Raw genomic sequence first — 115,343 nt, 5'->3', positions numbered from 1 at the left:
CCTCGCCGTGATTCCTTTATTTCTGTTGATGCACTCCAGTCACTACGTTTCTAGACGGGCATTTCTGCTTTTGATTATTATCCTTCAATAATAAATTCAAATGAACCGTGTAGTTTTACGTCTTTACCGATTAGTACGCCGCCTGTTTCTAATGCCGCATTCCAAGTTAAACCGTAGTCTTCGCGGTTTATTTTACCGTCTAAGTCAACACCAGCAACCATGTGTCCAGCCATTGGGTCTTTAGCCATACCGTTGTATTCTACTTTGAAAGTTTCTACTCTTGTTGTATCTTTAACTGTTGTATTGCCTGTTACTTCAAATTCATCATCAGATACTTTCTTAATTGAAGTACTTTCAAATGTAATTGTAGGGTAGTTCTCTACATCAAAGAAGTCACCTGATTTTAAATGTCCATTACGATCATCATTATTAGTTTCAATAGAATCGACTTTAATTGTTACTTTTACAGATGCATTTTCTAAATCATTAAAGTCTCCGTTAAAGTCTACATCGAAATCTTGGAATTCACCTTTTGCTTTTGATACCATCATATGTTTTACTTGAAAATTCAATCCACTGTGTACTTTATCTAATTTTACTGTTGTCATTTTTAATATTCCTCCTAAAAATTATTAACTTACTTTATGTAACTTAGTATACAAATGAAAATTAATTACGTCAAGTAATTTTGTTATTTTATTTCTAATTTATTTTCTGCTATACTACTAAATAAGAGGTGAAAGTGATGAATGATAAAACAATTTGTCCTAGATTCGAGTCAGCATTAGACATTTTGAATAAGCGATGGACTGGACTAATCATATTTCAATTGTTAGAAGGTCCACAACGTTTTTCCCATATAGAATCAACGATTGGAATTAGCGGTCGTGTGTTATCTGAGCGATTAAAAGATTTAGAAAAACAATGTATCGTAAATCGTAAAGTATATAATGAAACACCTGTTAGAATAGAGTATGAATTGACTGATAAAGGAAGAGCATTGGAACCCGTTTTAAAGAATATCCAACAATGGGCTGAGACATGGGTGGACAATGAAACACTCATTTAGTAAAAGTATACCCAAAGAAATGCTGTTAAAACATTGGCGATAAAAACGCTGATGTTTATTTTTTATCTACAGAGTACGAACAAGAGAGGTGAAGAAGAGGATGAATAAGCATATATTTACAAATGATTGGGAAGATATCTTAAGTGGTGAATGTAATCAAAATTACTATAAGAAGCTACATGAATTTTTACGAGAAGAATATCAAACATCAACCATTTATCCTAAAGCAGAGGATATATTTAATGCACTACATTTCACTTCATTTGAAGATGTTAAAGTCGTGATACTTGGTCAAGATCCGTATCACGGTCCAAATCAAGCACATGGTCTGAGTTTTTCTGTGAATAAAGGTGTACCAGTGCCGCCGTCATTGAAAAATATATATAAAGAATTACAGAATGATGTTGGGGTATCTATTCCAAATCATGGATACTTAAAGGAGTGGGCAGATCAAGGGGTGCTGTTATTGAATACAGTATTGACAGTTCGAAGTGGAGAAGCGCATTCCCATAAAGGAAGAGGATGGGAGCAGTTTACAAATCAAATCATTAAGAAATTAAATGATAAATCATCTCCAATTGTCTACATTTTGTGGGGAAAGGCAGCAGAGGCAAAAGAAACATTAATAGACACGTCAAAGCATTATACAATAAAGTCACCACATCCTAGTCCATTATCTGCGCATAGAGGATTCTTTAATAGCAAACCATTTTCAAAGGTGAATCAGTTGTTAATTCAAGAAGGAAAAGAACCGATTGATTGGCAAATCTCCTCATTTACTGTTAATTAGAAAAGAACAACACCTCCACATCAATTTATTCAAAATTCATTCAAGTGGAGGTGATGAATAAGCAGATTTCTCACTGGAAATGTACAGTTTTTATATGATTCATTGGAATAAACACGGTTTCTTGTCTTGCGGTGATGATTTCAATAAAGCTTTTGTGTATCGCTACTAATTGCCCAATTTGATATGCTTCAATTCCTAAATCAATAATAATTATTTTTCCAATCAATTTCTGTAATTGTATTTCAAATGTACGAGACAGATTCATATTGCTTGGATGAACTGGGAGCATTTCTCTCTCTAGGCCATATGGTATTTGATTATTTTGATATGGAGTAAGCCATTTTAAATGATGAAAAGGAATGAACATTGTTTTATATACAGGCGAATAAAAGACAAAATAATCACTTAGAACATTTGTAATATAACCATGAATGGATTGAGAAGGAGTGACAAAGATTTCCGTGAAAAGTCCTTTTGCATTTACAAGGATTTTGCGAAGTGAGATTTCTTTTAATGGGTCAATCTCATCTGTAGGTAAAATAATTTCTGATTCCACACTTTTTTTGATATGCAATACATGTGTTGTTGGAATATACATATATTCTTCTCCATTGTATAAAACAATAATATCACTACCAACTTCAATCAATATTCCATCTATTTTGATTCTTCCAGCTAAGTGTAAAGTCATTGTTTGATGGATGTAATTCTCTAAAATATTCAATGCAGTTCGCCTCCTTTATGGTGTGATGATATAGCTCCACGCATATAAGCTGATTAGACTAATCAATAATGTCAGCGGAATGATCACTATAGTAACTTGAAAGTATTTACGCCAAGTTAAATGAATACCATGCTTCCTCAAAATAAACATCCATATCAATGTGGCAAGTGTACCGACAGGAGTAAGCAATGCGCCTATATCACTTCCCATAATGTTAGCGAGATATGCTAATTGTAATGTGTGGATGTCTAGTCCCATTTCTGTGATGGTCAAAGAACCTATCATTACAGCAGGCAAGTTATTGACGATGTTGGATAGAAGTGTTATCGCAATGCCCATTGAGAGAATCGCTTGAAAGTGATTAGCCTGCACAAATGGATACAATAAATCATATAAATATTGTGTCACACCAACATTCTGGAGTGCGTATACAAGCACATACATGCTAAAAGCAAAAAGTAAAATATGCCACGGTGTTTTGACGAGAATATCCTTTATGCCTTTTTTATAATGCAAATAACGTAGCATCACAAGACTTGTTGCACCAATGATGGAGATGATTTCCATAGGTATTCCGAATGGTGCGAGAATGAAATAACTACTTCTAATACAAACAATGAACACAATTGCTAAGATAAACATATTCCAATCAATTTTTTCCTCGACTGTTGTGAGTGGATGGGAATTAAATTGAATGGTGTGATGATGTGTTTGGATCGTTTTCGGTAAATCCTTTTTGAAATAGAGATACAATAATAATGTCATTGTCATAATGCCAATCATCGAAGGTACAAACATCAAAGTGACATATTGGTTTAAATCAAGTCTTACCATTTCAAGTGCAATGAGGTTCGCAATGTTACTTATCGCGATGGGTGCACTAGCAGCAGTGGCAATAAGTGCGCCTGATATCAAGTAAGGGAATTGTTGGTGTGGCTTTAACTTAAGCATGAAGACAATTCGAATGATGATTGGTGTTGTAATAAGGATGCTGCCATCATTGTTGAAGAAGATTGTCGTAAAAAAGCATAATCCGATAATATAGAAAAATAATTTTTTCCCTGAACCATTTGTTCGTTGAATTAAATTAATCGCAACCCATTTGAAGAAGCCGACACTTTCTAAAATAATCGTCATGACAATGGTAGATAATATCGTAAATGTTGCACCACTCACCATATCCATTATATGAAAGATATTCTGATAGGATACGATTCCAAGTACTATGAGAATGATTGCTCCGATAGTTGTTGGTATTGTTTCATTAAGCCCTTTTGGTTTAGAAAGCATGAGATAAATGGTTACAACAAAAATAGTGATGGTAAGAATGAATGTGTAATCAAACATTGGAATACCCCTTATGCTCTAAGATTGTATAGTGCTCTTGTGGAAGAGATGTATGCTTCTTATTAGGTATTAGAATAGGGGTAAAGATTAATCCTGATATGACAAAAAATAATCCCATAAACATTGTGTTCACCTCTCTCTACTAAAGCATCGAATCGAGATGTTTAGAAGAACTTTTAAATAGACAGTCGCCCCATAGAGAAGCGACTGCAAAGGAGAAATTAAAATCATTGAGTAAGGTAGAGAAATAGAAATATAACTTAGCGTCTTCTTTTCTTGTTACGTGATTTCTCGTTGTTACTTTCTTGCTCGCTATCACTTTGCTCATTTTTGACTTGGACTACACTAATATTACGGATGTGGAAAGAAGATAGACGAATTACTTCTTTGTTTGCTACAACTGTTACAATGTCATCTGTCATATCATTTAATACACCTTCTAATTTCTCAGGTCCACCTCTGTTAATTTGTACCCATTGAAGCTTCAAGTGATCTAATAACTGTGTGAAAGAAGCGGCAATGATTGGCTCAACTTCTTCTTCACCTAATTCATCTGCTTTTATGTCTTTTACATTTTCGGTAATACTTTTGATGTGTTGCGTGCGATAATAAATAACGCCTTCTTCTTTTGTTAATAATGCAATGTAGTCATTATACACACCGATGAGTTTACCAACCCTTGATTCAGGACCTCCTCGATCAATACGAATCATTTTGTCAACAACTGCGTCCAAATAACGGCCGATTTGGCTAGGATCCATTATGCATTCTCCTTTCTAAACTTTTACACTGAAAGTATATGTATCTAGTAGTGACATTGCGCTAAGCACTAGCCTACCAAAGCTAAGATTGAACAAATAACCTATTAAATAGCAAGATAATAGAGAAAATTAAAAGAAGCACCATCCAGTATTAAGGACGGTGCTTCTCTTTACTTATTAATAATTGCTTGATTTCTTGAATTTCTTTTCGTAATTCTTTTATCTCATGTGTGTCTTTCTTAATCTCTTCTGTTTCTTCTTCTACACTATCAGATATCTTTTGTGCATTATTGACGATTTCACCAACAATGAGGTTAATCATGATAAACGTTGTAATAATGATAAAAGAAATGAAATAAAACCAAGAAGAAGGTGCTTGGTCAAATATCGGCCTAAAAATACCGCTTGCCCATGATTCTAAAGTGAAAATTTGAAATAATGTCACAGTACTTAAGAATAAGTCACCAAAATATTCTGGTGAAATCTCACGATAAAAGCTCGTACCAATGACTGCATAGACATAGAATATAATGGCCATAATAAGTAAAACACTACTAATCGTAGGGATGGCCATAAATAATGCTGCTACAATGCGTCTGAGTGTGGGAACAGTGGTAATAGTACGGAATACCCTTAATACTCGGAAGATACGTAACACACTGACGAAAGGTGTACTATAAAGAATGACACTACCGATAACAATGATAAAATCAAAAATGTTCCAACTATTTTGAAAAAAAGCTTTCTTTAATACGATGATTTTGAGTGCTACTTCTATTGTAAAGATAGCTAGAATAATCATATCTATCGTGACAAAGAAAGAATGATACTGTGTATAGAGCTGTGGAGAGGTTTCTAAACCAATTAATATTGCATTAATTATGATTAAATAGGTAATCAATCTATTAAACTTCGGACTCATTACAAATGTCTTTATAAGTTCCATACCATACTTCCTTTATTTTGTGTATGTCATCATACTATTTTACTTCCTTTTCCTTTATACTATAAATATACGATGAAAAGCAATTAATTATAAGAATACAGATTAGAGAAGGAGTTGTTCCAAATGGGCAAGCGTCATGAAGCACTACATCCTTTGTCACATCATCACCATCATACATTAGTGATGGCACAAAAACTGAAAAAAGCGGATGAGAACGCAAGTATTCAAGAAATGACAAGAGAAGTGATAGAATTTTGGGAAAAGGACGGTAGAGATCATTTCAGAGATGAAGAAGAAGTATTGTTGCCGCTCTATGCACAATATGCCTCTGTTGACCAAGAAGAAATACGTGACATGCTGATACAACATGTTCAGATACGTGGTCTTATTCAACATATACGTGGAACAAGACGAATCGAACGTTCTGTATTTAACGAGTTAGGTGAATTATTAATGGTACATGTCAGATTAGAAGAACGTATCATTTTCCCTATGATTGAGAAAGTCGTACCAGAGAAGTACTTATATCAAGCAAATGGCAAGTTCCATCTTGATTCTTATAGTGGTTTCTAGAAAAGTGATGATAAATTACGTAGAGTATGGTAAACTATCGACTAGTTTTAAAATATCTAAGGAGATCTCGTACAATGCCGTTATTAGATAAATGGAAAGCGATGGTGAAGAACTGGTCAGCAATCCATCATATCGTAATTTATTATTTATTAGCAGTTATTTTTTCGACTATTATTATCAGTTTACCAATATTTCATCGAGATGGAGTAGAATTACCGTTTATTGATGCTATGTTTACTGCGGTGACATCTATTAGTGTTACTGGTCTTACAGCGGTTTCTATTGTAGATACATTCAATCCAGCAGGACAAATTGCTATTGCAGTCATCTTGCACCTTGGTGGAATTGGTATTATGACAATGGGTACATTTATTTGGGTCGTGTTAGGAAAGAAAATTGGAATTAGAAATAGAAAATTAATCATGGTCGACCAAAATAGTAAAACATTAGCTGGTTTAGTGAAACTAATGTTAGAAATATTTAAACTTATGTTAGTCATAGAATTCGTCGGTGCGATGATCTTAACCATCCACTTTCTGAATTATTATGATACATTTCAAGAAGCATTATTACATGGGGTTTTTGGAGCAATCAGTGCGACAACAAATGGTGGATTAGATATTACTGGAGCGTCACTCATTCCATTTGCGGATGACTATTTTGTCCAATTTATTAATATGATTTTAATTGTACTTGGGGCAATAGGCTTCCCTGTTTTAGTGGAAGTACAAGAAGTGTTACAAGGTAAAAAGAATGCATTTAATGATCGACATAAGTTCTCTTTATTTACTAAAATTACAACAGTCACTTTTTTTTGGTTAGTTATTTTTGGATGGGTAGTGATTTTCTTATTAGAAAGAAATGCGTTCTTTGCTGATAAGAGTTGGCATGAAACATTCTTCTATAGTCTATTTCAATCTGTCACATCAAGAAGTGGTGGCCTGTCTACAATGGATGTATCGGAATTATCGATCCCAACTCTAGTTGTAATTAGTCTGCTCATGTTCATTGGAGCATCACCAAGTAGTGTTGGTGGCGGGATTCGTACAACCACTTTTGCGATTATGCTACTGACGATATTTAATTATGCAAAAGGAAATACGAGTGTCAAAGTATTTGGTAGAGAGATTGATAATGAAGATATGATGCGCTCATTTATTGTCATCTCTACAGCGATTATATTATGTTCGACATCTGTTATATTATTAACATATACGGAAGATTTCTCCCTTATTCAAATTATGTTTGAAGTGACTTCTGCATTCGGAACGACAGGACTATCGATGGGTATTACCCCAGACTTATCGACATTTGGTAAAGTGTTGATTATGTGTTTAATGTTTATTGGTCGTATTGGAATCTTTTCTTTTCTATTCCTTATCAGAGGAGATGCAAGTCAAGATAAGTTCCATTACCCAACAGAGCGAGTGATTATCGGATAAAATGATAAACTATCTGCAACTATACAAGTTGTAGGTAGTTTTTTCTTTAATATTATATATTTACAAGATTCCTATTCTTCTAAAATATACAAGAAAATGGTATGCTAGAAGGTAAGGAATGAATTGCTAGAATGGAGGCTAGGAGATGACAACATATCAAAAACAAGTAAGTGAAATCATCACTAATATAAACAATGTAATTATAGGGAAGGAACAAGAAGTGATTCTCAGTCTTGTCGCATTACTAGCAGACGGGCATGTATTACTAGAGGATGTACCAGGCGTAGGAAAAACTATGCTAGTAAAGGCAATAGCTAAATCTCTTCATTGTGATTTTAAGCGAATTCAATTCACCCCAGATTTATTACCATCAGATGTGACAGGAGTATCTGTATACAACCCAAAAGAAATGGTATTTGACTTTCGAAAAGGCCCTATCTTTGGCGATATCATTTTAGCAGATGAAATTAATCGTACCTCACCAAAAACACAGTCCGCATTATTAGAAGCAATGGAAGAAATGCATGTAACAATAGATGGAAGTACTCGAGCATTACATAGACCATTCTTTGTAATGGCAACACAGAATCCTGTTGATTATGAAGGAACATATCCATTACCAGAGGCGCAACTGGATCGCTTTATGATGAAATTAAGTATGGGTTATCCGACACGAGAAGGGGAACTAGAGATGCTAGAACGTGCGGATAAAGGGCATCCAATCGAGGAAATTCATCCTGTAATCGATAAGCAACAATTGTTAGAAATGCAACGTGCAATCAATGACGTGTTTCTAGACCGAACGCTGAAGCAATTGATTATCGAAATAGTTGGGGCAACAAGAGAGCGTAAATACGTACAATTGGGAGTGAGTCCCCGAGGATCTGTCGCATTAATGCGTGCGGTTAAAGCATATGCATTTATCCACGATAGAGATTATGTCGTTCCTGACGATATTCTTTATTTAGCACCATTTGTATTAGCACATCGACTCATGCTCACTCCTGATGCAAGTTATGAGGGAGTAAAACAATGGATGATTATCCAAGAAATATTGACGAATCTAGAGATACCTATTCGTAAGGAACGACATGGATGAAAGAAAGTGTGAAACAAATTATTAAAGTTGTAGAAGTCATCTTGCTCATTACGATTTTATTTACATTTGCGATGTTTCAAGGTGGATTTGTTAGTTGGTTTTTATTTTATAGCCTAACCCCAATTCTACTTTATATATTTGTACTCCTACTTTACCCAATGAAGAATTGGAAAGTAAATAGCAAGATTTCTAGTACTCATATTCATGCAGGACAATCGATTGATCTCACCATCACGTTGAGACGACTTCTCCCTTTTCCAATCATGTATGTCTCATTAGAAGAAGTATGTCCAGTGACATTAAATCGAAACGACATTGGTAAAGAGAAGTATCATTCGATTGCAAATCAAACAATAAAAGAACAACCTCGAACATTACGAAAACTCCTATTTCCATATTTCAAAAGAGAAATGGAAGCAGAATTTCAGATTACTAATTTACCACGGGGTAAGCATACCTTTACACATGTAATAATCGAAATTGGCGACCCGTTTGGTATTGTCAAGAAGCGATACATACATTCCATTACTCAAGAAGTAGTAGTATATCCAATGAGTTATCCATTTAAATGGCATGTAGTATCTAATCAAATGGAAGAAGGAACGAAACCTGCACAAATATACGATGAAAAATTAACCAATATTGTTGGAGGGGTTCGAGAGTATACACCTGGTGACAAATTTTCATGGATTGATTGGAAAGCAACAGCGAGAAAGAATACGATGATGACAAAAGATTTTGAACAAGAGAAAGATGCCCAGATGGCAATTGCTTGTATGGTTGGAGAAGAAAATGTTGTCAAACCACTTGTCTTAGAAGCAAGTCTAGAATTGTCTATGTCGATTTTAGAAGAGGCGAGAAAGCGGAAGCAACATGTGACATTTCATATCCACGGTAAAGAAATAAAGCATTTTTCAGAACAACAAATCATGCATCATATTGCTGAAGTTAAGGGATATCTATCGACAATTGCACCGGTTACAAAGCGACGAGAACAATTATCTATCTGGAAGCATGTTCCTAAGGGTGCTTTTATACTGACAATATGGACAAAACTCGATCAAACAGTTGTTGAACACATGTCAATGCTGAGAAAAAGAGAGTATCATCCCATTGTTTGTTATATTAGACCGTCGAAGGAAATTACAATGGAAGAGAAACAAATATTGCAACAACTGAGATCACTACAAGTGCCTTATCAAGTGATCACTGAAAAAGACTTACTGAAAACAAGATGGGAGGTACGTATTCACAAATGAAGAAAAGTCATAGATTTCAGCTACCTTCCTTTCTTGTACTGTTCGCAGGATTCTTACTGTTTTGGGAATGGTTACGTCCTTTAGAGCAAATAACAGATACAGGAAGCTCTTATTTATTTGTGCTATATGCCTTCATCAGTTTTTTTGTATCTTATTTTGTCTCAAATGGTTGGCTTAAATTTTTGCTTAAAGGTTCGGCACTCCTACTTGTTATGGATTATGTATTTTTGCATGATCCATTTCTATCAGCAGAGTGGCTCACGCAAGTGTCGATGGAGGTATCCTATAATAGTAACATGCTTTTGAATGCGAATTGGAATGAGTTATCCCCATTTTTTCGGAGTTTTTTATTCCTATTATTAATTTGGGTGATTAGTTATTTGCTACATTATTGGTTTGTCATTGCTAATCGCTTCTTCTTATTTGTTTTCTTAACGATTTTTTATTTGGCTATATTGGATACTTTTACTGTGTATGATGCGACAATAGCCATTGTTCGTGCATTGATTATTTCCTTACTTGCATTAGGGCTTAATCACTTTTACCGGATGCACAGAAGTTCGGATTATCAACCAAAGTATATGTCAATATGGATGTCGGCAGTTCTATTTATTGTGATGATAGCGTCAGTATTAGGATATTATGGTCCAAAAATGGATCCGAAATGGCCTGATCCTGTACCATTTATCGAAAGTGCAGCAGGCCATGTTGGATTTGGAGAAGGAACCGTAAAGAAAGTAGGGTATGGTGAGAATGATGAGACATTAGGTGGTTCTTTTGTAGCGGATGATACATTAGTATTTGAAGCAATAGCGAAAGAACGATTGTATTGGAGAATTGAATCTAAAGACGTGTATACAGGGAAAGGTTGGGAAAAGTCCCGTCCGTTTGAATTCGAGCCTGTCATTGATAATATGATACAATTTCAAACATTTGATCCTGCGAGTGTAGATATCTTCTCGTCATCTGTATCTGTCGAGTACGCGGAAGGTAGTCGATTAGATAAAGTCCCATTCCCATATGGAACGACATCTATCGCGCCACCTGAAACAATCGCGTTATATCAAGACTTTTATTCAGGTATGGTGGAATACGAAATGGGCGAGCAACAGTATCAACCATATTTTACAATGGAATATAATCGGCCCTCATTTTCGATTGACCAATTAAAGAATACATCAAATGAAGACCCAAGTGAGATTACAGAACAGTATTTACAATTGCCAGAAACATTACCAGATAGAGTGAGCCAATTAGCAGAAGAGGTTGTTGCAAATTTGGACAATCGATTGGATAAGGTCGAAGCAATTGAATCTTACTTTTCTTTAAACGGCTACGTGTATCAAACAGAGAATATTGCTACACCGAGTGGCGAAGAGGATTATGTAGATCAATTCCTGTTCGAGACAATGGTTGGCTATTGTGATAATTTCTCTACATCGATGGTTGTGCTGCTGAGGACATTAGATATTCCGGCAAGATGGGTGAAAGGATTTACTGGTGGCGAAGTCCAAATTGGTGAAGCGAATTTACCTAGTGGCTATCAAATGTACGAAGTAACGAACAACAATGCACATTCATGGGTAGAGGTATACTTCCCGGAGGTAGGCTGGGTACCATTTGAACCGACAAGAGGGTTCGATAACCTTACGACATTTCATGAGGAGACACTTGCGGATGTGGATCAGCCAGAATTAGAGGAAGAATCTACACCAGAAGTAGAAGAACAAGAAGAGATTGAAGAAGAAGTGACACAAGAAGAGTCAGAAGAGACGAATACACAAGCAAATGATGGAAATTTCATGAAAGTCCTAAAAATACTAGGTTGGATTGCTAGTGGAATCTTAGTTCTTTCGGTTATATTCATCATTATCAAAAGAAAAGATATACACAATTGGTATCTAAAGCGGAAATGGGAAAAGATAAAGCAGAAACAAGACTTAAACGTAAGTTATCATTTTCTATTGGCAGTGCTAGCAAAAAAAGGATTAAAAAGAGCAAGTAATGAAACACTAAGAACATATGCGAGAGCTGTCGATGAGAAGCTTGGATTAAAAGCAATGACAGAACTGACAAATATTTATGAGCAATACGTATATAGTAATAAAAAAGCAGAATGGAACGAGGAACAAGTAAGTAAACTCTTTCATGAAATGTTTGAACAAGTATTAGCTTGACCAACAAAAAAACGATTGATAGAATAAGATAAAATTAAGTAAAGACCTTCATATATATTTGGGAATAGGGCCCAGATGTTTCTACCAGAACACCACAAATGTTCGGACTATGAAGGTGGGGGTCTGTCGTGATTTCTGCCTTTCTGTTGACAATAACTGTAGAAAGGCAGTTTTTCTGTGTGATGATGCATGGGATATAGAATACTTAATGTTTTTTTAAATGTTGCTAGAGGAAAAAAAGGAGTGGACAATCTTGGAATTAAACAACGAAATGATATTGGTTCTTGATTTTGGTAGCCAATATAATCAATTAATTACACGTCGTATTCGTGAATTTGGGGTATATAGCGAGTTACATTCCCATCGCTTGACAGTGGAAGAAATTAAAGAAATGAATCCAAAAGGAATTATTTTATCTGGTGGACCACATAGTGTCTATGGTGAGAATAGCTTCCGTTGTGATGAACGTATTTTTGATTTAGATATTCCAGTGCTCGGTATTTGCTATGGTATGCAATTAATGACACATCACTTTGGTGGTACAGTAGAACGTGCGAATGAGCGTGAATATGGTAGAGCAGAAATCAATGTAAAAGAAGGTTCTGTTCTATTTGAAGGAACACCTAAAGACCAAATTGTTTGGATGAGCCACAGTGATAAAATTATTACACCACCTGAAGGATTCGAAATTGAAGCAACAAGTACTTCTACACCTGTAGCTGCAATGCGCCATTCAGAGAAGCAATTCTATGGTGTGCAATTTCACCCAGAAGTTCGTAACTCAGAATACGGAAATGATTTATTAAAAACTTTTGTATTCCAAGCTTGTAAATGTACTGGTGACTGGACAATGGCGAACTTCATTGACATGGAAGTAGATAAGATTCGTGAACTTGTTGGGGATCGTAAAGTATTATGTGCATTAAGTGGGGGCGTAGATTCTTCTGTTGTTGCTGCATTAATTCATAAAGCAATCGGTGACCAATTAACATGTATCTTTGTAGATCATGGCTTATTACGTAAAGACGAAGCAGAAACGGTTATGCACACATTCCGTGATGTATTCCATATGAATATCATTAAAGTAGATGCACAAGAACGCTTTATGAATAAATTACGTGGTGTATCAGATCCAGAACAAAAACGCAAAATCATTGGTAATGAATTCATCTATGTATTTGATGATGAAGCAGCTAAATTAAAAGATGTAGATTTCTTAGCGCAAGGAACACTTTACACAGATATCGTGGAAAGTGGTACAGACACAGCACAAACAATTAAATCACACCATAATGTTGGTGGATTACCAGAAGATATGGAATTCGAATTAATTGAGCCATTAAATACATTATTTAAAGATGAAGTACGTGCACTTGGTTCTGAATTAGGTGTACCTGATGAGATTGTATGGCGTCAACCATTCCCAGGACCAGGACTTGGTATTCGTGTACTTGGTGAAATTACAGAAGAAAAATTAGAAATTGTACGTGAATCTGATGCGATTTTACGTGATGAAATTAAAAAAGCTGGATTAGATCGTGACATCTGGCAATACTTCACTGTATTACCTGATATTAGAAGTGTTGGAGTAATGGGTGATGCGAGAACATATGATTATGCAATTGGTATTCGCGCAGTAACATCGATTGACGGAATGACATCTGACTGGGCTCGTATTCCATGGGATGTACTCGAAAAAATATCTGTACGTATTGTGAATGAAGTGGATCATATTAACCGCGTACTGTATGATGTGACGAGCAAGCCGCCTGCTACTATAGAGTGGGAATAAACCCAACTCACATAAAAAACCATAACAGTAAAGAAACTCTCTTATACTCACTTCTTAGTGAGTAAAGAGAGTTTTTTATTTCGTTAACTCATAACTTGTATCTAACAGGTGTAGAATTTCTTCATCTTCTACAGAACCATCCAATACAATACTAATCCAATGTTCTTTGTTCATATGGTAAGCGGGGAAAATAGAACTATTTTCTCTTAATATACTAGCTAACGCTGGATCGCATTTGACATTTAAGATTTCAATCTGTTCATCTCCATCCAATTTTAATTTATTTTTATCTACTTTCATAAGCAAACCGTACCATTTGTTATTGCTCTCATGTCTAAGTACAGCGTAATTTGAAAATTTAGCCCAAGGATAGGAAGGGTCTGTGTTGTAGGTTCTTTTTGTATAACTAAAAATACTATTTCTATCCATCTTTGTCACCTCATTATAAGATTAGTCTACCCTGCATCTAAATTCAATTGTTAGAGATATCATAATTTTTAAACACAACTATATGTATTAGTCCGGTTAGGAAAATAGAGACGTCCTTTTTATTTTGGTCTAGGATTTGTTCATTTGTTTGAGTGAATATATCATATTTTATTTTCTCATGATTAACACTAGCATACTGTTCCCCTATATAACGAATACTTTTTAAAATACCTATAATCACCCATTTCACTTCCTTAACAAAATAAACGAACAATTATAAAAAATAGATAAAAAATATTCGGTTTTTGTCTTGACTATTTTGGAACCTCCTAGTAATATATGAATTGAAATTATTCATAATAAAAAAATCATTTACCATCCATCGTATAATATTGGGAATATGGCCCAAGAGTCTCTACCAGAGCACCAGTAAATGCTCTGACTACGAGGAGGAATGTATGACTAGATTCGATTCTATGTCACGCATTCTGAATTGTATGAAAGACTCCTTTTGATGAAAAGGAGTCTTTCGTATTTCTGGTATAAAAGAAGGAGAGATTAGTAAATGAAAAAGTATTTTGAATTTGACAAGCTTGGTACAAGTTATCGTCAAGAAACGGTAGCAGGTATTACGACATTCTTAGCAATGGCATACATCTTATTTGTTAATCCTAGTATGCTTGCAGCAGAAGGTACTGGAATGGATGCTGGGGCGGTATTCGTTGCGACAGCATTAGCAGCAGCTGTCGGTACATTGATTATGGGGCTTATTGCAAAGTATCCGATAGCATTAGCACCAGGTATGGGACTTAATGCATTCTTCGCATTCACTGTTGTATTAGGTTACGGCATCCCTTGGGAAACAGCGTTAGCAGGTGTATTAGTATCAGGACTTATTTTCATTGTTTTAACATTCACTGGTCTTCGTGAAAAAGTAATTAATGCAATTCCAGCACAATTAAAAATGGCAGTAGGTGCAGGGATTGGTTTATTCATAGCATTTATCGGGTTTCAAAATGCCGATATTATCGTAGCAGATCCATCAACTCTTGTTAAATTAGGTGATTTAACGAGTGGGCCAACATTACTTGCAATACTAGGTATTGTAGTAACAGTTGTTCTAATCGGTTTGGGTGTTAAAGGTGGCGTATTCTATGGTATGGTTATCACAGCAATTGTCGGTATGTTATTTAATCTCGTTCCAATACCAGAAAGAATTATTGGTGAAGTACCGAGTTTAGCACCTACATTTGGAGCGGCTTTTACACATTTAGATCAAGTCTTTACATTACAAATGCTTGTTGTTATTCTTACGTTCCTTTTTGTAGACTTTTTTGATACTGCTGGAACATTAGTTGCAGTTGCTTCCAAAGCAGGTTTAATGAAAGATAACAAATTACCTCGAGCTGGTAAAGCATTGTTTGCTGATTCGGCAGCGACAGTTGTTGGTGCGACATTAGGAACATCTACAACGACTTCTTATGTAGAATCAACGGCGGGTGTTGCAGCGGGTGGACGAACAGGATTTACCTCTGTTGTGACAGCTGGATTATTCTTACTTGCTATTTTCTTCTCTCCATTATTAGGAGTAGTGACAAGTCATGTGACAGCACCAGCACTTATCATTGTTGGGATTATGATGGCATCTTCTTTAAAAGATATTGAATGGGATAAGTTCGAAGTTGCAGTACCAGCATTTTTGACGATTATTGTTATGCCACTTGGCTATAGTATTGCAACAGGTATTGCAGTAGGGTTTGTTTTCTATCCAATTATGATGGCAGCAAAAGGACGTATTAAAGAAATCAATCCAATCATGTGGTTCTTATTCATTGTCTTCATTTTATATTTAGGATTCTTACATTAAAAATTGTGAGATGAGGACAATATAATTTTCCATTTAAAAAATCCAAACGATTCGGAAGCTATTTACCGAACAGTTTGGATTTTTTGCGTATGAAAGATAACTTTATTTGATCATTTTGAAATTAGATATGTGCCTGGCAACCGCTCCGGCTTGTCCGTTTCCCTTTCCGTAGGTTTTTCCCCTAAGCTAACTTTTTTAGCAAAGTGCGCTAAAAAGTGGATCTTAGGGGAAAAACATCCCACAGGAATGGAAACAGACGCCTGCGCTTTTTGGTACGCTACAATTAATATAATCATAAAATTATTGGCTTTATTTCATATTGAATATAATTTTATCTTTAGATTACGTATCATGATGAACAAAATAAGTGTCTAACTGTAACAAACCAAAACATTAGCTCTTGTAAACATTGTAGAATGTCACTATAGCAAAGGCGCACACTCCCACTCCTATGGGCCACTTTTTCCTGAAGGTCCACTTTTCCAAGCGACTTTTGCTTGGGAAAAGTTAGCTGAAGGAAAAAGCCCATGGAAAGGAGAGTGGGCAAGCCGAAGCGGGGTTATACGCACATTGTTTATTTCATTGCCAAACACTAAATATAGAATCGTTCGTGTTTTGTTTGAAGAACAATACTCATATCCCAATCCTTATTTACTCCTCAAACGTCTCAATAGAAATCTTCTTCCTATTATGTTCCTTTTTCTGTTTTGGCAAATGAACAATCATGACACCTGATTTGATAGATGCAGATACTTTATCTTCTCTAATAGGAAATGGCAAATCGATTTTGCGTTGGAATTCACCAAGCAGAATTTCTTGATTAATGATTTTGCCATGTTGTTCAATCGGTAATAATTGTCCTTTTAATTCAACTGTAGTAGGAGAAGTAGAAAGGTTAATTTGTTTACGATCCTTGATTCCGGGCAAATTAATATATAATATGAATTCATTTTCCTGTTCATACAAATTAACAGCAGGAATAGGTGGTTTGACAATATGTTCAAAGTCATTCCAAAAGTCCCCACCAAAAAAGTGATCTAAGTTATTTTTCCATTCATGCATTTGTCGGAATGGGTCCATCGTTATCTATCCTTTCGATTCTTTTTAAATATATAGCGACAACGCAAGTAGTATGTTAAAATGGGTGCCGCATCAAACTACTATTATGGTATGGTAGGAATAGCAACATGGTGAGAACAGGAGGGTGAGTCGTGCTAGAAAATGCTATTGTCATGGTTATAATTATTATGGCGATTAATATTGTTTATGTATCCTTATCAACACTTCGAGTAATTCTAACATTAAAAGGTAGAAGATATATTGCAGGTACGATTGGTACATTTGAAATTGTTATATACACACTAGGACTTGGACTTGTATTAGATAATCTAGGTGAAGTTCAGAACCTGATTGCATATGGACTTGGATATGGGATTGGTGTCATTGTTGGTTCAATGATTGAAGAAAAACTAGCATTAGGATATATTACTGTCAATGTGATTTCTTCTAATCCAGATATATCTTTTACAAAGCAATTACGCGAAAAAGGATATGGTGTCACAAGCTGGTATGCATATGGAATGGACGGAGACAGACTTTCCATGCAAATATTATCTCCAAGAAAATACGAACTACATTTATATGAAACAATAAAATCAATTGATCCAAAAGCTTTCATTATTGCATATGAACCAAAACAAATACATGGAGGGTTCTGGGTGAAAAAAGTGAAGAAAGGGAAGATTGTGAAAAGTGTCGAAAAAGACGAGCAGCAAACAGAAGAAAATCTTCGAAGTTAATCATGATGAAACAATTGATCAATGTTTAGATCGGATTAAGAAATCAGGTTATCAACCTATAAGAAGAATAGAGAAACCAATATTCAAAGAAGCGGGAAATGAAGCAATTCCTGTCGATCGTTTGATTCAATTTGAAACAATACCACTAAAACACGAACGTTAATTTATTTAGGTAAATTAACGTTCGATTTTTATATTGACGAAATCCGTATCGCTTGTTATCATAAGAGTAGAGTGAAACAAGCAAATAATCAAACAACGTAACCTTCATATAATTTGGGGATATGGCCCAATAGTTTCTACCCATCACCGTAAATGATGGACTATGAGGGAAGATGTACACTGTCTTCCAAATCTACAATCATGGGGTGAAAAGACGAATGATTCATGAAAATATAGCATGATGAATCCCGAGCCACCACGATGAGAATATTTCATTACTTATGAATATAAGTTTGTAGGTTAAGAAGGTATTGGACGAAGCTATTAGCCTATTCATCTTCTCTTATTTATGAGGAGCTATGGATAGGTTTTTTTATAGGATAAATCAACACTTATTTGACGAAAGAGGGGAAACAATGGCACAAGTTGGGGTAATTATGGGAAGTATATCGGATTGGGATACAATGCAACATACGTGTGACATACTTAATGAATTAGGTATAGCGTATGAAAAAGAAGTAATTTCTGCACATCGTACACCAGAAGATATGTTTCGTTATGCAGAAGAAGCAAGACAAAAAGGACTTAAAGTAATTATTGCAGGAGCAGGAGGTGCGGCACATTTACCAGGAATGGTTGCATCTAAGACAACATTACCAGTCATTGGTGTACCTGTTCAATCCAAAAGTCTGAATGGTTTAGATTCTTTATTATCCATTGTGCAAATGCCTGGAGGGGTACCTGTTGCGACAGTTGCGATTGGCAAAGCAGGAGCGACGAATGCAGGAATATTAGCAGCGCAAATACTTGGTACACATGACGAAAGTATTGCGGAGAAATTAGCAACATATCATAATCAGCTAAGAGAAAAAGTAGCAGAAATGAGGGTTGACCTTGCAGACAAGTAAATTGCTATTTGGTTCCACTATCGGAATTATTGGTGGTGGACAATTGGGTAGAATGATGACAACAGCAGCGAAGCATATGGGCTATAAGGTTATTGTATTAGATCCAACACCAAATTGCCCGACAGCACAAGTGGCAGATGAACAAATCATCGCACAATATGATGATTTAGACGCAATCCAAAAGTTGGCAGATCAATCAGATGTAGTCACATATGAATTTGAAAATGTGGATTTAAAAGCAGCACAAATCTTAGAAGATAAAGGTATTCTTCCACAAGGTGCCAATTCTTTAAAAGTAACACAAGATAGAGAATTAGAGAAAAAGGCAATGGTGGAAAGTGGACAGCCAGTAGCTGAATTTGCCATTGTCACAACAGTAGATGAATTAAAAGAAGCTGTAGAACAAATTGGGACACCTTCTGTCGCAAAAACATGTCGTGGCGGATATGATGGCAAAGGCCAAGTGAAACTAACAGATGAAGCGAGTATAGAAGAAGCAATCGAAATGTTAGAGCAAAGTGAACGATTGATTATCGAAAAATGGGTACCATTCCATCAAGAAATTTCGATTGTATTTACAAGAGGGCAAGATGGAGAGATTACGTATTTCCCTGTTGCGGAGAATATTCATCGTGATCATATATTACATGCAACGATTGCACCTGCACGCGTATCAGAAGAAATCAGCGAAAAAGCAAAGAAAGCAGCGAAGGCAATCGCCGAAACAATTGGTGTTGTCGGTACATTTGCAATCGAGATGTTTGTTGTAGAAAATGATATTTTAATTAATGAACTAGCACCAAGACCTCATAATTCTGGTCATTATACGATTGAAGCATGCAATGTGTCTCAATTTGAACAACATATTCGTGCAATATGTCATTTACCATTACTTCCTATCCACTCCCATGGTGGAGCAGTGATGTTTAACTTATTAGGCAAAGATATCGAACCGTTTTTCAGTCGCTTAGAAGATATAGCAACAGCTCACATCCATATGTATGGAAAAGACGAGATTAAAGACCTACGTAAAATGGGACATGCTACATTTATAGGGGACAATGTGCATGATATCTATCAAGATTTAATAGAAAAGAAAATCATCGAACAAAACTAGGAGGCAAAATTCTTATGATTGAACGCTATTCAAGGGAAGAAATGAGCAAAATTTGGACAGACGAAAATCGATTTCAAGCATGGTTAGAAGTAGAAATTTTGGCTTGTGAAGCATGGAGTGAGCTTGGCATTATTCCAAAAGAAGATGTCAAAAAGCTTCGAGACAATGCATCATTTGATATTTCACGCATTTTGGAAATAGAACAAGAAACTCGCCATGATGTCGTTGCATTTACACGTGCAGTATCTGAGACATTAGGTGAAGAAAAGAAATGGGTACATTACGGATTAACTTCTACAGATGTTGTAGATACAGCATTGTCTTATTTATTAAAACAAGCAAATCAAATTATTCGTCGAGATATTGTTAATTTTATCGAGATATTAAAAGAAAAAGCGATCGAACATAAGAATACAGTAATGATGGGACGTACACATGGTGTGCATGCAGAGCCTACGACATTCGGATTAAAAATGGCGTTGTGGTATGAAGAAATGAAACGTAATTTAGAACGATTTGATGCAGCAGCTAAAGTAATCGAGACAGGGAAATTATCTGGTGCTGTAGGAACATATGCGAACATTGATCCATTTGTAGAAGAATATGTATGTGAGAAATTAGGATTGCAAGCTGCACCAGTATCTACACAAACATTACAACGTGATCGTCATGCACAATATATGTCTACACTTGCATTAATTGCGACATCTATCGAGAAGTTCGCAACAGAAATCCGTGGATTACAAAAAACCGAAACAAGAGAAGTGGAAGAATTCTTTGCAAAAGGCCAAAAAGGTTCATCTGCAATGCCACACAAACGTAATCCAATCGGTTCAGAGAATATGACAGGTATGGCAAGAGTCATCAGAGGATATATGGTTACATCTTATGAGAATGTGTCTTTATGGCATGAACGTGATATCTCTCATTCCTCTGCAGAGCGTGTGATTTTACCTGATGCAACGATTGCGCTTAATTATATGTTAAATCGTTTCAGTACTATCGTGAAAAATCTTACGGTATTCCCTGAAAATATGAAACGCAATATTGATCGTACGTATGGTGTGATTTTCTCTCAACGTGTTCTATTATCATTAATTGATAAAGGAATGAGCCGTGAAGCTGCATACGATATGGTACAGCCAAATGCAATGAAAGCATGGGAAACGGCAACACCATTCCGAGAGTTGATCGAGCAAGAAGAACAGATTAAGAACACTTTATCCAAAGAAGAATTAGATGATTGTTTTGATTATACGTATCATCTGAAGAATGTAAATCAAATTTTCAAGAAAATCGGTTTAGCATAAGGGGAGTGTTCGAAATGAAAGACAAGCTGTTATATGAGGGAAAAGCGAAGCAAGTCTACACAGTAAAAGATGATGAAACGTTGCTTGTATTATCGTATAAAAATGATGCAACAGCGTTTAATGGTGCGAAGAAGGCGAATTTTGACGGAAAGGGCAGATACAATAATCTCATCTCATCTAAAGTGTTCGACTATTTACACAAAAATGGTATCAATAGTCATTTCAAAAAAGCATTAAATGACACAGAACAATTAGTAGAGAGAACAACCATTATTCCGCTTGAAGTCGTTGTCAGAAACATCGCTGCAGGAAGTATAGTGAATAGACTAGGCTTAGAGGAGAAAACACGTTTTTCCGAGCCATTAGTAGAATTTTTCTATAAAAAAGATGAATTAAATGATCCATTCATTAATGATGCGCATGCATTATTACTAACAGATGCAACAGAAGAAGAGTTGGCACAAATAAAAGAAATGGCGCTACGTGTGAATGAAAAGCTCCAAGTATTCTTTAAAGAGATTCATTTACAGCTTGTTGATTTCAAATTGGAATTTGGTCGCAATAGAAATGGAGAAATCGTCTTATCAGATGAAGTAAGCCCAGATACATGTCGTTTATGGGATATAGAAACAGGTGCAAAAATGGACAAAGACGTGTTCCGTCAAGACTTAGGGGATTTAGTAACGGTATACGATAATATATTGAATAGACTGGAGGCATTACAATGAAATTAGTTAAAGTACATGTAACATTAAAAGAGGGCGTTCTAGATCCACAAGGTAAAGCAGTACAGGGGTCATTAAATACATTAGGATACAATTCGATTAAAGAAGTACGTGTTGGAAAATATTTAGAATTAACAGTAGAAGATGATGCGAATATTGAGCAACAAATTGAAGAAATGTGTAATAAATTATTAGCAAACCCTGTAATCGAAAATTATGAATATACAGTGGAGGAGGGTGTTACTCAGTGAAGTTTGCTGTTGTAGTATTCCCAGGCTCTAACTGCGATCGTGATATGTACTATGCTGCAAAGGATGCCTTAGGTCAAGAAGCAGATATGTTATGGTACAAAGATGCTAATTTGGATAGGTATGATGCGATACTGATTCCAGGTGGATTCTCTTATGGCGATTACTTGCGTTGTGGTGCGATTGCTTCTACATCTAATGTTGTGAAACAGTTACGCGAGAAAGCAAAACAAGGTGTACCGATTTTAGGCGTATGTAATGGATTTCAGATTTTGTTAGAAGCAGGTCTTTTACCAGGTGCGCTTTTACGTAATGAAAAATTAAAATTTATGTGTCATTTTGAAGATTTAGTAGTAGAAAATAATGATACAATTTTCACTTCTAATTATGAGAAAGGGGAAGTTATCTCTATTCCTATCGCTCATAATGAAGGAAATTACTATTGTGATGAAGAAACATTAGCACAATTAAAAGCAAATAATCAAATTGTATTCACATATAAAAACAATCCAAATGGTTCTGTTTCAGACATTGCTGGTGTGACAAATGAACAAGGGAATGTATTAGGAATGATGCCACACCCAGAGCGAGCTGTTGAAGCAATTTTGAATAGTGCAGATGGATTGAAATTATTCCAATCAATGTTACAAAACTGGAGGGAAAAATATGTTGCAGGCGCCTGAAGTAAGCCCAGAAACAATTGAACAAGATAAAATATATAAAGAGATGGGTTTAACAGACAAAGAATACGACATGATCAAAAATATAATGGGTCGTCGTCCTAATTTCACAGAGATCGGTATTTTCTCTGTAATGTGGTCAGAACATTGTAGCTACAAAACATCGAAACCATTATTGAAGAAATTCCCGACAGAAGGTCCCCAAGTAGTACAAGGTCCTGGAGAAGGCGCAGGGGTCGTTGATATTGGTGATGGACAAGGTGTCGTGTTTAAAGTAGAAAGTCATAATCACCCTTCAGCAGTAGAACCATACCAAGGTGCGGCAACTGGTGTTGGTGGAATTATTCGTGATGTATTCTCAATGGGTGCTCGTCCGATTGCCTCATTAAATTCATTACGTTTTGGTAATTTAAATACAGGTCGTGTGAAGTATTTATTTGATGAAGTAGTACATGGTATTGCAGGATATGGTAACTGTGTTGGTGTTCCAACAGTCGGTGGAGAAGTTCAATTCGATGATTGTTATGAAGGAAACCCATTAGTAAATGCAATGTGTGTTGGTTTAATTGATGTGAAAGATATCCAAAAAGGGATTGCAGCAGGTCTTGATAATACGATTATGTATGTTGGTTCAAAAACAGGTCGTGATGGAATCCATGGTGCGACATTTGCATCTGAAGATTTAACAGAGGATTCTGAGAGCAAGCGCTCGAATGTACAAGTAGGGGATCCTTTTATGGAGAAGCTATTGATTGAAGCATGTCTAGAGGTGATTCATTCAGAAGCACTTGTAGGTATCCAAGATATGGGTGCAGCAGGTCTTACTTCATCTGCTAGTGAGATGGCAAGTAAAGCAGGAATGGGAATGGAAATGAATCTTGATTTAATCCCACAACGTGAAGCGAATATGACAGCATATGAAATGATGTTATCAGAATCACAAGAGCGTATGCTTTTATGTGTGAAGAAAGGTCAAGAACAAGAAATCATCGATATTTTTAGAAAATATAATTTAGAAGCAGTAGCAGTAGGGAAAGTTACAGATGATAAGCGATTCCGCTTGCTACACAATGGCGAAGTGGTTGCAGATATTCCAGTAGATAGTCTTGCAGAAGATGCACCAATATTCTATAAAGAATCCAAAGTTCCAGCATTTTATGAAGAATATCAAAAAATGCCTGCATACCTTCCAAATATAACAGACCATAAAGAGACATTACGTCAATTATTGCAACAACCGACAATTGCAAGTAAAGAATATGTTTATGATCAATATGATTCCATGGTACAAGCGAATACGGTATTCTCACCAGGTTCTGACGCTGCTGTTATTCGTGTACGTGGATATGATAAAGCTTTAGCTATGACAATTGATTGTAACTCTCGTTATATTCACTTAGATCCAGAAGTTGGTGGAAAAATCGCAGTTGCAGAAGCGGCTCGTAATATTGTATGTTCTGGTGCGAAACCATTAGCAATTACAGATGGACTGAATTTCGGTAACCCAGACAAACCAGAAAACTTCTGGCAAATGGAAAAAAGTGTTGAAGGCATGAGTGAAGCGTGTCTTGCACTTGATACACCAGTTATTAGTGGAAATGTATCTTTATATAATGAATCCAATGGCCAAGCGATTTTCCCTACACCAATTGTAGGTATGGTAGGATTACATGAGTCTTTAGCACATATTACACCATCTCATTTCCAAAATGAAGGGGATGCGATTTATGTAATAGGCGAAACAAAACCTGAATTTGGCGGTAGTGAGTTGCAAAATCTATTAGAAGGTAGCTATTTCGGTAAAGCACCAGCATTAGATTTAACAATCGAAGCAAAGCGCCAAGCACAATTATTAGAAGCAATTCAAAATGGTCTAGTTGTATCTGCGCATGATGTGGCAGAAGGTGGATTAGGTGTCGCTTTAGCGGAGAGTTTATTCACAAATAAAGGACTAGGTGCTTTTGTAGAAATACAAGGTGATGTCACTGCAACATTATTTAGTGAAACACAATCACGTTTTGTTGTATCAGTGAAAGTAGAAGATCGAGAAGCATTTGAACGTGTGGTAGAACATGCGACATATATAGGAACAGTTTCTAATGATGATAAATTAGTAATAACAAATGATAATGTAGAAATAATTAATGACAGTGTTGAAGCATTACAACAGCTTTGGAAAGGAGCTATCCCGTGCTTGCTGAAATCAAAGGCTTAAATGAAGAGTGTGGCGTTTTTGCAATCTGGGGACATGAGAAGGCGGCCGAAATGACATATTACGGCCTTCATGCCCTGCAACATCGTGGACAAGAAGGAGCAGGAATTGTAACATCAGATGGCGAAAAGCTAAATGTTCATAAAGGTGTCGGATTAATTAATGATGTATTTTCAGAAGGAGAATTCTCTCGTTTAAAAGGAAATGCAGCAATAGGACACGTGCGTTATGCAACTCAAGGTGGTGGCGGATTCGAAAATGTTCAACCATTAGTTTTTCGTTCCCAAACAACGAGTATGGCATTAGCGCATAATGGAAATCTAGTCAATGCACATGCGCTAAAAAGCCAATTGGAAGCACAAGGTAGTATTTTACAAACAACGTCAGATACAGAAGTAATCGCACATTTGATTAAACGTAGTGGAAATGTTCCATTAGAAGATGCGATTACATCCGCTTTAGGTATGATTAAAGGTGCGTATGCCTTTACTATCTTAACAGAAAACCAACTATTTGTTGGATTAGATCCACGTGGATTACGACCATTATCGATTGGGCGATTAGGTGAAGCGTATGTGTTTGCTTCAGAGACATGTGCATTTGACCTGATTGGGGCGACATACGAGCGAGAGGTAATGCCAGGGGAACTAATTATTATAGATGAACAAGGATTTCGTTCAACACAATTCACTTCACCCATGCAACGTACGCTCTGTTCAATGGAATATGTATACTTTTCCAGACCAGATAGCGATTTAAACAATCAAAATGTACATGCTAGTCGCAAAATAATGGGGAAACAATTAGCGGTAGAGGCACCAGTAGAAGCAGATGTCGTTACAGGTGTACCTGACTCTAGTATATCAGCAGCAATTGGTTTTTCAGAAGCAACTGGGATTCCTTATGAATTAGGATTAATCAAAAACCGCTATGTTGGACGTACATTTATTCAACCTTCACAAGAATTAAGAGAACAAGGTGTGAAGATGAAATTATCTGCCGTAAGAGGTATTGTAGAAGGCAAAAGAGTCGTCATGGTAGATGATTCGATTGTACGTGGAACGACAAGTAGACGAATTGTTGGCTTACTAAAAGAAGCAGGAGCATTAGAAGTACATGTGCGTATTGCTTCTCCGCCAATTGAAAACCCTTGTTATTATGGTATTGATACATCAACAAAAGGGGAACTCATTGCATCCAATAATACGGTCGAAGAAATTCGTGAAATTATTGGAGCAGACAGTCTTGCATTTTTATCAACAGAAGGATTAGAAGCATCAATTGTTGCAGATAGAGACCAACAAACATATGGTATTTGCCAAGCATGCTTTACAGGTAATTATCCAACAGAAATTTATCCTGATACGATTATTCCTGCATATAAAGATTAACGAATAATGATCAATTTATTTTCAAAAATGGATAGAGAAAGTGGCGAATTGTAGCGCCACTTTCTCCATTACATCCGAAAAAAGGAGAATATCGATGAGTGATATTTATAAAGATGCTGGTGTAGATGTGCACGCAGGCTATAAAGCAGTGGACTTAATGAAAAAACATATCGCAAAAACCAATCGTCCAGAAGTAATCGGCGGTGTTGGTGCTTTTGCAGGGCTATTTGATTTAAGTAACTTCTCATATGAAGAACCTGTTCTTGTTTCTGGAACAGACGGTGTTGGTACAAAGTTAAAATTAGCATTTGCTTTAGATAAACATGACACTGTTGGAATTGACCTTGTAGCAATGTGTGTCAATGATATTATCGCCCAAGGTGCTGATCCACTATTTTTCCTAGATTATATTGCTTGTGGTAAAAACGAACCAGAGAAAATCGAACAAATTGTTAGTGGAATCAGTAATGGATGTGTCCAAAGTAATGCAGCATTAATCGGTGGTGAAACTGCTGAAATGCCAGGAATGTACGGAGATGGCGAGTATGATTTAGCTGGATTTGTTGTTGGAATTGTCGACAAAAAGCGAATCATCACTGGTGATACGATTCAACAAGGGGACAAAATTATCGGTATTCAATCTTCTGGTGTGCATTCTAATGGGTTTTCATTAGTTCGCAAAATTGTGAGTGATAACAATTTAGCATATACCGATTATGTGGAAGAATTAGGCATGACATTAGGCGAAGCACTTCTTACGCCAACAAGAATCTATACAAAAGCAATCCAACAAATGAAGTTAGATTTAACGATTAAAGGAATTAGCCATATTACAGGTGGCGGTTTCTATGAAAATATCCCTCGCGCTTTACCAGATCATTTAGGCGTTCGTTTCACAGAAGGTAGCTGGGAGATTCCGCCTGTATTCACGTATTTACAAAAACAAGCGAATATGAGTGCAGAAGATATGTATGGCGTATTCAATATGGGAATTGGTATGGCTGTTATTGTGGAAGCGCATGAAGCAGAAATGGCAATTCAATTATTAGAAGATATTGGTGAGAGAGCATTTATTATTGGTGAGGTGACAGAAGAAGTAGGGGTGACTTTTGCAAATGATTAAAACAAAGTTAGCTGTATTTGCATCTGGCACTGGTAGCAATTATGATGCAATTGTGGAAGCCATTCGCACAAATCAATTAGATGCAGAATTGACCATTCTCGTATGTGATAACCCAAATGCAAAAGTAATCGAAAAAGCCAAGGCAAATGGTACGCCGATGTTTGTATTTGATCCGAAACAATATGTAGATAAAGCAATGTTTGAGACGAAAATTGTCGAAGTTTTACAAGAAGCATCGGTTGATTTGGTTATATTAGCAGGATATATGAGACTAGTTGGCCCAACATTATTGCAACACTTTGAAGACAGAATGATCAATATTCATCCATCTCTTTTACCTGCTTTTCCTGGGTTAGATGCAATCGGACAAGCATTTGATGCAGGTGTGAAAGTGTCTGGAGTTACTATCCATTTTGTAGATCAAGGAATGGATACAGGGAAAATTATTGCACAAGAAGCGGTAAAAATAGAAGAGAATATGACAAGAGAAGCATTGCAACAAGCGATTCAAAAAGTGGAGCATCATCTATACCCACAAACCATTCAACAACTGATTTCGAGAGGAGAATAACTTTGAAGAAACGAGCATTATTAAGTGTATCTGATAAAACAAATTTAGTTCCATTTGCAGAAGGGTTAGAGAAATTAGGCTATGAACTAATCTCAACTGGTGGAACATTAAAAACATTGAAAGAGGCAGGATTGAATGCACTTCCTGTATCTGCTATTACAAACTTTGAAGAAATTCTTGATGGACGCGTGAAGACACTCCATCCATATATTCATGCAGGTTTGTTAGCTCGTCGTGACGAAGCTTCACACATAGAGCAATTAAATGAGCGTGATATAACTCCAATTGATGTTGTTGTGGTAAATTTATACCCATTTAAAGAAACGATTGCAAAACCTGACGTAACAGAAGAAGATGCGATTGAAAATATTGATATTGGTGGTCCAACAATGTTGCGTGCAGCTTCTAAGAACTTCCGCGATGTAACAGTTGTCGTAGATCCAGAAGATTATGATGCGACATTAACGAATTTAGCGGATAATGGTGGAACAGTAGCATTCCGCAAAACACTAGCAGCCAAAGTATTCCGTCATACAGCAAACTATGATGCAATGATCGCGAATTATTTTGTAGAGATTACTGGTGAAGAAGATCCAGAAACATTTACACAAACTTTTGAAAAAGTACAATCTTTACGTTACGGAGAAAATCCACACCAACATGCAGCATTTTATAAAGAAGGCAATGTAAAAGGTGCATCCATTGCGAATGCAAAACAATTACATGGAAAAGAATTGTCTTATAATAATATTCAAGATGCGAATGCAGCACTAGAGATTGTTCTTGAATTTAATGACCAACCAGCAGCAGTTGCAGTAAAGCATATGAATCCATGTGGTGTTGGAATTGGTGAAACAATTGAACAAGCTTTCCAAAAAGCATATGATGCAGATCCTGTTTCTATCTTCGGTGGCATTGTTGCATTGAATGAAGAAGTAGATGAGGCAACAGCGAATACATTAAAAGATATTTTCTTAGAAATCGTTATTGCACCTAGCTTTTCTTCAAAAGCACTAGAAATTCTAACAGTGAAACCGAATATTCGTCTACTAGAAACACCAATGGAAATAAACACAAACGACACGAAAAAAGTAGTTAGTGTAATTGGTGGCCTATTAGTGCAAGATCGCGATAATGGTGTCGTAACCGCAGATAGTGTAGAAGTGGTAACAGAAAGAGCACCAAGTGAAGAAGAACTAAAAGAACTATTATTCGCTTGGAAAGTGGTAAAACATGTAAAATCAAACGCAATTGTTGTAGCAAAAGACAATCAAACAATCGGTGTTGGTGCAGGCCAAATGAATCGAGTTGGTGCAGCGAACATCGCATTTGAACAAGCTGGAGATAAGACAATTGGTGCAGTGTTAGCGTCAGATGCATTCTTCCCGATGCCTGACACGGTTGAAAATGCAGCAAAAGCAGGAATTAAAGCAATTATTCAACCAGGTGGTTCAAAACGAGACCAAGATTCTATTGACGAATGCAACAAACATGGGATTGCAATGGTTTTAACAAACATGCGTCATTTCAAACATTAATTTGACTAGGATTTCTAATTTCTATTAGGAATCCTAGTTTTGACCATAATGAGGAAGTTGGAACAAAACCAACAGCTAATTTCTAGTTGTACGGAAAGGGTGGCGAGAATGAAAGTACTTGTAATCGGTAGTGGTGGTCGTGAGCATATTATCGTAAAAAAGCTAAAAGAAAGTAAACGTGTGACAGAAATCTTTGCAGCACCAGGTAATGGAGGTATTGCACAAGAAGCAACATGTGTAGCAATAAAGGACGATGCGATTGAAGAATTAGTAGCCTTTGCAAAAAAAGAAGCGATTGATTGGACAATTGTTGGGCCAGAAATTCCTCTAACAAAAGGGGTAGTCGATGCATTCCGTGAAGAAGGCCTGAAAGTATTTGGACCTAGTAAAGCAGCTGCAATCATTGAAGGTAGTAAAGATTTTGCAAAAGCATTTATGAAAAAATATGATATTCCAACAGCAGCCTACCAAACGTTCACAGACGCAGATGAAGCGAAAGCATATATTAAAGAACAAGGTGCGCCAATTGTTATTAAAGCAGATGGATTAGCTGCAGGTAAAGGTGTAGTTGTTGCAATGACAGAGAAAGAGGCAACAGATGCTGTCGATAACATGTTGATTGGGAATCAATTCGGTGATGCAGGGAGTAGAGTAGTAATTGAAGAGTTCTTAGAAGGTAAAGAGTTCTCATTGTTTGCATTTGTAGATGGGGAAAACGTCTATCCAATGGTTCCAGCGCGTGATCACAAGCGAGCATATGATCATGACGAAGGCCCGAATACAGGCGGAATGGGAGCATTCTCTCCAGTACCTGGACTAGATCCAAAAGATGTAGCATATACAATTGAAAAAATTCTAAAACCTGTAGCAGCAGGTATGAAAAAAGAAGGCCGTACATATACAGGTGTACTTTACGGTGGATTAATTGAAACAAAAGAAGGACCAAAAGTTATCGAATTTAACGCACGATTTGGTGATCCAGAAACTCAAGTAGTGCTGCCATTACTTGAGAATGATTTAATCCAAGTGATTGAAGATGTTACACAGGGAAAAGACCCTCAGTTACAATGGAAGGACAAGTATGCAATTGGTACTGTAGTTGCATCAAAAGGATATCCAGGTTCTTATCAAAAAAGTATTCCCTTACCAGATTTAACAACAGACCAAGATGTCTACGTAATTCATGCAGGTACAGCAGTATCTGAAAATGGCGGTTTCCACTCGACAGGTGGACGTGTGCTATTAGTTGGCTCCATTCAAGACAGCCCAGAATTAGCTCAAAAAGAAATCTACACCTATTTAGAAAGATTTAATGAAACAGATGATTTCTTTTACCGTAAAGATATAGGTTTTTCAAAAGCATAAAATAAAACTACTAACCAAACGATTAAAATGGTTAGTAGTTTTTTTGCACGCAGGAATTATTGCAGCGACGCAGGAATTCCACGCCCCACGCAGGAATTATTATAGCGACGCAGGAATCCCACGCCCCACGCAGGAATTATTGCAGCGACACAGGAATCCCACGCCCCACGCAGGAATTATTTTAGCGACGCAGGAATTCCACGCCCCACGCAGGAATTATTATAGCGACGCAGGAATCCCACGCCCCACGCAGCAAATTCAACTTTCATTTAATGAACATATAATCTATTCAAATCTAGCTGCTTTTTCGTCCAAACAAGTGTAAATAATAAGATGAGCTCAAAAGCATTTGTCATAGCATTACTATTAATATCAAATGAAACTACACTGCCAATAATCATGATTAAAGTACCTATAAACATCCAAGGCCATTTTGCTTTCCACCATAGCATAAATCCAGCAATTAATAGTGCGATTAATACCATCAGAATCATAATTGGAGGACCGCTTGCTTCTTCTGCCGATGAATAACTTAAAGCTCCATATTCCTTTGAAGCTTGCAAAACCAGTCCGTTCAACACTGTTATAATCTCAATAAATATAGCAACAATTGTATACAAGACACCGAATAATAGAACCCATGATTGTTGGGCCCATTTGATATTTGCTTCTCTCATAGACGCTATAGAAAATAATATGAGAGTTGGTGTAATCAGAGCGTGGAGCCAAAAGCGTAATAAGTTTAACGTTTTGAGAAATGTCCCTTCACCAATAAAAGTACCGAGTGCATAAATAGCATTATCGTAAATAAGTGCGGCCACTACAAAAAAATGACACTTGATAATGTCCACTTTTTATGTGTACGCAATCCCCAAATACATAAAATGATATAAGCGAATGCAAACAATCCGAATATAATTGAATTCTTAGATATTTTCCTTCACTACTTATAAGTAAGAATATATTAAATAAACGATAATTTTGGATAGTCATACAATCATAATATATTTTACCTATCAGAGAAAATGTCCATGTTGCTCAATTAAATGATCGGTAAAAGTAGTTGTATTATTTGGAGTAATTCAAGTGTGCCCTCATAATATGTTACACAAACACTAACTTCATTTATTCTAATTCAGTAGCAAACAAATTTTTCGATACTACTTTGATAATGAATATAAATTTTTAATTTAGATGTTAATGTGATAATAAAAAAGTGTTGGTTAAATAATATGATGACAAATGAATAAAAATCTAAACACAAAATCATCATTTGACAACATACACTTACTAAAGTATAATAACTTACATAAAGTAACTAATAGGAGTGAGTTCATGCAATTTCATCAAAAGCCAAACACATTTGTTAGTCATGTAGAGCTCAAAGTATCTAATATAGCAGAATCTATTGCTTTTTATAAACAAATAGTTGGATTTCAAATATTAGAACAAACGGAGAATAATGTGCGATTTACTACAGATGGAAAATCGAGTATTCTTTCATTAAAACAGTTAGAAAAGGTCGAACCAAAGCAACAGAAGACAACAGGATTGTATCATTTTGCAATATTATTACCAGAAAGAAAAGATTTAGCTAATTTTGTGTTTCACCTTGCAAAAAATAAGATTCCAGTAGGTTCTTCAGACCATTTAGTAAGTGAAGCATTTTACTTTAATGATCCAGATGGGAATGGTATTGAAGTATATGCAGATAAGGATCCTTCTACATGGACATGGAGAAATAATCATGTCGTCATGGCTGTTGATCCTATAGATATAGAAGGCTTATTAGCAGAAGGTGAGAATGGTGCTTGGACTTTATTACCTACAAATACAGTGATGGGACACATTCATTTGCATGTAGCAGAACTTGGTGAAACGAAGCAATTTTATGAAGAAGGATTAGGTTTCCAAACAGTATCTCAATTTGGTAATCAGGCATTGTTTATATCTACAGGCAAGTACCATCACCATATTGGATTAAATACATGGAATGGGTTAGGAGCACCCCCAGAATTACCATTCAATCCGGGCTTAGAATCTTATACACTATCTTATCCAAATAAAGAGTCACTTGAACAAGTGGTGAACAATGTAAGACAAATTGGCGCAAAGGTAGAGAAAGATAATGACAATTATGTCACGTATGATCCGTCCCAAAATAAAATTGTCTTATCTTATGATGCGTATTAATAAAAGGCAATTTTAAAGTTGATATAAAGCAGAAAATGGAACTTCTTAATTTATAGAAGTTCCATTTATCTTATTTTGTTTGTGAAATTGTATTAACAAGTTGGGTCAATGCTTCGTTGATCGGTGTAACTGAGCGACCAAGAACTTTCTCCAAATCATTGCTTTCAACATCTAGTGAACCGTTTCGAATGCTTTCTTGAATTCCTACTACAATAGGAATCACAAAATCAGGTAAACCTAAGCCTTTCATAATCTCTGCATATTTTTCGTCACTAACTTGTTGTACAGGTACTTCTTTACCCAATACATTACCAAGAGCAGATGCCAACTCTTCTTGGGTTAAAAGAGGACCAGAAAGTTCATACACTGTATTTTCGTGTCCATTTCCAACAAGAACGGCTGCCGCTGCATCAGCGTAATCTTGTTGCAGTGCCCAGCCTACTTTACCTTCTCCAGCAGATGTTACCCATGGAGCTCCATTCATAGCACCTTGAATACTTCCAATCTCGTTTTCCAAATACCAATTATTACGCAAGAAAGAATATGGGATACCCGTTTTAATGATGGCTGCTTCTGTCGCAACATGAGGAGGAGCCATTAAATTTTTGCTTTCTGTAGCGTTTGCTATACTTGTGTAAGCAATAAATTTTACCCCTGCACGCTCAGCTGCTTGGACAGCATTAGAATGTTGATGAATTCTTGTTTCGTTGTCACCATCAGCAGAAATAATTAATAAGCGATCAATCCCTGTAAAAGCATTATCTAATGTTTCTGGACGGTCAAAATCTCCGTGACGAACTTCCACTCCACGAGCACGAAGTCCTTCTGCTTTCTCAGGGTTTCGAACACTCACTACTAGCTCACTTGCAGGTATGGATTTCAATAATGATTCTACAACCTTTGAACCTAAATTTCCTGTTGCTCCTGTAACTAATATTTTCATTTTGTATTCCTCCCATTCGGTTTACCTGTAACAATAACTATTACATGTAATAATTTTAATTACATGTAATAGATTTGTCAATATGTAACAATGCTATTTATTATTTTAATCATAATTTGGTATAATAAACTTGTAATCAAATTAATTACACTATAAAAAAATATAATTAAATAACAGAATAGTTAATAGGAGTGGTGACTGAACATGTCCATTAGTAGCCGATTCGCTGTCGGAATTCATATATTGACTCTAATTGAATTTAATAAAGAAGGAGTGACATCTTCTGAATTCTTAGCTTCAAGTGTTAACACGAACCCAGTAGTGATAAGAAAACTAATGGGAATGCTAAAAAAATCTGGTTTGATTGAGGTACATCCAGGCATTGCAGGGGCAAAACTCGCAAAGGAATTATCTGATATAACACTGTTCGACGTTTATAAGGCAGTGAATGTTGTACAGGAGAATGAATTGTTTAGCATACATGAAAGTCCACATCCTGATTGTCCCGTTGGCAGGAACATTCATAATACAATCGAACCATTGTTCACAGCAGCACAATTGGCAATGGAGAAGGTGTTAAGAAGTGTTACTTTAGAAGATGTTGTAAAGGATGTTGCAACTAAAGAAAATATAAGTTAAAAAGGTATTCCAAACGAATGCCTTTTTTCTTTGTATGTAAACTAACCCGCTTCAATAATCTAAGCGAAATCATTCACAATCTATCCTGGGCTTTTCAAGTCCAAGTGTTACTCTATAATCTGAAATACTTACATAATGATTTTTCGTTTTCATCTTAACTTTAAAAAAATATTGCAATTATATTCGAATTAAATTGGTAATTTTAGTATCTCCATGGTTCTCCTCTATACTATCTATTAATTGGTTATATACTAAAAAAATGAACGTCCAAATAATCCATTGTTGTTCAATTATCGTACCCGTAGGGCAACAAGTACATCCGTAATACTGTCACTCTCTCCTTATAGGATAATGTTTGAGGCTGGCTGGGATATTTAATTTCTATTTGAATGGTATATAAGTTGAACAACACCAGAGGAGAAAGTCCTTGTATTGATCAACTTTAAATTCAGTCTTTGTTTTATATCAACAAATAATGGTCTTCCTTCTCCCAATACTACAGGGTGAACAGATAATCGAAACTCATCTACAAGTCCTAACTCAATAAAAGTCGTGATGAGACCTGCGCCACCGTATAACCATATATCTTTCCCAGGATTATTCTTTAACATATTTACTTCTTCTGGAATATTTTTATTTACAAATATTGCTTTACTGTCTGACCCTTCTTGTGTTCTAGAAAACACATATTTTTCCTTGTTGTGAACTAATTCCCACATTTCTTTTTCATCATCAGTAGCTTCAGTTGTTGGAGTATATTGTCCCCATAAATCGTAACTCTTTCTTCCATACAAAATTGTATCAATTTGATTTAGGAAAGTAGTAAACTCCATTTCAGGATCCATTATGCACCAATCAACTTCACCATTTTTCCCTTCAATAAATCCGTCTAACGTAACAGCTAAATCTAAAATTACTTTTCTTATTCCTACTTCATTGGACATCGTTTTTCCTCCTTTCCTTGTTCAACTATACTGCTTCATTAGTTAAACAAAAAACACTGTCTACATAGCAAAACTTGATAACCTAATTGTATCATATGTTTCCATATTTTGTATCAATTACTCTTTAATCATCCAGTCTTCCATCCTTTAAGTCTGCGATGGTAAATGTTGATTTTCTTGAGGTGATAAAGATTATTTGGGTGAAATTAATCCGCCGAATTGAATAGATAGCTATTCATTCCCTTTTAAATGCAGTATTAAAATTTTATCAAGGAAGATGCAGTAAGACGAACAATTAAATACGCACCCGAACGATGCTTTTGTCTTTTCATATCTTTAAATAGATCCACTGCTCTCACGTTTATCTCCAATTTAATTATAATCTAGACTATTACTGAATATGGATTCATATAAAATAAATATCAATACCAAACATCAAGAGGACCTGATAGAAAAACAACACATGTATAACTAGACTAACCTTTATGAAGAAAAGAACAGCTTTCGATTTCTAAATTTACCGTCAACCGTTATAATAAAGGTAAAAGGTGAGGTGTAAAATGATTACAAAGAAGTACATTGTTAGCATTTGTCTTATGTTAATGGTTGGATTAGGTATTATCATATATTATGAAAATCTTGAACCACAACAACCAGAACAACTAATCATACCTCCGACAACAGAAGAAGTAGAACCAGAAGAAGAAATGTTGAATCCAATCTATCCAAATGAAAGTAATGTGGCATATTCATTGCAAAATGATACATTGCAAGTTACGTGGGATGATGGATTGAGTTGGACAAAAGTGCCAATTGTAATAGATAGTCTATTTACTGGAGAATATAATGGCAATAAAGAAGAATTGATAGAGAATAGTTTTGTAATGACGAAGGATATGGTTGCATTTTTGTATCAGAGTGCTGGTCTTCAAATTATCTATACAGATAATAAAGGAGTCGATTGGAAGGAAGTAACAGTCGCGGAAAATGCAATTGGTATGAGGTACCGTAAAGTAGATTTTCTAGCAGAAGATTTCTGGTATGTTCTCATATCTGGAGAGCGTACAATGTCACAAGAAGGTGCAATGATATATTATTCCGTAGATCAAGGTACAAATTGGCATACGACGAATATGCCGAATACGACTAGATTAATTGCAGATGGTGGATTTGTAAATAATAAGACAGGATTTATTGCGTATGGAACAATCAATCCAGATGCTATAGATATGTATGTGACAAATGATGTTGGAGAGACATGGAATCAAGTTGTCGTACAGATGCCTTCCAAATATGACCGGGTATTTGTATTGCCTAATGCTCCATATCAAGTAGAGGACAAATTAGAAATGATAGTCGATCAAGGACCAAATGGCGATTATATGGGAGGCTATATTCAAGGAAAATTCCAATCAAGTGATCAAGGGCATACATGGGAATTTGTAGAAGAGGTGGATCCTACATATGGCGAGGAAAATTAGTTTATTCTGTTGGCTAGGTGCATTATTGCTTTTAATATTTCAGATTGGTAATGTCATCATCCAAACAAACTATCATGTGGAATTTATTGATAGTCGATTATTTTATAGTATCAATCTGCTGCTCATTCTCTTATTAAGTTGTAGTGTGATTATACATTTAAGAACAAAACGATGGATGATGGTAGCAATCCTTTTGTTTGCATGTTTAATTGGTGGGTATCATATTTACAAAATGGTAGAAGAAAATCAAACCTATGAACAAATCATTAATTTTTCACCGAATAAAAAAGAAATTTTCTTAGCTACATATGAAAAGAACTCACAAGATTTAACCTATTATAGACGATATTATTACGTATTCAAAAGACCTAAAGAAATTATAGATGAGAACGCACGTAGTTATGAAAAGGTCGAATGGCTTACAAATGATATTGCTGTTTTACCATATATAAATAATGAGAAAGAACAGCAAGTATATGTAGGCACATATGGGGATAGAGGATCAGGTTCCTCGTATTATTATGTCGGAAGTGAGCTTCATGGAGAGTGGAGTGGAGATGGTATTCAAATCTCTGTTACACCAGATGGGATTGCCATCAATAAAGGGACGGACACATTTGAATATGGCTGGGAAGCGACACAGCAATACGGAACATTAGCGTTAGTTCTATCGAATGAAGAAACAGATGAATGGGTGATAGGGTTAGGAGAATCCTTCGTTGCTACTGGAAATGGCACACATTCTGCCGATGCATCGATTGTGTTATACAACCCTAGCAATAATAAGCAAATGATATTGCATTACAAAGAATCATAAGAAAAAATAGTGCATCTATCTATACTAGCAATCTACCAAAAGGAGCGGAAAAATATGTCAGTAGAACACAAACAAGAAGCACCTTCAAGCGTTCGTTGTAAAGTGATTACAGTGAGTGATACGAGAGATGAGACTACAGATAGAAGTGGGCAATTAATGCAACAATTACTTAAAGAAAATCATCATGAAATCATCGATTATGAGATTGTAAAAGACGAAAGAGGCGCAATAGAAATAGCGATTCGATCAGGTTTAGCTGATGAGTCGATTGATGCAATTCTATTAAATGGCGGGACAGGGATTGCGAAGCGAGATGTTACAATTGAAGTGGTGCATGCATTACTAGATAAAGAGATGCAAGGATTTGGAGAACTATTTCGATTGCTTAGTTACCAAGAGGATATTGGAACAGCGGCGATATTATCGCGTGCAACAGCTGGAGTCGCACATAACAAAGCGATATTTGCGACACCAGGTTCCAGTGGTGCGGTAACACTCGCAATGAAGCGACTCATTCTCCCAGAAATCGGCCATGTGATTAGAGAAATTCGTAAAGATTTATAATAGACAACAATCGAGTCAGTGTAGGTTCTAAACGCCTTTCTGACTCGATTGTTGTATAATGCTTTCGTATTTTTATTCTCGCTTATACGTCCCACTTTTTCCGCCTGTTTTCTCTAACAAGAATGTCTCTCCAATAACCATACCTTTATCTACTGCTTTACACATATCATAAATAGTAAGTGCTGTAACGGAAGCAGCTGTCAATGCTTCCATTTCCACACCTGTTGTGCCTCTTGTTTTTGCTTCACAACGAATGATTAACTGATAAGCATCTTCCGCTTGTTCCCAATCGAATGTAATGTCTACACCGCTTAAAGGTAGTGGATGACACATTGGAATAATCGTAGAAGTCTGTTTTGCTGCCATAATACCAGCGACTTGTGCGACTGCTAGCACATCTCCTTTTCCTATCTCATGGCTAATAATTTTTTGATAAATTTCATGATTTACATAAATGCTAGATTGTGCAATAGCTGTTCTACTGGTGACTTGTTTTTGTGTAATATCGACCATTTTTGCTCTGCCTTGCTCGTTCATATGAGTGAATTTTGTCATATCTTTTTTTCACCAACCCTTATATGATGTATTATACTATAATCGCGTTGTGTTAGCGAAACATGTTATACTAGTACATCATAAGGTAAAGAGGGCATAAAATAAATGAAAAAATTCACACTAGTTAGCTTGCTGTGCTGTTGTATGCTACTCACAGCATGCCAAGAACAAAAAACAGAAATTACCATTTCAGCAGCATCATCATTAACAGATGTACTTGAAGATGTTGCAATAAGATATGAAGAAAAGCATCCAGATATTGATGTGCTTATTAATACAGGTGGGTCGGGTGCGTTAGGGCAGCAATTAAAACAAGGTGCTCCTGTTGATGTATTCATTTCCGCATCTAGTGATGTTTTTGAGCGATTGGTAAAGGAAGAAATCATTGATTCAAAAGAGTCTGTTGAATTATTTACAAATGAAATTGTCTTGATTGAACATGTCGATCAATTAGAAGAAGAGCATGCAACAGATTTATTAGAATATCGAAATATAGCGATAGGTACACCAGAAACTGTACCAGCTGGAAAATACGCAAAGCAGTCTCTGCAAGCAAAAGGCCAATACGAGCAAGTGAAAGACAGGTTTGTGTATGCAAAAGATGTTCGCCAAGTATTACATTATGTAGAAACAAAGAATGTAGATGCAGGCATTGTTTATTTAACTGATGCAATGCAATCAACGAAAGTAAAAGTAAATCAACATATTGAATTATCTGGATATGAACCAATTATTTATCCGGCAGGTGTTATTAAAGCAACAGAACATAGAAAGCAAGCATTAGATTTCTTAGCATTTTTGCAACAAGAAGAAATACAAGCAATATATAAAGAGTATGGCTTTATAACAGAGTAATCAGAATTAGATGGTGACAAATATGGAACAGTTCTTTCAACCAATAAAATTATCACTAGTTGTATCCATAAGTGCATTAATGATTGTAAGTGTCATTGGCTTACTCTGTGCATGGCTCATGGAAAAAAAGCAATTCAAAGGTAAAGTAATACTTGATACTGTATTACTACTACCGATTGTCTTGCCTCCAACTGTCATAGGTTTTCTTCTCATCATGCTGTTTGGCAATAATTCTGTTGTTGGACAAATCATTCAATTCTTGTTTGATACGACGGTGATGTTTACAGTGGGTGCTGCAATAATTGCTGCAGTCATTGTTGCATTACCACTCATGTATCAAACAACACGTACGGGAATTTCCTTAGTAGATCAGCATGTAGAAGATGCAGCACGAGTGGATGGCGCGAGTGAGTTAGATGTCTTTCGATTGATTACATTTCCGCTAATAAGGAAATCATTCTTCACAGGAATTACTTTAGCATTTGCTAGAGCGCTCGGTGAATTCGGTGCAACACTTATGTTTGCAGGGAATATTCCTGGGAAGACACAAACCATTCCAACAGCTATTTATGTAGCGATAGAGTCTAATCAAATGCAGTTAGCATGGGCGTGGGTTGTGACGATTATTGTCGTTTCTTATGGTATGCTACTTATTATACGTAAATCTGCCTAAAATATTGAGATTTTTTTGTAAGTTTCACACAATGCAAACGCTATCAAAACATGCTAAAATAAGTTGTAACAATTAAGTTAGCAAAGTAGAGGCGATTGTAATGAAGGATCATTTATATAGATGGAGAAATAAAGAAATCCGTAAACAAATAGCAGTAATTGATGAGAAAGAGTCTCCAACAGTTATTTTAAAAAATGCACTTTATTTAAATGTGTTTTTAAGAAAATGGATGGAAGCTCATATTTGGATATATGAAGACAGAATTGTATACGTAGGCAAGCGTCTACCGGAGAAGTTAGCAGGAATTGATATCGTGGATTGTAGCGGGAAGTATGTTGTGCCAGGATATGTGGAACCACATGCCCACCCATTTCAATTATATAACCCATATGAATTAGCCATGTATGCTGGACAGACAGGAACAACAACATTGATGAATGACAATTTACCATGGCTTTATTTATTGGATAACGAGAAAGCGTTTTCTCTTATTGATGATTTTATGCAATTACCAATCTCGATGTTCTGGTGGGCACGCTTTGATTCTCAGTCTGCAATTAATGAAGAAAAAGAGATTTTTAATGATGAAGATATCCATTTATGGCTACAACATGAAGCAGTTGTTCAAGGTGGCGAATTAACAGCATGGCCACAAGTATTGCAAAATGATGATAGAATTCTATATTGGATGCAAGAAGCAAAACGATTAAGAAAGCCAGTAGAAGGACATTTTCCGGGTGCATCTGAAAAGACATTAGTAAAATTAAAATTGCTAGGTGCAAGCTCAGATCATGAAGCACTGTCAGGAGAAGAAGTATTTAACAGATTATCCATGGGGTATCGAGTGGGATTACGTCATTCATCCGTTCGACCTGACTTAGGAAATTTACTGCAAGAACTGCAACAGTTAGGATTAGAATCATATGATTATTTAACAATGACAACAGATGGATCGACACCATCCTTTTATAAGAATGGGTTGATTAATCAATGTGTGCAAATAGCAATAGATGAAGGTGTACCGCCAATTGAAGCATACATGATGGCAACATACAACGCATCGGAACAATTCCATTTAGAAGAGAGACTTGGCGCAATTGCTCCAGGTAGGGTCGCACATATTAATATACTTGATCAAATAGAGAATGCGACACCTTCTTCTGTTTTAGCGAAAGGAAAATGGCTAAAGAAAGATGGAAAATTAGTCAATCAGTCGATTACAATAGACTGGTCTAGCTATGGCTTAGGGCCATTACAATTAGATTGGCAATTAACAGAAAAAGATTTACAGTTTTCGATGCCTGTAGGATTAAAGATGGTCAATGATGTAATTATGGAGCCATATCCTATCTCTATTGATGCAAATACAGAGGTGATTTCAGATACATTAGATGAATCTTTCTTGATGTTAGCGGACCGTGAAGGCGAGTGGCGAGTGAATACGGTTATTAATGGATTTACACGTACACTTGGAGGTTTAGCAAGCTCGTATTCCTTAACAGGAGATATTGTACTTATTGGAAAATGTAAGTCAGATCTATTGCTAGCATTTAATAGAATGAAAGAAATTGGTGGAGGCATTGTACTTGTACATGAAGGGGAAGTAATCTTTGAATTACCTTTACAAGTGGCAGGAATGATGTACGATGGCAAAATGCCTGCATTAATAGCAGAAGATGAGAAACTAAAACAATTGCTCATCCAACATGGATATAAATACAATGATCCACCATATAGCTTATTATTTCTTTCTTCTATGCATTTACCATATGCACGGATCACGCCACTCGGAATTGTGGACGTAAAACAAAAAGAAATTTTATTTCCTGCTATTATGCGATAAAAATTTTGTTATAATGGATACGAACTTATTGTATTCAAACAGTTTTCACATGGTACGTAAAGAAGTGATGGTTACTTTTACTCAAAAGCTTCTAAAGTAGTAGAACCTTATCTAAACTTCCTTAGATAAGGTTCTGTTTTGGTGTGAATCAGGTACTTTTGCACCAGAACCATGTGAATAATGAGAAGTAAGATTCACGAAAAATACATAGAATATGACTTAAGGAGTGAATGAGTACGTGTTAAAAAAGGTATGGATTGGAATTATTGTACTACTATTATTTTGTGTGGCCTGCCAAAAAGATGAAGTAATAGAAAAGGAAGAGGAACCAAAAGAACCCGTTGTAGAAGTAGAAGAAGAGCCAGAACAAGAAACTGGCTTTATTGCACCACTAACAGGTGAAGAAGTAGAAGAAGAACCAACGGATAGAATCATTGCAGTTATGGTTAATAATCATCCAAAAGCAAGACCACAGACAAGCTTGTCCAAAGCAGATATGGTTTTTGAAATTCTAGCAGAAGGAAATATTACGAGATATATGGCATTATTTCATAGTGACATTCCAGAGACAGTAGGACCTGTGCGTAGTGCGAGACCATATTATTTTAATCTAGCCAATGATTACGGAGCATTGTATGTGTATCACGGGGCAGCAGATTTCATTGAGAATATGATCCAATCAGGTGCTGTAGATGGGTTAAATGGGATGTATTATGATAATGACCAAGTACTTTTTCAGCGTTCTACAGATCGTGTAGCGCCGCACAATTCTTATGCGATTTTTGAAGGGATTTATCAACGTGGGGAAGAAAAAGGATATAGTTTAGAAAAGGTATATGAGCCGTTTGTATTCACAGAAGAAGAAATAACTGGGGATCAAGCATCAGAAATTAGTTACAATTATAGTAATTATGAAGTGAAGTATGTGTATGACGAGAGTAGTAAGAAATATAATCGATATAGTGATGGTGTGCAAGTAGTCGAATATGCAGACAGTACACCTGTTCAAATGAGCAATGTGCTATTTATTGAAGCAAATCATGAAGTAGTAGATGATGTTGGTAGACGTGAAATCGACCTTGAATCAGGTGGCAATGCTTTATTACTACAGAATGGTAAAGTACAACACGTGCAATGGGAGCGAATTGATGGTAGAATTATTCCAACAATGAATGGGGAGCCAGTACCATTTGTCCAAGGGAAAACATGGGTGAATGTGATCCCAACAAATCGTGGTCTGCAACATGTTGTGATTGCAGAGTAAAGCGGAGTAAAGGGGTGTATTCCATGCAAATTGATAAATTGCGTGGCAAACAGTTGGATCAATTATTTGATGCGATTTTAACATTAAAGGATCGAGAAGAGTGTTATCGTTTTTTTGATGATATTGCAACAATGAATGAAATCCAAGCATTAACACAGCGATTACAAGTTGCAAAAATGTTAGATGAAGGGCGAACATATACAGCTATTGCTCAAGAATCAAGTGCCTCTACCACAACTATTTCAAGAGTGAAAAGATGTCTGACATATGGAAATGATGGATATAAGATTGTCTTAGAACGATTAAAAGAAAAGAACGAAGAATAGAAAAAAAGGTGTGATTTTATGATTAGATTTGGTGTCATTGGCACGAACTGGATTACAGATAGATTTTTGGATGCGGCATTACAACTAGACGATTTCTCTTTACGTGCAGTGTATTCTCGTACAGAAGTGCGTGCCAAAGAATTTGCGGAAAAATATGATGTGAATGCGACATATACGGATTTAGATGCATTTAGTGCAAGTGATGCAATTGATGCAGTCTATATCGCAAGTCCAACAGCTTTTCATAAAGAGCATGCAATTACATGTATGAATGGTGGAAAACATGTCATTGTAGAAAAACCTTTTGCATCTAATGAGAAAGAAGTACAAGAAATGATTGCAGTAGCCAAAGCGAATAATGTAACACTAATGGAAGCGATGAAGACAACACATACTCCTAATTTTCAAGTGGTCAAAGATTCCTTAGATAAAATCGGACCTGTGCGTCGATATATCGCTAACTTTTGTCAGTATTCTTCTAGGTATGATACATATAAAGAAGGAACGGTACTGAATGCATTTAAACCAGAATTATCTAATGGTTCATTAATGGATATCGGTGTTTACTGCTTGTATCCAATGGTCGCGTTATTTGGTGCGCCGCAATCGATTCAAGCAAGTGCAATCCGATTAGATTCAGGTGTAGATGGGCAAGGGAATGTGTTAGCACAATATGATGGCATGAACGGTATTGCTATTTTTTCAAAGATTACAGATTCCAACCTCCCTTCAGAAATCCAAGGGGAACAAGGTTCGATTATTATTCGCAAATTTTCTGATATGGAAGGCATTCAAATTGTGTATCGAGATGGAACAACAGAGGACATTGGTCTCGAACAAAATAAGAATGCAATGATTTATGAGACAAAGTCATTCCTTGAAACGATAGAGAACAAAGAGTTAGAAAACCCGATTAACACATGGGAACGTTCCATCCAAACAATGCAGATATTAGATGAAGCAAGGAAACAAATCGGGGTAATCTTCCCAGCGGATTCTAATTAAGAAGAAGAGCAAAAACGAGGATGATATGACACTACTCTAATTGTGTGCGTATACTCAGCTTCAGCTCACAAGCACATACAGAATCTCAGAATCTCAAGATTTCAAATACAGTTATCATACGCAGAAAACCCCAACGATTGGAAAAATATTTACCGAATCGTTGGGGTTTTTTAATTAGATTTTTTTTAGCCCTAAAATATATGTTAGAGTGAAGGGGGAAAGTTATTTCGTAAGTGATGGCAACACTTCTTCTAGTTTCATTCCTCTAGAACCTTTTAATAACAGAACAGTGTTGTGGTCTAAGATCTGCAATAATTTGTCTATCACTTGGTCTTTCTCTAATACATGTTGCGTGACTTGGTTAGTTTGTAAAGAGTCAATGTGATCAGTAATATGCTTCGCTAAGTTTCCATATGAAAAGACATGTGTAATAGATGTTTGTGCAATATATGCACCTATTTGCTTATGAAAGTCTACTTCATCCTTACCTAACTCGAGCATATCAGCAACAAATACAATCTTCTTCTCGTATGTATCTAGCTCATCTAATAATTGAATGGCAGCTTTCATCGAAGTTGGGCTTGCATTGTACGCATCATTTATAATTAATGCATCGTGAATACCATCGATGGTTTCCATTCGCATACCTGTTAATTGAAGGGAAGCAAGCTGTTGGTTGATTTCTGCTTCACTGACACCTAAGTGTGTTGCGACAGTTATCGCAGCAAGCGTATTTTTTACTTGGTGTAAACCTAATACAGGCAAATGGACCGCACCTTCTAATAGATTACATGTAAATGTTGTTCCATTATCCACAAGATTCATCGAGATTGGATATACATCGGCATCTTTTTGCATACCAAAAGACTTGATTTTATAAGATGGTGTCTGTTCAGCGAGTTTCGCTTGTAATAACGGTTCATCCCCATCATAAACAAACAATCCATGCTCAGATAGTCCTTCTGTTATTTCGAATTTAGCTGTGGCAATATTCTCTCTTGAACCTAATTCTTCTAAATGAGATTCACCAATATTGGTAAGTATAGCTACATTTGGTTGTGCCATTTGTGTTAACCTACTAATTTGACCAAGTGCACTCATTCCCATCTCTAGTACCATAATATCTGTATCTTCTTCGATGGAAAGTAACATAAGTGGTAGACCTTGTTGACTGTTATAGTTCCCTAGTGTCTTTTGGACTTTGTATTTTGCTGATAGCAGTTGTGCGACAATATCTTTTGTAGAAGTTTTTCCGTTACTTCCTGTAATACCAATAATTTGAACATCTAATTGATTGCGATAAGCCGTAGCTAATTGTTGCATTGCAAGTAATGGATCGTCGACGAATAATAATGGAATATCTGCTGGTGGATTTGGAACATCTTTTTTCCAAAATGACGCAGCAGCTCCTTGTTCGTATGCCTGTCTAACGAATTGGTGTCCATCTACATTTGTACCAACTAATGGGACATATAATTCATTCCCTTGAATTTTACGTGTATCAATAGTGACACCTTTGACAAGAATAGAATCGTTTGTAGGAAGCGATAATTGTGCATTTGCCATTTCAGCTACTTGTGCAATTGTGCGTGTAATCATATGTGCAATGCCTCCTATTTATTCCACTGTATATTTGATTTTCATTTTTTCTTCATGGCGTTCTAATGCAAGTTCGACAAGACGATTAATTAAGGATGGATAATCGACTCCTGAGTGTTTCCATAGTAACGGGAACATACTGACAGGTGTAAAACCAGGCATTGTGTTCACTTCATTGATGATTAATTCGTTGTTTTTCGTTAAGAAAAAGTCCATTCTAGCCAATCCAGAACAATCCAATGCTTTATATGCAGTTGTAGCCATTTCTTTCACTTGTTCATAGATAGCTGAGTCAATTTCAGCAGGGATGATAAGTGCTGTATCGCCATCTTCATATTTCGATTTATAATCATAAAATTCCGTTTTTGGAACAATTTCACCAACAACAGAACAAGAGGTTTCATCATTTCCGATGACTCCAATTTCAATTTCACGTGCTACGACACCTTGCTCTACAATAATTTTGCGATCAAATTGTAGTGCTTCTTCAATTGCAGCTTCTAATGCATGACGATCTGAAGCTTTATTAATCCCAACACTTGACCCGAGATTTGCTGGTTTAACAAAACAAGGATAACCAAGATTGCGTTCGATTCGGTCGATTACTTCTGGTTTTTCTACTTCCCAATCTTTTCTTATAAATCCTTCATATTTTACTTGTTGAAGACCTGCTTGTTGGAAGATTGCTTTCATTGCAAGTTTATCCATACCAGCTGCAGATGCTAATACACCATTACCTACATATGGAATGTTCAACAATTCTAATAATCCTTGAACAGTACCGTCTTCCCCATTAGGCCCATGAAGTAATGGAAAAACAACTTGAGACTCTTCTTCATTTGCTAAAGAAAAAGGAGAAAGGCTAGTTGTTTCATGATGCACTTCTAATGCTTTTATATCTTCCACTTTTCCTTCTAATCGCTTGCCTTTGTTCCATGTACCTTGTGCATCAATGTAGACAGGGTGGACTTCATATAGATCTAAATCCACTGCATTCATTACAGCCTTTGCTGTTTGCATCGAAACTTTATGTTCAGCAGATTTACCGCCAAATAATATAAGTAATTTTGTTTTCATTTCAAATACCTCCAGTAATTTATCCTACCTATTATATATGTAGCTATCCTATGAAAGAATGGCTTATCCTATACGCACACAATACATTTAGTATACCTCTAAGTCAATGGAGATGACAATAATACAAAAGAATCGGATGATACTTTTGTAAATAACTGAGCAACTACTGAATTTTACTATGTGAAATTAGTCACAGACATTTTACGGATAACTCATTATGCTATGACTAAATAAGTTCGTTAAGAGAAGGAGAATTATGATGCAGAACGTAAAAAAACTTCAACTACCACTTCAAACATTAAGTTTAGTTACAGGTTTTATGGTGTGGGTGTTGCTATCATCATTAATGAGTTTTATTAAACAAGACATCAGCTTAACTGCAGGACAGATTTCTTTAATTACGGCAGTTCCAGTTATTTTAGGTTCCGTGTTACGTGTGCCATTAGGATATTATACGAATAAATTTGGTGCGCGCTGGTTATTTATTCTAAGTATGTTATTTTTAATTTTGCCTGTTGGTTACTTAAGTATGGCTAATTCATTTATGGATTTAATCATTGCAGGATTGTTCTTAGGAATTGGTGGTGCAGTATTCTCTGTTGGTGTCACATCATTACCTAAATATTATCCAAAAGAAAAGCATGGATTTGTGAACGGGATTTATGGTGTTGGTAATATTGGTACTGCGGTTACTTCTTTTGGAGCACCAATTATTGCAGGAATGTATAGTTGGAGATTAGCTGTGCTTACATTTATCGTTCCATTAGCATTATTTGCAATATTGAACTTTGTTTTTGGGGATAAGCATGAACCAAAAGTAAACACATCTTTAAAACAACAAATTATGAGTGTCTATAAAAATAACAAACTATGGTTCTTAAGTTTCTTTTATTTCTTAACGTTCGGATCATTTGTTGCCTTAACCGTCTATTTACCTAACTTCTTAGTTTCTGAGTTTGACTTATCAAGTGTAGATGCAGGACTTCGTACAGCGGGATTCATCGTATTATGTACATTAATGAGACCAATTGGTGGATGGTTAGGTGATAAATTCGATCCATTCAAAGTATTAATGATTGTGTTTACAGGGTTAACGATTTCTGGGATTTTGCTCTCTTTCTCTCCAACGATTCTACTTTACACAATAGGTAGTTTGTCTGTGGCGTTCTTCTCTGGAATTGGGAATGGTACGATATTTAAATTAGTACCATTATACTTCTCCAAACAGGCAGGTATTGTGAATGGGATTGTAGCAGCAATGGGTGGACTCGGGGGATTCTTCCCACCAATCATTCTTACATTAGTTTTTGAGATTAATGGACACTATGCCATTGGTTTTATGGCATTGTCTCAATTTGCTTTAGCAAGTTTGATTATTATTTTGTGGATGTATTATACAGATAAATTAACCATCTCAGATTATATTGTAAAAAATGCAGGTCAAGCCATTTTGGTTACAGATGAGCATAGTAAAATAATGAAAACAAATAAAGCATTTGAAAAAGTGACAGGATATGAGGAAAGTGAAGTCATTGGACAGAAACCAAGTGTCCTAAGTTCAGGTGTACAGGATAAAGCATTTTATCTAGAGATGTGGGATCAACTGGCTTCCACAGGTATATGGCAAGGGGAAATCATGAATAAAAGAAAAAATGGTGAGCTATACAAACAATGGCTGTCAATTAGTACATTGAAAGACGCTGGTGGGAATGTCACGAATTATGTCGGTGTGTTTAGTGAAATAACAGAAACGAAAAAAGCTTAACAGGAGAAATCCCCTCGGAAAGTTGCTGACTTTGCGAGGGGATTTCTATTATGTTAGGCTTTTTGTTTTTGGACGATTAGCAATATGTAAATTTTTCTCCTGTAGTAGTCTGTTATCATTCATCATTCTGTCTATTTTTTGCTATACTATAAGAATGGAAAAAAGAATGATAGTCTGTGACGAAGCATCTGTTTGCAAGTGGGGATATCATTTCAAATCTATCGACAGTAATGGAGGATTATGATTGTGTATAATATGGAAGAATGGAAACATGTATTTAAACTAGATCCAGCGAAAGACATAGACGATGAGATACTGGATCAAGTATGTGAATCAGGTACAGATGCAATTATTGTCGGTGGGACAGATAATGTGACACTCGATAATGTATTGCAATTATTAAGTTATATTAGAAGATATACAGTTCCGGTTATTTTGGAAATTTCAAATATAGAATCAGTAACACCTGGATTTGATTATTATTTTGTCCCAATGGTCATGAATAGTAAGGAAAAGAGATGGATGATGGATATTCAGCATGAGGCTGTTGTAGAATATGGGGACATTATTAATTGGGATGAGATGGTAGCAGAAGGCTATTGTATTATGAATCCTAATGCAAAAGTGTTTAAGCATACCAATTGTATATTGCCTACAGAAGAAGATGCTATAGCACATGCAAGAATGGCAGAGCATTTATTCCATCTTCCGTTTTTTTATGTAGAGTATAGTGGAACATATGGGGATCCACATCTTGTAAAAAAAGTAAAAGAACAATTAAATGAGACGAAGCTTATCTATGGTGGCGGCATCACAACTAAAGAAGAAGCTGAAGAAATGGCACAATTTGCGGATATTATTGTTGTGGGAAATGCACTATATGATAATCCAAAAGAAGCATTAAAAACAGTCAAAGCTGTGAAGAAATAAGGACGGAAAGGTGAGTCAAACATGCATGACTTGTTAAAAGGATTAAATACTGAACAGCGCGAAGCTGTCAAACATACAGATGGGCCGTTATTAATTATGGCAGGTGCAGGTAGTGGAAAGACGAGAGTATTGACACATAGAATTGCGTATTTATTAGATGAAAAGGAAGTCTCTCCTCGCAGTATACTCGCGATCACTTTTACCAATAAAGCTGCGCGTGAGATGAAGAATCGAATTAGCGCACTTGTTGGTCCTCATGGTCATGATATGTGGGTATCTACATTTCACTCCATGTGTGTACGAATTCTGAGAAGAGATATTGATCGAATTGGTTATAGCCGTAATTTTTCGATATTAGATAGTGGGGACCAACTCACTGTAATTAAAAATATTGTCAAAGAAAAGAATTTAGACCCAAAGAAGTTCGAACCACGAGCATTTTTAGGTGCAATTAGTAGTGCGAAAAATGAGCTCATTACACCAGAGAAATTTGCGGAGGATGTCGGTGACTTCTATAGCCGACAAGTGTCCGAAGTATATACAGAGTACCAAAAGAGACTGCGCAAAAATCAGGCTTTAGACTTTGACGATTTGATTATGCAAACTATTCATCTATTCACACGTGTCCCTGAAATATTAGAGTATTACCAACGTAGATTTCAATACATTCATGTCGATGAGTATCAAGATACGAACCATGCACAATATTATTTAGTCAAACAATTGGCGGCGAGATTTCAGAATTTATGTGTAGTTGGTGATTCTGATCAATCGATCTATGCATGGCGTGGTGCGGATATTAGTAATATCTTATCATTCGAGAAAGACTATCCACAGGCGAGAGTTGTCTTGTTAGAACAGAATTATCGTTCAACAAAGTCTATTCTAGATGCGGCCAATAAAGTAATTGGGAATAATACTGGTCGAAAGCCAAAAAACCTTTGGACAGAAAATACAGAAGGAAACAAAATTCTTTATTATCAAGCAGATTCAGAGAGAGAAGAAGGGTTATATGTTGCGAATAGAATTAAGCAACTAACGACAGAAGAGAAATACAACTATAATGATATCGCGATATTATATCGGACGAACGCACAATCTCGTGCGATTGAAGAAACATTTATGAAATCGAATATTTCCTATCAAATGGTTGGTGGCACAAAATTCTATGATCGAAAAGAAATTAAAGATTTATTAGCATATTTACGACTAATTGTGAATCCAGATGACGATATTAGTTTTGTACGTGTTGTGAATGAACCGAAGCGTGGCATTGGAAAGACATCATTAGAGAAGTTACAACAATACGCCCAAATCAATGATATTTCTCTTTATACGGCAGTACAAGAAGTGGATTTCGTCGGAGTAAGTGCTAAAGCCGCAAAGGCATTAGTGGAGTTTGGCCAATTAATTGAAAATTGGGAGAAACAACAAGAGTTTTTATCTGCGACAGATATGGTAGAAGAAGTGATTGAAAAGACAGGTTATGAAGAAATGCTTCTTAATGAAAAAAGCATTGAGGCAGAGACAAGACTTGAGAATATTGAAGAATTTAAAACGGTAACGAAGCATTTTGAAGAAACAAATGAAGAGAAGACATTAGTCAATTTCCTCACAGAATTAGCACTCATATCGGACATTGACAGAATGGATGAGGACCCAGAGCGAGAAGAGAAAGTGACAATGATGACATTACATGCAGCAAAAGGCTTGGAGTTTCCTGTTGTTTTCTTAATCGGTATGGAAGAGAATGTCTTTCCACATAGTCGTTCGATGATGGATGAAGAAGAGATGCAAGAAGAAAGAAGACTTGCATATGTTGGAATTACAAGAGCGGAAGAAATGTTACATGTCACACATGCTAAAATGCGTACATTATTTGGACGTACGAACATTAACCCAATTAGTAGATTTATTCAGGAAATACCTGAAGAATTACTAGAAGGAAAAGAAGAAATCGAGCAATCTATGTTCGGAAGAGGTCGTGTGACAATCCAAGATGATGATCTACCATTCCATACACCACAAACAAATCAACCAAAGCGTAGTGTACAGCGAACGGTAGCGAAAACCACTGGTGGAGACAGACAATCATGGCAAGTTGGTGACAAGGCAATGCATAATAAGTGGGGCAAAGGAACAGTCGTGAGAGTCACAGGAGAAGGCGAATCAATGGAACTAGATATTGCATTCCCAGCACCTACTGGAATTAAACGATTATTAGCTAAATTTGCACCAATTACGAAAGCTTAAGAGGAAAGGAGGGAGCAAGATGACAGAACAAGAAGCAAAAAAGCGGATAGATATACTGAAAGAAGAGTTAAATACATTTAATTACGAATATCATGTACTGGATCATCCTAGTGTGTCGGATTTCGAATATGACAAGAAGATGAGAGAATTGAAAGAATTGGAAGCAAGCTATCCAGCATTGGTAACTACTGATTCTCCGTCTCAACGCGTTGGTGGAGAACCATTAGCAAACTTCCAAAAAGTTACGCATCGTGTCCCAATGTTAAGTCTAGGAAATGCATTTAATGAAGAGGACTTGAAGGATTTTGATAGACGTGTACGTGAAGGACTTGATGTAGAAGAAGTAACCTATGTATGTGAATTAAAAATTGATGGACTGGCTATTTCTTTGCGCTATGAAGATGGGTATTTTGTCCAAGGAGCAACTCGCGGTGACGGTACGACAGGAGAAGATATCACATCCAATTTAAAAACAATCCGTAGTATTCCATTACGAATTGATGATGACAATCCAATTGAAGTACGTGGAGAAGCATACATGCCACAAAAAGCCTTTGTTCAATTGAACGAGGAACGCGAACAAAATGGGGAAGAACTTTTTGCAAATCCTCGAAATGCAGCTGCAGGTTCGTTACGTCAGTTAGATCCTAAAATCGCAGCAAAGAGGAATTTAGATATTTTTCTTTATGCTGTTGGAGAATGGGAATCTGGTGAACTTGAGACACATAGCGAGAGACTTGAGTATTTGCAAAAGTTAGGATTCAAAACAAATCCAGAATGGCGCAAAGCAAATGGAATCGAAGAAGTAATTGAATATGTGAATAAATGGGTCGAAAAAAGAGCGGCATTGCAATATGACATTGATGGTATCGTAATTAAAGTCGATAATTTAGAAGCGCAAGAACAACTTGGATTTACAGCGAAAAGCCCGCGATGGGCAATTGCGTACAAATTCCCTGCAGAAGAAGTTGTTACCAAACTAATCGATATTGAATTAAGTGTGGGTAGAACAGGGGTCATTACACCGACAGCCATTCTAGAACCAGTGAAAGTAGCTGGAACAACTGTACAACGTGCATCTCTTCATAATGAAGACTTGATTAAAGAGAAGGATATTCGCATTACAGATACTGTCGTCATTAAGAAAGCCGGAGACATAATCCCAGAAGTCGTTCGTGTTGTAGAGGATATGCGTGAAGATGATGCGGTACCTTTTACAATGCCAACAACGTGTCCTTCTTGTCAAGATGAGTTAGTTCGTTTAGAAGGAGAAGTTGCATTACGTTGTATTAATCCGAATTGTAGTGCCCAGTTACAAGAAGGGCTCATTCACTTTGTGTCACGATTAGCAATGAATATTGATGGATTAGGTGAAAAAGTAATTGAGCAATTATTCAAAGAACAGTTAATCCATACGATTGCAGATCTATACAGATTAGAGCGAGAAGAATTATTAAAGCTTGAGCGAATGGGTGAGAAGTCTGTCACGAATTTGCTAGAAGCGATTGAACAATCCAAGCAAAATTCACTAGAACGATTATTATTTGGGCTTGGGATTCGATATGTTGGATCAAAAGCGGCCAAAACACTCGCGCAACATTTTGAAACACTTGACCGAATCCAACAAGCTACATTTGATGACTTTGTTGCTGTTGATGAAATAGGAGATAAGATGGCAGACTCTCTTGTCCGTTATTTTGAAGACGATAAAGTGAAAGAGTTATTAGAAGAATTAAAGAGTCTTCAGTTAAATACGGCATATTTAGGGCCAAAAGTAGCGGAAGTGAAAGAAGATACACCATTTGCTAATAAAACGATTGTGCTGACAGGGAAGTTGTCTATCTATACACGTCAAGAAGCAAAAGACCGAATAGAAGCATTAGGTGGTAAGGTGACTGGTAGTGTAAGCAAGAAGACAGATTTATTAATTGCAGGGGAAGATGCTGGATCAAAATTAGACAAGGCCAAGAAACTAGAAATAGAGGTTTGGGATGAAGCAAAACTCCAAGCGGTACTAGAGGAGGATGCGACATGAAACGATTAGGTTACTTGCTAATAATGACAGTCTTATTGCTGACAGCTTGTGCCCCGCAATTTGGCCGTAGTCCTGATGAGACAATTGTGGACGAAGGGCAAGAAGACACGGAACAAGAAACAGCCATCATTCCGAAACATAACTTGTCAGATGAGAATTACCGAGTAGTGATTGACTCGAATCTGAGTCAAGCAAGAGGTGTTATAACAAATCAGATTGCGAATCGTGTCGATATTGATGAGTTAGAAACAGGCTTAAGAAGACATTCAAAAGCAGTATATGATCCAGAGAAATACTACTTTCAAGAAGGACAGTATTTAACGAAAGATGTGTTATATAGTTGGTTAGAAAGATATGATGAGGAAACAGATCCATTAGGGTTAAATCCAGCAATAGAAGATACAGGTAATCCAATAGAGGATGAAAAACAAAATCCGAAGTATCTATCCCATATTCTAGAACAAAACTATTTAACAAAATCTGAAGACGATGTGATGCAGCTATCTGGTATTTCGATTGGGATTGCAATGAAATCTGTCTATCGTTATCGTACAGAAATTGGTGGTCCATATTATTATGAGGACATACCTGAGAGTGATATGTTACGAGAAGCGAATGAGTTGGCTGGTGAAATTGTACAGCGAATTAGACAAACAGAAGGTCTAGAGAAAGTTCCGATTATGCTAGCGATTTACAGAGAAGCGGCACAGAATTCCTTAGTTCCAGGTAACTTTGTAGCAAAAACGAATGTACCAGGAGATCAGTCAGCTGTAGGGGAATGGCAGAATATCGATGAAGAGAATGTATTATTCCCATCGAATTATGGTGAAAAAACGTATCCAGATACATGGGCTACTATATTTGATTTTGAATCAGATATAGCAGAATACTTCCCGAATTATGTAAGTGTGATTGGGAAGGGATTTTACCGTGGTAATGAGCTCCAAGATTTAAAAATTGAAATACCTGTTTCCTTTTACGGGAAAGCAGAACTTATTGGCTTTACTCAATATGCATATGGACTAGTGTTATCTGCCTTTCCGAATACGTATAACCTAGAGATTAATATTACTTCAGGCGATAAAGTGGAAGCATTAATTGTTAGAAATGTAGGCGATGAAGAAGGTTTTGTGCATATTTATGATTAAAAGTGGATAAGTGTTTCAAAAAATCAACAAATAGTGATAAAATATACGTTATGTATTTAACTAATAAAAATCAACAAGCACTATACAATTAGGATGCTTTTTTACACATAGTGCTTGTTATGTTTGTTTGAATAATTTGGAGGTGACAAGAATGTCAGAAATAACAAAAGAACAAGTAAAACACGTTGCGAATTTAGCAAGATTGGCCATTACTGATGAAGAAGTAGAAAGAATGACAAAACAGCTTGCTGATATTATCAATTATGCAGAACTATTAAATGAATTGGATACAGACGGCGTAGAACCAACGACACACGTACTTGATTTGAAGAATGTGATGCGTAAAGATGAACCGCGCGAATGGATTACAAAAGAAGACGCATTGAAGAATGCACCAGATCAACAAGACGGACAATTCCGTGTACCGTCAATTCTAGAATAGGAGGAATGACCGTGTCACTTTTCGATTATACATTGAAGGAACTACAAGAAAAGCTACATAATAAAGAAATTACAATTAGTGATTTAGTAGATGCTTCTTTTACTCGTATTCATGAAGTAGAAGATGAAGTGAAAGCATTTATTACTTTAAATGAGGAAGAAGCAAGAAGACAAGCGAAAGAATTGGATGAGCAATTAGGCGAAAATGCTTCTATTCTTTATGGTATGCCAATAGGTATTAAAGATAATATCGTAACAAAAGGATTACGTACAACATGTGCGAGTCAAATTCTGGATAATTTACATGACCCATTATATGATGCGACAGTTATTGAGAAATTAAATAAAGAAAAGACAGTTACTATTGGGAAGTTAAATATGGATGAGTTTGCAATGGGTTCTACAACAGAGAACTCTAGTTATGCGAAAACTCGTAATCCATGGAATACAGACTACGTTCCAGGTGGATCTAGTGGTGGTTCTGCTGCTGCTGTTGCCGCTGGTGAAGTATTCTTCTCATTAGGATCGGATACAGGTGGTTCCATTCGCCAACCAGCATCTTTCTGTGGTGTTGTTGGATTAAAACCTACATATGGATTAGTGTCTCGATTTGGACTTGTAGCATTTGCATCTTCACTAGACCAAATTGGACCAATTACTCGTACTGTAGAAGATAATGCACATTTACTACAAGCAATTGTAGGACATGACAAGATGGATTCTACATCTGCACATGTAGAGATTCCGAATTATGCAGATGCATTGAAACAAGACGCGAGAGGACTACGTATTGCAGTTCCTAAAGAATATTTACAAGAAGGTGTAAATCCTGAAGTAAAAGAAGCGGTATTACAAGCATTAAAGCAATATGAGGAATTGGGTGCAACATGGGAAGAGGTTTCTCTACCACACTCTAAATATGCAGTAGCGGCATATTATCTATTAGCATCATCAGAAGCAAGTGCGAACTTATCGCGATTTGATGGTGTGCGTTACGGTAAACGAACAGAAAAACGCGTAGATATGTTAGATATGTTCAAATATTCTCGTGCAGAAGGCTTCGGTGATGAAGTAAAACGCCGTATCATGCTAGGAACATTTGCACTTAGCTCAGGATATTATGATGCCTATTACAAAAAAGCCCAAAAAGTACGTACATTAATCAAACAAGATTTCGAAAAAATCTTTGAAGATTATGATGTAATTATTGGACCAACTTCCCCAACAACAGCTTACAAAATTGGCGAGAAAATTGATGATCCATTAACAATGTATGCAGATGATATCTTGACAACACCTGTGAACTTAGCAGGTCTACCTGGTATTTCTGTTCCGTGTGGATTCTCAAGCGAAGGATTACCAATCGGATTACAGATTATTGGTAAGCACTTTGATGAAGCTATGGTGTATCGTGCAGCATATGCGTATGAACAAGCAACAGATTATCACAAAAAACGTCCTAGTTTAGGAGGTGCGAACTAATGACGAATTTCGAAACAGTTATTGGTCTAGAAGTGCACGTAGAGTTAAAAACAAAATCGAAAATATTTAGTCCAGCGCCAAATGCATTCGGTTCGGAGCCTAACTCGAATGTCAATCCAATTGATTTAGGCTATCCTGGTGTGTTACCTGTGCTTAATGAAGAAGCAGTCAACTTTGCAATGAAAGCAGCAATGGCAATAAATTGTGAGATTGCTACAAATACTAAGTTTGACCGTAAGAACTATTTCTATCCAGATAATCCAAAAGCATATCAAATCTCTCAATTTGATCAACCGATTGGAGAGAACGGATATATTGATATTGAAGTGAATGGTGAGAAAAAACGTATCGGAATCACTCGTCTTCATTTAGAAGAAGATGCAGGGAAATTAACACATAATGATGATGGATTCTCTTTAGTGGATTATAATCGCCAAGGAACGCCACTTGTAGAAATCGTATCAGAGCCAGATATTCGCACACCTGAAGAAGCATATGCATATTTGGAAAAGTTAAAGAACATTATCCAATATACAGGTGTATCTGATTGTAAGATGGAAGAGGGATCTCTACGTTGTGATGCGAACATTTCTATCCGTCCTGTAGGTCAAGAGGAATTCGGTACAAAAACAGAGTTGAAGAATTTAAACTCCTTTTCTTTTGTACAAAAAGGATTAGAATTTGAAGAAAAACGCCAACGTGAAGTGCTATTAAATGGTGGCGAAATTCTACAAGAGACACGTCGTTATGATGAACAAACAAAAGAAACGATTTTAATGCGTGTAAAAGAAGGTTCAGATGATTATCGTTATTTCCCTGAACCAGATTTAGTGCCATTATATATTGATGACGAGTGGAAAGAACGTATTCGTGCAGAAATCCCTGAATTACCAGATGCACGTCGTGAGCGTTACATTCAATCACTAGACTTACCTGCATATGATGCAAGTGTTTTAACAAGTACGATTGAAATGTCTGATTTCTTTGAAGCAACAATCGACGCTGGAGCAGAACCGAAGCAAGCATCCAACTGGTTAATGGGTGAAGTATCAGCATATATGAACAAACAACAAGTAGAGATTAATGAGCTCAAAATGACACCACAAGCATTAGCGAAAATGATTCAGCTAATCGCAGATGGAACGATTTCTTCTAAAATGGCGAAGAAAGTATTTGCTGAACTAGTTGAAAATGGTGGAAATCCTGAGCAAATCGTTAAAGACAAAGGACTTGTACAGATTTCTGATGAAGGCCAATTACGTGATATCATTGCAGGCATTCTGGATGCAAATGAACAGTCTATTATAGACTTTAAAAATGGAAAAGACAAAGCGCTTGGTTTCTTAGTTGGTCAAACAATGAAAGCAACAAAAGGACAAGCAAACCCACCAATGGTAAACAAAATTATTTTAGAAGAAATAGAAAAAAGATAAGAAGTGGGCTACGTGAATTTGCGTAGCTCTTTTCTAATCCGACAATTATGGTATAATCAGGTAGCGCAACTTCTATAAGTTTAATCAAAGAAAATATTCGAGAGATTCTAGTAATCCAAAATATAATAAGATATATCGTTTTTATTTGCAATATTTAGGGAATCATCTATGATGATGTATATAAGAATGATTTATTTAAGAGGAGAATGACAATGAAGCGAGCACGTATCATTTATAATCCAACTTCTGGACGCGAAGCTTTTAAGAAGGAATTAGCTGATGTACTATGCAAATTAGAAGAAGCAGGCTATGAGACTTCCGCACATGCCACAACATGTGAAGGTGATGCAACGAAAGCAGCAAGAATCGCTGTAGAGCGAGGTTTTGATATTATTATTGCTGCAGGCGGAGACGGAACAATCAATGAAGTGATTTGTGGAATGGCAGAACAAGAGAACCGACCTAAGCTTGGAATCATTCCAGTTGGGACAACAAATGATTTTGCACGTGCATTAGGCATCCCTCGTGACATTCAAAAGGCAGTGGACATTATATTAGAAGACCGTGTCCGAAAATTAGATATTGGTAGAGTAAACGATCATTACTTTATGAATATTGCAGGTGGCGGTAAATTAACTGAATTAACATATGAAGTACCTAGCAAATTAAAAACAATGTTAGGACAACTAGCTTATTATTTAAAAGGGATTGAGATGCTTCCATCATTAAAGCCAACGAAAGTCATGATTGAATATGATGGGAAAGTGTTTGAAGATGAGATCATGTTATTTCTAGTCTCTAACACAAATTCAGTTGGAGGATTCGAAAAAATCGCCCCAGAAGCGAAGATGGATGATGGCTTATTTGATTTAGTTATCTTAAAGAAAGCGAATTTGGCTGAGTTTATTCGCATTGCATCCCTTGCAACTAAAGGGGCACATTTAGAAGATAGCCATATTTTCTACACGAAAGCGAATCGAATTAAAGTGACACCAGAAGAGAAAATGCAATTGAATTTAGATGGAGAATTTGGTGGAATGTTACCTGGGGAGTTCGTCAATCTCTATCAACACATCGAGTTTTTTGTTACAGAAGCTTTCAATGAAAGACAAGATGAATTAGCATAAGTGAAGAGACCCTGCTTTAATCAAGTAGGGTTTTTGTGTGGCAACGTATTTTGTAAGTCTTTCGGTTATTCCATAATGATTGCTCGAATATAGTTGGAAATAAAGTACACTATTTCCCAGGAAATGATTTGATTTGACAGTATATTTTCTTATTCGTACATACTGTGGTAAAATTTGAACACAAATGTACAATGAACATGTCGAAAATAATATAGGATAGTTTGATAAAAAAGGACGTTGATATAAATGGGAAAAGTAGCTCCACCAGTAAAGAAGAATGAAGAAATCGAATTAGTTTTTGAAGATATTACACATGAAGGTGCAGGCGTAGGAAAAGTCAATGGATATCCATTATTCGTGCCAAATGCATTACCAGGTGAAAAGGCATTAGTGAAAGTGATTCATGTAAAGAAGAATTTTGGGTTTGGTAAAGTTCTAAATAGAATACAAGTAAGTGAAGAACGCGTTGATCCTCCGTGTAATGTGTATGAGAAGTGTGGCGGTTGCCAGCTGCAACATATGAGCTATGAGATGCAATTAGACATGAAGCGTAAACAAGTAGAGAATACATTAAGAAAAATCGGTCATATTGAAGGTATTCCTATTCATGATACGATTGGAATGGAAGAACCATGGCGATACCGCAATAAAGTACAGATTCCTGTCGGCTCAAAGAATGGTGAATTAATCACAGGATTCTATCGCCAAAGAAGTCATGACATTATTGAGGATATGGATCGCTGTATCATCACGGATGAAACAAATGATCGTTTAGTGGAAGCAGTACGCGCCATTGCAGATAGACTTGGCATTTCGGCATATAATGAAGAAACACATCGTGGTGTGCTCCGTCATATTATGGTCCGCACTGGACAAGTGACTAAGCAGTCAATGGTTGTGATTGTGACAAGAAAAGAAAATGTCCCTGAATTAGATGCTGTAGTAAAAGAAATTACAAAGGCATTTCCTGAAGTGAAGTCGATTGTCCAAAATATCAATCCAGAACGAACGAATGTTATTTTAGGAAGAAAGACAAAGTTATTATGGGGCGAAGAATATATTTATGATAAGATTGGAGACATTCAATTCGCCATTTCTGCCAAATCATTCTATCAAGTAAACCCAATCCAAACGAAGAAGCTTTATGACAAAGCATTAGAATATGCTTCTTTGACAGGAGCGGAAACGGTTATTGATGCCTATTGTGGCATTGGGACAATCTCTTTATTTTTAGCTCAAAAAGCGAAGAAAGTATATGGTGTCGAAGTAGTACCTGAAGCAATCGCTGACGCTAAAGCAAATGCCAAATTAAATCAGATAGACAATGCAGAGTTCTTTGTTGGACAAGCAGAAAAGGTCATGCCATGGTGGAAAGCACAAGGCTTACATCCAGATGTTATTGTTGTCGATCCGCCAAGAAAAGGCTGTGATGAAGCATTTCTTCAAGCGATGATTGAGATGAAGCCGAAGCGTATTGTTTATGTTTCTTGTAATCCATCTACATTAGCTAGAGATTTGAGGATTTTAGAGGATGGTGGGTTCAAGACTGTGGAAGTGCAACCAGTGGATATGTTTCCGCAGACGACGCATGTGGAGTGCATAGCATTGATGTCTAGGGTGGAGGAATAGGAACGGTTGAAGTGTTGATAGAATAAGGTTTATAGGGTTTCACCTAAGTTTGTTTTATATAAATAAATAGGTGAAACCCTTTTTGTTATTGGTGTTGGAAGAGCTAGAAATTGGGGTTGAGTTGACAGATTAGATTTTGGGTAGGGGAGTTGATAGGATAGATAATTGGGGGAAATCGTGTTATATTTAGACTAACTAATATTACGAAAAGTCCACTAAATATGATTAGTCTAAATGTAATTATTGGAGGATAAAGCAAATGTCTGAAAATCGAAGGGTTCATTTTATTCCACCAAGACCTGTACAACGAGAGAAACGTGTGGGGATATATTGTCGAGTCAGTTCGAACAGCATGGAGCAGTTAAAAAGTCTAGTAAACCAAGTCTCTGCACTTACCAGGTTAACAGCCGTTACTCCGAATTGGTTGCTTGTTGATACATATATAGATATTGCATCAGGGAAGTCTGGTTCAAAAAGAAAAGAATTTATTCGTATGTTAGAAGATTGTCAGGCGAAAAATATTGAAATTGTTATGACTAAAAATATTAGTCGCTTTGGTCGTGATACAGTTGAAGTGCTAGAGTCACTTCATAAGTTGAGAGAACATGGGGTTCGTGTAATATTTGAACAGGAAGGACTCGATACAGCTGATACAGATAGTGAATTGATGATTTCGATTATTGAATCAATTGCACAAGCAGAAAATGAATCGCGCAGTGAAAATATTAAATGGGGCTATAGACGTCATGCGGCACAAGGCACATCAAAATTATATAACCGAAAATGTTATGGCTATGAAAATGATGAAGAAGGTCTGTTGGCTATTAAGAAAGATGAAGCTAAAAATGTACGATTGATTTTTGAACTGTATTTACGCGGGCTTAGCATTATTGGTATAAAACAGGAATTAGAGAAGCGCAGAATAAAGACACCAACAGGAAAAGAAAAGTGGAGTAAACGAACGATTGATGTCATGTTAAGTAATGAAAAATATATTGGTGTTGTGAGGTTGCTTCATTCTAGTGAACATGAGGAACATTATATTTCAGAAAATAATCATCCAGCAATTATTTCAAAAGAGAAATTTGAAGCGGTTCAGATTGAGAAGAAGAAGAGAAGTAATGTTGTGAAAGGTGAAGATGGTAATCGAAGGAAGAGTAGGAAGTATAGTTCGAAAAAATAATAAGCAGGTATGATAATTCATTTTGAATTCTTTAAAATCTTGATTAGGGAGTGCTGATACTTGGGGTATGATAAATTCAAAAATAAAGTATGTAATTATTATAGAGCAGATCCATATACTAAAAATAAAGTTGAATCGTTTAAGCATACTCTGGATAAAATAGTTACTCAAGAACTTCCAAAAAGAGATAATGAACGACTTTTTCAAATTAGGGATTTTACAAACACTTCAGAGTTAAAATTAAACTTAAATTACAACAATGTCATGTGCTATTATTCGGAAAAAAAGAACACGTTGAAAGTAGGAGTTGTATGTCCGAATTGGGGTCATGAATCTGGTGGGTGGAGAAATATATCCAAGGATGAATTTGTGTCTGATCAAATAGATAATTTGTTCCGCTTTATATCCCAATATATTTATAGGAGTTATCAAGTAAATTTGATAGGGGCCATTGCATTATCTGCTGACATTCCTACAGACTTTAGAGGTAATACTCTTACGTATATTTATGGAGATAATGTTAAGCAAGAGATCAACGCTTTTGAAAAATATATAAGTATTGAACCTTCTATGTTAAATACGAAAACATTAGGTTATCTAAAATTGATAAACGCGCTTGACCCTTATGTAAATAAAGCGGTATTTTATTACGTTAGATTTTTGAGGTTATATGAATTGGACTTTACAGAAGAAGCCTTAACAGCAGCAGATAATATGGTTGATGTAATATTTCAGTCGATAAAAAAGAGACTTAAGAAACCAACTCAAAATCGTGAGGAAATGAGCCATTATGTCTATGATGAAATTAAACTTTATGATAGTGTTGCAAGGTATAATTTAGATAGATTATATTTGTTAAGATGTAGATTCACCGCCCACTCATCAAGATCAAAATGGTGGGATTTTTACGAAATATACGAAGGTGAGATAGAAGAAATAAAGATATCGATTCGTAAATTGTTGATAGCCTATTTCAAGTATGAAAATAACAACAGAGAAGTTGATGCAACTCCTATGCTGTGGAGTTCATGGTTTAAAGAACACTGTGACATTATATATGATGCTGTATGGTTTCATGAAGTACCTTAAAATAACCTAATCAAAAATGGATATGCTGACTTGACAAGGTTGATGAAAAGTCATACGGAAACAAGCAATATCCTATTGTAAACGATGTGCAGAATAGCCTAAGTACATCATGTGGAGACGGTAGTATTGATGTCAAGAAAAGATAAGTAAAGGTTGAAAATGGCTTGAAATAAAGGGATTTCCGAGAACTGAGGTATGGCTCTTGGTTCTCGGATTTTTTGCTTTTGGGCAAAGTGGGAACATTTCCACGGTTGCAATACCGTAGGGTTGAGTTGACAGGATTGAAATGGCATAGGTTGTGGAGATAGGATTTATATTTGTGGGTTGAGTTGATAAAATAGATATAGGCTAATCAACATATGGCGTAAGTCTTTAAAAGGTGATTAGCCTATATGAATTTACTGAAGACCAACTTTAAGTTCTAGTTCATATCAATGTCATGAAAACTCACGATTTGGTATGAAGATTATTTATATAGTTTATAGGTATGATTTTTATAGTGAAGGGAATTAAAGTAAATGAATATTAAGACGTTCAAAGGATTTGAAGAGATTTATCCAGAAAAAGTAGATGGAACAGATTCGTGGTATTTTGGTCAATGGACTCCATGTTCAGAAGCATATGAAGTTCCAGAGTTTAAAAATAAGTATCCTGGAACGAGACTTTATTTTATAGAATATCCATCAGGAAAAGTTTTTGAACCGATTAACCAGGAAGCAAATGTATTTTTAGAAAGACCTGTTTATGAATATAAAGACAATTCATTTGGAATTATTCGTTATGATTTTAATAAAGAAGTTATACAGATAATTATCTTTAAACCGGAGTGTTCCAGCGTGAAGACTATTAAAGAAATACCTTTCTCAAAAGTTGGAGATATGGTAAATCTACGACTAATAATTTCCCCATTTGCATTAGTTAAGCACGATGTGCACAATGATTCAGTAGAATTTCTATGGCCAAAAGAAATAAATTATGAATTCGAAAAAAATGAAAGCTTGGATTTTCAAGATGACGGAAAATTGTATTTGACAAAATGGATTGAGGATCCAGAGTATCGTGAAGAAATCATTGTTAGAGATGCTATAACTGGGCAAATCATTGAGCGTAGTCCTGGATATTTACGAAGAATGCCAGGTGGTTCAGTGTGGAAAATGACATCAAAATAAATATGTTTGTAATGTGACTATGAAGATTCTCGTAAATGTTTAGTTTCAATTTGTAAGATAGCTATATGAAATTTTCTGAAGGAGGTATCAAGTATGCCAGAAAACAAAAAAGTTCATTACATACCAGCGAAACCTCCAAAGAGAGATAAGCGAGTGGGTATATACTGCCGTGTGAGTACAAATAGTTTAGACCAACTAAAAAGTCTAACAGCACAAGTTTCTGGATTAACAAGATTAGTTGCGGCTACGCCTCAGTGGTTATTGGTGGATGTATATATGGACATTGCCTCCAGTAAAACAGGTTCTTCTCGTAGAGAGTTTGCAAGGATGCTGGATGATTGCCAATCTCATAATCTGGAAATCATACTCACCAAGAGTATTAGTAGATTTGGTAGGGATACGGTTGATACTCTTGAGGCATTAAATCTACTAAAGACATTAGGTATTCGTGTTATATTTGAGCAGGAGAGTCTGGATACTGCCGATACTGACAGTGACCTAATGATTTCTATAATTGAATCTATAGCACAGGCAGAAAATAAATCTAGAAGTGAAAATATTAAATGGGGAATAAAACAACGTGCCGCACAAGGTACTTCAAAGCTATATAACAGAAAGTGTTATGGCTATGTACATGATAAAGAGGGCAATCTGATTATCAAAGACGATGAGGCTAAAAATGTAACGAAAATATTTGAGATGTACCTCCATGGGAAAAGTGTTATTGGTATAGTTGCTGAGTTGGAACGGTTAGGTGTTAAATCTCATACTGGAAAAGATAAGTGGAGCAAGCGTACAATTGATGTGATGCTTAGCAACGAAAAATATACGGGTAGTGTAAGATTATTGGATAATGGAAAACATGAAGCTGTTTATTTATGTGAGGATAACAACCCAGCAATTATTTCTAAGGAAACATTTCAAGCGGTGCAGATAGAAAAAATTAAAAGAAGCAATGTCATTAAAGACGAAAATGGAGTACTAAGAAAAAATAAAAAATATAGTTCGAAACAGTGAATATTGAAAATAGCCTAATTGAAAATTGTATGTAGAGAAGATAATCTAGATTTAGAACCTTTATAAATACTAGAGTTTTGTTATGTTTTATAAAAGTGTGAAATAGCCTAATTATTTCATGTGGAGTTGGTAGCATTGATGTCTAGGGAATAAGTACATCAGTAATTAAAGTATGGATATAGCAAGGTTTGTAGGGTTTCATCTAAGTTTATTTTATGTGAATAAACGGGTGGAACCCTTTTTGTTATTGGGGTTAGAAGGACTGAAAATTGGGGTTGAGTTGATAGGATAGATTTTAGGTAGGGGAGTTGACAGGATAGATAAATGGAGAAAATCGTGTTATATTTAGACTAACTAACATTACGAAAAATGCATTGAATGTGATTAGTCTAAGTGTGATATTTTCAATACGATTTCTGGGGGATAAGAAAATGTCTGAAAATAAAAGGGTTCATTTCATTCCGCCAATGCCTGTCAAACGTAAACAGAAAGTAGGAATCTATTGCCGGGTCAGTTCAAACAGCACGGAACAGCTAAATAGTTTAACAAACCAAGTATCTGCACTTACTAGGTTAACAGCCACTACTCCGAATTGGTTGCTTGTCGATACATATATAGATATTTCATCAGGGAAGACAGGTTCAAAACGAAAAGAATTTATGCGTATATTGGAAGATTGTCAGGCAAAGAAGATAGAGATTGTTATCACTAAAAACATTAGTCGTTTTGGTCGTGACACAATTGAAGTGCTAGAGTCACTTCATAAGTTGAGAGAACATGGGGTTCGTGTAATATTCGAACAAGAGGGACTCGATACAGCGGATACAGATAGTGAACTAATGATTTCAATTATTGAATCAATTGCACAAGCAGAAAATGAATCGCGCAGTGAAAATATTAAATGGGGTTATAGACGTCACGCAGCACAAGGCACATCAAAATTATATAACCGAAAATGTTACGGTTATGAAAATGATATAGATGGAGAACTGATCATTAAGGAAGATGAAGCTAAACATGTCCGATTAACTTTTGAACTGTATTTGCGCGGGTTTAGTATTATTGGTATAAAGCGAGAGTTAGAAAAACGAGGAATAAAAACCCCAACCGGAAAAGAAAATTGGAGTAAACGAACGATTGATGTCATGCTGAGCAATGAAAAATATATCGGTGTAGTAAGGTTGCTTAATTCCAGTGAATACGAAGAACATTGTGTCTCTGAAAATAATCACCCAGCAATAATTACAAAAGAGCAATTTGAAGCCGTTCAGATTGAGAGGAAGAAGAGAAGTAATGTTGTGAAAACTAAAGATAGCGTAAAAAGATCGAGTAGGAAGTATAGTTCAAAAAATAAAAAAAGGGAGAAATAACATGAAAGGTGAAGAGATTAGGGATAAAAGTGCAGAGGAATATGACATATCAACTGAAATATGGAATAAATATAAAACAGAACATCCTTGGAATATTAATTCTGACGATAAAGACAGATCAACACTGTATTGGGGTATTGAAAATCCTGAAGAAAGAGAAAGTAACAGAAAATCTGCATATATTACAGAAGAGGGGAAAAAAAGGTATGGATTTGATGAGAAATGCTTATCTGTAGGACGTAACAGTACTAATCTAGATTATATTCGATTAAGTGGTGATATTATATTTAATTTTTCTGCACGCAGTCCGGATGGTAGACAAGATAAGCAATATGATAAGTATTCAAAATTACTTGAATCATTAAGTGATGAAGACAAAAGAAAAGTTTATCAAAATAAATTAAACGATTGTAAAGAAAAACATCATAGTCCTGAAAACTGTTCGTTATTGTTATCAACTGGTAACTTACAAAAGACCAAAAAATATATTGGTGATGATCGTGGTGATACATTTTTATGGCTATTAGATAGTTACTTTAAAGGGGAAAATGAAATCATATTAAATCATGCTACACCAGAATTAGTAGGAATTTTAAAAATCTTTTTAGACTCATTTAAGGTAGAAAATAGTTTAGGCGATAGTATATATAATTATTGTTTAGAATTTTATAATGTTAAAGATAATGATAATGTAATTGATAAACTTGTATGTTCGGGATCAAAAGCTATAAATACGCCTGAAAGAGTATGTCAATATGTAGATTTAGCATTAGATTTTTGGAAGGCTAGAACCCCATCTAGTGAATAGCCTAATCAAAATTTGATATGTTGATTTGACAAAAATAATAACAAGCTATGAGAATACAAGTGTTATTCCTACTATACAACGATGTATAGAATAGCCTAAGTACATCATGTGGAGTGTGTGACGTGGATGTCTAGAGAAAAACACAGAAGTAATTGAAGTGTTTATATAACAAGGTTTATAGGGTTTCGTCTAAGTTTATTTTATGTGAATAAACGGGCGGAACCCTGCCTGTTCATTAAGAGGGCTTATATTACTAATCAACCAGAACTTAACTTTTCACTTTTTAATTATGTTCATTGGTTTAATCGAATCTGATTTCATGGAACATTACATTATTTAACACCAAATTCATACAAATTAATGAACCTTTAAAAAATTGTTTGTTTTAGTGTGGACATACCACTCATTATAAAAACACCCAAAACACCAAACGACGATATTTAGGGAGTTTCTTAAACAAACTGTGATTTTATAATCTTATTGATGATTTGAATTCACCATATGCATCTTTGCCATAAGTGTCAGCATACTTGTCAATATGTTTATTTATTAACATTAAGTTCTCTTGCAGATGAGGGTGTAGCTCAGTTGTATCAGCTGTGTTATATAATTCATGAAGAAAATCAATTGTCTCACCAATTAAAAAACTATTTTTTATTGTAAGAATGACGCTAATCACATCTGGAATGTTATTGAATGTTTCTAGAGATGTCAGTCCATTTATTAGGTCTTCATAGGAATTTCTAAAATACCATTCATCTTTTTCTAACTTACTTTCCCAATCATTAAAAATAATGAAGAGCTTTTCTTTCATATTAAAACCTTCTCATCACTTAAATTTAAAATCATCGAATTTTTTGGTGACTTTATTATAGTTGAAATGTATGATTATAGTCTTAGACCCTTAAATCTATAGATTATCCCCGAAAATGCGTAAGAGCCACATTTCAGTTGACAAATACACCAAGCAAAACCGGTTCGTTTTGATATTTCATTAATTGATAGTGATTTATTATTACGTAAATTTTTGATATGATTAATTTCAGGCATTGCTAGAATCCTTTCACTTACTCCACCATTAATTGATTAGTCACCATTAACGGTAGAGTATTATGAGAGAACTGGCAAGCCTTTTTTTGTTTGTGCAACCATTTAATACCTAACATTTTGGCTGCAATACTCTGTACTTTTATTATGCATTAAACAGATATGTTCCATCTTGTATCTTTCATTTTACCTATGCAAGAAATTTAGTTTGTATAATATGGATTGCCTCTTGAATTTCTTTTAATTCGGACTCGGTTAAATTGTTAATTCGTTCTTGAAATTTTAATTCAAGTTGTTCAAACACTTTATTCATTAGCGATGTTCCCTTTTCTGTAAGACAAATTTCAAACTTGCGGCGATCATTTGGATCAATATTTTTTTCGCATAGTTGGTTTTGTATTAATTTTTTAACCTCACGGCTAGAATTAGGTAAAGATAGATGTAAGCATTCACTGACCTCACTGAGGGTTACAGGTTGGCTAACTGTAATAAACTCTAATATTTTATACTGAACGGTAGTTATGTTTTCAATTCTAATTTCTTTCGTCATATCGTTTGTCACTTGATGTACTGATGTAGTAAATCGAACAAACTGTTGGAAAAGTTCATCTTTGTCCATATAAATCACCTCATTTACAAAGTATCAAATATATTATCAAAAAACAATTATCAATTGACAACTAAATTAGAATGATGGTACTATTTAGTTATCAAATGATAACTAAAGGGGTGTTTTTTGTGAATATTTTAATTGTTTTTACTCATCCTAATCACCAAAGTTTAAGCTATTCATTCTTACAAGGGGTGCTTCGGGGGTGTGAAGAAAACCATACTATCAAAAATGTTCAGGTCCTAGATTTATATGATGAAAATTTTAATCCCGTTCTTACATTTGGAGAGAAAAAGAAGAGAAGGGACATGTATAGAGATGCAGATTTAGAGAAATATCGAAATCAACTATCATGGGCGGAAAAGATTATTTTCATCTATCCTATATGGTGGGGAAGGCCACCTGCTATGTTATTGGGTTATATTGATAAAATGTTTGCTTCAGGGTTTGCCTACAAAGATAACGGTAAGTTGTTACCAGAAGGTTTATTGAAGGGTAAATCAGTCGTATGTATTTCTGTAATGAAAGGTCCGACACTTTATCCCATGTTTTGGTTAAATAACGCTCATAAAGTTTTAATGCGTAAGGCATTATTTCAATACGTTGGCATTAAAAAGGTAAAATTCTTTGAGTTTGGAAACATGGAAAGTGCAAAAGGGAAGCACGATAAAAAGATAGAAAGAGTATATAAATATTTTCAAAAATTGAATAACCACAGCTTATCTTCTTAAAATTAATCGCTAGTTGGCGTGAATGAAGTAAAGTGTGTGGCATTGATGTCTAGAGAAGAAACACAGAAGTAATGAAAGCGGATATATAGCAAGATTTATAGGGTTTCGCCAAAGTTTATTTTATGTGAATAAACGGGCGGAACCCTTTATGTTCGTTTAAGGTGCTTATTTTACTAATCAACAAGAGCTTGATCTTGCACTTTTTGATTATGCTCTTTGGGTCCATACTAATGTATATATTTCATAACCATATAGTATTTATGATTTTTCGCTCATATATTTTTCATACCAATCTTTACCTGATGACCAGTTTTCAACAGGATTTAATTCCCCTAATATTTCAATACATACAGTAGCCATAATGTATTCTTCTAATCCATCTGTTAAACTAGATTCTAATCGATTGGTAAGATAATTTAAGGAGATGCTTCCCTTGCTAACAATGTAGTCAAAGTCAGTTTTATTTTCATTTATATAATCCCCAGGGTTTGATGACTCTTTAGGAGAGCTGATAATCTTGGTTAGTGCATCATCTATTTCTTTGTTTGAGGATACATTACTTCCTAATGCAAGCTCAGAATCGTTTGTATATTGATTCTTGTTAGCGCTTTTATCTGAGGTATTACAAGCAGTTATGGTTACTAAAAGAAGGACGAGAAGCAATAATAGAATTTTTTTCATTTTCATTCCTCCATTTTCCATTTTATATTTGAATTATATACAAATTCCCATGAAAATACCATATGAATATTTTGTGAATTTCCAAACTGCACGGGTATCTTATGTTACTTCCGTAGTAAGAATTATATTTACTTCAGTTTTTTGTTAATTTTTGAATTTCAGTCATATTTTTAGAATCGGCACTATCATTCATTAGTGACTATGCGGTTGGCATCATATTCGTATTCTTCGCTATTTTAAGTTTTTTTTTTACCAGTAATTGTGCCGTAATTTACCATTAGTTGTCAGCGTGTTAACCAATAGGGAAAATATCAGGAATCTTGAAGTGAAGAAGCCTATTCTGCTTTAAAGCTCTCAATATGTAAAGAAAGCTTTACATATTGAGAGCTTTGCACTATATTAAGAGTAAAGATATCTTTACATTTTTATAGGAGGTGGCTTACATTTGAGGGTGATTAACCATATTAAAGAAATTAGATTGCAGAGAGGAATTACCCAAGTGAAAATGGCTGAAGACCTACAGATCACAAGACAAACGATAAATGCCATTGAGAAAAATAAATATAACCCAAGTTTAGAACTTGCGTTAAAACTGATTGCATATTTTGATGTACCAATTGAAGAAGTTTTTTATTTAGAAGAAGATTTGACTAAGGAGGAAAAGACATGAAGAGACGTTATGAAATAATGATTCCTATCTTTTTGGTTGGGATGATTATAATTGGTGGATTATTCGGTGTATATTTGATTGGAAAAGAAGAAGGAGAATTTAGCTTTGATTTAGCAGGTTCCGTTATAGCAGGAACAATAGGTGGGTTCCTTATCACTTTGTTATATGCAAAATGGCGTAAAAAACGAAAAGGTAATGTACCTACAGTGGATGAGCGAAGTCTACTAATTATGAAAAAATACTTATTAATTGTACTATATTTTGTCCTAGTAGGCAGTGGGGCTATCTTAATTGTACTATATGCAATGGGGATTCAAACAATTGAAACAGAAATACTAATTGTATACATGATGATATTGTATATGATTATCGGTTTAGGTGCGATTATTGTAAAACGATTTTAAAAAATAGTAGAAAGTTTCGGATGAATTTTATAAAAATATACAGTTCTTAATTCAAGATTTATTTCACTCATTTCTCTGGCCAGTCGGAGAGCAATCAACCTCTGTTCATCTAATAAATTTAATTACAAAGCGTACTCCTTGACCTCGAGTTAACTATAAGAGGTATGATGGTTAGAATAAGAATAAATAATCTTATTAGAGAAGAGGTTTAACAATGAAAAAAATGATCCTTGTATGTATTGTCTTTACATTCTTGTTAATTGGATGTTCTTCCAATAACCAACACGATGCAGTAGATGACAGGAATGAGGAAAAAACTACGTATAATCAGCAAGAAATCAATGGTTTAGAAGTGATTGCAGAAGATCTAGATATTCCTTGGTCAATTGAAAAATGGAATGATACATTCTATTTGACTGAAAGAACTGGGTCTATCGTGAAAATAGAAAATGGCGAAATGGAGCGTCAAAGTGTAGAACTTGAGAAAGAAATTGCCACGGCTCAAGAGGCAGGTTTATTAGGGTTTGTATTGGCTCCTGACTTTCAAGAATCGAATCTCGCTTATGCTTATTATACTTATGTAGATAGCACAGGCCAATTTAATCGTATAATAACACTTCATTTAGAAGATGGAGTTTGGCATGAAGAGAGCTTACTATTAGATAAAATCCCGAGTGGTTCCTATCATCATGGAGGTAGGTTGAAGATAGGACCAGATAGAAAACTCTATGCAACAGCTGGGGATGCATCTGTTGCAGATATCGCACAAGACATCAATTCATTAGGTGGAAAAATTTTGAGGATGAATCTTGATGGTTCGATTCCAGATGACAACCCTTTTCCAAATTCATATGTTTATAGTTATGGACATCGTAACCCACAAGGAATGACTTGGTTACCTGATGGTACTCTATATGCTAGTGAACATGGAAATAGTGCAAATGATGAGATAAATAGAATTGAAGCGGGTCAAAATTATGGTTGGCCCATTATAGAAGGAGAAGAAGAACAAGAAAGTATGAGGTCGCCGATATTCACTTCAGGAAAAGACTCAACTTGGGCACCATCTGGAATGGAATATGCGAATGGGAAATTGTACGTTGCTTCACTCAGGGGAAATGCTATTTTAGAATTTGATTTAGAAACAGGTGAATCTCGTGAAGTGATAACAAATATTGGAAGGATAAGGGATGTAAGAATCGAGGATACAATTCTTTACTTTATCAGTAATAATTCAGATGGTCGAGGAAATCCACAGGATAACGATGATAAGTTATATCGTATCTCACTTTCAGAATTAAATTAAGAAAATGGAGAGGATGGAATATGAACAGGAAAGAATTTATTGAATTTTGTAAGAGTGGCAATCCAATTGCAGATGAGGATAAAGAATTACATGAATTATTAGTACAATGTAGTTATGAAGCCCAACAAATAACAATGGAATTAAATGCATCCTATCATTCCAAAGAAGAAATCGTAGAAATTTTTAGTAAGCTAACAGGTACCAAAGTTGATGCTTCATTTATGTGCTTTCCACCATTTTATACAGACTTCGGCAAAAATATTACGATTGGCAAAAACGTGTTTCTTAACACAGGATGCTCATTCCAAGATAGGGGTGGAATTAATATAGGAGATGGTACAATGATTGGGATGAATGTCACGATTGCAACACTTAATCATGGACTGCCTTTAGAAACGCGAAATACGACGTACCCATCTCCAGTCGTAATAGGTGAGGGTGTATGGATTGGATCGAGTGCGACCATTCTCCCTGGTGTGACGATAGGAAATAACTCAGTTGTTGCAGCTGGAGCGGTTGTAACTAAGGATGTCCCAGAAAATACGATTGTTGCAGGTGTGCCAGCAAAAGTGGTAAAAGAAATTGATGGTAATATTGAATAAAGTGTTTTGTTATAATAATGGTATATTTCTATTAAGGGAGTTAGATGATGCATGCCTAATCATTACACAGTTATGGAATCTGGAAGATGTATCGAATGTGGAGCTAGAGAGATAGACGGATATTCGTGCTATCAGCTATTTGAATTCCCTCTCGTGTGGGAGCATAATGATGCTAAACTGTATGAACTGCATTTTTGGCTTGTTTCATGTTATATGATCCAACATCCTTCAAATTTTACAGAGGAAGGATATGATCATTTAGTGAATCTGTTTAAAGATGCTTATGATAACAATTGGGATACATCCTATATTCTCAAAAAGAATCGAGAAATAGTAAAATCAGTGAACAAAATTACAAATGCTATACCTATTGAAGATAGAAAACGACAAAAAAGAATATGGTCTATGACAATTGAAGACATATATTTAGGTGGAGAGCTAAATGCAATTGAGAATATTAACAAGTGGAGAGATAATGTAAGAAATGAATGGAATTAACATGGATACAATTTTGTTCCTATGAAAGTTTAAAAAAGATATAGTCGCTTCTATAGAAAAAATTAAAAAGCTCTACCTGATGAATTGGCTCAACGTTCTAAGATTAGTATTACGTCGATTAGTATAGAACTTCAAACATTAGAAATAGCTCAAATGATTGGTAGTGATGGGGACTAAACAAAAGAATAGATCGTTATGAATCATGTAGATATATTCTTGTTTACTCACATAAGCAAGTACTAAAAGGTGAAAAAACTATGTATGATTGTGCGGATAAGGTTATATGCGTTAGGGAAATTTCTCCTAGCGCTATTTTTTGTACACGGAAATACTTAATCTCTGTCGATTCATTCCTTACTTTTCTTAAAACGTGATGTACTTCACTTATAAGAGAAAAGCTCTATATTATAATTAAAAATACCTAATATTGATAAGGATCAATTTTAGTTTACAAACTTTTTTGTATGATAATTACAAAAGGTATAAATGAAAGTGAGGAATGTTTCATGGGATTATTACTAAAGTCAAAAGAACCAAATATAAATAAACTCTCTACAGATGTGTATCAAATAGAAGGAGAAAGTGAACAAACAAATAACTTTCTACTTTTACTTCAAGTGACAAATGAAGATTTAGAGTATCTTCGATTGACAGAAGATATATTTGAACAACATATTAATGACTTAGCTAATCGACACTATGACATGATCATGATGATACCAGAAATAAGTGCGATTATGAACCAACATAGTTATTATGAAAGATATACTAAAATGGTACAGAAATATTTTTTAGAATTACCAAAAGCTAATCTAACAAAAGAATATATTATGTATCGAAAGAAAATAGGAAAAGTACATAGCAAGATTGGTCTGAGAGATGAATGGTATATTGGTTCATACATGAGAGCGTATGAATATTTGTTACCAGAGTTAATTAGAAAATTCAAAAGCCCTAAGCAATTGCAATGTGTCTTACATGCTTTACTAAAAATGATTACATTTGATATCTTAGTTGTGATTAGCTCCACACAAGAAGAAAATGACGATAAATTGATTCAAAGTATAAGTACAGTTATGGAATATGTGATGGGTGCAAATAAAATGATTGATTTGACCAAAAGTGTGGATCAAACAATGGAAGAAGTAACTACTGTGAGTGCTGCAACAGAGCAATTACAAGCTGCGATTGAACAAGTGACAAACAATGCTTTAGATGTTTCGAACTATGCAGAAGATGTGATTCAAGAAGCTAAAGAAGGACAAACAATAATTGAAAGAACATTAACAGACTTTTTGAAAATAACGGAAGAATTTAAAGAAACAAAGCGGGAAATTGATCAATTAATTAAAAATATGGCTAATACGTCAAAAGTAATAGAGTTTATCAATGATATAGCTGAAGAGACAAATCTATTAGCATTAAATGCGAGTATTGAAGCGGCGAGAGCAGGAGAACATGGGAAAGGATTTGATGTTGTCGCACAGGAAGTTCGTAAATTAGCGGAACAGACGAAATCCTCAGTGAATCAGATTTCAGATACCATTCATGAAATGCAAAGTCAATCAGACATAGTTAGTCATGATGTAACAGACGTATCAGATCGATTGAATGATCGTGTGACATATGCACGAAAATCGATAGCTGTGATGGAAAATATCACGCAAAAAATAACAACTGTCGGAAAATCTATTGACCAAATTGCAGCAATTACCCAAGAGCAGGCATCTGCTACACAAAATATTAATCAAAGTATGGAAACAATGACTGATTATACAGATACAATGAAAAATCAATCTAATCGAATTGGAAGTTCTATCTTTGAAGTTAGTAAAGAAGTGAACAATCTAAGGAAGAAAACAATTGGTTCATTACCACAATTAACAATCGAACAAATTATTAGAATCGTACAAACAGAACATGCTTTGCATCATTGGTGGGCATATAATGCCTTCTTAGGTTACCAGACAATCGAAGAATTAACGGTAATCAAAAAGGATAATCATCAATTTGAGGATTGGTATAATGTAATGCGACAAACAAGCATCGGAAAATGGAGTTCTTTTGAGCAATTAACTCAAAAGAAACATCAATTTGACCAATTAATCGAAAAAACGCCTGAGTTTATCAAACGGACTGATGGAGAAACAGAAAAGCATTTGTCATTACTATATCATTTAACAAATGAGATGATACACCTATTAAAGAAAATGGAAGAAGACTACGAAAAGTCGATGTATTAACGAGGATTATCACAAAATAGAAATGTAGTAGTGGAGTATTCGTATAATTATACTCTGCTACTACATGAATTATAAAAGCATTGTCATAGGTATGCTAGATACCCATTTTTAGTAAAAGCTCTTCTTTCTCTCTATCAGACAATATTTTTTCTCCTAATGGAAAGAGTTGTTTTTCTTCCTTAGAAAAATGTTGCATTAACGTGTCATACGCCTGGACTACATATACAGTCAACGATTGAGCAATAAGTTCATCTAACTTATCTAGTTCTTGCTCTGTCTCCTGGAAGAACATTGCTAAAAAATTCTCCGCTTTTTGATGTTCTATTTCCATTTGTTCAATAGTTGTATCACCTTCACCCAAATATGCAGAAATCATCGGGAAGAGGCCTTCTTCTTCTATCAGCGAATGTGCTGTTAAATTTTTGGAGAAAGAGAGTAGCAACTGGTAAAGTTCTAAAAAGTAGGAAATTGCCTCTTTTTCCTCTGCTATTTCAATTTCTTCTGTGAGATCAAAGCAAGCATTTATCTCGTTTCTCAATAGTTGATGTTCATTGATTAATTGTTGAATTGCCGCACAATATAGCATGAGTGCTTACCCCTTCGACACGGAATCCATTTTTCTTTTGTTGATGAGTTTTACAAATAAATCTTCATAATAATGTTTCTTTTTAGAATCTCCTATTTTTTCATGAAAAGCAATAATGTCTGCTAAAGCACTTTCTATTAAATTATAATCCTCTGTTTTTTCTAATTCTTCCAATGCGAGGCCATAGATTTTCGAGATTTGCTTCTGGTTATATGTTTCCACTTGTATCAAACAATGCGCATATTGCATGTAAATCATTCCGAGCTCCCTAGAGGAATAATGCGGTAGTTGTTTGTGTGTGTCAATTGCTTGATTATAATAAGGAATAGCTTGTTCAAATTGTGATAAGTCAAAATGATTATAAGCAAGCTCCGTATATGCCTCAGCATGTACCAACTTATTTTTAAGCGAAGAATGAGCGAGTAACGGCAATGCTTGTTCTAACAATTGATTTGCTTTATCATATTGCTTTTTTTGACCATACATTTTTGCCAAGCTTACTAGTGTATTGAATTCAATTTCTGAATGATCCTGCATCGTTTGCTCTAATGTTAATTGTAAATAGCGGATTGCTTCATCAATCTGATTCGTCATGGAATGCAGACCGCCTAATTTATAATGTAGAAAAATAACCATTTGATGTTGCTTGTTTGGACTTTCCATTAAATAATCGAGGCCTTTTTTATAATATTTAATGGCACGTTTGTATTTTTGCAAGTTTTCTTCTGCTTCACCGAGTGAAAGAAAAGCGCGAGTAATAGCTAACGGATCTGAGTAATTTGTTTCTTCCATTTGCTTCGTTACATTTGCCATAATTTTGCGCGCTAACTTGTAGTCACACATAAATGCAATATCCCCGTACAAATGCAGCTCTTCAATGGAAGCATTTTTACTTGATTCATATAGATCATTCAGTAGCTCTTTTGCTTTAGTATGTTCATCCATTTGTATCAAACTGGTCGCTTGGAGCATTGTAAAGAGTTTCTTTAATGATTCATTTACTTCATATTGCGCTTCGAAAGCATGGATATTTTCTATCACTGTTTCAAATTGGCCTTTTTTAAAGTGATCAGCAATGTTTCTTAACTCCTTTTCATTTCCTTCATGTATATGTTCTTGGATACTTTCTTCTATGTTAAAAATATCTACTTTTGACATGATATTACCCTCCATTGTATTTCTAATGATTACCATTTATTTTATCATAGTAAGAGAAATCTATTGTGAGCAAGTTCACTTCATAGTTGATATTGAAACTAAAAATTCTAATCATGCTACAATGAATGTGAAGTGAGATAAATTGACTGAAGAAATAGCTAGAGAGGAGTATACGTATTGCAATTAGTAGATGTATTGAATTTATATGGATTTAGTAATAAGAAATTAAAAGTAATTAGACATACAACGAATCGTAAAGAGATAAAAGCAATAGTAGATGCAGGTGCATTTGAATTATATCAATCCTTTCAGAAGACAGACGTTTTTAATGGTGCGGACTATATACTAACGTTTAGAGCGGCAGAGGGAAGAAATGCTATACTGCAAGGCTTATACAAAGTGAATCAAGTACACATGACTACTGATTTTCCAGACATACTGCAACCAATTAGCAAGCTTGAAAATTGGCGTGATGGACCTTACTACCAATATGAACTTATTAGAGATAATTCTCTAGCCGATTTAGAAGAAAGATTAGTGATTGATTGGGGTGGTTCAACAGTAACGTGGTGTCAAAAAAGGCTAGATAAAGACATTATAGAAATATTACCAAAAGGGTTTGCGAAAACATTTTTAGGCTATGAACATGTACTTCTTGACTTTGATGAATTAGAGAAGATTGTTGCACATCCTGATGTAAATAAACAATGGAAAATGATGTTACAAAACGTGTATGGAGTCTATCTAATCCTTGATACTACTACAGGTCAACAATATATAGGATCAGCTTCTGGTAAAGATGGTTTGTGGGGACGATGGCGTAATTACGTGCAAACAAAGCATGGAGGAAATAAAGTCTTGATAGAATTACTAGAAAATGATCCATTAAGATATAAAAAATTTAGGTTTAGTATACTGAATGTTGTTCCAATCTCATCATTAAGAGAACAAGTGCTTCAAATTGAACAGGTAACAAAAGAAAAGTTAGGAACAAAGGTATTTGGATTAAATTCTAATTAATATGAAAATAGATGTGTTGGATGTAAGTAATACAGATGATTTCGTCAATTAATCTGAATCTGTAATATAGAAGAATAACCATCATGAATTGATTAATTTAGAATATGAAATATCGTTCATATTAACTATTCAAAGTTGTATTGAAATGTACAGTTTACTGGGCAAAGGTTTTCCACAAATCTTTGCTCTATTTTTATACAAAATTTCAAATGAATTTGCGAAGAACCAAAATATATTGTGCGTCACTTTATTCTTTCTTAGCGCGATTATTAATAAATAAACTATCTACAGTTGTGTGCATTTCGGCAGCAATCTTGAATTATATTTGTCAATGTCTTTTTTGATAAATACACTAGTAACTCGTTCTATAATTTGGTAAAATATGTTCAATTTATATTTGTAAGAATTAGGAGGATATAGATGGATATTTTGAAAATTGATGAGGAATTGTCATTAAGACAAATAGAGTTAGCAGATGCAAAAGAGGTGTTTGAATTAACTGATCATTCAAGAGATTATTTGAAGGAATGGCTTCCATGGTTAGATACAACATTACAAGTAAAAGACACAAAAGAATTTATAAAAATATGTGTGAAAGGTGCGGAAGAAAATAAAAGTCTGAACACAGTAATTTTGTTCAAAGGTGAAATAGTTGGGGTCGCGGGATTCAATAGTATTAATAAGGCGAATAATACAGCATATATTGGTTATTGGCTTGGAAAAGATTATCAAGGGAACGGAATTATGACAAGGGTAGTTAAAGCATTAACTAATTATGCATTTGCAGAGTTACATCTGAATAAAGTAGAAATCTGGGCAGCGGTCGAGAATAAAAAAAGTAGGAATATCCCTGAAAGACTTCATTTCGTCGAAGAGGGTTGCATAAGGAGTGCAGAATGGCTATACGATCACTATATTGATTCTGTGGTTTATGGAATGCTTGCCAGTGAATGGAATGGATAAAGAGTTTTAGATAGTGAATGACATGGTATAAAAGAATAGAAGATAAGCCAATTAAATGCAATAGTAGTCTATACTATACGAGGAAAAGAAGGTATAATTGTATGATTATGGAAATAAAATGTAACTGGAAGTGTGTATATGAGACCAGAACTGTCAAAAGAAATTAGTGTGGAAAGCTTCAAAGCGTATTATTGGTTAAAAGAAGAGCTGCAATCATTTTGTCGAGAGCATGGGATAAGTGCAACAGGTTCTAAAATGGACATTGCTGATAGAATCGAAACATTTCTACTAACAGGTGAAATAAAAAAACCAATAAGAAAAGCTTCAGGAAGTAAGAACAAGAAATCACAAGTAGCATTAAGCTTAGATACAGTCATCGCAGAAAATCATCGTTGTGGACAAGATGTAAGAGCTTTTTTCAAAACAATTATTCCTAATTTTCACTTTTCCACACATATCCAAAACTTCTTTAAAGAGAATAGCGGAAAAACCTATCGTAATGTTGTTGAGGCATGGTATGAGGAAGAGGAACGGAAGAAGGACCCCACATATAAGAAAACAATCGCACCTCAATTTGAATATAATCAATTTATTCATGATTATTTTCAAGATACAAATAACCAAGAGCGAAGTCGTGAAGATGCAATAAAGGCATGGAATGAAATCAAGAAACTTCCTGGTAGTAATAAGTATGTACCAAAAGATGAATAAAAAGGTGGGATAGCATGGCAACAACAAATTGGCAAAGAGAAGATGTGACACAACATTATTTAGAAAAAGTGAGAGGTGGCATCCCATTCGGAGCTGAACAAGCAAAGATGATGCTTCAAGTTATAGATCATTTTACAGATAATCCAACAAAAATAATGGATTTAGGCTGTGGGAATGGATTTCTTGCTGAGATTCTATTAAAAAGATATCCTGAAGCATCTGCTATATTGTTAGACCACTCTCTGCCTATGGTTGAAGCAGCAAGAGAGCATATGAGTGTGTATGAAGAGCGCTGTGAAATTATTCATGGAGATTTTAGCCACTCTATTCAAGATTATGCAGAACCGAATTCGGTAAATTGCATTGTTTCTGGCTTTGCTATTCATCATTTGCCTCATGACAGGAAGAAAAAGTTGTATCAATCGATTCATAACCTCTTGTCAGAAGGTGGTATATTCATCAATATCGAACATGTCGCATCTGTCACTCCTGAAATGGAGAAGTTACATGATGAGCTGTTCATCGATCATCTAGCAACGTATACGAATAGAAACCGAGCGGAAGTAGCGAAAGAGTACTTCAATCGACCAGATAAAGAGGACAATATTCTAGAAAAGGTAGAAGTACAAGTGGAATGGTTAAAGGAAATTGGATTTCATCATGCAGATTGCTATTTTAAATGGATGGAGCTGGCAGTGTTTGGTGGAGTGAAATAAACACATAATCATACGAAGGTAACCAACTGGAATATAAGTCAGTGATTGAAGGTGGTGAGATGATGGATCACACTCAATATGAACAACTGGTAGAGAAGATAGATCATTTACACAGTCAATTAGACAAGAAACAAGCTCAAGCAGTAGAACTTGATTTATTAAAGAGAATAACGATAAGATTGGATTCTTTTGATTGTACAGTTTGTACGGAAGCCCATTCAGATATCGAAGAATATGTTCACTATTTAGAAGATCATAACGATGCTATAGATAAAGAAAGATTGAAAGATTATAGAAAAAGAATCGAGAAAATAAAAACACATTTACTAAAGGAACATGGCTTAATTGAAGAAGGGTATTATTTGAGTATCTATATGTCCATTGGTATGAGTTTTGGGTTGATATTCGGAATGATTATCTCGGACAATCTAGCATTAGGTCTACCAATAGGTTTAGCAATTGGGTTGGCAATTGGTGTAGCGATAGATGCCGATTATAAGAAAAAAGGAAAGACGCTATAAAAACACAATTTGATTAAGAATCGTATCTGTTTAATGTTCTGTATTGGTGGTATATCAATTATAAAACTACCAAAGGAGCGATAGATATGAGTAAACCACTAGCAGGGAAATCTGCAATTATTACTGGAGCAAGCTCAGGGATTGGAAGAAGTACTGCAGAACGTTTTTTACTGGAAGGTGCCAAAGTAGGTTTAATTGATATGGATGCCAAGCAATTAGAGTCCTTTAAGCAAGAACATCCGGATTCAGATTCGATATATTATCGAACTGCTGATGTAAGTGATGCGCAAGGAGTCAAAAGAGCAATAGATGAACTAAGCGAATCATTAGGGACGATAGATATTCTATTTGTGAATGCTGGTATTAATGGACGTGTCGCACCAATTGAAGATTTAGAGCCAAATGATTGGCATGACACAATGGAAACAAACTTTAAGGGGACATTCTTAACAGTGAAATATAGTATTCCATATTTAAAAAAGCAGGGTGGAAGTATTGTAATCACGAGCTCCATCAATGGTAACAGAGAATTCGCCAATATTGGAATGTCACTGTATAGCTCAAGTAAAGCAGCTCAAATGGCATTTGGTAAAATGGCAGCGCTTGAATTATCGAATTATAATATACGTGTCAATATCATTTGCCCAGGCTATGTTAAGACAAATATCGAAGACAATACAGATAGAGAACATCGCTTACTTAAGAAGGTTGACATCCCAGTTGAATATCCAGAAGGTGGCCGTCCAATTGGTGAAGATGGAGCTCATCCTGAAGATGTGAGTGATTTGGTATTCTTTCTTGCCTCTGATTATTCCCGTCACATAACTGGTACAGAAGTGTATATTGATGGCGGATCTACATTGTTGTAACGAGTAAAGAACTAGGGCTTGGCAATTGCTAAGTCCTTTATTTATCCTATTACAAATGGATTTGAATCGAAAGGAAGGTAGTATGATAAGAAAAAGTACAAAAGCAGATATGGACATATTAATGAAGATTTGGTTAGATACGAATATCAAAGCGCACCATTTCATTGAAGAATCCTATTGGCAAAAGAATTACACTAAAGTAAAAGAAATTTTGCCAAGTGCTGAATTATATGTTTATGAATATGATGGAGATGTCATTGCATTTATCGGTATTATGGAAAAATATATTGCAGGTTTGTTTGTTAAAGAAGACTTTCAAACTAACGGATATGGAAAAGCGCTATTAAATTATGTGAAGCAAAGTAAAGAGGAATTATTTTTACAAGTGTATAAAGAGAATAAACAAGCTATTCATTTCTATCAACGAGAAGGATTTGAAATAAACAAAGAACAAATCGATCCAAACACCAATAATATCGAATATGTGATGAGTTGGAATAATAGATTGGCTGATGAGGAAAAATGATGAAAAAAATCATATTTGGAGTGATCGGAACAGGCATCTTTTTATTAGTTGTTATGCTAATTCCCTTTCTATTTGATTCAAAAGAAACGAATCAATTACCACTAGAAATGATTGCTTTTAATAGTTTAACAGATGAGGAACAAAGTCTAATTCCTGTAAGTCCGAAAGATTCCATTATAGAAGAATTAGAGGTAAATGATAAGATAAGAAGAATGCTGAGAGAGTATGAGAAAGATACATTGTATTCTATTACTTTTAACAATACCGAGACGGATACGACTGGTCTAATTGTCGTTTATCTAAGTTTAGATAAGGAAACTGTACTTTGGAAGGGGTTTGTTGATAGCAAGGAGAATAAATGATTTCTTCTCTTTTTAATTGAGAATTATTATCGATTAGTGTATAGTATTGATAAAGAGAGCTATAACGAAGGAGAAGAGAGAATGCAGATTTATTGGACTAAAATTAATAATATTGTTGTTGAAACACCTGAAGTTACTACATTTTTCCTTGATTGTCCCGAAGGATTTACATGGCAAGAAGGATCACACACACATTTTGCTTTGAAAGGGTTTAATGCAGGAGATAAACCAAATCGTAGTTTGATTCGTCATATGTCTATTTCTACATTACCTAATGAAAAGTCGATTGGTATCACAACACGAATAAAGGAAAATTGCTCAGAGTTCAAATCAATCTTAAGAGATATGAGTGTTGGTATGGAAGTTGCCATATTTAAAACACATTCGAATGTACCCCTGAAGAGAGAAGGGAAGAATGTATACCTATTGTCATCAGGTGTTGGTTTAGCTACTTTTAGGCCACTAGTGTTAGATTATTTAAATAATGCAGACAAAGTAAATAAAATCCATTCATTGAATATTGATTCATCTAAGGCCTACTTGTTTACAGATGTTTTCCAATCTGCATCAGATAAGAAATTCACCTCTCAATTCGTCGACAACCGTAATGATTATTATAAAGAAGTAGCGAATCTTTCTGCAGATAAAGACGGTCTTTTCTATGTTGTTGGTAGTGATGAATTTCTCTTACAGAACATTGAAGTGTTAATCAATGAAGGAATTAATCCGGAACAAATTATGTTAGATAAGCATGAACGCCAACTTGCTGAGTTTTTTGTTAAATAGAGATTTGAAAGAAATAACCACAAAATACATGCATCACTGAAGGAATGTCGACAGTGGTGCATGTATTTTTTCTGAAAAGATTAAATCGCTACAACTTATTTCAAGCATCAATTGTTAAAAATTAGTATTTACGTTACAATAAAATCATAAAGAAAAACAACAACATAGAATTAGATTGGATGGGTTATACAATGAGAAAGAAACGAATCGTAATGACTATTATTTTACTTCTAGCAATCACAACTGCATGTAGTGATTCATCTGTTGACAAGGGCACATCTGATAACCAGATATCAGATGATACGACAAAGAAAGAAGAGAATGCACAACAGCCATCAGAAGAAGAAAATGAAATAGTTGAAACAGAATCAATCGAGTTAAAAGAAACATACAGAGACAAATGGAATGCAATGAAGAAAGAGATGGAAGCGTTAGAACCGAAAGATTCTTCTACATATGCTTTGAAGGAAGTAGAGAATATAAGATGGGAAAATTGGGACCAATTATTAAATGAAATATATAGTGTGTTACAGGAACAACTAGCAGTCGATGAAATGGAAACATTAAGAGAACAACAAAGAGAATGGATCGAATATCGTGATAATCAGGCATTAGAAGCATCTTTAGAATATAAAGGTGGCACGCAAGAACATCTAGAATATGTTGCGGTGCTTGCTAGAATAACAATGGAGAGATGTGAAGAATTAATAGAGAATTATCTATAACTTTTCAAAGTGGAGGAACTTTATGGAAGTAACTATTGAAGTAACAGAAGAAGATTATATTCGGTTCAATATGTATCATATAAATCAATCTCCATCACAGAAAAAACTATTTACCATTTTGCGTTATATGATACCAATTGTCTTTTCCATCCCAATCTACATAATAGGTACAGAAGTTTTCCAGCAACCTAGTGCATATTGGTTTGTTATTGCATTCATATTTGTGATTGGATGGATTCTGACATATCCGGTGCAGTACAAACGAAGTATCAAAAGACAAGTAAAGAAGATGCTGCAAGAAGGAGATAATTCGCTATTATTTGGTAAGAAAAAGGTAAGAATTGAAGAGGATACAATGACAATTGTTGGTGCGCACTCGACAGAGACCATTTCCATCAATAATATAGTAAAAATACGCGAATATGAGGACATGTTAATTGTTTATTTGAGTGCGATTAGTGCTCAAATCATTCCTACTCGATATTTAGACGCAGAAACCAAGCATAGTATATTAAACTTGATTAATAGAAAGTAGATGATTGAGAGGAAGTGACGAATTGCGAACAGAAAAGGAAATGTATGATTTAATTTTGTCGATAGCAAAAGAGGACTCTAGGATACGAGCAGTATATATGAATGGTTCAAGAGCGAATCCAAATGTAGATAAAGATATGTTCAGAGATTATGATATTGTTTTTCTAGTGAAAGAGATCAGACCTTTTTTAGAACAAAAGAATTGGATTACACGCTTTGGTGAAATAGCGATTGTACAGGAACCAAATAAAGAAGAACAAGACATCTATTATACGTGGCTCATGCTGTTTACAGATGGAAATAGAATTGATTTACACATTCGGACAATAGAATATGGATTACAAGAATATGTGAAAGATTCTCTAACTGTCCCATTGTTAGATAAAGACAATTGTTTGCCATCCATTCCTTCATCAAATGATTCAGATTATCACATTAGAAAACCAACTGCAATTCAATATAGAAATTGTTGTAATAATTTCTGGTGGTGTTTGCAAAATGTCGCAAAAGGAATAGTAAGAGATCAACTACCGTATACGATGTGGATGTATCATCATGTGGTTAGAGAAGATCTGCATCACATGTTAAATTGGTATATTGGTGCAAAGAATGATTTTAGCGTAACTACAGGAATGGGCGGTAAATATTATAAGAAATACCTTGAAACAGAGTTGTATGAACAATATAGGGATACGTATTCCTCTAGTGAGTATAAAGAAATCTGGAACTCCATTGATAATATGTGTGCATTATTTAGCGATGTCGCACAATTTGTAGGAAAGGAATTGGGTTTTTCTTATTATCATGAGGAAGAGCGTAATATGATTGCATATTTAGAAAAGATGAAACAACTGAAAAAATGACATAATTTTTACAAAATATATACAGTTAGCTTAACAATCTATTAATAATAGCCTTCTATAATTAATAATAGAAATACAATTATAGGAGGTTCTTATGAAGAAGATTAGAAAGAGGAATGCTAGAAAGTTCACTGTATATCTACTGTTGTGCACAATTATTTTTATGCATGTATCATCTATTTTTCCACATACATATTTACATGCAGTTCCAAACAAACCTATAGTTGATCAGCAACAACAGGAAGATGTAGTAATAGAAGATGAAACAATCGTTACGCAAGAAACAGTGGAAAATGAACAGGAGCTAAATGAAATAAAATCAAGTAAGAATGATGAAGAAAAAAGTGACGATACATTGCAAGATCCTACAGAAGAGCAGATGAAAGAAGAGGTAACAGAAGAAAGTGACAATGAGATAGAAGAGACGAAAGAAGAGAATATACAGGAAATACCTACTATCGATGAAGAAAGTCTAGAAGTAACAGAGCAAAGAGAAGAGGAAAAAACAGACACTGTCGAAGAAGAAGCGCCAATAGAAGTACTCAAAGACTTTAATTCATTCCCACATTTACTCATCACAGAAATATCACCTAATTCTAAAGGTGGTGGCACGGACTATTATGAATATTTTGAGCTATATAATAACACAACACAACCACTACATTTAAACCATTACTCATTTTATTATAATTATACAGATTCAGATAAAGAAATTGCATTTCAATTGCCCGCGGTTGTAATGGATTCCAAAGAAAGCCTTGTTATATGGTATAACGCTAATGATAAGACATTAGAAGAGTTTAATAATAATTTCGACACAAATCTTTCAAGCGAGCAAATAGTCGAATTAAAAGACTCTAATTTTCCAGGCTTTGCAAATGGAGGAAATAGAGGCATTATAGTTAGAAATCAGTTAAATGAACAAGTTATATCCGCAGAATATGCGAGTGGTGAAAGTGATAATAATGGTGCTGTCATCGAATTTAAATACCCGCAATCAGAAACAACGATGGAAAAATGGCATACACTAGTAGAACCAACTCCAGGAATAATAAATATTGAACAAGTTCCTAATCAACCAGTAGAAGTTCCTGAAATAGTTGAGGATACGGAGTCACCAATAATAGAACATACACCAGTTACAGAAGTAGACGCATTTAATCCAATTACAATAGAAGCAATTATAAAGGATAATATAGCGATTCCTTCTGCTACTTTATATATCAAGACAGAAGAGGAAGAGACATATCGATCATATGTGATGAGTGGTGACAATCATACATATACAGTAGACGTCCCTGGTGAATATATACATGCAAATATATCATACTTCATCGAAGCAACCGATGGACTAAATACTAGTAAGACAGATTCATTTGAAGTAGAAGTACAAAAAGAAGAAGTCGATTATGATAAAGTACCAGAACTACTTGTGACAGAGCTTGTTCCTGATAGCACAAACGTTGGTTCAGCTGATGGCTATGAATTTATTGAGATATACAATAATACGGATAAGCCAGTTAACTTTAAAGATTATCAAATGCAATATCGATATGGAACAGACCCTGAGAGTGATATTGTCTGGCCTGCTGTACCTAATGATGTCATCATTCAACCAAAGCAAACACTTGTATTTTGGGTTATTAATGGCCAAAACGATCAAAAAACCGTTGCAGATTTTAATGCAATTTATGGATCGAATTTAGTAGAAGGTAAGGATATTGTACGAATATATACTGCTGGTATGGCGAATAGTGGTGTGAGAGGTCTTATTGTTGCAACAAACGCGGGGCGAGAATTATCGATTGCGTATTATAACGAAGTAGAAGGGATAGATGATACACATAAGGATAAAGGTATTGTGTACAAATTCCCTGTTGACGGCTCCAATATAATGAGTAAGTTAAGTGCAGGAACGACAAATGCAACTCCAGGAACTGTTGAAGTATTTCAAGTTCCATCCCAAACGGTTACAAAAGAAGAAGATACGAAGGCACCTGTGATTCAAAATGTAACGGAAGCAACAGAAATAGTACAAACAAGTGATATTCACTTAGAAGCAATAGTGGAAGATGAAACTGAAGTGAAAACAGTAGAAGTATTCTATCGAACGAACAGTCAAGAAGAATACCAATCGAAACTATTAGAACAAGATTATAATGATAGAATGTATCATCATCTTATTTATTCACCTGAGATTATTGCAAAAGAATATGTAGAATATTATTTTGTCGCTTCAGATGGAACGAATGAAACAAAAAGTGAAACATATCGAGTGAAGATTATCAACACATTAGACACATCTAGTTTACGAATGAATGTTAAAAATGGAGATATGATAAGTGGAGAATACGTATTAAAAGGAACATCTGCACAAGATGAGTATAATCAAGTGGACTTGTTCATCGATAATGAGTTAGTAGAAGAAGCTACTTACCAAGCAATTGAACATACTGCTTATTTAGCTTTTGAAGTGAGTGGGGTAAACACGTATTTTCAAAATGGTGTAACAATTGGAGATGAAGTCATCCATATTTTTGATGATTGGATAGCACAATGGGAAACAATAACTGTTCCCGTGTCACCTAATCAATTAATGATTGGTGACAACATTATGACAATTAGAGCAGGTAATAAAGCAAGCCCTTGGGAAGGTGACGAGGGGGAAAATCGAGATGATTATAATTTACGAAATGTCCGACTGGTATTGTCTGATGGAACAATTATTAGAGACTCACAAAAAGATAATCCTGAAACAGTATATGACATGGGAGATGATGGTACAGATAGAATACTAGAAAACTTTACTTTTTCTATTTCTAATGAAATGGCTAGCTCGAAAGCGTTTGTTTGGAATACAACAGCTGTTCCAGATGGAGAGCATACTATTACAGTAACGGATCAAGATGAAACAATCGAGGCAGAGATACTTGTCGATAATACAGCACCAGTGATTACTAGTTCTATTAAGGATGGCGATGAATTTAAAGGGAACTTTACAATTACTAGTGATATTAAGGACGCAATCGCTGGAGTAAAGGAAAGTTCTGTGTGGTTAGATGGCAAAGAGATTGAGGTGCCATACTCCACTTCATCGGGAGCATTAGAATCTGGGACACATGAGCTTACAATTGTTGCTGAAGACAATATAGGTAATAAAAATAGGGAAGTCATCCAATTCATAATTGTAGAAGAAAATCCTAATATGCCTGTAAATACTTCACCTAATCATAGTGTGGGGGATCCAGTTCTTAGAGTAGAAGTATCAGATCCTATGAGCGATGATGTGGATGTTACATTCTATGAAGGATACCAATATACAACTAATAATCGAGAAAATATGAAAGCATATAGTAATGCAACAGATATGGAGCCACCAAATGTACAAATCCCAACAGGTGAAAGTATATTTGAAGCGAAATCGATTGATTTAACATCCGAATTAGATGGAGAATATTTTATTACAGATTCTTCTACTCAATTTCCTTATCATCGTTTTGAAGTCACAGTAAATCCAGAAGTAGACGCAGAAGATAGAGTAGAATTAATTTGGAAAGGTAATTCCTTCCAAGGTAGAAAAGTCACAATGTACGCATGGAATGTACAGACTAGTAAGTGGGAGGCTATTGATGATTACATTGCAGGTGAGGAAGATTTCGAATTAAAAGGATATGTAAAAGTATCAGATTTTGTTGTGGATAATAAAATCAATGTAATCATTCAAGATGAAATTCCAGCATCTAAAGAAGAGTATGATTATACATTTGTATGGATGTCAGATACACAATATTATTCAGAGAGCTATCCACATATTTATGATCAGCAAACGAAATGGATTGTTGATAACCAAGAAAATATGGATATCGAATATGTTATTCATACCGGGGACCTTGTAGATGAAGCTGACCAAGAATATCAATGGATAAATGCAGATAATTATATGAAAACACTTGATGATAACAATATTCCATATGGTGTCTTAGCAGGTAATCATGATGTGAGTCAAAAAACAAATGATTATACAGCATATTATAATTACTTTGGAGCAAATCGTTTTGAGAATAGACCATATTATGGCGGCTCATACTTAAATAATCGTGGTCATTATGATTTGATTTCTATAAATGGAAATGATTTTATTATGGTGTATCTAGGTTGGGGGATTGATGAAGAAGGGATTGCATGGATGAATGATGTATTAAAAGCATATCCAAATAGAATAGCAATACTTAATTTTCATGAATATCTTCAAGCTACTGGCACACGTCATCCTATTGGAGAAAAGTTATATGAAGAAGTCGTAGTACCAAACAAGAATGTAGTAGCAGTACTATCTGGTCATTATCACGAAAGTCAAACATTAATCGATGAAATAGATGATGACGGAGATGGTATTACAGATCGACAAGTTTACCAAATGCTTGCTGATTATCAGGCAGGACCTGAAGGTGGACAAGGGTATATGCGTCTTCTCCATTTTGATCAAGATAATAATCGTGTGATGGTCAATACGTACTCTCCATATCTTGATGATTACAATTACTATGATAATGATGTATATCCAGGTAAAGATGAGTTTGTTATTGATTTAGATTTAACTTTGAAAGAGAAACGAGTTGCTACAGACTACTTTGCTGTAAATATTTTTACAGACAATAAAATTGGCCAAGTGGAAAATGTGCGAAGCGGTGAAACAGCAGAAGTAACGTGGACTGGGTTAGTAGAAGGTCAGACGTATAGTTGGTATACAACAGTGACTGATAAACACACTGGAAGTACAACTTCAGATATTTGGACATTTGTAAAAGGTGAAGATGACCAGATTTCAAATCCGCCAATTGAAGAAGAGGAAGAGGATCCGGAAGTACCAACAAATCCACCAAAACCAACAGAACCAATATTACCAAATCAACCTTCAACAAATGAGGGAGTTACTGATAACGGAGGGGATTCTGAATCAACAACGACGAATCCATCACAAGTAACAAATGATAAAGAAGCAGATAAGGATTCATTGATGGATGAAACGAATCAAGATAATAACCAAATTAAATTACCACATACTGCGACAACTATGTATACTATCATGTTCATAGGTTTTATTCTTATGTGTGGTGGGATGATGTGGTTAGCTTTGTTAAAAAAGCGAAAAATACAATAGATAAAATATGTAGTGAGTGGATTTTTAAGTAATGCAAAACGCTGTTGCACAATCTAACTAATGATTGTGCAACAGTTATTTTTATTTTTTAATACGCAATTCCTACGCGGGTTTGTACGTATTTATCTGAGTGAAGCTGATTGTAAGCAAAATGTGCAGTGTCTTGTACAGAAATGTTTGTTCCACCTTCTGGCAAGAAGGTTTTTTCTGTTCGATACGCACCAGTCAGTGTTCCATCAGGTAAATAGGTTGGACAAACAATCGTCCACTGTAACGTCGTTTCTATGAGAAGTTCGTATACTTTTCTGTGTTCTTCCGCTGCTCTAGTAGATTTTCGTTTAGACTCATTTGATTGATAGCGGTATATTGAGGGATTGTTCCGACTTTGTAAGATACCAGCAGTGCCTATTGTGATAATTCTTTTGATTCCTTCGCTTTCCATTTCGCGAATAATGTGTGGCATACTGTCTGTTAAAGTCGTATTTCCATCTGTATTTAATGCACTTAATACCATATCCATTCCATTAATAGAACGAGAAATATCTTCTTGATTCACGACATTGCCTTCCATAATAGTAAGCTTATCGTCAGTTATTGATATTTTTTCTGGTTTGCGTACAAGTGCAGTAACCTCATGCCCGTCTTGAAGTGCTAGTCTTAACAGATTGCTCCCAACTCGTCCTGTTGCACCTAAAAGTAATAGTTTCAATTAGAATTCCACCCTTATTTTTTGGATATAAATAGTGTAACGAATATTATTTTGTAAAGAAAGTTGTTTGATTACGATGCACGTGAAATGCAAAAACAGATTGTGGTATACTATGTTCGTTCTGCATATGTAATGGCGTATGTAAGAGTCTGTTATTATATGATTGGAGTAACGATAGATGGATTATTCATATCAGCAACTGTTAAATCAACTGAGGAAGTCAGAAGGAGATGGATGGAAAATGATTACGATAGATGGTGTCGTTGGGGTAGGGAAGACGACATTAATGGATATAATGGTGAAGGAATTCGGTTATACACCCTTTATCGAACCTGTTGTGAACAATCCCATACTAGATAAATTTTATCATGATAGAGAAAGATATAGTTTTCCTTTACAAGTGTTCTTCTTAAATGAACGTTTTAAACATATAAAGGATGCGAGTAAGTTAGACAAAGCGGTATTAGATCGGTCGATATATGGTGATGTTATTTTTGCAAAAATGTTAAGGGATAATAATGAAATGTCGGAAGAAGAATTCGCTATTTATGTCGATTTATTTCAAAATATGATTCAACATTGCGAACCACCAGCATTAATGATTTATCTAGAAGTATCGACAGAAGAAGCGATTCGTCGTATTCATAAGCGAGGAAGAACATTTGAGATAGAAACGGAAAACATATATTGGGAACGTCTTAACAAGGAATATCGGAATTATTTTGACGCGTATGATGCTTCTCCAATAGTAAAAGTAAATGTGGACAACCTTGATTTTGAGAATAAATCAAAGGATCGTGCCTATATGATTGCTTTAATAAAAGAAGCACTTCAATCGTTTTAACATAACCTTACTATATTAAAATGATAAGATGCCAGAACTCTTTTAAGAGTCGTTCTGGCATCATTTTTCATTTGAAAATATTTTTTCTTGCTTCTTTTAGTGCTTCTGCGGATTGTTGGAAAAGTGATTTTTCTTTATCAAGTAATTCAAGTTCAATAACTTCTTTTATCCCTTCTCTGTTAACGACTGCTGGCACTGACATGTAGATATCATGTTGTTCATACTTATTATCGAGTAAACAAGAAACTGGGAGAATCGAATTTTCATCATTTAGAATTGCTTTCGTAATTCTTGAAAGCGACATTCCGATTCCGAAGTTTGTCACACCTTTTCGATTAATAATTTCATAGGCTGCATTTTTTACATTAATAAAAATTTGCTCCAAGTTTTCTGCATCAGAAGGATTATTGCGTCGCTTCAGCACTTTGTCAAGATTTTCTGTTCCAATAGAAGCTTGTGACCAAACGGGAAGCTCCGAGTCTCCGTGTTCACCGATGATAACTGCATGGACGTTTCTCGGATCTAACTCAAGGTATTCACCTAATAAAACCTTAAATCTCGCTGTGTCGAGTGTGGTTCCTGAACCAATTACTCTTGAAGGTTCGAAGCCAGATTCTTTTTGACATACATGTGTTAGGATATCAACAGGATTAGAGGCAATTAAGAAAATGCCATCAAATCCATTTTCGACAACCTTTTGCGTAATGGATTGCATGATTTTTGCGTTTTTTTCAACTAATTCTAGACGTGTCTCTCCAGGCTTCTGATTCGCTCCCGCTGTCACACACACAATATCTGCGTTCGAACACTCTTCATATGTTCCATGTTTTACGTCTATATTTGAAGAAGCGAATGCCATCCCATGAATCAAATCCATTGCTTCTCCTCTTGCCTTTTCTTCATTCATATCAATTAAAACTAAATCTGTAATAAATCCTTGATTAATTAAGCTATATGCATATGCTGTTCCTACAGCTCCTGTACCTATTAAAACCACTTTCCTCATATTATGCACTCCTTAGTTTATAATTAAATTAAGTATTCCCACGAACACGAGTAAAATTACGCTATATTTGATGGTAAATTTAAACACCTCATTTTCTCGTCCAACAATTCCAACGGCAGCCGCTGCCACTGCGACAGATTGAGGACTAATCATCTTGGCCATATCACCCCCCACGACATTGGAAGCAACCATTGACGCTGGATCAATTCCAATTTGTGTTGCTGTAATCGTCTGTAATGGTGCAAAGAGCGATCCAGAATTAACCACTGACCCAGTAAGGAAAACACCTATCCACCCAAGTAAAGGGGAGAATAAAGGGAATATGGATCCGGTTGAAGCAAACGCAAGACCGAGTGTTGACGATATCCCTGAATAATTGCAGATGTAAGCGAATGCCAAGACAGAACAGATTGTTAGTATTGGCAGCATTAACTCAGAGAAAGTTTCTTTTGCTGATTCTTTGATTGTCTCCACTTTAATTCGATAAATTAAAATAGTTAAAGTTGCAGCAGTAATGATGGCTGTTGTTGTCGATATCAATGGAACACTGAACATTGCTGTTATTGGTGTTGGTGAGTTTACAACAGGTGGGATTTTCATAACACGTTCATGAATACCCATAATTTGAAGATTAATTGCCGCATTCCACTTAATATAAGTAAATCCAATAACAATCACGGTTAGTAGAATAAATGGGAGCCAAGCCATGAACACTCCTTTTACTTTTGGTTTTTCTACTGGTTTCCAATAACGTAGGAATATAGCAAGAACCGCCAAACTAATCAAGGCTGATAGAATATCAACCAATGCAGCACCAAGTGTCGTAAGTGTAAAGTATTGAACAAGTGAAAATGAGCCTCCGCAAACAAGAATAGCTGGAAGTGTTTCTTTGATTCCCTTCAATCCGTCTACTACAAACACAAGTAAAAATGCCACAAGAAAACTGACTATCGGTACAATTTGTGCCGTTTTGGCAGCTACAAGAAGCGGATCAAGTTCGGTTAATGTTGCAGGTGTAATTACAGGGATTCCCATTGCACCATAGGAACCTCCGGCAATATTTGCGACAAGACAAAGACCAGCTGCCTTGACGGGTTCAAAGCCTAAACCAACAAGGATAACCGCAGTTATTGCTACAGGAGCGCCGAATCCAGCTGCCCCTTCCAAAAATGCACCAAAACAATAAGCAATTAAAAGCACTTGAATTCTTTTGTCAACTGATAGTGAAACAATACTTGACTTGATAATCTCGAATTTCCCGGTTTTGACTGAGAGCTTATAAAGGAAAATCGCACCGACAACTATTGCAGCAACTGGATAAACACCAGTAAAAATTCCATGAACAGAAGAACCTACAACCCTTCCTATCGGCATGGAATAGACCAAAAGTGCAACTAGAGCAGCGAATAAAGTGCTAAGCATAGCCGCAATATGTCCTTTCATTTTGAAAATAGTTAATGCTAAGATAAAGAATACAATTGGTAATGCAGCTACAATTGCCGAAATCCAAATAGTATTAAATGGATCATAAATTTGATTCCACATGAAAACACCCCACATAATTTTATTGTTAGTTTGTGGGATGGGAATTGTTCTTATTCATTGAATACGATGAAAAGTTTTTTTGGAAATTTGTTATAATTACCTTCTTTTTGATTTTATTTTTGTTTAGTCATTCCAACTATTAAGTGACAGTCGGTCTTTTGAAGTGTCATATATGAATTAATCGAGCAATATGGGCTTCTAAAAAAGCTTTCCATAATTGACGCTTCACATAATAAAAAATGAAAGAAACATCTATAACTTATAGGGTTTCCATTTCCTATATATTTGTTATGGTAAAGGATAATAAGAAAGGAAGGTGTGCGAATATGCGTACAAATAGTTCTAATCGAAGTTACTTTCATATTGTATATAATCAAGAAGTAAAGGCAGTAGCAGAAAATGAAATATTATTGGATTCTGATAGAGGACATGTGATACATAGAGCGCGGCTTACTGGTTGTGTATATGATGAAGAAATCATTGCATTACTCCATAATTGTAAGGGTTTTCGTAAATTAGTGCATAGCATTGGCATTGAAATCAACAGAAAGAATCATGTAGAGGATGACACGATTGTTCGATTAGAAGTCTGGAACAAAGCAAATCCACCTGAATCTATTACTAGAGTAGAAGCACAATGTTTAAGTACGGAGAAAGAAACGATTATTCCATTAGAGGATGTGGAATGGTCAGAAGAAGACGACCGTTTAAGTAAGTTTGTTTTTTCTTTTGAGAAAAGTGATGCAGTAACAGAAGTGAGTGTGAAATTGTATTTACATGATGCATATGTTGTTCCAGAGATATCGATGGAACCAGTGGATTTCCATTCAAATAACTATCACCAATTAATAAAGCAATCATTAGTTCGTACTGGAAATAACTATCGTGTAAAAAAAGCAATTGAAAAAGCAAAAAGTGGGGAAGATGTCACCATCGCTTATATAGGTGGGTCTATTACTCAAGGTGCTAGTGCGAATCCAATTCAAGAAAACTGCTATGCATATCAATCTTATGAGCGGTTTAAACAACTATTTGGTTCTGAGAATGGAAATCATATTCATTATGTGAAAGCTGGTGTTGGTGGTACACCTTCCCAACTTGGGGTCATTCGTTATGAACGAGATATATGTAGTGATGGATTAATAGAACCTGATATTGTAATTGTAGAATTTGGAGTAAATGATGGGGACGACGAAACAAAAGGTGTGAGCTATGAAAGTCTTGTATTAAAAATATTAGCACATCAAAAGAAAACAGCAGTTATATTATTATTCAATGTATTTGTGAATGACTGGAATTTACAAGATAGGCTACAAATAATTGGTGAACATTATGACTTACCAATTGTGAGTATAAAAAATGCCGTTGTAGACCAGTTCCGTTTAACAAAAGCAGAAGGAAATGTGATTAACAAGAGACAATTCTTCCATGATATTTATCATCCAACGAATGAGGGACATCAGATAATTGCAGAGTCACTGCATTATTTGTGGACACAAATAGACAAGCAAGAATGGTCAGAAGAGGATTTGGAATTAGATAAAGCTCCAGTATATGGGAATGCCTTTTCAAATATAAGGTTATTAGATCGCAAAGAAATTAGCGATATTGCAGTGATTGAAGAAGGAAGTTTTGTAGAAGTTGATACAGAGCTACAATGTGTGGAGCGTGATACAGACAACGAATTAACCCCACAATTCCCTCACAATTGGATGCGTACAAAAGAAACAGGAAATCATTCGTTTCGTATGACAATAACAAGTCGTAATTTGATGCTTGTATTTAAAGATTCAGATAAACCCATATTTGGGACAGCGGAAGTATATGTAGATGGGGAGCGGTTAAAGACATTAGATCCACACCAAGTGAACTGGACACATTGTCATGCGACACTTTTATATAATAATGAAACAAGTGAGCAGCATGAAATGGAGATCAAAATGCAAGAAGGGGATGAAGATAAACAATTTACTATTTTAGGATTTGGTTATACGCCATAAACAAAGAAAGCATTAGCCATTCATTTGACTAATGCTTTCTTTTTTCTTATTCATCTAATTCGTATCGTCCACGTTCATCGCCAAAATACCTGTTGTAACGGAGTTTGAACTTTTCAAAGACATAACTTACAATCACCTTTACTATTGCATATCCTGGGATTCCTAATACAACCCCAATAATTCCAAATAAGTTACCTGCAATAAGTAAGACTAGAATAATGGTTAATGGGTGAATTTGCATTGTTTTCCCCATAATATTAGGGGAAACAAAATTTCCTTCAAGGAATTGAACTGCAACCCATACAATAGCTAATTTCAGTAGCATAAATGGCGAATCAACAATTGCGATAATTGCTGCAGGAATAATCGCGATGGTCGGACCTAAATATGGAACGACACTTGTCACAGCAGCAACAATAGCTAATGTAAATGCATAGTCTAAACCAATGATGAGATATCCTATGAATAAGAGGATACCAATTACAGAAGCGACAATGATTTGGCCCTGAATATAAGAGCCGACTTGTGTATCCATATTAGAAAGAATAGAACGAATATCTTTTCTAAAAGCAGGAGGAAATAATTTAAGTATGAAGTGTTTGAATTTCTCTCCATCCTTTAATAAGAAAAATAGTACAAATGGGAATGTAATAATTGTCACAACTGTATTCGTTATTGTACTCGCAATATTCTGTATTCCTTTAAATCCACTTGAAATAAATCCACCAATGATTTCAGGTAGTTCACTGAATCGATCCATAAACCACTTATATCCTTCATCGTAATAAGGACCTAAGAAGGAATTTTGAATCCACGTTTTTGTACTGTCACCCAATTGATTCAAATAACTTGGGAAATTCTCGACAAGGCTTTTCACCTGTGATTCAATTGCAGGTGCACTTAGCAAGATAATTCCAGTTAACACACCACTTATACTGAGGATGAGTAAAATAATTCCCCAGATTCTTTTGATTTTTAGTCGCTCTAATAAATCTACAATTGGATTTAATAAATAATAAGCGATAAATGCTAGAATAATTGGTGGTGCTAATGTACCTAAAATAATTTGAATCGGATTGAAGATAAAGGAAACTTTTGTATAAATAAATATGGTTATACCAATCAAGATGAGAAAGACTAGAAAATAAAAGATATTTTTCCCACCTAGAAATTTCAAAAAACGATCTGATGAATCCATTTATACAACTCCTATACATTTAATTGTTGAAAATGTCATTATTTCCCTCAATTATATAATAAATATGTTAGGAATACCAATTTCATAGTATTAAATCAAACTATTCCGTATTAAGAAGCTATAAATTTAACTTCTCGGAAATGCTGTCGTGTATGCATATGGATGTGTTCGATTGTGAAGGAAATCGTTTATAATCATAGCTGCAGCTACAGAATAACATGTACCATTTCCACCGAATCCTAATGCAAAATACTTATTTGGATTTACAGGATCTTGTCCAATGAAAGGCAAACCGTCCTTAGATACACCAAATACCGATTGCCATGTATGATCAATTTCTGCTTTTAAATCAGGATAATAGTTTTTGGCAGATTGTAATAATTTTTCACACGTTTCTTTTATTTCTTGATGTGTGGAAAGATCTGCTCCACTCTCATCCATACCTCCAGCGATTAAGCGATTTTCCTCATTCACACGGAAATATAAATAATCTGTTGCACTATCCCAAATCATTTCTTTATTCCCCCATAATGGCACTTGAAGTGGTTTTGTAACGAAGGAATAGGTGGTATTTCGCTTCGCCATTTCTTCAATTGGTTTGTACATATCTTTGGCATAACCAGTTGCTATAATAAGGTTTTCACATGTAATCTTATGGCCATTTGCTGTATACACACAGAATTGGTCACCTTCCACTATTTTCTCAACAGTACATTCATGATAAATAGGTATACCTTTGTTTAAATTAGATTTATGAATCGCTTGTACCATTTTAAATGGATTGAGGCCTGCGTCATTTCCAGTACGGATGGCGCCATATGCATGTATGTTGTAATCATTTTTCAATTTTTCTTCTGTTAACCATTCACATGGAAAGGAGTGATTGGTTAACATAGCATAATTATCTTTCATACTAGCTAAATCATCTTTTTCTTTTGCTAAGTAAAGACTGTGTGTCCGTGAGTAACCAACGTCATCAGGTAGTTCAGCAACAATTGAATCTAATTGATTCATTGCATCAATACTTAATTGATAGAAATCAACCGCCTTTTTCTTCCCATGTTTCTTGGCCATATCATGTAATAACATATCTGAATTGTATTGAATCATACCAGTATTTCCCCAGCTTGAACCATATCCAGGAATAGCTTTGTCTACTACCATTACTTCTCGACCTGACTTCCCTAGAACATGAGATAATATGGCACCTGTCATCCCGCCACCAATAATTAACGTATCTGTACAAACGTCTTTCTCTAGTGTAAGATATGTGGTGTCTTTCTTTGTTTCATCCCAATATAAATCACCTTTATGTAATTGCATCGTTATCCCTCGTCTCTTAATCATAAATAATTATCTATTTTTTCTATATAGTTCTACCCCTTTATATAATCTTCATAACATAATAAATATTTAGAGTTTGTATGCAATTGTACTTCAATAAGATGACAATCAAGCAAGTGTGATATATTAAGAGTAGCGCATAGATAATAAGAAAAAAAAGAATAGAAAATGAGGGACATTATGACAACAAGTAACTTTTCAACATATCAATTAAGTCCAAAAATCGAAGAAGCATTGACTGCAATGCATTACACTGAGCCAACAGAAGTACAACAGAAAGTCATTCCAAAAGTATTAGATAAAAAAGATGTGATTGTCAAATCTCAGACAGGAAGTGGCAAAACAGCTGCTTTTGTGATACCTACATGCGAAAATATCATCTGGGAAGAAAATAAGCCACAGGCAATCATACTCACACCAACTAGAGAATTGGCTGTTCAAGTATGTGAAGAGGTAACAAGTATTGGTAGATATAAGCGAATAAAGGCAGTACCTGTGTATGGTAAAGAGCCCATTCATGTCCAAATAAATCAATTGAAACAAAAAACACATGTAGTCGTGGGTACACCGGGGAGAATGGTAGATCATTTGGAGAGAGGTACACTAGATGTAAGTCATGTCAAATACGTTATTATTGATGAAGCGGATGAAATGTTGAATATGGGCTTTATTGATACAGTAAATAATATCTTACAGCAACTACCAAGAGAACGCGTTACGATGTTATTTTCAGCAACATTACCAGTTGAAATTGAACAGTTATGCCAACAATATATGAAAACTCCAGAAAAAATTGAAATTTCAACAAAAGTAACAACAGATACGATTTCGCATGCGATTGTTCATGTGGAAAAATGGGACAAATTAGACGTACTTAAAGACATGACGATAGTGGAAAATCCCGATAGTTGCATTATTTTTTGCAATACAAAAGTACAAGTAAATGAAGTATACGAACAATTGCATAAGGCAGATTATGCTTGTCAATTTTTGCATGGGGATTTAGAACAAAAAGAACGATTTTATGTCATGAATGGTTTTAAAGAAGGCAAGTTCAGATATTTAATTGCTACAGATGTAGCCGCTCGTGGATTAGATATTGATTCTATTTCATTAGTAATTAATTATGATATTCCATTTGAGAAAGAAACCTATGTCCATCGAATTGGTAGAACAGGTCGTGCAGGGAAGAACGGTAAAGCCATTACATTTATGGAACAACGTGAAGAGAAGTATCTGGAAGCAATTGAAGCATATATTGGATATGCATTAGAAGAAACAGAAAGACCGAGCAAAAGGTTAGTGCAACAATCCGAAGAAAAGTTTTATCAAAAAATGAACAAAAAGCGTACAGTGAAACAAAGTAAACAAGAAAAAATAAATAAAGATATTATGAAATTGTATTTCAACGGTGGAAAAAAGAAAAAATTAAGAGCAGTTGATTTTGTTGGTACACTATCTAATATAGAAGGAATGACTGCTGATGATATCGGAATTATTTCCATTAGTGATACGATGACATATGTAGATATTTTGAATGGCAAAGGTCCGCTGGTTTTAAAAGAAATGGAACATCGAACAATTAAAGGAAAACAATTAAAAGTTCGAAAAGCAAAAAAATAATTACATTTTCAAAATCTAAAGCATAAGATAGATAGTGATTTTTTTGTGATAGAATTTTGCTTATTCTTATAATGATTGGAGAGATTAGATGAGAAAAACAGTAATAAGCTTTTTTTTAATTGTTACACTAGGGTTAGTGGGGTGTATGCAACAAGAAGACGAACCGGTAATGAATGATGAGGAAACTCCTACAGAAGAAGGAACTATTTCTGAAGGTATAAATAACAGTGGAGTAGGAGATGCTTCAAGACAAATAGAAGATTTAACTTTGCAAATCCAAAAAGTAGATCAAGAGGCAGGAATTACTGTTGAAAATAATGATTTATATAGCCAATTGAATGAAGTGATTAAAGCAGACCCAAAAGCTGGGCTGCCTAATGATTTCAGTGTATATCCACATGATATTGTCTATTTTGATGATAATAGTAGTTCTGTATTATTTATCGGAGTCAATCGTTTAGACGCACCTATTCGAAACATTTCTTTTGATTTAACATTTGGAAATAAGAGTGGGGAGTATATTTTTGATGCAGAACCAGTAGCATTAACAGAGGATTTCATAGGGATATTAGAGAAAGATAGTGCAGTGCCATTTCTAATTGAAATTACTCCTGAGGAAGAAGCATTATTTATGGAATTAACGGAAGATAACGTTGAGTTAAGACTAGATAATGCGAATATAGACTTAGTAGAATAATCACTCGATAGAACAACGAACTTTTGTATGTTAAAAAGTTCGTTGTTTTTCATTTGGAAAAAAATTTATAAATAAAATAAAAAAAGCGTACTAGTTTTGAAAGAAACATCTATACATTGTCAGGTTTTAAATTGTGTGTATTTTGTTATGGTAGTAAGTAGTGAGGATTTACTATCAATTTATAAGTGTAAATGTAAAGGTTTACAAATTTATATTCATCATACAATAAGGAGATGTGTACATAATGAAAACATTTAAAAACCCAATTTTGCCTGGCTTTTATCCAGACCCTTCTATCTGTAGAGTAGAGGAAGATTATTATTTAGTAACATCATCATTTACAAATTATCCCGGTGTACCAATTTTCCATAGTAAGGATTTAGTGAATTGGAAACAAATCGGACATGTACTTGATCGACCATCGCAATTGCCATTAGATGGCCAACGTCAATCTCAAGGAATCTTCGCACCGACGATTCGTTATCATGATGGTGTCTTTTATATGATTACAACAAATGTAGGACATGGTGGGAATTTCTTTGTTACAGCAACAGATCCAGCGGGTCCATGGTCAGATCCATATTATCTAAATGCACCTGGTATTGATCCATCATTATTTTTTGATGATGATGGAAAAGTCTATTATCATGGTACAAGACCTGCGCCAGAAGGTGAGAAGTATAGTGGGAATTGGGAAGTATGGATTCAAGAATTGGATTTAGAAACCAAACAATTAATTGGAGAGCCTGTCGGATTATGGCGTGGGGCACTAAGGGACGTAATTTGGCCGGAGGGACCACATATTTACAAAGTAGATGGGATGTATTATTTACTCATATCTGAAGCAGGTACTGGACATCATCATGCATGTTCTGTTGCTAGAAGTGAGCAGATTAAAGGGCCGTATGTTGGTAATCCAGGTAATCCTATTTTGACACATCGTCATTTAGGAAAAGAATATCCAATTGTAAATGTTGGACATAGTGATTTAGTACAAACACAAAATGGAGAATGGTGGGCAGTAGCTTTAGCATCAAGAATCTACGGTGGTTATTATAGAAACCTTGGTAGAGAAACATATCTTCTTCCAGTAACATGGGAAGATGGTTGGCCAATTTTTAGTCCGGGCAGTGGGAAGTTAGAGATGGAATACAAGATTCCAAATCTCCCACAAGGTGAAATCGTTGTAGAAGATTTATGTGACCATTTTGACGACAAGGAATTAAATATGAAATGGAATCTACTACGTACGCCTAAAGAAGAATCGTATAGTCTTACAGAGCGAGAAGGTTTTGTTTCCTTATATCTTCGACCTGAAGCAATTACTAAATTAGAACATCCAAGTATTCTATTGCGTAAACAACAACATATTCAATTTACCACTTCTACGTGTATGGAATTCTCCCCAGAAACTAAACATGAAGAAGCGGGGGTTGTTCTTCTGCAAAGTAGTGAATATCATTACAGATTTGTTGTAACAAATGCACACAACGAGACGATCATTACATTAATCAAATGTGAAAATGGAGAGGAATCTATCCTACACCAAGCACCAGTACAACATGATAAAATCTATTTAAAGGTTGTAGCATTTGGCCAAGATTTATCCTTTTATTATGGAGAAAGTCAAGCTAACTATCAATTACTTTGTGATCAGATAGATGGGCGAATTTTGAGTACAGATGTAGCGGGGGGCTTTGTTGGTACTCAAATTGGCTTATATGCAAGTAGTAATGGAGAAAAGTCAGACAACAAAGCATATTTTGATTGGTTTGAATATAGTTCTATCTAAGACGTTGTTTGCTTATCTATAACCTTTTTAAAAGATGAAGCCTTACGTGTATTTTCTTAAAATAGGGGAATATATAGATGTAGAGACATAAAAATAATCCACTCATCGAATAATGAGTATGTGAGGATTTTTTTAAGACATCAGAAAGGTTGATTGAAATGAAAAAGGTTATAGGACTTAGCCTACTTTTATTACTACTTGCAGCGTGTAGTGCAGATAATAATGGAAGTGCAGAAGAAGTGAAAGTAGATGCAACGACACAAGAAGATGAGGAAACAGAAGTAGAAAATACAGCAAACGAATCGGAAGAACAGAAAGAATTAGCTATTATTAAAGAACATATTGATGTGGATGCGTACGAAATGAAAATAGAAGAAGATAATCCACATACACGAGTAATGTTCTTTATTGATGAGAATGACGAAAAAGTGTATAAAACCGTATTGGTCAAAGATACGAATAGATTAAAGATCATTCATTTAGGTGAGGAAGGTCTACTTTTTAATGATACTATTCCTTCTTAATGAAAATAGAAAGAGATAGCTTCTGTATATTGCAGGAGCTATTTTTTTGTATGTTAAAAATGGAATTGATTGTGATTCTATTCTTTCGTTTTTCTCTCGCTTTTTGGGGAATATAATACTAAACAGCTAAAAGGAGAGTTATATAAATGGAAAACAACCATCCAATGCCTAAAGAAAAAGGTATCGATCATACGATTCAATTGTTAAAAGAAGGCTATCATTTTATTATGAATCGAAAGGAAAAGTTCGATTCAAGAGTGTTTGAAACACATTTACTTGGTGAAAAAGCGATTTGTTTAGTTGGTAAAGAAGAAGCGGAATTATTTTATGATGAAACAAAATTCACTAGGAAAGATGCTGCTCCAAGCAGAGTGAAAAAAACTTTATTTGGAGAAGGTGGTGTGCAAGGATTAGATGATGCGCCCCATCACCATCGGAAAGCAATGTTTATGTCTCTTATGACAGAAGAAAAATTACAACAACTCAAGCAATTAACGAAAGAAGAATGGGAGAAAGAATTTCGTCAGATACAAGATGAAAATATTGTAGTATATGAGAAGGCAAAATCCGTTTTAACAAGGGTGGCAATGAAGTGGGTAGAGATTCCGGTAGAGGATACAGAAGCGGATAAGTGGTCAGACGAATTAGCAGATATGTTTGAAAAAGCAGCATCGATTGGACCAAAACATTGGAAGTCGCGCTATTCAAGATCAAAGATGGAGGAATGGATGGAAGATTGGATAGAAAAAGTACGGTCAGGAAAAGTAAGTATTTCCGAAAGTGCACCACTATACCAATTTTCTTTTCACAAAGATCTAGATGGAGAATTACTCGATAAACAGATCGTAGCAGTGGAACTATTGAACTTATTACGTCCAATCGTTGCAATTGCTGTCTATATTGATTTATTGATGCTTGCGATGCATGACAATAAAGACGAAGTTGCCCAAATGAATATAGATGATGAGAAACAAGTAACAAATTTCATTCAGGAAGTAAGAAGATTTTATCCTTTCTTCCCATTTGCAGGAGCAAGAGTGAAAGAGACATTTACTTGGAATGGGTATGTATTTGAAGAAGGTACACTTACTTTATTAGATTTATACGGGACAAATCATGATCCTGCTATATGGGAAAATCCAAACCAATTTCAACCATCACGATTCCATGATTGGAGCAGAAGTCCATTTGATTTCATTCCACAAGGTGGTGGCGAATATCTGATTGGTCATCGATGTGCAGGAGAATGGATTACAGTAGATATATTGAAAACAACAATAAAATTTTTCGTACAACAATTAGCATTTACTTATCCTAAACAGAAATTTGAGTATGACAATAATGATATACCACCATTACCTAAATGTGAGATTCGATTGCGTGCATAAGTATTCCTATTTGTCTATAGACTGAGAAACGGGTAAAATGGGTGAGAGAATATAAAGGTAGGTGTCATATGAATGGAATCGAAACAAAATAATTCCTTACCACCAAAAACTTGCTCCATCGACCGTTTGATTACAATTCAATCAGATATAGATAAAGTATTAGAAGGAAAAAAAACAGCTACGAGAAGAAATGGTCGATATGCAGATATCGGTGAGATTATGGTATTAGAAAATCGTTCATTTCAAATTGATCGAGTGTACGAACAAACGCTAGGTGAGCTAACAGACGAGGATGCGTTAAGAGAAGGATATGAGAATTTGGAACAATATAAAGAATCTATTCTTGCAATGCATCCAGGTATGCCATGGGTCCCTAAAATGAGAGTGTGGGTACATGAATTTAGCGAAATGACAGAATAAGAAATTGCAAAAGTTTATATAGGTTAAGTTTAATTGATAAACAAAATGGTGTGGATTATTAATGGAAACAAAAAAATCTACGCCATTTTTCTTTGGATATAAAAACCTAGTATTTCTATATGGATAGCGATTACAAAATAAAAATACTGAAAATTTCCAAAATTTAAATTTAACTAATTGCATTGACAATCAATTATATTTCTAATAGAATTACAACATTCACAAAAAATTTCATACAATCATACATCATGATTCTTATCTAGAGAGGTGGAGGGACTGGCCCTGTGAAACCTCGGCAACGGGTTTTATTCAATATATTGAATAAAAAGAGCGTGCCAATTCCATCAAGTATACAAGAAATGTTACTTGAAAGATAAGAAGAGCTAAAGAGACTATACGTATAACGAATCTCCTCTTCTTATCTTGAAGTGGGGATTTTTTTATTGCATAAAATAAGTAATTTTTATATAAATAATTATTTGACTATTTCCTCAACTAAGAATCCTACAAATTTTCAGAAAGAGTGATAACAATGATTGACTTCCAGCATGTGACAAAAAAGTATACAACTAATGATAAAACAATTACAGCTGTCAACGATGTAAACTTAGTTGTACAACGTGGAGAAATATTCGGTGTAATTGGTTTTAGTGGAGCGGGTAAAAGTACATTAATCAGATGTGTGAATTTACTTGAAAGACCAACAGAAGGAAAGATACTAGTTAACCAAAAAGATTTACTCACATTATCTCAAAAGGAATTACGAGATGTGCGTCGAAAGATTGGAATGATTTTTCAACATTTTAATCTATTAGAATCAAAAACAGTCTTTCATAATGTGGGGTTTCCTTTATCACTAGCAGGTGTACCAAAACAAGAAATCAAAAGAAAAGTAGAATCATTACTAGAATTTGTTGGACTAGCTGACAAAGCAAATCATTACCCAGAGCAATTATCTGGTGGGCAAAAGCAACGTGTCGGTATAGCAAGAGCATTAGCTACAGACCCTGAAATACTGTTGTGTGATGAAGCAACGTCTGCATTAGATCCACAAACAACTAGTTCCATACTAGATTTATTAAGAAAAGTAAGAGAAGAATACCATATTACCATTTTAATGATTACACACGAAATGCAAGTCATTAAAGAAATATGTGACAAAGTTGCTGTGATGGAAAATGGAAAGGTAATTGAAGAAGGGACCATTTTTGATGTATTTTCAAATCCAAAGCAACAGACAACTCGCAATTTTGTAAAAACAGTGATGAATGATGAGCTACCTGCATCTGTCTTAGAGAAGATATATCATCCTAAAGATAATAGTAAAGTATATCGATTAATATTTGTCGAAGATTCTACAGAGATTCCTTTAATTTCTGAAGTTGCTAAGAAGTTCGATGTGCATACAAACATATTATTTGGACAAATCATTGAATTACAACATCAACCTTTTGGAAATTTAATTGTTGAGTTACAAGGTGCGACAGTTGAGATAGAAGCAGCCTATGAATACATGAAACAACGCGTATCAATAGAGGAGGTGAAAGAGAATGGATATTAAATTATCGACATTTTGGCCAAATATATGGGAAGCAACGATACAAACATTACAAATGGTTGGCTTTTCACTATTATTTTCTTTACTTATTGGTATCCCGCTTGGAATTATTTTAGTTATTACAAGACCAGGAAATATAATTGGAAACCAAACTTTCTTTTTCATATTAAATGGAGTGATTAACTTTTTACGATCCATTCCTTTTATTATTTTAATGGTAGCAATTATTCCATTTACTAGAATTATAATTGGTACAACAATAGGAACAGCAGCTGCAGTAGTGCCATTAGTTGTATATGCAGCGCCATATATCGCAAGGTTGGTGGAAAGTAGCTTATTAGAAGTCTCACCAGGAGTCATCGAAGCAGCGGAAGCAATGGGGGCAAAACCTCATCAGATTATATTTCGTGTGTTAGTTCCAGAAGCATTTAGTTCATTAATTCTTAATATAACCATCGCAACAATTGGTTTAATCGGTGCTTCCGCAATGGCAGGTGCTGTAGGTGGTGGTGGCTTAGGTGACTTAGCGATCGCATATGGATATCAACGTTTTGAAACAGATATTATGATTGTCACTGTATTATTATTAGTTGTATTCGTACAACTTGTGCAATCATTTGGAAATAAATTATCAAAAACATCTAGAAGAAGATAGGAGACATACACATGAAAAGAAGAACTTTGATAGTAGCAGTAGCTATATTATCTATTATTGGTATTTTAGTAGGATGTGGAAAAGAAGCGAGTAAAGAAGAGGAAGTAACATTAAAAGTAGGATTAAATGGATCTGGAGTCCCTATTTGGGAATTTGTAAAAGAGAAAGCGAAAGAGGAAGGCATTAACTTAGAACTAATCGAATTCGCTGATTATGTACGACCAAATATGGCTTTAGCAGATGGTGATATTGATTTAAATGCATTTCAAACCGTTTCCTATTTTGATTCATTTATTGAAGAAAGAAATATTGATTTAGTTCCAATCGCAACAACATTAATTGCACCAATGGGTTTCTATTCTGAAAAAATCAAAGATATTAGTGAAGTGCCAAATAATGCGAAAATCGCACTACCACAAGAAGCGACGAACATGGGACGCGCATTGTTATTAGCAGAACAAGCAGGCTTAATTACACTTGAAGAAGGTTTTGATGGAAATGGTGATTTATCATCCATCACAGAAAATCCTAAAAATATTGAATTTGTACCAGTTGTAGCTGCACAAACACCAAGAGTTCTACCAGATGTAACGGCATCTATTATTAACAATGGTGTTGCTGTAGAAGCAGGTTTTATTCCTGTACAAGATGCAATTTTTATTGAGGATGATAATGCTGCACCATATATTAATATTATTGCAGTACGTGGGGATGAGAAAGACAAAGAAGAATTTCAAAAGATTGTAGAAATATTCCAAACAGAAGAAGTTGCGAATCATATTAAAGAAGTATTTAATGATTCACTAATTCCGACATTTGTACCTTTAGAACAAATTGGATGGTAAGAGATAATAAGGGATACGAGACTGATTTGTCAGGATCTATCCCTACTTTTTTATACTTATACTAGACTAGTCTGAATTTAGAATGTTGTCACGTTATATAGAAAGGAAGATATTAAAAATGACAGAACAATTAGAACATCATATTCTCGATTATATTGAAAAAAATAAAGAAAATTATATCTCTATCAGTCATCAAATACATGCAAAACCAGAGATTGGAAATGAAGAGTTTTTTGCATCTGAATTATTACGTCATACACTATCAGAGGAAGGATTTACAGTACAAAAAGGTATTCCTGAGCATGAAACTGCATTTATTGCACGAAAGTCCTCTAACAAACCTGGACCGAAGATTGGTTTTTTAGCAGAGTATGATGCATTACAAGGACTAGGGCATGCTTGTGGACATAACATTATTGGAACATTAAGTGTAGCTGCTGCAATCGCCTTGAGTAAAGTAATTGACGAAATAGGTGGAGAAATTGCTGTATTTGGTACACCAGCAGAAGAAGGTGGGCCGAATGGTAGCGCAAAGGGTACTTTTGTACGTTATGAACTTGTACAAGATATGGATGTTTGTATGATGATACATCCATTTGACAAGACTGCTGGTACTGCGCCAACACTTGCGGTAGATCCCATTGATTATGAATTCTTTGGTAAACCAGCACATGCGGCTGCAAATCCTGAAAAAGGAATTAATGCATTAGATGGTGTCATTCAATTATATAATGGAATCAATGCACTGCGTCAACATGTTACAGATGATGTACGAATTCATGGTATCATCATGAATGGCGGAGATGCAGCGAATATTGTTCCAGAATATGCACGTGCACGTTTCTTTATACGAGCAAATACTAGAGAAGCATGCGATGTAATTACAGAAAAAGTTAATAACATTGCTAATGGAGCTGCACTTGCAACAGGATCAACTGTAAAAATAACTAAGATTCAAAATGGTGTAGATCATTTTAAATTAAATCATGCATTTGATACCGTATATAAAAGGCGTATTATCGAACAGGGCGAAGTATTTGAAGAAAGAGCGGGTGGTATTGGCTCTACAGATGCAGGTAATATCAGTCAAGTTGTCCCAACAATACATCCGTTTATTCAAATTGCAGATGTTAGTGTATCTCCTCATACTGTAGCATTTCGTGAAGCAGCAGTCTCTCCAAAGGGAGATGCAGCATTATTGAAAGGTGCAAAAGCTTTAGCATTAACAGGCTTCGATATCCTTACAAATGATATCTTATTGAAAGAAATAAAGAAGGAATTTGCTGAAGAATAAAAAAGGTAGCTGTGTAGACTTAATATGGAAATGGATATTGAAATCTAAATGAATCACTGTAAACTATTGAAGGATGGGATTCGATTGTAGCGAACAGGATTCCGCCGTGATATGGGGAATCCTTTCGTCGCTCGCAAGCTTTTCTCTTGATGAATCAATCAAAAATCTATTAATTATAAAGTAAGTAAGTTACTTCTAGTTCTGCTTGAACAGAAAGTTGACCCGCAGCAATCGATGTCGCTTGCTCTGCTTGGAATGTTTTGGCTTGGTATGGTGACATGGATGGATTGATTAGCTCTATTATTTTGGCAGGATATAGTGTAGAAAATGGTTGTAATGAGTGGGTAAGCGCATGTGCTTTGTTATATGCGTTTGTTAATGCGAGAATAAGTGCTTGTTGATAATAGTACTCTTGTTGACTAATCGAAAATGTAACTTGATTGAATTGATTCACACCTGCTTTTGTTACTTCATCAATTACGTTACCAAGTATAGATATTTGTGAAATAATGACGCGGAGTTCATGTGTAACTTGATATCCTCTGAAGTGCTGTTTTCCATCTATATAATCATATTGAGGGAAAATACTGTAATTCACTGTTTGAATGTGCTGTTGTGGAATACCAAGTTGTACAATACTCTGAATCACCTGATTGATTGTTTGAGCATTTTGCTGTTGTGCTTCACTTGCATTTCTGTTCATCGTTTGAACGCCTAAAATAACTTCTGCTTGGTTTGGTTCTACCAATACTTCACCAAATCCACGAACGATGATACATGGAGCTTGATTCATACAAACAACTCCTTTTCTTCTTTTTCCTATTTGATGTGAAAATTAGTATACATATGCAAAAAAAGCAAGTATGTACATATGACATACTTGCTTTTATACTAATGATTATTCATATCCTAAACGATACATGCTTAATTTTGAATGTATTTAGTAAATATATCACTAAAGTCTTTTTTTGTATTCTCATTATAGGATTGATTTAGCCATTCGTAAGCAAATCTTGTGGCTTGTTCGAATTGATCTGAAATGGCACTATCATGGAATCGGTTATCGGAAAATAGACTTCGTGCAGTATCTAAGCTATCTTTCGCATAATCTTTTTTTCGTTCATTGGTGTCTTGAATACTTGCAATTGCGACAAGTGATTTATACAAGTCTGCAATGGCTACACCTTCTTTCTTATCGATGTCCACGGAAATAGGATGTCCACCGATTGTGAATTTGATTTCCAAATCTAAATCAATGGTTCCTGCTGTTTCGACAGACACATTCGCAATTGGATAACGATAATAATCATAACGGTAAATATTACGTTTACTACTTGTTGCTTTCTCACCATCTAAATGTATCAATGCAAGGTTTGTGAAGCAATACTCATCTGATTTTGATTTAATTAGAAAGTGAATTTTCTCCCCATCTTCATGTAGAACGTAATCATCAGATTCTGTTTTGTCGAAGTCTTCTTGTCGAATGATTTTTCCGATGTCACTAAGACCTAATGCATCACTAGCAATTTTTTTAAACATAACAATCCCTCCTAAATGTATGATCGACTTCATCATAGCATTAATTTATTGGAATGAGTAGTCTTTACTATGTGGAATAGGAAGTGATACGATGAAGTAAATAAGAAGGAAGTAGAAAGGGTGGAAGAGATATGACAAAGCACAAAATTTACGCAATGAGATTTGCGTCTGTATATCCACACTATATTAATAAGGCAGAACGAAAAGGGCGAACAAAGGAAGAAGTGGATACGATTATCTCTTGGTTGACAGGGTATAGCTCAGAGGAATTAGATGATATTCTAAAAAATGAAATAGATTTTGAAACATTTTTTAATAAAGCACCTGAACTAAATCCTTCTCGTGGCCTGATTAAAGGTGTGATTTGTGGTGTGAGAATTGAAGAAATAGAAGAGGATACAATGAGAGAAATTAGATATTTAGATAAATTAATTGATGAATTAGCCAAAGGAAAAAAGATGGACAAAATTTTGAGAAAATAGGTTATTTTTTTACACAAAACTTGAATAATATCATAAGTATTGTTTGGCAATTCAAGGATGATATGCGACTAGTTATTGTGTGAAATGATTTGTGTGCTAATATCCCGCTCCGGCTTGCCCACTCCCCTTTCCATGGGCTTTTTCCTTCAACTAACTTTTCCAAGCAAAAATCGCTTGAAAAAGTGGATTTTCAGGAAAAAGTATCCCATAGGAGTGGGAGTGTGCGCCTTCGCTTAGTGAAGCTCTACAATGTTTGGAAGTGCAGGCATGATGGGTTTGAACAGACCATATATTTATTAATAAAACAGTTAAAGATTAGATTAGGGCATAACGGATGTTTTGCAATGAAAGAATATTTTGACCTCACTTTAATTGGTGAGTTTGAAACGATTTGTGTGCGTATGACCCGCTCCGGCTTGCCCACTCCCCTTTCCATGGGCTTTTTCCTTCAACTAACTTTTCCAAGCAAAAATCGCTTGAAAAAGTGGATTTTCAGGAAAAAGGTA

General features: G+C 35.2%; 108 protein-coding genes, 1 pseudogene and 4 riboswitches. Of the genes and pseudogenes, 84 read left to right on the top strand and 25 right to left on the bottom strand.

The window, feature by feature from the left end; all coding sequences use genetic code 11:
* Positions 1-77: 77 nt before the first annotated feature.
* The gene (locus ACFOZ1_RS14525) at positions 78-608 is read right to left on the bottom strand and encodes a YceI family protein (RefSeq protein ID WP_390200456.1); all 531 of its coding nucleotides are present in this window, start codon (positions 606-608) and stop codon (positions 78-80) included.
* A gap of 137 nt (positions 609-745) precedes the next feature.
* On the opposite strand from ACFOZ1_RS14525, the gene ACFOZ1_RS14520 reads away from it, so the two are divergent.
* The gene (locus ACFOZ1_RS14520; RefSeq protein WP_390200454.1) at positions 746-1,069 is read left to right on the top strand and encodes a winged helix-turn-helix transcriptional regulator; all 324 of its coding nucleotides are present in this window, start codon (positions 746-748) and stop codon (positions 1,067-1,069) included.
* Between the two features lie 100 nt (positions 1,070-1,169).
* Positions 1,170-1,859 (top strand): uracil-DNA glycosylase, encoded by a 690-nt coding sequence (locus tag ACFOZ1_RS14515; RefSeq protein ID WP_390200452.1) that lies wholly within the window; start codon positions 1,170-1,172, stop codon positions 1,857-1,859.
* A gap of 70 nt (positions 1,860-1,929) precedes the next feature.
* Here the strand turns inward: ACFOZ1_RS14515 and ACFOZ1_RS14510 are convergent, their stop codons facing one another.
* From ACFOZ1_RS14510 to ACFOZ1_RS14495, 4 genes are all read right to left on the bottom strand, one after another.
* Positions 1,930-2,583: a DUF2642 domain-containing protein gene (locus tag ACFOZ1_RS14510; RefSeq protein ID WP_390200450.1), complete on the bottom strand. Its 654-nt coding sequence runs from the start codon at positions 2,581-2,583 to the stop codon at positions 1,930-1,932.
* A gap of 15 nt (positions 2,584-2,598) precedes the next feature.
* Positions 2,599-3,930 (bottom strand): arsenic transporter, encoded by a 1,332-nt coding sequence (locus ACFOZ1_RS14505; RefSeq protein ID WP_390200448.1) that lies wholly within the window; start codon positions 3,928-3,930, stop codon positions 2,599-2,601.
* 260 nt (positions 3,931-4,190) lie between these two features.
* The gene (locus ACFOZ1_RS14500) at positions 4,191-4,691 is read right to left on the bottom strand and encodes a hypothetical protein (RefSeq protein ID WP_390200446.1); all 501 of its coding nucleotides are present in this window, start codon (positions 4,689-4,691) and stop codon (positions 4,191-4,193) included.
* Between the two features lie 151 nt (positions 4,692-4,842).
* Positions 4,843-5,637, bottom strand: a complete 795-nt coding sequence (locus ACFOZ1_RS14495) for an ion transporter (protein ID WP_390200444.1) — start codon at positions 5,635-5,637, stop codon at positions 4,843-4,845.
* A 123-nt stretch (positions 5,638-5,760) separates the two neighbouring features.
* Between ACFOZ1_RS14495 and ACFOZ1_RS14490 the strand changes: the two genes are divergently transcribed.
* The 6 genes from ACFOZ1_RS14490 to guaA all read left to right on the top strand — a co-directional run bounded on the left by ACFOZ1_RS14490 (position 5,761) and on the right by guaA (position 13,979).
* Positions 5,761-6,210 (top strand): hemerythrin domain-containing protein, encoded by a 450-nt coding sequence (locus ACFOZ1_RS14490; protein ID WP_390200442.1) that lies wholly within the window; start codon positions 5,761-5,763, stop codon positions 6,208-6,210.
* A gap of 74 nt (positions 6,211-6,284) precedes the next feature.
* The gene (locus tag ACFOZ1_RS14485; protein WP_390200440.1) at positions 6,285-7,652 is read left to right on the top strand and encodes a TrkH family potassium uptake protein; all 1,368 of its coding nucleotides are present in this window, start codon (positions 6,285-6,287) and stop codon (positions 7,650-7,652) included.
* A gap of 145 nt (positions 7,653-7,797) precedes the next feature.
* Entirely contained in the window at positions 7,798-8,751 is a 954-nt protein-coding gene (locus ACFOZ1_RS14480) for an AAA family ATPase (RefSeq protein ID WP_390200439.1), read from the top strand.
* An 8-nt stretch (positions 8,752-8,759) separates the two neighbouring features.
* Positions 8,760-10,010: a DUF58 domain-containing protein gene (locus ACFOZ1_RS14475; RefSeq protein WP_390200437.1), complete on the top strand. Its 1,251-nt coding sequence runs from the start codon at positions 8,760-8,762 to the stop codon at positions 10,008-10,010.
* On the top strand, positions 10,007-12,187 hold the full coding sequence (locus tag ACFOZ1_RS14470) for a DUF4129 domain-containing transglutaminase family protein (protein ID WP_390200435.1): 2,181 nt from the start codon (positions 10,007-10,009) through the stop codon (positions 12,185-12,187). Before ACFOZ1_RS14475 ends, ACFOZ1_RS14470 begins: the two co-directional genes overlap by 4 nt.
* Before the next feature lie 28 nt (positions 12,188-12,215).
* A riboswitch (purine riboswitch) is annotated at positions 12,216-12,317 on the top strand.
* Positions 12,318-12,437: 120 nt separating this feature from the next.
* Positions 12,438-13,979 carry a glutamine-hydrolyzing GMP synthase gene (gene guaA, locus ACFOZ1_RS14465; protein ID WP_390200515.1) on the top strand — a complete coding sequence of 514 codons (1,542 nt, stop codon included), beginning with the start codon at positions 12,438-12,440 and terminating at the stop codon, positions 13,977-13,979.
* Positions 13,980-14,054: 75 nt separating this feature from the next.
* On the opposite strand, the gene ACFOZ1_RS14460 is transcribed toward guaA, so the two are convergent.
* The gene (locus tag ACFOZ1_RS14460; RefSeq protein ID WP_390200434.1) at positions 14,055-14,408 is read right to left on the bottom strand and encodes an MmcQ/YjbR family DNA-binding protein; all 354 of its coding nucleotides are present in this window, start codon (positions 14,406-14,408) and stop codon (positions 14,055-14,057) included.
* Between the two features lie 362 nt (positions 14,409-14,770).
* A riboswitch (purine riboswitch) is annotated at positions 14,771-14,873 on the top strand.
* A 100-nt stretch (positions 14,874-14,973) separates the two neighbouring features.
* Between ACFOZ1_RS14460 and ACFOZ1_RS14455 the strand changes: the two genes are divergently transcribed.
* A complete protein-coding gene (locus ACFOZ1_RS14455) occupies positions 14,974-16,275 on the top strand; it encodes an NCS2 family permease (RefSeq protein ID WP_390200432.1) in 1,302 nt (433 codons plus the stop codon).
* Positions 16,276-16,926: 651 nt separating this feature from the next.
* Here the strand turns inward: ACFOZ1_RS14455 and ACFOZ1_RS14450 are convergent.
* Positions 16,927-17,355, bottom strand: a complete 429-nt coding sequence (locus tag ACFOZ1_RS14450) for an Hsp20/alpha crystallin family protein (protein WP_390200431.1) — start codon at positions 17,353-17,355, stop codon at positions 16,927-16,929.
* 131 nt (positions 17,356-17,486) lie between these two features.
* Between ACFOZ1_RS14450 and ACFOZ1_RS14445 the strand changes: the two genes are divergently transcribed.
* The 14 genes from ACFOZ1_RS14445 (at position 17,487) to purD (ending at position 31,424) form a co-directional block, all read left to right on the top strand.
* Complete coding sequence (locus tag ACFOZ1_RS14445) at positions 17,487-18,074, top strand: DUF2179 domain-containing protein (RefSeq protein ID WP_390200429.1); 588 nt, start codon at positions 17,487-17,489, stop codon at positions 18,072-18,074.
* A complete protein-coding gene (locus ACFOZ1_RS14440; protein ID WP_390200427.1) occupies positions 18,028-18,237 on the top strand; it encodes an NETI motif-containing protein in 210 nt (69 codons plus the stop codon). The genes ACFOZ1_RS14445 and ACFOZ1_RS14440 overlap by 47 nt, the downstream gene beginning before the upstream one ends.
* An 84-nt stretch (positions 18,238-18,321) precedes the next feature.
* Positions 18,322-18,420, top strand: a riboswitch (purine riboswitch).
* A 232-nt stretch (positions 18,421-18,652) separates the two neighbouring features.
* Positions 18,653-19,144, top strand: coding sequence for a 5-(carboxyamino)imidazole ribonucleotide mutase (purE, locus tag ACFOZ1_RS14435; RefSeq protein WP_390200426.1), 492 nt, complete (start codon positions 18,653-18,655; stop codon positions 19,142-19,144).
* Positions 19,131-20,261: a 5-(carboxyamino)imidazole ribonucleotide synthase gene (gene purK, locus ACFOZ1_RS14430; protein ID WP_390200425.1), complete on the top strand. Its 1,131-nt coding sequence runs from the start codon at positions 19,131-19,133 to the stop codon at positions 20,259-20,261. Before purE ends, purK begins: the two co-directional genes overlap by 14 nt.
* Positions 20,262-20,275: 14 nt before the next feature.
* Positions 20,276-21,571 (top strand): adenylosuccinate lyase, encoded by a 1,296-nt coding sequence (gene purB, locus ACFOZ1_RS14425; RefSeq protein ID WP_390200423.1) that lies wholly within the window; start codon positions 20,276-20,278, stop codon positions 21,569-21,571.
* 14 nt (positions 21,572-21,585) lie between these two features.
* Entirely contained in the window at positions 21,586-22,299 is a 714-nt protein-coding gene (gene purC / locus ACFOZ1_RS14420) for a phosphoribosylaminoimidazolesuccinocarboxamide synthase (protein ID WP_390200421.1), read from the top strand.
* The gene (gene purS / locus ACFOZ1_RS14415) at positions 22,296-22,547 is read left to right on the top strand and encodes a phosphoribosylformylglycinamidine synthase subunit PurS (RefSeq protein WP_390200419.1); all 252 of its coding nucleotides are present in this window, start codon (positions 22,296-22,298) and stop codon (positions 22,545-22,547) included. The genes purC and purS overlap by 4 nt, the downstream gene beginning before the upstream one ends.
* Entirely contained in the window at positions 22,544-23,227 is a 684-nt protein-coding gene (purQ, locus tag ACFOZ1_RS14410) for a phosphoribosylformylglycinamidine synthase subunit PurQ (protein WP_390200417.1), read from the top strand. Before purS ends, purQ begins: the two co-directional genes overlap by 4 nt.
* Positions 23,211-25,439 (top strand): phosphoribosylformylglycinamidine synthase subunit PurL, encoded by a 2,229-nt coding sequence (gene purL, locus ACFOZ1_RS14405; protein WP_390200415.1) that lies wholly within the window; start codon positions 23,211-23,213, stop codon positions 25,437-25,439. Before purQ ends, purL begins: the two co-directional genes overlap by 17 nt.
* Positions 25,415-26,827 carry an amidophosphoribosyltransferase gene (purF, locus tag ACFOZ1_RS14400; protein ID WP_390200413.1) on the top strand — a complete coding sequence of 471 codons (1,413 nt, stop codon included), beginning with the start codon at positions 25,415-25,417 and terminating at the stop codon, positions 26,825-26,827. The genes purL and purF overlap by 25 nt, the downstream gene beginning before the upstream one ends.
* A 94-nt stretch (positions 26,828-26,921) precedes the next feature.
* Positions 26,922-27,950 (top strand): phosphoribosylformylglycinamidine cyclo-ligase, encoded by a 1,029-nt coding sequence (gene purM, locus ACFOZ1_RS14395; protein ID WP_390200411.1) that lies wholly within the window; start codon positions 26,922-26,924, stop codon positions 27,948-27,950.
* On the top strand, positions 27,943-28,521 hold the full coding sequence (gene purN, locus ACFOZ1_RS14390; RefSeq protein WP_390200409.1) for a phosphoribosylglycinamide formyltransferase: 579 nt from the start codon (positions 27,943-27,945) through the stop codon (positions 28,519-28,521). The genes purM and purN overlap by 8 nt, the downstream gene beginning before the upstream one ends.
* Before the next feature lie 2 nt (positions 28,522-28,523).
* Positions 28,524-30,059 carry a bifunctional phosphoribosylaminoimidazolecarboxamide formyltransferase/IMP cyclohydrolase gene (gene purH / locus ACFOZ1_RS14385; RefSeq protein ID WP_390200407.1) on the top strand — a complete coding sequence of 512 codons (1,536 nt, stop codon included), beginning with the start codon at positions 28,524-28,526 and terminating at the stop codon, positions 30,057-30,059.
* Between the two features lie 108 nt (positions 30,060-30,167).
* The gene (purD, locus tag ACFOZ1_RS14380) at positions 30,168-31,424 is read left to right on the top strand and encodes a phosphoribosylamine--glycine ligase (protein WP_390200405.1); all 1,257 of its coding nucleotides are present in this window, start codon (positions 30,168-30,170) and stop codon (positions 31,422-31,424) included.
* A gap of 269 nt (positions 31,425-31,693) precedes the next feature.
* On the opposite strand, the gene ACFOZ1_RS14375 is transcribed toward purD, so the two are convergent.
* A complete protein-coding gene (locus ACFOZ1_RS14375; RefSeq protein ID WP_390200403.1) occupies positions 31,694-32,245 on the bottom strand; it encodes a phospholipid phosphatase in 552 nt (183 codons plus the stop codon).
* A 514-nt stretch (positions 32,246-32,759) separates the two neighbouring features.
* On the opposite strand from ACFOZ1_RS14375, the gene ACFOZ1_RS14370 reads away from it, so the two are divergent.
* Positions 32,760-33,617 carry a VOC family protein gene (locus tag ACFOZ1_RS14370; RefSeq protein ID WP_390200401.1) on the top strand — a complete coding sequence of 286 codons (858 nt, stop codon included), beginning with the start codon at positions 32,760-32,762 and terminating at the stop codon, positions 33,615-33,617.
* 70 nt (positions 33,618-33,687) lie between these two features.
* Here ACFOZ1_RS14370 and ACFOZ1_RS14365 read toward each other — a convergent pair whose 3' ends face one another.
* The gene (locus ACFOZ1_RS14365; protein ID WP_390200399.1) at positions 33,688-34,560 is read right to left on the bottom strand and encodes an SDR family oxidoreductase; all 873 of its coding nucleotides are present in this window, start codon (positions 34,558-34,560) and stop codon (positions 33,688-33,690) included.
* Positions 34,561-34,764: 204 nt separating this feature from the next.
* Here ACFOZ1_RS14365 and ACFOZ1_RS14360 point away from each other — a divergent pair, with 204 nt between their 5' ends.
* On the top strand, positions 34,765-35,199 hold the full coding sequence (locus ACFOZ1_RS14360) for an Rrf2 family transcriptional regulator (protein WP_390200397.1): 435 nt from the start codon (positions 34,765-34,767) through the stop codon (positions 35,197-35,199).
* 374 nt (positions 35,200-35,573) lie between these two features.
* Here the strand turns inward: ACFOZ1_RS14360 and ACFOZ1_RS14355 are convergent, their stop codons facing one another.
* A complete protein-coding gene (locus ACFOZ1_RS14355; RefSeq protein ID WP_390200396.1) occupies positions 35,574-36,143 on the bottom strand; it encodes a dihydrofolate reductase family protein in 570 nt (189 codons plus the stop codon).
* A 560-nt stretch (positions 36,144-36,703) separates the two neighbouring features.
* On the opposite strand from ACFOZ1_RS14355, the gene ACFOZ1_RS14350 reads away from it, so the two are divergent.
* Genes ACFOZ1_RS14350 through ACFOZ1_RS14340 form a run of 3 tightly spaced genes read left to right on the top strand, consistent with a single transcriptional unit; the run spans position 36,704 to position 39,005 of the window.
* Positions 36,704-37,624, top strand: a complete 921-nt coding sequence (locus tag ACFOZ1_RS14350; RefSeq protein ID WP_390200394.1) for a WD40/YVTN/BNR-like repeat-containing protein — start codon at positions 36,704-36,706, stop codon at positions 37,622-37,624.
* Entirely contained in the window at positions 37,608-38,441 is an 834-nt protein-coding gene (locus ACFOZ1_RS14345; RefSeq protein ID WP_390200393.1) for a hypothetical protein, read from the top strand. Before ACFOZ1_RS14350 ends, ACFOZ1_RS14345 begins: the two co-directional genes overlap by 17 nt.
* A 54-nt stretch (positions 38,442-38,495) precedes the next feature.
* Positions 38,496-39,005, top strand: a complete 510-nt coding sequence (locus ACFOZ1_RS14340; protein WP_390200391.1) for a MogA/MoaB family molybdenum cofactor biosynthesis protein — start codon at positions 38,496-38,498, stop codon at positions 39,003-39,005.
* 72 nt (positions 39,006-39,077) lie between these two features.
* On the opposite strand, the gene moaC is transcribed toward ACFOZ1_RS14340, so the two are convergent.
* On the bottom strand, positions 39,078-39,560 hold the full coding sequence (gene moaC / locus ACFOZ1_RS14335; RefSeq protein WP_390200389.1) for a cyclic pyranopterin monophosphate synthase MoaC: 483 nt from the start codon (positions 39,558-39,560) through the stop codon (positions 39,078-39,080).
* A gap of 105 nt (positions 39,561-39,665) precedes the next feature.
* Between moaC and modA the strand changes: the two genes are divergently transcribed.
* From modA to ACFOZ1_RS14305, 6 genes are all read left to right on the top strand, one after another.
* Positions 39,666-40,415, top strand: coding sequence for a molybdate ABC transporter substrate-binding protein (modA, locus tag ACFOZ1_RS14330; RefSeq protein ID WP_390200387.1), 750 nt, complete (start codon positions 39,666-39,668; stop codon positions 40,413-40,415).
* Between the two features lie 10 nt (positions 40,416-40,425).
* Positions 40,426-41,088 (top strand): molybdate ABC transporter permease subunit, encoded by a 663-nt coding sequence (modB, locus tag ACFOZ1_RS14325; protein ID WP_390200385.1) that lies wholly within the window; start codon positions 40,426-40,428, stop codon positions 41,086-41,088.
* 100 nt (positions 41,089-41,188) lie between these two features.
* Positions 41,189-42,931 carry an adenine deaminase C-terminal domain-containing protein gene (locus ACFOZ1_RS14320; protein WP_390200383.1) on the top strand — a complete coding sequence of 581 codons (1,743 nt, stop codon included), beginning with the start codon at positions 41,189-41,191 and terminating at the stop codon, positions 42,929-42,931.
* Positions 42,932-43,169: 238 nt separating this feature from the next.
* Positions 43,170-44,195 (top strand): DUF3048 domain-containing protein, encoded by a 1,026-nt coding sequence (locus tag ACFOZ1_RS14315; protein WP_390200382.1) that lies wholly within the window; start codon positions 43,170-43,172, stop codon positions 44,193-44,195.
* A gap of 23 nt (positions 44,196-44,218) precedes the next feature.
* The gene (locus tag ACFOZ1_RS14310; RefSeq protein WP_390200380.1) at positions 44,219-44,521 is read left to right on the top strand and encodes a YerC/YecD family TrpR-related protein; all 303 of its coding nucleotides are present in this window, start codon (positions 44,219-44,221) and stop codon (positions 44,519-44,521) included.
* An 18-nt stretch (positions 44,522-44,539) separates the two neighbouring features.
* Complete coding sequence (locus tag ACFOZ1_RS14305) at positions 44,540-45,526, top strand: Gfo/Idh/MocA family protein (protein WP_390200378.1); 987 nt, start codon at positions 44,540-44,542, stop codon at positions 45,524-45,526.
* A gap of 222 nt (positions 45,527-45,748) precedes the next feature.
* On the opposite strand, the gene ACFOZ1_RS14300 is transcribed toward ACFOZ1_RS14305, so the two are convergent.
* Both ACFOZ1_RS14300 and ACFOZ1_RS14295 read right to left on the bottom strand, forming a co-directional pair.
* Positions 45,749-47,125 carry a UDP-N-acetylmuramoyl-tripeptide--D-alanyl-D-alanine ligase gene (locus ACFOZ1_RS14300; RefSeq protein WP_390200376.1) on the bottom strand — a complete coding sequence of 459 codons (1,377 nt, stop codon included), beginning with the start codon at positions 47,123-47,125 and terminating at the stop codon, positions 45,749-45,751.
* An 18-nt stretch (positions 47,126-47,143) separates the two neighbouring features.
* Positions 47,144-48,202: a D-alanine--D-alanine ligase gene (locus ACFOZ1_RS14295; protein WP_390200374.1), complete on the bottom strand. Its 1,059-nt coding sequence runs from the start codon at positions 48,200-48,202 to the stop codon at positions 47,144-47,146.
* A 259-nt stretch (positions 48,203-48,461) separates the two neighbouring features.
* Here ACFOZ1_RS14295 and ACFOZ1_RS14290 point away from each other — a divergent pair, with 259 nt between their 5' ends.
* The 17 genes and pseudogenes from ACFOZ1_RS14290 to ACFOZ1_RS14210 form a co-directional block, all read left to right on the top strand.
* The gene (locus tag ACFOZ1_RS14290) at positions 48,462-49,967 is read left to right on the top strand and encodes a nitrate/nitrite transporter (protein ID WP_390200372.1); all 1,506 of its coding nucleotides are present in this window, start codon (positions 48,462-48,464) and stop codon (positions 49,965-49,967) included.
* Between the two features lie 246 nt (positions 49,968-50,213).
* Positions 50,214-50,897: a heptaprenylglyceryl phosphate synthase gene (gene pcrB / locus ACFOZ1_RS14285; protein WP_390200371.1), complete on the top strand. Its 684-nt coding sequence runs from the start codon at positions 50,214-50,216 to the stop codon at positions 50,895-50,897.
* A 21-nt stretch (positions 50,898-50,918) separates the two neighbouring features.
* A complete protein-coding gene (gene pcrA, locus ACFOZ1_RS14280) occupies positions 50,919-53,150 on the top strand; it encodes a DNA helicase PcrA (RefSeq protein ID WP_390200369.1) in 2,232 nt (743 codons plus the stop codon).
* Positions 53,151-53,169: 19 nt separating this feature from the next.
* Entirely contained in the window at positions 53,170-55,185 is a 2,016-nt protein-coding gene (gene ligA / locus ACFOZ1_RS14275) for an NAD-dependent DNA ligase LigA (RefSeq protein WP_390200368.1), read from the top strand.
* Complete coding sequence (locus ACFOZ1_RS14270; protein WP_390200366.1) at positions 55,182-56,333, top strand: CamS family sex pheromone protein; 1,152 nt, start codon at positions 55,182-55,184, stop codon at positions 56,331-56,333. Before ligA ends, ACFOZ1_RS14270 begins: the two co-directional genes overlap by 4 nt.
* A gap of 151 nt (positions 56,334-56,484) precedes the next feature.
* Positions 56,485-56,775, top strand: coding sequence for an Asp-tRNA(Asn)/Glu-tRNA(Gln) amidotransferase subunit GatC (gene gatC / locus ACFOZ1_RS14265; protein WP_390200364.1), 291 nt, complete (start codon positions 56,485-56,487; stop codon positions 56,773-56,775).
* Positions 56,776-56,786: 11 nt separating this feature from the next.
* Positions 56,787-58,256, top strand: a complete 1,470-nt coding sequence (gene gatA, locus ACFOZ1_RS14260; RefSeq protein ID WP_390200362.1) for an Asp-tRNA(Asn)/Glu-tRNA(Gln) amidotransferase subunit GatA — start codon at positions 56,787-56,789, stop codon at positions 58,254-58,256.
* Positions 58,256-59,689, top strand: coding sequence for an Asp-tRNA(Asn)/Glu-tRNA(Gln) amidotransferase subunit GatB (gatB, locus tag ACFOZ1_RS14255; protein ID WP_390200360.1), 1,434 nt, complete (start codon positions 58,256-58,258; stop codon positions 59,687-59,689). The genes gatA and gatB overlap by 1 nt, the downstream gene beginning before the upstream one ends.
* 212 nt (positions 59,690-59,901) lie before the next feature.
* Entirely contained in the window at positions 59,902-60,816 is a 915-nt protein-coding gene (locus ACFOZ1_RS14250) for a diacylglycerol kinase (protein ID WP_390200358.1), read from the top strand.
* Between the two features lie 246 nt (positions 60,817-61,062).
* Positions 61,063-62,445 (top strand): 23S rRNA (uracil(1939)-C(5))-methyltransferase RlmD, encoded by a 1,383-nt coding sequence (rlmD, locus tag ACFOZ1_RS14245; RefSeq protein ID WP_390200356.1) that lies wholly within the window; start codon positions 61,063-61,065, stop codon positions 62,443-62,445.
* A gap of 259 nt (positions 62,446-62,704) precedes the next feature.
* Positions 62,705-63,628, top strand: coding sequence for a recombinase family protein (locus tag ACFOZ1_RS14240; protein WP_390200354.1), 924 nt, complete (start codon positions 62,705-62,707; stop codon positions 63,626-63,628).
* 60 nt (positions 63,629-63,688) lie between these two features.
* Positions 63,689-64,717 (top strand): hypothetical protein, encoded by a 1,029-nt coding sequence (locus tag ACFOZ1_RS14235; protein ID WP_390200352.1) that lies wholly within the window; start codon positions 63,689-63,691, stop codon positions 64,715-64,717.
* A gap of 518 nt (positions 64,718-65,235) precedes the next feature.
* Positions 65,236-65,886, top strand: a complete 651-nt coding sequence (locus ACFOZ1_RS14230) for a hypothetical protein (RefSeq protein WP_373742788.1) — start codon at positions 65,236-65,238, stop codon at positions 65,884-65,886.
* A gap of 93 nt (positions 65,887-65,979) precedes the next feature.
* A complete protein-coding gene (locus ACFOZ1_RS14225) occupies positions 65,980-66,903 on the top strand; it encodes a recombinase family protein (protein ID WP_390200349.1) in 924 nt (307 codons plus the stop codon).
* Positions 66,904-67,334: 431 nt separating this feature from the next.
* Entirely contained in the window at positions 67,335-68,273 is a 939-nt protein-coding gene (locus ACFOZ1_RS14220; RefSeq protein WP_390200348.1) for a recombinase family protein, read from the top strand.
* Position 68,274: 1 nt separating this feature from the next.
* Complete coding sequence (locus ACFOZ1_RS14215) at positions 68,275-69,081, top strand: hypothetical protein (protein WP_390200347.1); 807 nt, start codon at positions 68,275-68,277, stop codon at positions 69,079-69,081.
* A gap of 258 nt (positions 69,082-69,339) precedes the next feature.
* Positions 69,340-69,453: pseudogene (locus ACFOZ1_RS14210) on the top strand (IS3 family transposase); the annotation flags it as partial.
* A 97-nt stretch (positions 69,454-69,550) separates the two neighbouring features.
* Here the strand turns inward: ACFOZ1_RS14210 and ACFOZ1_RS14205 are convergent.
* Both ACFOZ1_RS14205 and ACFOZ1_RS14200 read right to left on the bottom strand, forming a co-directional pair.
* Positions 69,551-69,895, bottom strand: coding sequence for an ABC transporter (locus tag ACFOZ1_RS14205; protein ID WP_390200345.1), 345 nt, complete (start codon positions 69,893-69,895; stop codon positions 69,551-69,553).
* 423 nt (positions 69,896-70,318) lie between these two features.
* Complete coding sequence (locus ACFOZ1_RS14200; protein WP_390200344.1) at positions 70,319-70,747, bottom strand: MarR family winged helix-turn-helix transcriptional regulator; 429 nt, start codon at positions 70,745-70,747, stop codon at positions 70,319-70,321.
* Between the two features lie 119 nt (positions 70,748-70,866).
* On the opposite strand from ACFOZ1_RS14200, the gene ACFOZ1_RS14195 reads away from it, so the two are divergent.
* Positions 70,867-71,469: an NAD(P)H-dependent oxidoreductase gene (locus ACFOZ1_RS14195; protein WP_390200342.1), complete on the top strand. Its 603-nt coding sequence runs from the start codon at positions 70,867-70,869 to the stop codon at positions 71,467-71,469.
* Between the two features lie 258 nt (positions 71,470-71,727).
* Here the strand turns inward: ACFOZ1_RS14195 and ACFOZ1_RS14190 are convergent, their stop codons facing one another.
* Positions 71,728-72,150: a hypothetical protein gene (locus ACFOZ1_RS14190; protein WP_390200340.1), complete on the bottom strand. Its 423-nt coding sequence runs from the start codon at positions 72,148-72,150 to the stop codon at positions 71,728-71,730.
* Positions 72,151-72,595: 445 nt separating this feature from the next.
* On the opposite strand from ACFOZ1_RS14190, the gene ACFOZ1_RS14185 reads away from it, so the two are divergent.
* The 6 genes from ACFOZ1_RS14185 (at position 72,596) to ACFOZ1_RS14160 (ending at position 77,873) form a co-directional block, all read left to right on the top strand.
* Positions 72,596-72,820: a helix-turn-helix transcriptional regulator gene (locus ACFOZ1_RS14185; RefSeq protein WP_390200339.1), complete on the top strand. Its 225-nt coding sequence runs from the start codon at positions 72,596-72,598 to the stop codon at positions 72,818-72,820.
* Positions 72,817-73,224 (top strand): hypothetical protein, encoded by a 408-nt coding sequence (locus ACFOZ1_RS14180; RefSeq protein ID WP_390200337.1) that lies wholly within the window; start codon positions 72,817-72,819, stop codon positions 73,222-73,224. Before ACFOZ1_RS14185 ends, ACFOZ1_RS14180 begins: the two co-directional genes overlap by 4 nt.
* Before the next feature lie 214 nt (positions 73,225-73,438).
* Positions 73,439-74,530, top strand: coding sequence for a PQQ-dependent sugar dehydrogenase (locus ACFOZ1_RS14175; protein ID WP_390200336.1), 1,092 nt, complete (start codon positions 73,439-73,441; stop codon positions 74,528-74,530).
* Positions 74,531-74,550: 20 nt separating this feature from the next.
* Positions 74,551-75,132, top strand: coding sequence for a sugar O-acetyltransferase (locus tag ACFOZ1_RS14170; RefSeq protein WP_390200334.1), 582 nt, complete (start codon positions 74,551-74,553; stop codon positions 75,130-75,132).
* Between the two features lie 51 nt (positions 75,133-75,183).
* Positions 75,184-75,630, top strand: a complete 447-nt coding sequence (locus ACFOZ1_RS14165; protein ID WP_390200332.1) for a DUF5946 family protein — start codon at positions 75,184-75,186, stop codon at positions 75,628-75,630.
* A 506-nt stretch (positions 75,631-76,136) separates the two neighbouring features.
* Positions 76,137-77,873, top strand: coding sequence for a methyl-accepting chemotaxis protein (locus ACFOZ1_RS14160; RefSeq protein ID WP_390200331.1), 1,737 nt, complete (start codon positions 76,137-76,139; stop codon positions 77,871-77,873).
* 94 nt (positions 77,874-77,967) lie between these two features.
* Here the strand turns inward: ACFOZ1_RS14160 and ACFOZ1_RS14155 are convergent, their stop codons facing one another.
* Together ACFOZ1_RS14155 and ACFOZ1_RS14150 are read right to left on the bottom strand one after the other, a co-directional pair.
* Positions 77,968-78,459, bottom strand: coding sequence for a hemerythrin domain-containing protein (locus ACFOZ1_RS14155; RefSeq protein ID WP_390200330.1), 492 nt, complete (start codon positions 78,457-78,459; stop codon positions 77,968-77,970).
* Between the two features lie 6 nt (positions 78,460-78,465).
* On the bottom strand, positions 78,466-79,617 hold the full coding sequence (locus tag ACFOZ1_RS14150; protein ID WP_390200328.1) for a tetratricopeptide repeat protein: 1,152 nt from the start codon (positions 79,615-79,617) through the stop codon (positions 78,466-78,468).
* A 177-nt stretch (positions 79,618-79,794) separates the two neighbouring features.
* On the opposite strand from ACFOZ1_RS14150, the gene ACFOZ1_RS14145 reads away from it, so the two are divergent.
* The 13 genes from ACFOZ1_RS14145 (at position 79,795) to ACFOZ1_RS14085 (ending at position 93,374) form a co-directional block, all read left to right on the top strand.
* Positions 79,795-80,637: a GIY-YIG nuclease family protein gene (locus ACFOZ1_RS14145; protein WP_390200326.1), complete on the top strand. Its 843-nt coding sequence runs from the start codon at positions 79,795-79,797 to the stop codon at positions 80,635-80,637.
* A gap of 420 nt (positions 80,638-81,057) precedes the next feature.
* On the top strand, positions 81,058-81,600 hold the full coding sequence (locus tag ACFOZ1_RS14140; protein WP_390200324.1) for a GNAT family N-acetyltransferase: 543 nt from the start codon (positions 81,058-81,060) through the stop codon (positions 81,598-81,600).
* A 138-nt stretch (positions 81,601-81,738) separates the two neighbouring features.
* Positions 81,739-82,311 (top strand): DUF6434 domain-containing protein, encoded by a 573-nt coding sequence (locus ACFOZ1_RS14135; RefSeq protein WP_390200323.1) that lies wholly within the window; start codon positions 81,739-81,741, stop codon positions 82,309-82,311.
* Positions 82,312-82,325: 14 nt separating this feature from the next.
* Complete coding sequence (locus ACFOZ1_RS14130; protein WP_390200321.1) at positions 82,326-83,027, top strand: class I SAM-dependent methyltransferase; 702 nt, start codon at positions 82,326-82,328, stop codon at positions 83,025-83,027.
* Positions 83,028-83,089: 62 nt separating this feature from the next.
* Positions 83,090-83,548 carry a glycine zipper domain-containing protein gene (locus ACFOZ1_RS14125; RefSeq protein ID WP_390200320.1) on the top strand — a complete coding sequence of 153 codons (459 nt, stop codon included), beginning with the start codon at positions 83,090-83,092 and terminating at the stop codon, positions 83,546-83,548.
* A gap of 86 nt (positions 83,549-83,634) precedes the next feature.
* Positions 83,635-84,417: an SDR family oxidoreductase gene (locus ACFOZ1_RS14120; RefSeq protein WP_390200319.1), complete on the top strand. Its 783-nt coding sequence runs from the start codon at positions 83,635-83,637 to the stop codon at positions 84,415-84,417.
* Between the two features lie 82 nt (positions 84,418-84,499).
* Positions 84,500-84,943 (top strand): N-acetyltransferase, encoded by a 444-nt coding sequence (locus ACFOZ1_RS14115; protein ID WP_390200317.1) that lies wholly within the window; start codon positions 84,500-84,502, stop codon positions 84,941-84,943.
* Positions 84,943-85,305, top strand: coding sequence for a hypothetical protein (locus ACFOZ1_RS14110; RefSeq protein WP_390200316.1), 363 nt, complete (start codon positions 84,943-84,945; stop codon positions 85,303-85,305). The genes ACFOZ1_RS14115 and ACFOZ1_RS14110 overlap by 1 nt, the downstream gene beginning before the upstream one ends.
* Before the next feature lie 81 nt (positions 85,306-85,386).
* Entirely contained in the window at positions 85,387-86,091 is a 705-nt protein-coding gene (locus ACFOZ1_RS14105) for a dihydropteridine reductase (RefSeq protein WP_390200314.1), read from the top strand.
* Positions 86,092-86,282: 191 nt separating this feature from the next.
* Positions 86,283-86,816 carry a lysozyme inhibitor LprI family protein gene (locus tag ACFOZ1_RS14100; RefSeq protein ID WP_390200312.1) on the top strand — a complete coding sequence of 178 codons (534 nt, stop codon included), beginning with the start codon at positions 86,283-86,285 and terminating at the stop codon, positions 86,814-86,816.
* A gap of 22 nt (positions 86,817-86,838) precedes the next feature.
* The gene (locus tag ACFOZ1_RS14095) at positions 86,839-87,351 is read left to right on the top strand and encodes a YcxB family protein (RefSeq protein WP_390200311.1); all 513 of its coding nucleotides are present in this window, start codon (positions 86,839-86,841) and stop codon (positions 87,349-87,351) included.
* A 22-nt stretch (positions 87,352-87,373) separates the two neighbouring features.
* Complete coding sequence (locus tag ACFOZ1_RS14090) at positions 87,374-88,213, top strand: aminoglycoside 6-adenylyltransferase (protein WP_390200309.1); 840 nt, start codon at positions 87,374-87,376, stop codon at positions 88,211-88,213.
* Positions 88,214-88,307: 94 nt separating this feature from the next.
* Complete coding sequence (locus tag ACFOZ1_RS14085; RefSeq protein WP_390200307.1) at positions 88,308-93,374, top strand: lamin tail domain-containing protein; 5,067 nt, start codon at positions 88,308-88,310, stop codon at positions 93,372-93,374.
* A gap of 88 nt (positions 93,375-93,462) precedes the next feature.
* Here ACFOZ1_RS14085 and ACFOZ1_RS14080 read toward each other — a convergent pair whose 3' ends face one another.
* Complete coding sequence (locus ACFOZ1_RS14080; protein WP_390200306.1) at positions 93,463-94,083, bottom strand: NAD(P)-dependent oxidoreductase; 621 nt, start codon at positions 94,081-94,083, stop codon at positions 93,463-93,465.
* A gap of 178 nt (positions 94,084-94,261) precedes the next feature.
* On the opposite strand from ACFOZ1_RS14080, the gene ACFOZ1_RS14075 reads away from it, so the two are divergent.
* Entirely contained in the window at positions 94,262-94,927 is a 666-nt protein-coding gene (locus ACFOZ1_RS14075; protein ID WP_390200304.1) for a deoxynucleoside kinase, read from the top strand.
* 67 nt (positions 94,928-94,994) lie between these two features.
* On the opposite strand, the gene ACFOZ1_RS14070 is transcribed toward ACFOZ1_RS14075, so the two are convergent.
* Both ACFOZ1_RS14070 and ACFOZ1_RS14065 read right to left on the bottom strand, forming a co-directional pair.
* On the bottom strand, positions 94,995-95,933 hold the full coding sequence (locus tag ACFOZ1_RS14070; RefSeq protein WP_390200303.1) for an L-lactate dehydrogenase: 939 nt from the start codon (positions 95,931-95,933) through the stop codon (positions 94,995-94,997).
* 12 nt (positions 95,934-95,945) lie between these two features.
* Positions 95,946-97,478 (bottom strand): L-lactate permease, encoded by a 1,533-nt coding sequence (locus ACFOZ1_RS14065; protein ID WP_390200302.1) that lies wholly within the window; start codon positions 97,476-97,478, stop codon positions 95,946-95,948.
* Positions 97,479-97,804: 326 nt separating this feature from the next.
* On the opposite strand from ACFOZ1_RS14065, the gene ACFOZ1_RS14060 reads away from it, so the two are divergent.
* Entirely contained in the window at positions 97,805-99,478 is a 1,674-nt protein-coding gene (locus tag ACFOZ1_RS14060) for an SGNH/GDSL hydrolase family protein (protein WP_390200301.1), read from the top strand.
* Between the two features lie 46 nt (positions 99,479-99,524).
* On the opposite strand, the gene ACFOZ1_RS14055 is transcribed toward ACFOZ1_RS14060, so the two are convergent.
* Both ACFOZ1_RS14055 and ACFOZ1_RS14050 read right to left on the bottom strand, forming a co-directional pair.
* A complete protein-coding gene (locus tag ACFOZ1_RS14055) occupies positions 99,525-100,676 on the bottom strand; it encodes an AI-2E family transporter (protein ID WP_390200300.1) in 1,152 nt (383 codons plus the stop codon).
* A gap of 126 nt (positions 100,677-100,802) precedes the next feature.
* Positions 100,803-101,999: an NAD(P)/FAD-dependent oxidoreductase gene (locus tag ACFOZ1_RS14050; protein ID WP_390200298.1), complete on the bottom strand. Its 1,197-nt coding sequence runs from the start codon at positions 101,997-101,999 to the stop codon at positions 100,803-100,805.
* A gap of 201 nt (positions 102,000-102,200) precedes the next feature.
* Here ACFOZ1_RS14050 and ACFOZ1_RS14045 point away from each other — a divergent pair, with 201 nt between their 5' ends.
* The 10 genes from ACFOZ1_RS14045 to ACFOZ1_RS14000 all read left to right on the top strand — a co-directional run bounded on the left by ACFOZ1_RS14045 (position 102,201) and on the right by ACFOZ1_RS14000 (position 112,816).
* Positions 102,201-103,643, top strand: coding sequence for a DEAD/DEAH box helicase (locus ACFOZ1_RS14045; RefSeq protein WP_390200296.1), 1,443 nt, complete (start codon positions 102,201-102,203; stop codon positions 103,641-103,643).
* An 88-nt stretch (positions 103,644-103,731) separates the two neighbouring features.
* Positions 103,732-104,340 carry a hypothetical protein gene (locus tag ACFOZ1_RS14040; RefSeq protein WP_390200294.1) on the top strand — a complete coding sequence of 203 codons (609 nt, stop codon included), beginning with the start codon at positions 103,732-103,734 and terminating at the stop codon, positions 104,338-104,340.
* 244 nt (positions 104,341-104,584) lie between these two features.
* Positions 104,585-106,132 (top strand): glycoside hydrolase family 43 protein, encoded by a 1,548-nt coding sequence (locus ACFOZ1_RS14035; RefSeq protein ID WP_390200292.1) that lies wholly within the window; start codon positions 104,585-104,587, stop codon positions 106,130-106,132.
* A gap of 158 nt (positions 106,133-106,290) precedes the next feature.
* Positions 106,291-106,656 carry a hypothetical protein gene (locus ACFOZ1_RS14030; protein WP_390200291.1) on the top strand — a complete coding sequence of 122 codons (366 nt, stop codon included), beginning with the start codon at positions 106,291-106,293 and terminating at the stop codon, positions 106,654-106,656.
* Between the two features lie 146 nt (positions 106,657-106,802).
* Positions 106,803-108,044 carry a cytochrome P450 gene (locus ACFOZ1_RS14025; protein WP_390200289.1) on the top strand — a complete coding sequence of 414 codons (1,242 nt, stop codon included), beginning with the start codon at positions 106,803-106,805 and terminating at the stop codon, positions 108,042-108,044.
* Between the two features lie 72 nt (positions 108,045-108,116).
* On the top strand, positions 108,117-108,464 hold the full coding sequence (locus ACFOZ1_RS14020) for an ASCH domain-containing protein (RefSeq protein WP_390200287.1): 348 nt from the start codon (positions 108,117-108,119) through the stop codon (positions 108,462-108,464).
* Between the two features lie 252 nt (positions 108,465-108,716).
* Positions 108,717-108,844, top strand: a riboswitch (SAM riboswitch).
* 152 nt (positions 108,845-108,996) lie between these two features.
* The gene (locus ACFOZ1_RS14015; RefSeq protein ID WP_390200285.1) at positions 108,997-110,025 is read left to right on the top strand and encodes a methionine ABC transporter ATP-binding protein; all 1,029 of its coding nucleotides are present in this window, start codon (positions 108,997-108,999) and stop codon (positions 110,023-110,025) included.
* A complete protein-coding gene (locus ACFOZ1_RS14010; RefSeq protein ID WP_390200283.1) occupies positions 110,015-110,677 on the top strand; it encodes a methionine ABC transporter permease in 663 nt (220 codons plus the stop codon). The genes ACFOZ1_RS14015 and ACFOZ1_RS14010 overlap by 11 nt, the downstream gene beginning before the upstream one ends.
* A gap of 11 nt (positions 110,678-110,688) precedes the next feature.
* Positions 110,689-111,522, top strand: coding sequence for a MetQ/NlpA family ABC transporter substrate-binding protein (locus ACFOZ1_RS14005; protein WP_390200281.1), 834 nt, complete (start codon positions 110,689-110,691; stop codon positions 111,520-111,522).
* A 118-nt stretch (positions 111,523-111,640) separates the two neighbouring features.
* Positions 111,641-112,816 (top strand): M20 family metallopeptidase, encoded by a 1,176-nt coding sequence (locus tag ACFOZ1_RS14000; protein WP_390200280.1) that lies wholly within the window; start codon positions 111,641-111,643, stop codon positions 112,814-112,816.
* Between the two features lie 169 nt (positions 112,817-112,985).
* Here the strand turns inward: ACFOZ1_RS14000 and ACFOZ1_RS13995 are convergent, their stop codons facing one another.
* Both ACFOZ1_RS13995 and ACFOZ1_RS13990 read right to left on the bottom strand, forming a co-directional pair.
* Complete coding sequence (locus tag ACFOZ1_RS13995) at positions 112,986-113,609, bottom strand: SIMPL domain-containing protein (RefSeq protein ID WP_390200279.1); 624 nt, start codon at positions 113,607-113,609, stop codon at positions 112,986-112,988.
* A gap of 131 nt (positions 113,610-113,740) precedes the next feature.
* Positions 113,741-114,355 (bottom strand): PH domain-containing protein, encoded by a 615-nt coding sequence (locus tag ACFOZ1_RS13990; protein WP_390200277.1) that lies wholly within the window; start codon positions 114,353-114,355, stop codon positions 113,741-113,743.
* A gap of 131 nt (positions 114,356-114,486) precedes the next feature.
* Here ACFOZ1_RS13990 and ACFOZ1_RS13985 point away from each other — a divergent pair, with 131 nt between their 5' ends.
* Positions 114,487-114,837 carry a DUF2200 domain-containing protein gene (locus ACFOZ1_RS13985; RefSeq protein WP_390200275.1) on the top strand — a complete coding sequence of 117 codons (351 nt, stop codon included), beginning with the start codon at positions 114,487-114,489 and terminating at the stop codon, positions 114,835-114,837.
* Positions 114,838-115,343 lie beyond the last annotated feature (506 nt).

The organism is Gracilibacillus marinus, from assembly GCF_042651725.1.
In the GTDB taxonomy this organism is placed as follows: Bacteria; Bacillota; Bacilli; order Bacillales; family Amphibacillaceae; genus Gracilibacillus; species Gracilibacillus marinus.
Note: the sequence above shows the minus strand (reverse complement) of the source record. Positions and strands in the feature narration are given on the sequence as shown.

Coding starts and splice junctions, on each gene's coding strand:
- ACFOZ1_RS14525 (WP_390200456.1), bottom strand. CDS start 608: ATGACAACAGTAAAATTAGATAAAGTACACAGTGGATTGAATTTTCAA.
- ACFOZ1_RS14520 (WP_390200454.1), top strand. CDS start 746: ATGAATGATAAAACAATTTGTCCTAGATTCGAGTCAGCATTAGACATT.
- ACFOZ1_RS14515 (WP_390200452.1), top strand. CDS start 1,170: ATGAATAAGCATATATTTACAAATGATTGGGAAGATATCTTAAGTGGT.
- ACFOZ1_RS14505 (WP_390200448.1), bottom strand. CDS start 3,930: ATGTTTGATTACACATTCATTCTTACCATCACTATTTTTGTTGTAACC.
- ACFOZ1_RS14500 (WP_390200446.1), bottom strand. CDS start 4,691: ATGGATCCTAGCCAAATCGGCCGTTATTTGGACGCAGTTGTTGACAAA.
- ACFOZ1_RS14495 (WP_390200444.1), bottom strand. CDS start 5,637: ATGGAACTTATAAAGACATTTGTAATGAGTCCGAAGTTTAATAGATTG.
- ACFOZ1_RS14490 (WP_390200442.1), top strand. CDS start 5,761: ATGGGCAAGCGTCATGAAGCACTACATCCTTTGTCACATCATCACCAT.
- ACFOZ1_RS14485 (WP_390200440.1), top strand. CDS start 6,285: ATGCCGTTATTAGATAAATGGAAAGCGATGGTGAAGAACTGGTCAGCA.
- ACFOZ1_RS14480 (WP_390200439.1), top strand. CDS start 7,798: ATGACAACATATCAAAAACAAGTAAGTGAAATCATCACTAATATAAAC.
- ACFOZ1_RS14470 (WP_390200435.1), top strand. CDS start 10,007: ATGAAGAAAAGTCATAGATTTCAGCTACCTTCCTTTCTTGTACTGTTC.
- ACFOZ1_RS14460 (WP_390200434.1), bottom strand. CDS start 14,408: ATGGATAGAAATAGTATTTTTAGTTATACAAAAAGAACCTACAACACA.
- ACFOZ1_RS14455 (WP_390200432.1), top strand. CDS start 14,974: ATGAAAAAGTATTTTGAATTTGACAAGCTTGGTACAAGTTATCGTCAA.
- ACFOZ1_RS14450 (WP_390200431.1), bottom strand. CDS start 17,355: ATGGACCCATTCCGACAAATGCATGAATGGAAAAATAACTTAGATCAC.
- purE (WP_390200426.1), top strand. CDS start 18,653: ATGGCACAAGTTGGGGTAATTATGGGAAGTATATCGGATTGGGATACA.
- purB (WP_390200423.1), top strand. CDS start 20,276: ATGATTGAACGCTATTCAAGGGAAGAAATGAGCAAAATTTGGACAGAC.
- purC (WP_390200421.1), top strand. CDS start 21,586: ATGAAAGACAAGCTGTTATATGAGGGAAAAGCGAAGCAAGTCTACACA.
- purS (WP_390200419.1), top strand. CDS start 22,296: ATGAAATTAGTTAAAGTACATGTAACATTAAAAGAGGGCGTTCTAGAT.
- purL (WP_390200415.1), top strand. CDS start 23,211: ATGTTGCAGGCGCCTGAAGTAAGCCCAGAAACAATTGAACAAGATAAA.
- purM (WP_390200411.1), top strand. CDS start 26,922: ATGAGTGATATTTATAAAGATGCTGGTGTAGATGTGCACGCAGGCTAT.
- purN (WP_390200409.1), top strand. CDS start 27,943: ATGATTAAAACAAAGTTAGCTGTATTTGCATCTGGCACTGGTAGCAAT.
- purD (WP_390200405.1), top strand. CDS start 30,168: ATGAAAGTACTTGTAATCGGTAGTGGTGGTCGTGAGCATATTATCGTA.
- ACFOZ1_RS14370 (WP_390200401.1), top strand. CDS start 32,760: ATGCAATTTCATCAAAAGCCAAACACATTTGTTAGTCATGTAGAGCTC.
- ACFOZ1_RS14365 (WP_390200399.1), bottom strand. CDS start 34,560: ATGAAAATATTAGTTACAGGAGCAACAGGAAATTTAGGTTCAAAGGTT.
- ACFOZ1_RS14360 (WP_390200397.1), top strand. CDS start 34,765: ATGTCCATTAGTAGCCGATTCGCTGTCGGAATTCATATATTGACTCTA.
- ACFOZ1_RS14355 (WP_390200396.1), bottom strand. CDS start 36,143: ATGTCCAATGAAGTAGGAATAAGAAAAGTAATTTTAGATTTAGCTGTT.
- ACFOZ1_RS14350 (WP_390200394.1), top strand. CDS start 36,704: ATGATTACAAAGAAGTACATTGTTAGCATTTGTCTTATGTTAATGGTT.
- ACFOZ1_RS14345 (WP_390200393.1), top strand. CDS start 37,608: ATGGCGAGGAAAATTAGTTTATTCTGTTGGCTAGGTGCATTATTGCTT.
- ACFOZ1_RS14340 (WP_390200391.1), top strand. CDS start 38,496: ATGTCAGTAGAACACAAACAAGAAGCACCTTCAAGCGTTCGTTGTAAA.
- moaC (WP_390200389.1), bottom strand. CDS start 39,560: ATGACAAAATTCACTCATATGAACGAGCAAGGCAGAGCAAAAATGGTC.
- modA (WP_390200387.1), top strand. CDS start 39,666: ATGAAAAAATTCACACTAGTTAGCTTGCTGTGCTGTTGTATGCTACTC.
- modB (WP_390200385.1), top strand. CDS start 40,426: ATGGTGACAAATATGGAACAGTTCTTTCAACCAATAAAATTATCACTA.
- ACFOZ1_RS14320 (WP_390200383.1), top strand. CDS start 41,189: ATGAAGGATCATTTATATAGATGGAGAAATAAAGAAATCCGTAAACAA.
- ACFOZ1_RS14310 (WP_390200380.1), top strand. CDS start 44,219: ATGCAAATTGATAAATTGCGTGGCAAACAGTTGGATCAATTATTTGAT.
- ACFOZ1_RS14305 (WP_390200378.1), top strand. CDS start 44,540: ATGATTAGATTTGGTGTCATTGGCACGAACTGGATTACAGATAGATTT.
- ACFOZ1_RS14300 (WP_390200376.1), bottom strand. CDS start 47,125: ATGATTACACGCACAATTGCACAAGTAGCTGAAATGGCAAATGCACAA.
- ACFOZ1_RS14295 (WP_390200374.1), bottom strand. CDS start 48,202: ATGAAAACAAAATTACTTATATTATTTGGCGGTAAATCTGCTGAACAT.
- ACFOZ1_RS14290 (WP_390200372.1), top strand. CDS start 48,462: ATGCAGAACGTAAAAAAACTTCAACTACCACTTCAAACATTAAGTTTA.
- pcrA (WP_390200369.1), top strand. CDS start 50,919: ATGCATGACTTGTTAAAAGGATTAAATACTGAACAGCGCGAAGCTGTC.
- ligA (WP_390200368.1), top strand. CDS start 53,170: ATGACAGAACAAGAAGCAAAAAAGCGGATAGATATACTGAAAGAAGAG.
- ACFOZ1_RS14270 (WP_390200366.1), top strand. CDS start 55,182: ATGAAACGATTAGGTTACTTGCTAATAATGACAGTCTTATTGCTGACA.
- gatC (WP_390200364.1), top strand. CDS start 56,485: ATGTCAGAAATAACAAAAGAACAAGTAAAACACGTTGCGAATTTAGCA.
- gatB (WP_390200360.1), top strand. CDS start 58,256: ATGACGAATTTCGAAACAGTTATTGGTCTAGAAGTGCACGTAGAGTTA.
- ACFOZ1_RS14250 (WP_390200358.1), top strand. CDS start 59,902: ATGAAGCGAGCACGTATCATTTATAATCCAACTTCTGGACGCGAAGCT.
- rlmD (WP_390200356.1), top strand. CDS start 61,063: ATGGGAAAAGTAGCTCCACCAGTAAAGAAGAATGAAGAAATCGAATTA.
- ACFOZ1_RS14240 (WP_390200354.1), top strand. CDS start 62,705: ATGTCTGAAAATCGAAGGGTTCATTTTATTCCACCAAGACCTGTACAA.
- ACFOZ1_RS14230 (WP_373742788.1), top strand. CDS start 65,236: ATGAATATTAAGACGTTCAAAGGATTTGAAGAGATTTATCCAGAAAAA.
- ACFOZ1_RS14225 (WP_390200349.1), top strand. CDS start 65,980: ATGCCAGAAAACAAAAAAGTTCATTACATACCAGCGAAACCTCCAAAG.
- ACFOZ1_RS14220 (WP_390200348.1), top strand. CDS start 67,335: ATGTCTGAAAATAAAAGGGTTCATTTCATTCCGCCAATGCCTGTCAAA.
- ACFOZ1_RS14215 (WP_390200347.1), top strand. CDS start 68,275: ATGAAAGGTGAAGAGATTAGGGATAAAAGTGCAGAGGAATATGACATA.
- ACFOZ1_RS14205 (WP_390200345.1), bottom strand. CDS start 69,895: ATGAAAGAAAAGCTCTTCATTATTTTTAATGATTGGGAAAGTAAGTTA.
- ACFOZ1_RS14200 (WP_390200344.1), bottom strand. CDS start 70,747: ATGGACAAAGATGAACTTTTCCAACAGTTTGTTCGATTTACTACATCA.
- ACFOZ1_RS14190 (WP_390200340.1), bottom strand. CDS start 72,150: ATGAAAAAAATTCTATTATTGCTTCTCGTCCTTCTTTTAGTAACCATA.
- ACFOZ1_RS14180 (WP_390200337.1), top strand. CDS start 72,817: ATGAAGAGACGTTATGAAATAATGATTCCTATCTTTTTGGTTGGGATG.
- ACFOZ1_RS14175 (WP_390200336.1), top strand. CDS start 73,439: ATGAAAAAAATGATCCTTGTATGTATTGTCTTTACATTCTTGTTAATT.
- ACFOZ1_RS14170 (WP_390200334.1), top strand. CDS start 74,551: ATGAACAGGAAAGAATTTATTGAATTTTGTAAGAGTGGCAATCCAATT.
- ACFOZ1_RS14165 (WP_390200332.1), top strand. CDS start 75,184: ATGCCTAATCATTACACAGTTATGGAATCTGGAAGATGTATCGAATGT.
- ACFOZ1_RS14160 (WP_390200331.1), top strand. CDS start 76,137: ATGGGATTATTACTAAAGTCAAAAGAACCAAATATAAATAAACTCTCT.
- ACFOZ1_RS14155 (WP_390200330.1), bottom strand. CDS start 78,459: ATGCTATATTGTGCGGCAATTCAACAATTAATCAATGAACATCAACTA.
- ACFOZ1_RS14150 (WP_390200328.1), bottom strand. CDS start 79,617: ATGTCAAAAGTAGATATTTTTAACATAGAAGAAAGTATCCAAGAACAT.
- ACFOZ1_RS14140 (WP_390200324.1), top strand. CDS start 81,058: ATGGATATTTTGAAAATTGATGAGGAATTGTCATTAAGACAAATAGAG.
- ACFOZ1_RS14135 (WP_390200323.1), top strand. CDS start 81,739: ATGAGACCAGAACTGTCAAAAGAAATTAGTGTGGAAAGCTTCAAAGCG.
- ACFOZ1_RS14130 (WP_390200321.1), top strand. CDS start 82,326: ATGGCAACAACAAATTGGCAAAGAGAAGATGTGACACAACATTATTTA.
- ACFOZ1_RS14125 (WP_390200320.1), top strand. CDS start 83,090: ATGGATCACACTCAATATGAACAACTGGTAGAGAAGATAGATCATTTA.
- ACFOZ1_RS14120 (WP_390200319.1), top strand. CDS start 83,635: ATGAGTAAACCACTAGCAGGGAAATCTGCAATTATTACTGGAGCAAGC.
- ACFOZ1_RS14115 (WP_390200317.1), top strand. CDS start 84,500: ATGATAAGAAAAAGTACAAAAGCAGATATGGACATATTAATGAAGATT.
- ACFOZ1_RS14110 (WP_390200316.1), top strand. CDS start 84,943: ATGAAAAAAATCATATTTGGAGTGATCGGAACAGGCATCTTTTTATTA.
- ACFOZ1_RS14105 (WP_390200314.1), top strand. CDS start 85,387: ATGCAGATTTATTGGACTAAAATTAATAATATTGTTGTTGAAACACCT.
- ACFOZ1_RS14100 (WP_390200312.1), top strand. CDS start 86,283: ATGAGAAAGAAACGAATCGTAATGACTATTATTTTACTTCTAGCAATC.
- ACFOZ1_RS14095 (WP_390200311.1), top strand. CDS start 86,839: ATGGAAGTAACTATTGAAGTAACAGAAGAAGATTATATTCGGTTCAAT.
- ACFOZ1_RS14085 (WP_390200307.1), top strand. CDS start 88,308: ATGAAGAAGATTAGAAAGAGGAATGCTAGAAAGTTCACTGTATATCTA.
- ACFOZ1_RS14075 (WP_390200304.1), top strand. CDS start 94,262: ATGGATTATTCATATCAGCAACTGTTAAATCAACTGAGGAAGTCAGAA.
- ACFOZ1_RS14070 (WP_390200303.1), bottom strand. CDS start 95,933: ATGAGGAAAGTGGTTTTAATAGGTACAGGAGCTGTAGGAACAGCATAT.
- ACFOZ1_RS14065 (WP_390200302.1), bottom strand. CDS start 97,478: ATGTGGAATCAAATTTATGATCCATTTAATACTATTTGGATTTCGGCA.
- ACFOZ1_RS14060 (WP_390200301.1), top strand. CDS start 97,805: ATGCGTACAAATAGTTCTAATCGAAGTTACTTTCATATTGTATATAAT.
- ACFOZ1_RS14055 (WP_390200300.1), bottom strand. CDS start 100,676: ATGGATTCATCAGATCGTTTTTTGAAATTTCTAGGTGGGAAAAATATC.
- ACFOZ1_RS14050 (WP_390200298.1), bottom strand. CDS start 101,999: ATGCAATTACATAAAGGTGATTTATATTGGGATGAAACAAAGAAAGAC.
- ACFOZ1_RS14045 (WP_390200296.1), top strand. CDS start 102,201: ATGACAACAAGTAACTTTTCAACATATCAATTAAGTCCAAAAATCGAA.
- ACFOZ1_RS14040 (WP_390200294.1), top strand. CDS start 103,732: ATGAGAAAAACAGTAATAAGCTTTTTTTTAATTGTTACACTAGGGTTA.
- ACFOZ1_RS14035 (WP_390200292.1), top strand. CDS start 104,585: ATGAAAACATTTAAAAACCCAATTTTGCCTGGCTTTTATCCAGACCCT.
- ACFOZ1_RS14030 (WP_390200291.1), top strand. CDS start 106,291: ATGAAAAAGGTTATAGGACTTAGCCTACTTTTATTACTACTTGCAGCG.
- ACFOZ1_RS14025 (WP_390200289.1), top strand. CDS start 106,803: ATGGAAAACAACCATCCAATGCCTAAAGAAAAAGGTATCGATCATACG.
- ACFOZ1_RS14020 (WP_390200287.1), top strand. CDS start 108,117: ATGGAATCGAAACAAAATAATTCCTTACCACCAAAAACTTGCTCCATC.
- ACFOZ1_RS14015 (WP_390200285.1), top strand. CDS start 108,997: ATGATTGACTTCCAGCATGTGACAAAAAAGTATACAACTAATGATAAA.
- ACFOZ1_RS14010 (WP_390200283.1), top strand. CDS start 110,015: ATGGATATTAAATTATCGACATTTTGGCCAAATATATGGGAAGCAACG.
- ACFOZ1_RS14005 (WP_390200281.1), top strand. CDS start 110,689: ATGAAAAGAAGAACTTTGATAGTAGCAGTAGCTATATTATCTATTATT.
- ACFOZ1_RS14000 (WP_390200280.1), top strand. CDS start 111,641: ATGACAGAACAATTAGAACATCATATTCTCGATTATATTGAAAAAAAT.
- ACFOZ1_RS13995 (WP_390200279.1), bottom strand. CDS start 113,609: ATGAATCAAGCTCCATGTATCATCGTTCGTGGATTTGGTGAAGTATTG.
- ACFOZ1_RS13990 (WP_390200277.1), bottom strand. CDS start 114,355: ATGTTTAAAAAAATTGCTAGTGATGCATTAGGTCTTAGTGACATCGGA.
- ACFOZ1_RS13985 (WP_390200275.1), top strand. CDS start 114,487: ATGACAAAGCACAAAATTTACGCAATGAGATTTGCGTCTGTATATCCA.